Here is an 84,592-nt window from a genome sequence, read left to right on the forward strand (position 1 = left end):
GATCGTGCCCAAGCGCGCGAGCCGCGTCGCGTCCGGCGTCGAACAATGCGTGGCCGGTCGCGCGGATCGTGCCGAAGTCATGGGTAAACTCGCGCGCGCCCGGTGCAAGACTGATCCCCGGTGCGCGGCCAAGCCCGATCGCACCGAACCACGCCGCGCAGATCTGCGCCCGCGCCTGATCGGTTCGGCCAAGGACGATTGCCCCGGCGCCGTCGCCCATCTGGACCATGTTGACCAATTGCCCTGAATCCGCGTCGGCGCGGTGCGGATCGAAGAATAAAGATCCGGTTTCGGACCCGACGATCACGACCGGCCGGTCGCTCGCCGCGAGCAGACCGCTCGCGATCATCAGTGCGTTGGCAAAGCCGGTGCACGCCTGCCGCAGTTCGATATGCGGCCCGGCATAGCCGAGACGATCGGCAACCTCGGCGATGTTGCCGGGCAGCAATTGCCCCGGCGTCGTGGTGTGCCCGATCAGATAAGCGATGTCGCCGACCGTGCTGCCCGCATCAGCGAGCGCGCGGCGCACCGCGTCGGCGGCCAGTTCGGCGTTCGATTGGCCGGGTCGCGGCAGCTCCTCCCGGTCAGCGAACGGCCGAGCGAGATGCCGGGCGGTGATCCCCATCCGACCGGCAACGGCGCGCGCGATGCGCCCGCCGCGAAAGCCGAAGCGGGTTTCCATGTGGTCGACAAGATTTTCGGTTTCCACCGGGTCACCGGGGACCGCACTGCCCGTTCCCAATACCCCGATGGGGCGTGCGGTCGACCAAGGCGGACTCATGGCGCGAACAACCCGTTGGGGACATTGGCGAGATCACGGTGCAAGGCTTGCGCATCGACGCCCAGCGTCTCGAACGCCCCGCCGGCCAGCAGCAGAATGTCGGCAAGTGCCATGCGAGCGCCAGCGGCCAGATCGTCGAGCTCGGCGCGCGCGAGGCGCGCGGTGGCGAGCCCGCGCGACACGCGGACATGGCGCGCCTCATCGCGATGAATCCGCCCGAACATCCGCGCCGTCACCGTGTCCTGTGCCAGCGGATTGCCCGGCCGCAACAGCCGCGCCAGCACGGTGCAGACCGCGGCATCGATGGCGGCGATCCGGCCGAGATGCGCAGCCGGTCGTCCGATACCCAGCCGAACATGGAAACGCCGCGCCGCCTGCTGCAGCGTCGTTGCCTCAGCGATTGTCGGCAGCACATCGAGAAGCGATGTCAGCAACGCGTCGTGCTCGCGCTCCTCCGCGCCGATCGTCCGCAGCGTAGCGGCGGCGACGGGGTCGCGCTCCAAGCCGGCGAGGCCGTCGAACGCAAGCGCCGCAGCCTCCTCTCCGCACCCGAGCAACGGCACCAGCACGGCCAGCGCCGCGACCTGCGCGTCGCCGAGCCCAATCCGCGGCAGTGCCCGCGTGCCGCCGGGCAAGCGATGCGCGGCGGGAAAGCAAACGCCGGGGGCAGAGGCGATCAATCCGGCCATGTCGTTCCTTTCGGCGAAGTCGTGGGGACGACCGACATTCGCGGCAAGGCATGATATCGTTACGCGCCGCGCCGATGTTTTCCGCGATGTCGCGCGTCGGGCGGGACCGCGAGGCGAGTCGTTCGGTGCACGTCGATGTGTGTTGCAGCGACGCTCCGGCGGTCTTCTGACCGCCCGACCGACCGTGCGATCTCGCAGGTCAGCCGGTCAGCGCGAGCAGGGCGAACGTCGCCAACCAGTGCTCCCCCATATAATCGTCGGCCAGATGCGGCAGCGCGGCGTGAAGATGCGCCTGCGCGATCGCGCGGGCCGTCGCCGACTCGGGCAAATCATCGGCAAGGCGCTGCCAGCACCACGCCCGCGCCAGATTCAATCCGTCGAGATGCGCGAGGCGACCGTCGCTGCGATCGGTAACAATGGCAGGCGTGCGCAAGCAAGCGGTCGGCGCGCCATACGGATCCGGCAGGAAAGCATCGAACCACGGACGAAACTTCGGGCCGAGCACGTCCTGCATCAGGACCGCTTCGCACAAGGTGGCGGACACAAAATCCTCGCCGCTCGGCTCCCACGGGCGCGCCGCGCGGTCCGCGCCGAACCACACCCCCGATCGTTCCTCAATCAACGCCGCGAGCGCGACGTCATGCGTCCGCGCCCAGCGCAGCGCGTGGATCAGCGCGAACGCCGTGCTGTCATGCTTGCCGCTGCGCACGGGATACAGAAGCTTTGGCAGATAGGCGGCAAAGCGCGCGGCGAACGCGCGGGCCAGCGGCTCGAGCGCAGCGGCCCACGGTCTATCGGGGCGCAGCGCCAGCTCGTCGTGCAAGGCCAGCAGCCAGCCCCAGCCATAGGGGCGTTCGAACCCGCCGGTCATCGGGCGGTCGAGATAGGCGACTTCGCCGGCCACCTGCTGCGGCACCAGCATCCGATCGGCCAGGGCTTCGATTGCCGGTGTCTGGTCGATCGCGGGGAACAGGCGGGCGAGCCGCATCACTTGCCACCAGCCATGCACGCAACTGTGCCAGTCGAAGCTGCCATGGAAGATTGGGTGTAGCGCGCTCGGGAGCGCGAGGTCGGACGGACCGTTCAGGACCTGATCGAGCTTGTACGGCCATTCGCGCGTCAAATGGCCAAGCGTCAGCGCGGCGAACCGCTCGGCAGTGGCAGCATCGAGCATCATCGGAATCCCAGCCAGTAGAGCAAAGCGATATTGACCGCCAAAAGCGGCAGCGCGGTCGGCACCTGAGCCTTGATCACCGCGCTCTTGTCTTTCAACTCGAGCAAGGCGGCGGGCACCAGATTGAAGTTCGCCGCCATCGGCGTCATCAGCGTACCGCAGAATCCGGCCAGCATCCCGATCGCCGCGATCACCGCCGGGTCGCCGTGATGGCGTCCGATCAGCAGCGGCATCGCGACTGCGGCGAACATCACCGGAAAGGCGGCGAAGGCATTGCCCATCACCATCGTGAACGCCGCCATGCCAAGCGCATAAACGAGCACCGCCCCGATCAGGCTGCCAGCGGGGATCGCGGCGCCGGCAATGCCACCGACGACTTGCCCAACCCCGGCGAGCGCGAACACCGCGCCGAGGCTCGCGAGCATCTGCGGCAAAACCGCCGCCCAGCCGACGCTATCCATCAGACGCAGCCCCTCGGCAAAGGGCATGGTGGGACGCGGGCGGAACCAGGCATAACCGATCGCGAGTGCAAGCAGGACGCCGCAGGTGAGCGCCACCAGCGTGATCTGCTTGGGATCGACCAAGGCGGGTGCGGCCTTGAAGGCCAGCGTACCGAGCAAGGCGGTCGCCGGGGTCACGAGCGCGGGCAGGAACAGCCGATTGCCGCGCTGCGCCGCCTCGGCCTGGCGTTCGGTCGTGCCGGTGGTGCTGCGCGCACCGCGTCCCATCGCGCCGGTGCCCGCGATGGCGACGAGGCCGAGCACGAGCACGCCATTGCCGAGATCGCCGATCCGGTCGCCGAACAGGAAGCTCACGCTCAGCAAGGCGTAGAAACCGGCATTGCCGAAGCGCTTGGCATTGCCGCGATCGGTCGCGCTGAGCCAGGCGAACGCGGCGAACATCAGCCCGGCGACGGCGTAGATGAAATTAGTACCGATCATGCGCCGCGCGCCAAGCGACGATCGAGCCACCAAAGGCGGCCGCCATGAATCAGCAGCGCCGCGATCGCGGTGGGGATCGCCCAGAGCGACAGATGCAGCGGCTGGATGACGATGCCATAGCCTTCCAACACCCCCTTCATCAGCAGGATCGACCCGATCGCGATGAAGATGTCCTCGCCAAAGAACAGCCCGATATTGTCGGTCGCGGCGGCGAGCGCGGGGATTGCGTCGCCACCCGGCGCGACACCCTGCCGCTCGGCCGCCGCCTCGGCCATTGGCGCGACCAGCGGGCGCACGCTTTGTGCCGGGCCTGCGATCGAGGTCAGGCCGAGCGCCGATGTGATTTGCCGGAACAGCAGATACCCAATCAGCAATCGCCCAACCGTCGCGCCGCGCAAGCCCGCGATTGCGCCTCGCGCGCGCTCCTGCAGACCGTAGCGTTCGAGCAGGGCTATGACCGGCAACACGATGTAAATCGCACTGACATAGCGGTTGGTGTTGAACGCCTTGCCGAACGCAGCAAGGATCGCGAGCGGATCGATCCCGGCGGCGAGGCCGGTTACCAGCGCCGACACCGCGACGACCAGCAGCGGGTTGAAGCGCAACAGGAAGCCCGCGACGATTACTGCGATCCCGGCCAGAGCGAGCATTCAATCCCCTCCGAAGCCGCCGCCGCCGGGCGTTGCGATCACGAACACGTCGCCCGCGCGCATGTCTACCTTTGCAGTGGACCCAAGCTGCTCGATCGATCCGTCGGCGCGTTCGACGCGGGCTGCGCCCACGGCGCCCGCCGCCCCGCCGTCCAGCCCGAACGGTGCCACGCGGCGGCGATTGGCGAGGATGCAGGCGGTCATGTCGGACAGGAATCGCACACGCCGCAGCCCGCCGTCGCCGCCTTTATGGGTGCCAGCGCCGCCCGACTGTGCGCGGATCGAGAATTCCTCGAGCAACACCGGGAAGCGCGTTTCGAAGATTTCCGGGTCGGTCAGGCGGCTGTTGGTCATGTGCGTCTGGATGACCGCGGTACCGTCATAGCCCGGCCCGGCCCCCGATCCCCCGGCGATCGTCTCATAATATTGATAGGTCTCGTCGCCGAAGGTGAAATTGTTCATCGTGCCCTGGCTCGCCGCCATCGCGCCGAGCGCGCCGAACACGGCATCGGTAACGACTTGGCTCGTTTCGACGTTGCCCGCCACCACCGCCGCCGGAAAGCGCGGATTGAGCATCGATCCCTCCGGCACGCGGACCGTCACGCCGCGCAGGCACCCGTCATTGAGCGGAACATCTTCATCGAGCAGCACGCGCAGGACGTACAGCATTGCGGCGCGGACGATCGAGACCGGTGCGTTGAAATTGTTGGGCCGCTGCGCGCTGGTCCCGGCGAAATCGACCGTCATGGTTTGCCTTGCGCGATCGACCCGGATCGCGACGCGGACGACCGCGCCGTCATCCATTTCATAGGCGAAAGCGCCATCGTCGAGCCGCGCGATCAAGCGCCGTGTCGCCGCGTCGGCATTTGCCTGGACATGTTCCATGTAAGCGCTGACGACATCCGCGCCATAGTCGCCGGCGATCCGCGCGAGGCCCGCCGCGCCGCGCGTACAGGCGGCAAGCTGGGCGGCGAGATCGGCGATATTCTGGTCGATGTTGCGCGCCGGGTACGGCCCGCCGCCGAACAACGCGCGCAGTTCGGCTTCGCGGAAACGCCCTTCGTCCACCACCAGCACATCGTCGAGCAACACCCCTTCCTGCTCGACCGAGACGCTGTCGGGCGGCATCGATCCGGGGGTGATCCCGCCGACGTCGGCATGATGGCCGCGCGCGGCGACGAACCAGTCGGGCGTGTCGCCATCGTTGGTGAACACCGGCATGATGACGGTGATATCAGGAAGGTGCGTGCCGCCGCGATACGGCGCGTTGAGCGCATAGGCGTCGCCCCGGCGGATGCCGCGTCCGTCCGCGGCGCCCCCGCGCGCGGCGAGGATCGTGCGGATGCTCTCCCCCATCGAGCCGAGATGCACCGGGATATGCGGCGCGTTAGCGACGAGATTGCCCGCCGCGTCGAACACAGCGCACGAGAAATCGAGCCGCTCGCGGATGTTGACCGAGGCGGCGGAGCGTTGCAGCGCGGCCCCCATTTCCTCGGCGATGCTCATGAACAATCCGGCGAAGATCGCGAGCCGGGCGGGATCGCTTTCTGTCCCGACGCTGGCGATGCTTCGAGCCGCGACACGATCGAGGATCAGATTGCCGGTCGCATCGACGCGCGCGCGCCAGCCCGGTTCGACGACGGTCGTCGCCATCGGATCGATGATCAAGGCAGGCCCGTCGAGCGCGTGACCAGCGGGCAACCCCTCGCGCGCCAGCACCGGTGTGTCGTGCCACGCGCCGGCCATGTGAACGGGCACGATGGCGAGCGGTGCAGCGGGATGATCGGGCAAATCGACCAGCGTCGTTTCGATCGGCGGGCTTGCCGCGACCGCTTCGGCGACGAGGCGATCGACGATCAAGGCTTGCGTGCTCGCAAAGCCGAATTGCGCCACATGCGCCACGTCGAAGGCGGCGATCATTGCGCCGGTCCCGGCGAAATCGAGTTCGATCGTATGGTCGGTCTGGCCGCGGCGCAGGTGCACGCGGCGTTCGACGACGACCGTCGCAGGCATCACGCCTTGCGCCACCAGCGCTTGCTGCGCTTCCTCCACCAGCGCTCCGAAAGCGGCTTCAATCGCAGCGCGATTCTCGATCCCCGCGCCCAGCGTCCGCTCGCGCAGCACGCGCCGATCGGCCAGCCCCATGCCATACGCCGACAGCACGCCCGCCAGCGGATGGATCAGCACCCGATCCATCCCCAGTGCATCGGCGACCAGACAGGCGTGCTGCCCGCCAGCACCACCGAAACAGGCGAGCGTGTAGCGCGTCACATCGTGCCCGCGCGCGACCGAGATTTTGCGGATCGCATTGGCCATGTTCGCGACCGCGACCGCGACGAAGCCTTCGGCGGCGGCATAAGGATCGAGCGGCAGTTCGGCGAAGCGCGCCCCCACTGCCGCCGGATCGAGCGGTTGATTGCCCTGCGCGCCGAACAATGCGGGGAAAAAGTCGGGGCGCAGCTTGCCGAGCATGACGTTGCAGTCGGTAACGGTCAGCGGACCGCCGCGCCGATAGCACGCCGGCCCCGGCACCGCCCCGGCGCTTTCCGGCCCGACCAACAAGCGCTGTCCGTCGAAGCGGCAAATCGATCCGCCGCCCGCCGCGACGGTATGGATGCGCAACATCGGCGCGCGGAGGCGGGCGCCCGCGATCAGCGTCTCGGTATCGCGCTCATAACTGCCGGCATAATGCGACACGTCGGTCGAGGTGCCGCCCATGTCGAACCCGATGATGCGGTAGAACCCCGCTTCGCGCGCGGTCGCCGCCATGCCGACGATCCCGCCCGCCGGCCCCGACAGGATCGCATCCTTGCCGCGAAAGCTTGCGCCGTCGACTAGCCCGCCCGACGATTGCATGAACAGCGCGTTGTGGCCCAGCGCCGCGTACAGCCCCGCGACATAGCGATCGAGCACGGGCGAAAGATAGGCATCGACCAGCGTCGTATCGCCGCGACCGATCAGCTTGATCAGCGGCGCGACGCGGTGGCTGACCGAGATTTGGGTGAAGCCGATCGCCTCCGCAAGCTCGGCCAGTGCCGCCTCATGCGCCGTAAAGCGATAGCCGTGCATCAAGACGATGGCGATCGACCGGAAACCGGCAGCATGGGCCGCCTGCAAACCGCGCCGTGCGGCGTCGCGGTCGAGCGGGGTCACCACTGCGCCATCCGCCGCGATCCGCTCGTCAATCTCGACGACATCCGCAAACAACGGTGCCGGCCGCACCAGATCGCGCGCGAAAATGTCGGCGCGCTCCTGATGCCCAATCACCAGCGCATCGCCGAACCCGCGCGTGATCGCCAATACGGTCGGTTCGCCCTTGCGTTCGAGCAGCGCGTTGGTCGCGACGGTCGTGCCAATGCGCAGTGCGATTGGCACGTCGGCGCCCGCCGTCAAGCGCCGGATTGCCTCGACCGCGGCATCGGCATAGCGTTCGGGGTCTTCGGAGAGCAATTTGGCGGTGAGCACCGCGCCGCAGGGCTTGCGGGCCACGACATCGGTAAAGGTACCGCCGCGATCAATCCAGAACTGCCATGGCACCATCATTCCGTCTCTCACTTCCGCAGGTGCGGATCAAGCCGGCGTTCTGTTTGGTCAGACGACGCAAAGCGTCGCGGCGTGCGCCGAATGCGCGTCGGGCCGCGCGCGCGATTTCCCCGATACCCGTCTTACTGTCCGGCAAGCCGCTTCTCGAACAACGCCTTGAGGAGCCGAGCCTCGAGCAGCCGCCCGACGAGATAGAGCGTGGCGAAAAGCCCCGCGAAGACATACGCCGGCGTGGGCGAGGGTTTCTTATTCTTGCCACCGGGCTTGTCGGCGCCCTTTTTCGCAGGCTTTTCTGGGGCGGGGGCGCCGAGTGCTTTGTCGATCGGGTTCATCGGCACGTCGGCCTTTTTGGCCGCCGCCTTTTTCGCAGCGTCGGGCGCTTTCCAGGCATTGCCCTGCAGGATGGTCAGTTGCGCGATCCCCAGGAACAGCAAGGGTGCCAAGAAACAGAAGAGCAACGCCCGGCTGGCCAACCGATAGCGCAGCACCGGCCCATCGGCCCCGTTTTCGATCCGCAGGACGCCACCGTCGAAGACCGACATCTTATCCTGCGCGAGTTGGTCCTTCTTATGGAAGGTAAGCGTGTCGCCGGTCCGTTGGCGGGTCGTCCCGGGCTGGCGGAACAGCGCGTCGAGTTGGTCGAAGGCATCGTCGCCCGATTGTCCGGGGGCGAGCGCCACGGTGCCGCTGACGTGCCAGATCCAGTCGATAAAACGTGTGTTCACGGGACCTCCTGTTGAGAAATACGCTCGATGTCGCCGTGGGTGGCGCGGGGCGGCGGCACGTGGCGTGGCGCTGTCCTGACCAGGGCGAACGGCGAGCGGGAGGTTATGCTGACCGATCGGCTTTCCTCATTCGGCGGGCACGGCCGCCGGGCGTTGGCCAAACCGTTCCTTGATCGTCTTCCACCCTTCGGTGAAAGGATAGGTCATCTGCTCGCGGATCGCCATGCGGCGGCCGCCTTCCATGCCCAACAGTTCGGCCTCGCCGTCGATGCACGTGCCGAAAATACGATCGATGAAGATATAGGTGTTCGAATAATTGCTGCGCGTCGCTTCATAATCCTGCGAATGGTGCAGGCTGTGATGCTCGGTGGTGTTGAACAGGAACCGCCACCAGCGCGGCGAATTGAAGCGGACGTTGATATGCTGATAGGTGCCGATCGCGAGGCCGATCGCGCCGGCGAGCAGCGCTGCGCGCGGCACGAAATCGAAAAGTCCGCCGATCCCGATGCCGATCAGGAACAGTTCGACCGGATTGCCGACAGCGCCTTTGTTGATGTTCAGCTGCGTGATGTAGTGATGCACCGAATGCGGCAGCCACAAGGGGTACCAATTGTGCATCGCGCGATGCATCCAATATTGCCCGAAATCGAAGATCAGCGAGATCATCAGCGCCTGCACCAGCAGTGGCAATCCGATGAACCAGGCGAATTTGTCCCAGTGCATCGACTGCTGGATATTTTCGATGATGACATCGCTGCCGATATATTGATCGACCATGCGGAGCAGGGTGTAGCCGAGGCCGACATAGAACAGGTCGGTGACCAGCTCCTTCCACGTCAGGCGCCAACTCTCGTAGCGCGGATTGACCCATTCGAGCCCCATCAGCAGCACCTTGAAGCCGATCCCGATACCGATTGCGGTCGATGTCTTGGCGATGGAATTGGGCGCGTAATACCAGAACGCGATCAGCGCGAACAACACGGTCGGCTGAAACCACGTAAAGACGAATTGCTTGATCGGGCCGCCCTCGACCTTGGGAATATTTTCCCATCCGATCGTGACCGGCGACTGCGTCCCGATCATCCGATTTCCTACGCGAATTCCGTCCATCTTGCCCCCGCGACACCAAGTCTCCCCGGCAAATTATCGCATCCCGGGCGACAGCGTCATACGTCATCGGACGTATAGCCGGTCTCAGCATGGGCGACGCGATCACTCGCCCGCAACTGGCAAGGCGCGGGGAGAGATCATCCTTTAGTCGGAATCGGCCCCTGCGCCCCGTTGCGACTGCGGTCGCTGGCTGGGTTTGCCGGCCTAACCCGCCGGGTTCCTACGTTAAACGCCCCATTGGCGACCCTCGCATTGCCCCCATACTCCTCACTCTTGCCACGCACCGAAAAGGGCGGGCCGATCATGCCGGGAGGATCGAGGCTACGTGTGCTGATTACATAAGGGGGACTAATGACCACTACGTTCAAGATCAGGGCAGCTCTGCTGTCGGCCAGCGCCCTGGCCGGTCTCGGTGTCGGCGCCCCGGCGTTTGCCCAGACTCAATTGACCGCGCCCGATGCTGCCCCCGGCAGCGCCAGCAACCCCGATGCCGCCGCTGCCAGCTCCGACGACATCGTCGTGACGGCGACGCGCCGCAACACCACATTGGCCGACGTTCCGATCAACATTACGGCAGTGGGTGCCGCGCAGATTGAGGAGCAGCGGCTCCATGACATCCGCGACCTGGCCGATTTCACCCCTGGCGTAACGATCAACCAGACCGGTCCGCGTGCCACCGGAACGATCGTACTGCGCGGCCTTTCCGCCAACGAGACCAGCGATTTCGGCAGCAATGCCGACCGCGCCGTCGCGATCTATCTCGGCGAAGTGCCGTTGTACCAGGATTTCAAGCTGCTCGATCTGGAGCGCGTCGAAGTCCTGCTCGGTCCGCAAGGCACGCTGTACGGCGCGGGGACGCTGGCCGGTGCGATTCGCTACATTCCCAAACGCCCCAACACCACCGCATTGAGTGTCGATGCGCATATTCGCGGTTCGACCGTCGACCAGGGCAGCCAATTCGGTTTCCAGGGCGATTTCACGGTCAACCTCCCGATCGTGACCGACCATGTCGCACTGCGCAGCACCGCCGGCTATTATTACGAACCGGGGTTCATCGACAATCCGTTCATCCTGCAGACGCCGGGCGTGTCGTTGGCGCAGCCGGGCGGCAAGAACAATACGACGGTGACGCCGGCGCAATATAGCGCGAATTTCAAATATATTAAGGACGTCAACTTCGAACGGACCTGGACCACGCGCAACACCTTGCTGCTCGAGGCGAATGACAACATCAAAGGCTATCTGACCTTTGCGTTCCAGCAGATCAAGACCAATGGTCGCCAGTCGAACGGTGCCTTCCAGTTCAACACCGGCCAATATTCCGAACCGGTCCGGTTTCTCGAACCGTCGGATCGGCGCGCGTATCTCTACGCGTTCGAATTGCAGGCAAACCTGTTCAACGTGGCGCAGTTGGTGTCGTCTTCAGCTTACACGCTGCAGCGGAACAACAATATTTCAGAAAACACCGATCTGCTGCTCGATCTCAATTACAGCTATGAAGCGTTCCCGGCGTTCTCGTCTTATGCCAAAGGGTCACGTCGCAACGAGCAGTTCACGCAGGAAGTGCGCCTGGTTTCGACCCATGGCGGGCCGCTCAGCTGGACCGTTGGCGGGTTCTACAACAAGCTGAAACAGTTTGGCGACCGCCAGGAATACACGCCCGGTTTCGCAAGCTTCATCAACTCGCCGCGCAAGGACGATCTCGAATATATCTCGTTCTTCGACAATTCGAATACCGAAAAGGCCGTGTTCGGCGAAGCGACATTGAAGCCGACCAACGCGTTCCAGATTACCGGCGGCGTGCGATACTATAAATATGACGCGACCGCGCGCGGCGGCACCGATCTGCCGCTGTTCGGCGGTGGCCTGACCCGAACCCCCTACCCGCTGATCCAGTTTGCGCCATCGCGCGTGAAGTCGGGCACGTCCGGCGCGGACGGCTTCGTCTACAAGGCCAATGCGTCGTACAAATTCCGCGAGGGCCTGTTGTTATACGGGACTTATTCGACCGGATATCGCATCGGCGGACCCAACACCGTACCGCCGTGCGTCCTGCCCTTGGCACCGGGCCAGAACGTCTGCGCGCTGCCGAACGAACTGTTTTATCAGCCGGACAAGACCTACAATAAGGAAATCGGCGTTCGCGCCAATCTGTTCGGCGGCCGCGTGACCGTCAATCTCGATGCCTACCATATCATCTGGAAGCAGCTGCAAGTCGGTAGCCAGACGGTCAACGGCGCGGTCGGCATTACCACCAATGCCGGTGCGGCGGTATCGAAAGGCATCGAGTTTACCGGGACCGCGAATATCACCGATAAGCTGAAAGTCTCGGCGACCTATGCCTATCTCGATGCCCATCTGACGCAGAACGCGCCCGGGCTGATCGTGGTTGGCAGCACCAAGTACACCGCCTTTGCCGGCGATCGTTTGCCGGGATCGCAAAAGCATTCGGGCAGTTTCGGCGCGACCTATACCCAACCGCTCGACAACGGAGCGAAGCTGGCGTTGAACTGGACGCTCACCTATCATGGCGATCAGTTCACCAAGACAGGCAATCGCGGATTTGGCGAGGTGATCCCGGATTACGTCCTGAACCGCGGATCGCTCACCTATCGCACCAAGCGTTATGATTTCAGCATCTATGCGCTGAATATCTTCAACCAATATGCGATCAGTTCGGTGGGTAACGATTTCAGCAAGATCGGCCCGCAAAATACCGACTACGGCATTTCGCGGCGCTATTACAGTTATGCCGTGGTGACGCCGCGGACGATCGGGGTCGAGGCGAGCGTACACTTCTGATCGAGCCCCGGGCTTTCCGCCACACGGCGGCAAGCCCGGGAAGCCGCCGTGTGCTTATTCAGACCGAAATTGCCGCATCGTCAAAGAACGCGCGAACGGGCGCAAGGTCCGCTTCATGCGCGCGCCAGCGTTCGACCGAATCGCGGTACATCGGGCGGCGCACCTGGGCGGCACTCGGGGTGGCAACGGCGGCGCTGTTGGTGTGGAAACCGAGCGCAGCATCGGTCCAGTCGAGCCCGCAATGCGCGAACAAGCGGCGGCTTTGCTGCTCCTGATCGGCCACGAGATCCTCGTAGCGCAGTTGCAGGATCCGGCCGGGCAACAGCGTCTCCCAAAACGTCATGAGCCGATCGAACCGCGCGAAGTAGCGCGCCGTGTCGAGCAGATCATGGCTGTAGGCGTAATAGGCCGACGTCGTTGCAAACAGGTTTTTGTAATTGCTCCACACCGTATCCATCGGATTGCGGCGCAAGCAGACGATGCTCGCCTGCGGAAGCGCGCGGGCGATGTGGCCGATGTGCAGGAAGTTCGCCGGAAGCTTGTCGATGAAGCGGCCATCCACGCGCCGCCGATGCTGGACGGCATGCGCAAGATAAGCACGGCCAACCGCATCGGGCGACAGGGCGCCGGAGGCGAAGAGCGTTTCGGGATCGGTGACGAAGCGCGAGCGGGTTCCGCTCAATTGCTTGATCGCGAGCGGCATCGCCTGGAGTTCGCCGGCGCTGTGCACCTGCGGATGTGAGGACAGGATGCGGTCAACCAGCGTCGTGCCGGTGCGCGGCATGCCGGTGATGAAGATCGGCGCTTCCGTTACCTGGCTTGAACCGCTGAAAAAGTCGGGCTTGCGAAACGCCGTTTCGATCGCGTCGAAGATCGCGGCATCGCTGGAAAAATCATAGGCGGTTCGCGCCTTGTGCGCGGCGTTGGCAGCGGACAAGTGCCGAAAGGCCGGTTGCGGCTCGCCAATGTCGTCATATTCCTTGGCCAGCGCATAGCGGATGCGCAATGCATCATCGGGCGACGACGCGGCGGCCAGCACCGCCTCGAGCCGGGCGATATGGTTCGCGGTCGGGCTCGCTTTGGCGAGGCCAGACAGCGCATAATGCGCCCGCCCGTGACGCGGTGCGCGCGCCAGAATCGCTTCATAGTGCGCGGTAGCCTCCACCGTGCGCCCGAGGAACCCCAGCGCCAACGCGAGATTATAGCGATACTCCAGATTGCCACCGTCGCGCGCGACGGCCGGTTCGAAACAGCGCAATGCCGCCTGATGATCGCCGAGCCGGGCATGGATGTTCCCGATCGTATCGAAGGTCAGCGCATCGTCCGGCCCGGCCGCGAGCGCCGCTTCGGCGGCCACGCGCGCCTCGCCATCGCGACGCACCAAGATCAGCATCCGCGCCTTTTGTGCGAGATATTCCGCCCGCGGTGCGATCGCGATGGCGGCATCGAGCTGCCCGATCCCGACCGTGACGCGTCCCTGTAGCGCATCGGCGAGGCCGAGCAGGAAATGCGCCTCGGCTGGGTCGACCACGCCCTGCGCCAGCGCCCGCGCGCGCACCGCATCCCCCGCGCCGATCGCGTGTCGCGCCGCTTCACTGCGAGGATCCATCAGACACTTTCTTTCGGAGGAGGAATCATCGGCTCAATTGGTCAGTGTTCTTACCGCTGCGACGGCGGCGGAAGCGCGATTTTCGATCCCCATCTTTTCGAAAATCTGTTCGAGATGCTTGTTGACGGTGCGTGGGCTGATCCCCAGGATTTCGCTGATCTGTCGGTTCGCCTTGCCACGGCTGATCCACAGCAGCACTTCGGCCTCGCGATCGGTCAGACCGTGGCGGGCGGCCAACACGCGTTGTTCCGCGCCGTCGAGCAGCTCGGCAATCCGAAACAGCCACGGATCGGATCCGCCCTGTCCAAGCAACGTGAATTCGAGATCGCCGCCGGAAATGGCCTGTCGCACGGTGCGATGGTCACCACTGCCGCACAGCTGAACGAGCGTGGCGATAAAGGCGTCGGGCAGGCCTGCGTCTCCGAAATGCCTGACCAGAATCGCCATCGCTTGCGGAGTCGACCACGATATTGCGCCGTTGCGGTCGAGCGCCAGCAACGACCGCCCGCTCTGGTCGAGCGCTGCCTGACTACCCTTGGTGATGCGCGCATTATCGAGATGGACTCGGATCCGCGCGAGCAATTCTTCGACGATAACGGGTTTATGGATGTAATCGACGCCACCAGCGGCCAAGCCGCGAACCACATGCTCAGTCTCGGTCAGCCCGGTCATGAAGATCACCGGGACATGCGGCAGACGCGGATCGGCCTTGATCCGCTGCGTCGTCTCGAAGCCGTCCATCACCGGCATCATCGCATCCATGATGACGAGATCGGGCACGAACAGCGCCAGCGATTGCAGCGCAGCGGTACCGTCGCTGGCGACCACTACCGTCATCCCCGCCCCCTCCAGCGCGGCGGTCAGGAAGCTCAGCGATTCGAGCGTATCGTCGACGACCAAAATGGTGGGCCCGGGCGGATGGCGCGGCGCGTCAGCCATATTTGTCCAAAAGGGCGAGAAAGGCTTTGAGATCGAAGCTGCGCAGATGCCCGCGCAACTGTTCGACGAGCGTTACGCTGGCGGGAAATTCGGCCGCGAGCCCATCCAGCGCCGCAGCGATATTGCGGACATGCCCGATCCGGCCAAGATGGCGCAATTGCGCAAGGCTCGCCGATGCACCGTCAAGATTCGCGATCGGCCCCGGTGTTGTGCGCGTGCCCGGCTCGTCCGCGTCCCACGCAATGCCGAGTTGGCCGGCGACGGCGTCGAGCAGCGCGTCCAGTTCCACCGGCTTCAGCACGAAACCGTCATGCGCGGCCGCGCCGTCGCCACCGGCGGCGAATTCCTGAGCGTTGGCGGACACCATCAGGATCTTGAACCGATGTCCCTGATCGAGCGCGCGCAGCTGCTTGGCGACCTGCCACCCGGTCAGGCCGCGCATCTGGATATCGAGCAACACCAGATCGGGGGCGCAGCGCGCGGCCAAGGCGATCGCGTCCTCACCGCCCGATGCCGCAAAGACAGCGAAGCCCAACGGCTGCAACAAGCCTTGCAGCACGGTCAATTGCGCCGGATCGTCATCGACGAGCAGGATCGTACGGCGGTGACCGGTATAACCCGTGATCGACCGCCGTCGCGCCGTCGGTGTCGGCGCGTTGCTGACCTCGGCGAGCATCAGGCGTAGCCGGAACACGCTGCCCGTGCCGACCGTGCTGGACACCGACACATCCCCGCCCATGACCTCGGCCAACACCCGCGTGATCGCGAGACCCAGTCCAGTGCCGGGCTGGCTGAGCGCCACGTCCGAACTGCCGCGGTTGAACGGTTCGAAGATGGCCTCGATGTCTTCGGGCGCAATGCCGATGCCGGTATCCGAAATCTCGAACTCGGCGATCAAGCCGCGATAACGGACTTTCAGCGTGACTGTCCCGCTTGGTGTATATTTGACGGCATTGAACAGCAAATTGACCAAGACTTGGCGCAAACGCTTTTCATCGCCGCGGACGTGCGTCGGCAAATTGGGTGCGGCGGCATAGTCGAAGTTCAGCCCCTTCGCCTCCGCCTCGACCCGCACCAACGCCACGATCGCCTCGAGAAACTCCGGCAGGGGTACGATGTCGCGGTTCAGCTTCTGAACGCCGCTTTCGATCCGCGAGATATCGAGCAGCCCATCGACGATGTTGATGAGATGTTCGCACGATCGGCGGATCACCCGCGCGGCATCGACTGGGTCGATTGCGCCCTTGCGTTCGAGCAATTGCGCATAGCCATAGATCGCGTTCAACGGCGAGCGGATTTCGTGGCTGACCCCGACCAGATAGCGTGTCTTGGCGGCATTGGCGGTTTCGGCGGCGGTCCTGGCCTTTTCCAGCGCGGCCACGGTCGCGGCATGCGCGGCGTTCGTCTCGGCCAGCCGATTCTGCTGCGCATCGCTCGCGGGTTCGACGGGGCGGCGGCGGTCGCGCATCACCACGCGCTGCCCGCTGGCCGGTCGCAATGCGGCAAGCGCGACGCCATCAGGAATGTGGCCGTGGCGGGCGCGGGTAGACGATGAAATCGCCTTCATTCGCGAGCGCGGGTGCAGCCGCCACGCGGTGGACGGCCGCCTGCAGTCGCGGCACCGCCGACGCCGGCAATTCGAGCGGGTGTTCGTCGGGGTGCGTCGCCGCCTGCATCGCATAGTCTTTGCCGGCGGTGTTGGTCATCTCGATATGCGTCCCCAGCAGCAGCGCGATCCGGTGGGTTTTGGCGAAGGCGGCGACGCGGTCGGCGCTCGCCACGAACGCCGCGAACTGATCGGTCGGGACATACAGCCGCCCGGAATAGAGCATGTCGCCCGAAAACAGGAGTTGCGTGCGTGGATCATAGACCATGATGTGCGCTGGTTCATGCCCCGGCGTCGGAATGATCGAAAGCATGCGCCCACCCAAATCATAGGCGGCGATATCGTCGGGCCAGTGCGCCACGCCGAAAAATTTCGCGACGTCCTCGGGCTTCAGCCCGATCACGGTCGTATTGGGCCGCGCGGCGAATTCGCTGTCCCCCTGATGATGATCGCCGTGGCTGTGCGAGTGCGCCACGATCAGCGGGATCGACGCGCGATGATGCTCGGCCAGCCACTGCGCGATTACCGCGTCGACCGCCGGGCGAATCGCCAGACCGCCCGCGCCGGTGTCGATCAGCAACGCGCGATCGCGACCGAACAACACATAGAGGAACGGCGCTTCGAAATTGGTGCGTACCGATTGCCGGATGACGAAGGTGTCGCGGTCATAGCGTTGCACCTGTGTCTGCGGCTCGACCGGGGTCGTGCCGTCGATCCAGTGCGCGAACGGATGCGGACGCTTGGTTGCTCCCGCGGACGACGGAACGAGCGCGCTCACGGCGAGGGAAAACGTCAGCGAAAAAGCTGCGAAGCGGTACCCAGCCGACATTTGGTGTCTCCCTACCCATCGTTGACGCAGTGCACAAAAAGATGGCGCTCGCCCGTCGACACAAGTAAGGGTTATTACGGATTGGATCAAACGTAATATTATTCTGTCGTATTTGACCCTTGGCACACACAGCAGCCGTTCTGGAGAATCGATGATGGCGCACTGGTTTCCCAAGACTCGCACCGGCGCTCGACTCGCTGCGATGGTGGTGGCGGCGCTCCTGTTACCGTCGTGTTCGCAGCCCGCAGGCGCGCCCAAGGGGCGCACCGAGTTCAAGATCGGCTGGTCGATTTATGCCGGGTGGATGCCCTGGCCCTATGCGCAGCAAGCCGGGATCGTGAAGAAGTGGGCCGACAAATACGGGCTCAAAATCGAGATCATACAAGTCAACGACTATGTCGAATCGGTCAATCAATACACCGCGGGCAAGCTCGACGGTGTGACGGTCACCAATATGGACGCGCTCACTATTCCCGCGGCGGGCGGCAAGGACACCAGTGCGGTGATCATCGGCGATTATTCCAACGGAAATGACGGCGTTGTTTTGAAGAACGCGGCGTCGCTTGCGGACATTAAGGGCCGAACGGTCAATCTGGTCGAGCTGTCGGTGTCGCACTATCTGCTCGCGCGCGGTCTGGAGACGGTCAAACTCGGTTTGAAGGACGTGAAGACGGTCAACACCGCGGATGCCGATATCGTCGGGGCCTTCGCTGCACCGATCGTCACGGCGGCGGTCGCCTGGAACCCGCAGCTCAACGAAATGAAGAAGGCGCCCGGCGCGGTGCTGGCGTTCGATTCATCGAAGATTCCCGGCGAAATCCTCGATCTGCTCGTGGTCGACAAGGCAACGCTCGCGGCCAATCCCAATCTCGGCAAGGCGCTTGCGGGGATTTGGTACGAGACGATTACGCTAATGCAGCAGCAGGATGCCGCCGGAAAAGCCGCGCGTGCCGCAATGGCGAAACTGGCGGGGTCGACCGCCGCCTCGTTCGACGCGCAGCTCTCCACAACACATCTCTATGCGACGCCAAAGGAAGGCGTTGCCGCCGCCGCCGACCCCGCGCTGATCACGACCATGACGCGCGTGCGCGATTTCAGCTTCTCCAAGGGCTTATTCGGTCCGGGCGCGAAATCGCCCGATGCGATCGGCATGTCCTTCCCGGCGGGCAAGACGCTGGGCCAGGCGGGCAATGTGAAGTTGCGCTTCGACCCGACCTTCATGCAGCTCGCTGCCGACGGCAAGCTGTAGGACGGGCCGCAGCGTGCGACTGGTCAACATCCGGCCAACGCGGCGCACGACGGCGCTGCTGGGCGCGGCACCGCTGATCCTGCTGGTCCTCGCCTATCTGGTGGCGTCGGCGAGTCGCCACGCCTTCAATCCAGCCGACAAGATCCTGCCGACGCCGGGCGCGATGATCGCCGCGATGCGGGCGCTGGTCATCGAACCCGATGTCATGACGGGCGAGCGCCTGTTCTGGTCTGACACCTTTGCCAGCCTCGAGCGGCTCGGGCTGGGGCTGGCGATCTCGACACTGTGGGCGCTGATCGCGGGACTGATTTTGGGGCTGATCCCGCTCATGCGCGCGACCTTTGGGGCCTTGGTGACGACGGTCGCGGTGATCCCGCCGATCGCGCTGTTGCCAATCCTGTTCATCGTCTTCGGCCTTGGCGAATCCGCCAAGGTTGCGTTGATTGTCATCGGCATCCTGCCGCTGATGATCCGCGATATCGCCGCGTATGTGGAATCGCTCCCGCCGGAACAGATGATCAAGGCGCAGACCTTGGGCGCGAGCAGCTGGCAACTCGCGCTGCGCGTGGCCCTGCCGCAAGTCATGCCGCGCTTGATCCACGCGGTGCGCTTGTCGCTGGGCCCCGCCTGGGTGTTCCTGATCTCGGCCGAGGCGATCGCCTCGGATGTCGGGCTCGGTTACCGCATCTTCCTGGTCCGGCGCTATCTGTCGATGGAGATCATCCTGCCCTATGTGGCGTGGATTGCCTTGCTCGCGATCGCCATGGACTGGGTGCTGCGGCAGATCAGTCAGCGCGGGTTCGCCTGGGCGCACGGCGCGCGATGACGGCGATGATCTCCCTCCGCAACATCTGGGTCGAATATGGCGACAAGATTGTGCTGGAACGCGTCAATCTCGACATCGCCGAGCGGTCGTTCGTGTCGATCGTCGGACCGTCGGGCGCAGGCAAGAGCACGCTGCTGCGCCTGTTGTTGGGGCAGGAAGCGCCCAGCCGCGGCCAGATCCTGCTCGACGGCGTCCCGCTCAAGCCGGAATGCGGCCCCGACCGGGGCGTCGTGTTCCAGCGCTATTCCGTGTTTCCGCACCTCGATGCGCGACACAATGTGCTGTTCGGGCTGGAATGCGCGGCGGCACCGCTGACCGGGCGCTTGTTCGGTGCCGCGCGTCGGGCCGCGCTCGAAGAAGCCGACGCGATGCTGGCGGCTGTCGGCCTGGGCGACAACGGCCATGTCTTTCCCGCGCAAATGTCCGGCGGGATGCAGCAACGCCTTGCGATCGCGCAGGCGCTGGTCAAGCGCCCGCGCATCCTGTTGCTCGACGAGCCGTTCGGCGCACTCGACCCCGGTATTCGCGGCGACATGCACCGCCTCATCACACGATTGTGGCGCGAACAGGCGCTCACCATCGCTATGGTGACGCACGATATCGAGGAGGCGTTCGCGCTCGCGACGCGGGTGCTGACGCTCGACAAGCGGCGGCACGATCCGCACGCGCCGCACCGCTTCGGGGCCACTGCGGTCTATGATCTCGTGCTTGATCGTCGCGTGAAAGCCGAGATTGAGGCGATCAGAAGTATTACGATCGACGAGAATGATAATAACTGAGACGGGTGTCGCATGAGTGAAGATTCTGCTTTGAAGGGCCTTTCCCGATTGAGCATGAGCTTGCCGACGGAGCTATACCGTCAGCTCGACGTCATGGTGCAGGAGCGTGGCTTGCCGTCGCGGTCGCAGATGATCGCCGAGCTGATCCGCCACGAGCTTGCCGACCATGGCGAGGTGGAGCATCCCGACGCGCTGCTCGCCGGGACGATCACGCTGGTCTATCGCTCGAACATGGGGCGGGTGCGCGAATTGCTCGCGCAGACCCAGCATGAATATCTGAAAGAGGTCATTTCCGCTCAGCACGTTTTCCTCGAGGACGAGCAATCGCTTGAAGTGTTGTTGGTGCAGGGACCGGCGGCCCGGCTGCGCGATCTGTGCGATGCGTTGCGCAAGGTGCGCGGCGTTCAGCAATTGCGGCTGTTCACCACCACCGCGCTGCTGCCGCCGCTCCACGAGCAAGTCAGCTTCAAAAGTGCCAAGTCAAGAAAGGCCGCATGATGGTTGCGCTGAACGATCCGCTCGCCGCGCGCGCCCATGCGCGCGCGATGGAAGGCGACGTCGCCGATGCGATGCCGATCCTGCCGCCGGTCGCCGACGATGTGCCGGCCGGGGTCATGCCCGAGGATGTGCTGTGGGAGGAACGGATCGCGGGCGGCGGCTATGCCTCGCGTCGGCTGAGCCGCGGATCGCGACTGCGCCTGATCGATCTGGACGGCGATGCCTGCGCGTCGATCCAGCTGTTCAACGCCGAGCTACCGACCGAGCGGCTCAACGTTGCCGATACGGTCAAGATTCAATGGAACGCCTATCTCGGCACGGGCAAGCTGTTGCTGTCCGACATGGGCCGCGTGATGATGAGCATCGTCAGCGACGATGCGGAGACGCACGACGCGTTTTGCGGTGCGTCCAACGCGGCATCGAATGCGCGGACGTATGGCGATGGCAGCAATTCGGGCGCGTTTCCCAATGCGCGTGATCGGCTGGTGCTCGGGGCGGCGAAACACGGTCTGGGCCGTCGCGACGTCCACCCCAGTATCACCCTGTTCAAGGGCGTCACGATCGCGGCGGACGGTGCCACCGTGCCCGTGCTCGGGCCGTTCGCACCGGCGCGCGCCGTCACGCTGCGCGCCGAGATGGACGTGATCGTGGTCATCGCCAACTGCCCGCACGTCCTCGACACCCGCCCGTGGAGCGTGACGCCGCTGCGCGCGACCGCGTGGCGCGGCGCGATGGCCGATGCGCAGGATCCGATCCGCAACGCGACGCCGGAGGGACGCCGCGCCTTTCTCAACGTCGATGATTATTGCCGCCGCTAGGAGCTGGAACTTGGGCGATCTCTCTCTCGAAGGCTTGAGCGGCGCGGTGCTGCATGACGAAATCGTCGCCGCGCGCGCGCCGTGGTTGCACCGCGTGAATGCGGGCGAGTCGCTACGCATCGTCGATCTGGAAGGCAATCAGGCGGTCGATTTTCTGATCTATGCAGGGGCCGACGATACCGAGCGCTACAGCGCGCAGGACACGATCGCGGCGCAAGCCAACATCTTTCTGCGCACCGGCAGCCAACTCCTGTCGAACGAAGGCCGGGTGATGATGACGATCACCGCGTCCGCAGTCGAATATCATGATACGATCGGCGGTGCCTGTTCCTGCGAGTCCAACAGTTTGCGCTATGGCCACCACACCAAGGCGCAGCATTCCTGTGTCGATAATTTCCTCGACGCCAATGCACGTCATGGCCGTGGCAAGCGCGACATGGTGTCGAACATCAATTTCTTCATGAATGTGCCGGTCGAGGCGGACGGCGCGCTCGGCATCGTCGACGGGATTTCGGCACCCGGCCTGACGGTCGATCTCCGCGCCGAGATGGACGTGATCGTGGTCGTGTCGAACTGCCCGCAAATCAACAATCCCTGCAACGGCTTCAACCCGACACCGGTCCGCATGATCGTCACGGCATGAGGTTCGACACGGTCCTGATCGCCAATCGCGGTGCGATCGCCTGCCGGATTATCCGCACGTTGCGCATAATGGGATTGCGATCGGTCGCGGTCTATTCGGACGCCGATGCCGGGTCGCTGCATGTGGCCGAGGCCGATCTCGCGATCCGGATCGGCGCGGGCCCGCCTGGCGAGAGCTATCTTAACGTCACCGCCATCCTGGCCGCCGCGCGCGACGGCGGGGCCGGAGCGATTCATCCGGGCTATGGCTTCCTTGCCGAAAATGCCGACTTTGCCGAGGCCTGCGCCGCGGCCGGGATCGTCTTCATCGGGCCGACGCCGGACAATATCCGCACCTTCGGCTTGAAGCACAGCGCGCGCGCGCTGGCGACCGCGCATGGCATTCCGCTGGCGCCCGGGACCGACTTGCTGGTCGATGTCGAGGCAGCATCGCAGGCGGCGACCGCGATCGGCTTTCCGGTGATGCTGAAGGCGACGGCAGGCGGCGGCGGCATCGGCATGCGCATCTGTCGCGATGATGCCCAGCTACGCGAAGGATTTGCAGGCGTCGTGCGACAGGGCACGGCGAGCTTCGGCAATGCCGGCGTGTTCCTCGAACGCTATGTCGAGCGCGCACGACACATCGAAGTGCAGATTTTTGGCGATGGCGCGGGCCGCGTCGTCGCACTCGGCGAACGCGATTGCTCGCTCCAACGCCGCAACCAGAAGGTGGTCGAGGAAGCACCGGCGCCCAACCTGCCGGACGCGGCGCGCGCTGGCTTGATCGCCGCCGCCGTGCGACTGGGCGAAGCGGCGCGCTATCGCTCGGCCGGGACGGTCGAGTTTCTCTATGATGCGGCGCGCGACGACTTTTTCTTCCTAGAGGTCAATACGCGGCTCCAGGTTGAACATGGCGTCACCGAAGAGGTGATGGGGATCGACCTGGTCGCATGGATGATCCAGGCGGCGGCGGGCGACCTATCCTTCCTCGATACCGCTCCGCAGACGCCGATCGGGGCATCGATCCAGGTGCGGCTCTATGCCGAAGACCCGGCGCTCGACTATCGTCCGACATCGGGCGTGCTGACCGAGGCCGCCTTCCCGCCCGACGCACGCGTCGAGACCTGGGTTGCCAGCGGGGTCGAGGTAAGCAGCTTCTACGATCCGATGCTCGCCAAGCTGATCGTGACCGCGCCGGATCGCGCCGCCGCCGTGCTCGCGATGCAAGCGGCGCTCGACGACACGCGCATTTCGGGTATCGAGACCAATCTGCGCTGGCTGCGCGACGTCGTGCGCACGCCGGCGTTTGTGTCCGGACAGGTATCGACGCGCGCGCTGGAAGCGGTCGTGTACCGCCCGCGCAGTATCCGCGTGCTGTCAGGTGGCACGGCCACCAGCGTGCAGGATTATCCGGGGCGCGAAGGCTATTGGGCGATCGGCGTGCCACCATCAGGGCCGATGGATGCGCTGTCGTTCCGGCTTGGCAACCGTTTGCTCGGCAATGATGAGGGGCTGGCCGGGCTGGAGATCACCGCGACCGGGCCGTCGCTGCTGTTCAATACCGATGCGATGATCTGCCTGACCGGTGCCGATTTCGGGGCGACGCTCGATGGCGTCGCGGTGACGCGCGGCGTTGCGGTCGTGGTCGGCGCGGGGCAGACGCTGGCGCTGGGGCGCGTGCGGCATGGCGGCGTGCGCGGCTATCTGCTGGTGGCGGGCGGGCTCGACATACCGGCCTATCTCGGCAGCCGCAGCACCTTCGATCTCGGCGAATTTGGCGGGCACGCCGCGCGGCGGCTGGTGGCGGGCGATACGCTGCATCTCGGCGACGCGCCGACCGCGACTCCGCTATCCACTGCGGACGCGCCCGCGATCGGGACCGAATGGACCGTGCGCGTGCTTTACGGCCCGCACGGTGCGCCCGATTTCTTCACACCCGACGATATCGCGACCTTCGCCGCGTCGGTGTGGAAGGTCCATTACAATTCGAACCGGACCGGGGTTCGCCTGATCGGTCCCAAGCCGCATTGGGCGCGGCAGGATGGCGGCGAGGCGGGGCTGCATCCCTCGAACATCCACGACAATCCCTATGCGATCGGCGCGATCGATTTTACCGGCGACATGCCGATCATCCTTGGTCCCGACGGGCCGTCGCTCGGCGGCTTTGTCTGTCCGTTCGTGGTGATCGCGGCGGACCTGTGGAAGATCGGCCAGCTTGGCGCCGGCGACAGTGTGCGCTTCGGCGTCGTCACCGCAGCGGCAGCCGCGACCGCTGCGGCGCTGCAAACGGCTTGGCTGGCCGGCGCGGCCCCGCAGGCCGAAGCCGAGATCGTCGCATGCGTGGACGTTGCTGGGCTCTCACCCATTCTGGCCGATCTGCCCGCCGCAGATGGGCGACCGCGCGCGGTGTATCGGCAGCAGGGCGACCGCAACATTCTGGTCGAATATGGCCCGATCGTGCTCGACCTCGAACTGCGCATCCGCATCCATGCGCTGATGATCGAGCTGGAGCGAATGGCGCTGCCGGGCGTCATCGACATCGTCCCCGGCATCCGCTCGCTGCAATTGCATTTCGACGGTGTCGCGCTCGACCAAGCGGCGGCGCTCGCTGCGCTGGTCGCGGCCGAGGAGCGGCTCGGCGGGCTCGACGATTTCACCATTCCTTCGCGGATCATCCACTTGCCGCTCAGCTGGAAAGATCCCGCGATCTACGAGACGATCGCCAAATATGAGGAAGCGGTGCGCGACGACGCGCCGTGGTGCCCCGACAATATCGAGTTTATCCGGCGCATCAACGGCCTCACCGATGTCGACGCGGTCGAGCGGATCGTGTTCGACGCGACCTATCTCGTCATGGGGCTGGGCGACGTCTATCTCGGCGCGCCGGTTGCCACCCCGATCGATCCGCGCCACCGGCTCGTCACCACCAAATACAATCCAGCGCGGACGTGGACCCCGCCCAATGTCGTCGGCATCGGCGGCGCGTATATGTGTATCTATGGCATGGAAGGGCCGGGCGGCTACCAACTGTTCGGGCGCACCATTCAGGTATGGAACACGCACCGCCAGACCGACGCGTTCATCGACGGAAAGCCGTGGCTGCTGCGCTTTTTCGACCAGATCCGCTTCTTCCCGGTCAGTCATGACGAGCTGGTCGCATGGCGGCGCGATTTTCCGCTGGGGCGGCGCGCGATTGCGGTGGAGGAGACCGAATTCCGGCTGGCCGATTACCGTGCCTTCCTCGCCGACAATGCGGCGGGGATCGACGCGTTCCGCGAGCAACGGCAGGCGGCGTTCGATGACGAGCGGGCGGACTGGGCGCGGCGCGGCGAGTTCGACCGGGTCGCCGCACTGACCGAAAGCGGTACCGATCTGGCGCAGGAAACGACGATCGAGCTGCCCGCCGGGACCGAGTGCGTCGAGGCGCCCTTTGGCGGGGTGATCTGGAAGCTGCTGGTCGCGCCGGGCGACCGCGTCGCGGCGGGTGACAGCCTCGCGGTGATCGAAGCGATGAAGATGGAGTTTCCCGTCGAAGCGCCGTGCGCAGGCACGATCGAAGCCGCTTATGTCGCCGAGCGCCAGTCGATCCAGCCCGGCGCGCCGATGTTCGCCTTCAAGCGGGCTCCGTGACCGCGCTGACCCGCCTCAACGCGCAAGCGATAGCGGCCGATGTGATCAGCGGTCGCGTCTCGGCGGTCGATCTCGTTCGCGACGTGCTGGCGCGGCTCGCGATCTATGATGCTGTGCAGCCACAGGCCTGGATTGCGCGGTTCGACGACGCGACCCTGATCGCGTCGGCGCGAGCGGTCGATGCCCGGATTGCAGCGGGGGAGCAGCTGCCGCTCGCGGGCGTACCGTTCGCGGTGAAGGACAATATCGACGTTGCCGGGATCGACACGACGGCGGGCTGTCCGAGCTTCGCGTTCCGCCCGGTAGCCTCGGCGAGCGTGGTCGAGCGCTTGCTGGCGGCGGGCGCGATTTGCATCGGAAAAACTAGTCTCGATCAGTTTGCTACGGGCCTGAACGGCACGCGCAGCCCCTATGGCGCACCGCGCAACGCCTATAATCTCGGCTACGTCAGCGGGGGATCGAGTTCCGGATCGGCGGTAGTGGTTGCCGCCGGCCTGGTCGCTTTTGCGCTGGGAACCGATACCGCCGGCTCCGGGCGCGTGCCGGCTGCGTTCCAGCACTTGATCGGGCTGAAGCCGTCGCGCGGGCGGTGGAGCACACGCGGGGTGGTGCCCGCTTGCCGCACGCTCGATTGCGTAACCGTGCTGGCGTCGACAATCGCCGATGCGCGGCTGGTCGATGCGGTCGCAGCAGGCTTCGACCCGGCCGATCCTTTTTCGGTCGACGTGCCGGAGCGCCCACGCGACGCGCGGCGGATCGGCGTGCCCCAGCCCGATCAGCGACTGTGGTTCGGCGATCTGGAATCGGAGCGGTTGTACGACCGGTCGCTCGACGTGCTCGCCAGCGGCGGCGCGGAGATCGTCGAGTTCGATCTGGCCCCGTTCAACGAAGCCGCGCAATTGCTGTATGGTGGTCCCTGGGTCGCCGAGCGTACCGCCGCGATCGAAGCCGTCCTTGCCGCCGATCCAGCCGATCTCGATCCCGTCGTCCGCGAAGTGGTCTCGGCCGGGATCGGGGTCAGCGCGGTTGATTTGTTCAACGGCATCTATCGCCTGGCCGAGCTACGCCGGGTCGCGGATACGCTGTGGGGGTTGATCGACCTGATCGCGCTGCCGACCACCGGCACGACCTATCGCGTGGCGGAAATGCGCGCGGCCCCGATCGCACTCAACAGCGCGCTGGGGGCCTATACCAATTTCGTCAATCTGCTCGACATGGCCGCGATCGCGCTGCCTGCCGGCGCCCGGCACAATGCGACCGGGTTCGGCATCACGCTGATCGGCCCGGCCGGGACCGACCGCGCGCTGCTGGCGGCGGGCGATGCCTATCTCGAAACGGCGGGTCTCGCCCCGCCCCCACCCCTGGACCTGGAGGGTCGCATGCAGACCGTGAAGCTAGCCGTTGTCGGCGCGCATTTGAAGGATATGCCGCTCCACTGGCAATTGACGTCGCGCGACGCGGTGTTCGTCGAAGCGACGCAGACCGCGCCGACCTATCGCCTCTATGCAATGGCGGGCAGCGTGCCACCCAAGCCCGCGCTCGTGCACAGCGATGACGGCGCGGCGATCTTGGTCGAAGTCTATGAGCTCGACGTCGCCGCATTCGGCAGTTTCGTCGTCGATGTGCCGCCGCCGCTCGCGATCGGCACCGTGACGCTTGCCGACGGCAGCAGCGTCAAGGGCTTCGTCGCCGAACCCCGCGCGACGCTGGGGGCCGAGGACATTACCGCGCTCGGTGGCTGGCGTGCATATGTCGCGCGCGGCAGTTGACGACTCCGTCTCTACGTCATTTATACACCTGGTAGTTCGACCCCGCCATCTTAAGGAACCTGCCAAGGAGACGAATGGTGACTGGTGCAGAAAACTCGGTGAAACAGACTGTGTTCGACCTGATCCCGCCGGCGATGGTGGCGGCGGTGGTCCTGTTCTGGGCGTTCGGCCCCGGGACGTGGATCAACAATCCGTGGTCGATCGTGATCGTGGGGGGGTTGATCACCGCCACCGTCCAGTTGCTGGAATTGCTGCATGAGCGGCATGCCGGCTGGCGGATCAACGCAACGGAGTTTGTGACCGATCTGTTCTATGTTCTGCTCGGCTACACCGCCATCGCCTGGGCATCGAATTTGCTCGCCGAGACGCCGCTGAAGGCGATCAAACAGTCGCTCGGCATCAGCACCCCATGGGCGATGCACATGCCGTTCCTTCTGCAGGTCGCGCTGGTGGTCTTCCTGGTCGAATTCGGGCAATATTGGATGCACCGGTTGATGCATAACAACGCCTTTTTTTGGTCGACCCACGCGCCGCACCACCACATCACGCAGCTCAACGCGATGAAGGGCTATGTCGGCAATCCGCTCGAGCTGTTCCTGATCAGCCTGAGCGTCGTCGCGCTGTTCGATTTGCCACAGGCGGCGCAGTTCTGCGCCTTCAACGTGCTGGGCGTGATATCGACCTTCGCGCACGCGAACGTGCGGTGCGATCCGCCCCGCTGGTATTCCTTTTTCTTCACCACCATTCGCAACCATAGTTTGCATCACACCGCGCTGAGCTTTGAAGATACGCGCTGCAATTACGGCAATTCGCTGATCCTGCTCGATCGCATCTTCGGCACGTATCGCGAGGGGGAATCGGCGGTCGTCGGGCAGGAGGAGCGCAAGCGCCTGTCGATCTTGGAGCAAACGTTGTTCCCGGCACGTCCGCTGATCGCCAAGGTGAAAGCCAAGCGAGGCCAATCCGCCTCCGCCGCACTGTGAACGGCTGGCAAAGCGCGCGGTTTGACCGACGGAAGGCTACTTTGAAAAAATATATCGCGGCCGCGGCGACGATCGGGGCCTGTCTTGCGCCAACCGCGGTTTGGGCAAACGTTCCCAAGGAACGCGTCATCAACGTTCCCGGTTTCGCGGATTTCATCGCCGTCGATGGCGCGACCGTATGGGTCACCAATCGGGGCCGCGTCGAGCGCTGGTCGAAGCGCAAAAAGCTTGCCGAGGTCGCGATGGCGCATCCATGCGGCGCGATGGCGGTGACCGACGGGTCGCTATGGGTCGCCGATTGCAAGGATCTGACGCTCAACCGGATCGACTTGAAGACTGCCAAGATCACAGCAGTGATCGCAACCGGCCTCGCCCATTCCGACGGCGAACTGAATGTCGTCGCAGGCGCCGGCTCGGTATGGGTGGCAAGCGATGCAACGGGCATGGTCGCGCGCGTCGACCCGGCCAGCAACCGCGTGACGGCATCGATTCCGGTCGAGGCCGACAGCTCCTATCTCGCTTTCGGGTTCGACGCGGTCTGGGTGGTCAGCGGGGTCCGTCAAACGCTCCAGAAAATCGATCCGCGAACCAACAGCGTCGTCACGGCGACGCTGCTCGGCAAACAACCCGGCTTCCTTGCCGCCGGCGAAGGATCGGTGTGGGTGCAGGAGCAGGGTGACGGCACGCTGGCGCGGATCGACCCGGTCACAGGCAACGTCTCCGGTCGCGTCAAGGTCGACGCGACGCTGAAATATGGCGACATCGATACGGGCGGCGGCAAGGTGTGGCTGCGCACGACCGCCGGGCAGACCTTCGTCGTGATCGACCCGTCAACGCTGGCGATCCGCGCGCGCGTCGGGACGGCGGCGGGCAGCGGTGCGCTACGTTATACGCCAAAGGGTGTGTGGTCGACCGCGCATGACGTTCACACGCTGTCCTGGTGGAAGAAGCCAGCCAAGATCGGAAACTGACTTCGCTTTATCCGGGCAACGCAAGTGCGGACGTGCGGGAGATCGGATGCTGTTCGGATCGGCACGGAACGGATTAGCGACGGTCTTGCGCTCGTCCGATGCGCGGCGCATTCCTGCGACACACGATAAGGATTGAAACATGGCACGACTTCGCGCGATTCTGACCAGCGCGAGCGCGCTGACATTATCCTCGGTCGCGACCGCGCAAACCGACGCGCCGACCGACGCCAAAGCGATCGAACGCGCGTTCGACGCGACCATCAGTTCGCAGGATCAGCTCGACTGGCTGAAGACGATGTCGTCGGAACCCAACCATGTCGGTTCGCCGCACGACAAGGCCAATGCCGAGTTCATGCTGGCGAAGTTCAAGGAATGGGGCTGGGACGCAAAGATTGAGACGTTCTCGGTCCTCTATCCCACGCCGATTTCGACGACGGTCGAAATGCTCGCACCCGAGAAGATCGTGCTTGGCGGGCAGGAACCGCCGGTCGCCGGAGACGACACATCGGCCAACACCGCAGGCGCGCTGCCGCCCTATGTCGCGTTTCAAGGCGACGGCGACGTCACTGCCGACCTCGTCTATGTCAATTACGGCCTGCCTGACGATTACAAGGCGCTCGCGCGACGCGGTGTCGATGTGAAGGGCAAGATCGCGATTGCGCGCTACGGCGTCGGCTGGCGCGGTTTGAAGCCGAAGCTGGCGCAGGAACATGGCGCGGTCGGCACGATCATCTATTCCGATCCGGCGGATGACGGATACGGCGAAGGCGATGTCTATCCCAAGGGCGGTGCGCGCAACGCGAACGGCGTGCAGCGCGGCTCGGTCGCCGACATGACGGTCTATCCCGGCGATCCGCTGACACCCGGTATCGGCTCGGTACCCGGGGCCAAGCGCCTGTCGCGCACCGACGCGCAGACGATCCTGAAAATCCCCGTGCTGCCGATGTCGTATGGCGATGCGCAGAAGCTGCTGCAGCGGCTTGGCGGGCCGATCTCGCCAGCGTCGTTCCATGGCGGGTTGCCGATCACCTACCACATGGGCGGCGACGGCGCAGTCAAAGTGCATCTCGCGGTCAAGTCCGACTGGTCGCAAAAGCCCGTCTACAACGTTATCGCGACGTTGAAGGGCGCGATTTATCCCGACCAATGGGTGCTGCGCGGAAACCATCATGACGGATGGGTGTTCGGCGCGTCCGATCCGTTGTCGGGTAACGTGGCGATGATGTCGGAGGCGAAGGCGCTCGGCGCACTCTGGGCGCAGGGCTGGCGACCAGCGCGGACGATCGTCTATACCGGCTGGGACGCCGAGGAACCGATGCTGCTCGGTTCGACCGAATGGGCCGAACAGCATGCCGCCGAGTTGAAGGCAAAGGGCGTGATCTACATCAACACCGACGGCAACGGCCGCGGCTTCCTGCAAGCCGAGGGCAGCCACGACTTCCAGCATTTGGTGAATGGCGTTGCGGCCGACGTGATCGACCCTGAAACCAACGCGACCGTTGCCGCACGGCGTGCCGCCGCAATCCGCGTCGGTGCGTATGACAAGCGCGGGCGGGTGGATGAGGCCGCGCTTGCGGCCGCAGAGAAGGGCGGCGATTTCCCGCTCGGCGCGCTCGGATCGGGGTCGGACTATTCCGCCTTTCTCCAGCATCTCGGGCTGCCTGCGCTCAATATCGGTTTCGGCGGCGAAGAGGAAAGCGGCGGGGTCTATCATTCGATCTACGACAGCTATCACCACATGACGACGTTCGATGATCCGGGCCTGAAATACGGCGCAGCGCTGTCGAAGACGGTCGGGCGGCTCGTCCTGCGCGTCGCCGATTCTGCCACCCCGCCGCAGCGCTTCGGTGACTTCGCGACGACGGTCGCGACCTATCTGAGCGAAATCAAAAAGCTCGCCGAGGATCGCCGTACCCAGGACGGCAAGCGCGAAAAATTGCTCGCGGACGGTGCCTTCGGTCTGGCATCCGATCCGCTCAAGCCAGTCGCGGCCCCGCCGCCCGAGGCGCGGACACCGTTCATCGAATTCGCCGTTCTGGAGAATGCCGTGGACCGCTTGCAAACCGCCGCGATGCGCTACGATGCCGCCTATGCCGACAAAGGCGGCAAGCTCGATCCCGCGCGCCGCGCGCAGCTCAACGCGCAAATCCGCGACATCGACCAGCTCTTGCTCGACGAGCGCGGGCTGCCAGGGCGGCCTTGGTACAAGAACCTCATCTACGCCCCGGGCCGCTTTACCGGATATGGCGCGAAGACGCTTCCGGGCGTGCGCGAGGCGATCGAGGAACGCCGTTTCGACGATTCTGCTGTCTTTGCCGAACGCACCGCGAAGGTGCTGGCCGACTATGCCGCACGATTGGATGCCGCGCGCGGGACAATCGAAGGAGGCTGAGCGGTATCACCCCGATCGGGGCGTCGATCATTGCGCCTGAAATAGCGCTTTTTTCAGAACGACATGAACCCCTTTGTTGCGGTCCACCAGTTCGGTGATTTCGACATCCCCCGCAACGCTCATCAGCATATAGGCGTCATCGCGCGACATGCCTTTCACCGATACAAGGAAATCGAGCATGTTGCGCAGCGCCTTGCGCGTCGCGTTGCTGAGATCGTCGTCGAACCCCATCGCGATATAGGCATCCGGCGTTTCGGCACGCGGGTAAGGCGTTTTTTCACCCTTGTGCAGAACGAACTCAAGCGTACCCACCAGCGAGGTCTCGAGCGCGGTGATATCGACTTCGCCATTGCCCTGTGCGGCGTGCCCGTCGCCGACCTGGAACAAGGCGCCCGTCGCATGGACCGGCAGAAACAGCGTCGTCCCCGCCACCAGCGCCTTATCATCCATATTGCCGCCATGGATGCTCGGCGGCGCCGAATCGTAACGTCCGAACGCCGGCGGTGGCGCGACTCCCATGCTGCCGAAGAACGGATGAAGCGGCACGGCGATGCCCGGTGCGAAGGCCGCCACCATGCGCGCCTTGTCGAGCGGAACGATCTTGATCCGTGAATACGGGAAGTCGTCGGTCAGGAAACCGGCACCATAGCCAAATGCATTATAGGCATACGGGATCGCCAGATCGATCTTGCGAATCTGCACCTCCAGCGTGTCGCCGGGTTCGGCGCCTTCGATCGCGATCGGGCCGGTCAGGATATGCCCACCCGGACCGCGGCTGGCGGCGGGGACGCCGTCGAACACCGCGCGCAACGCCGGCTCGACGTCCTGCGGCGCGACGCCGGCCTTTTCGAGCCGCGCCGGGCTGCTGGTCAGCAGCGTGTGGACGATGACCGTGTCGCCCGAGCGGATCGTCAGCACCGGCTTGTCGGTTGCATCATAATGCCCCCACGCGACGGTCTGCGGCGTCGCCGGGAGATCGTACGTCTTGGCCGAAACGGGCGCGGCAACAATCAGGCCGACGAAAAGGAGGAGGCGCATCGATAATACCTTGGCGATTAGTTGGTTGGCGCAAAATCGCGCAGGTGCGCGACGGTCTTGGCGTCGAGCCGCTGGATCAGCCCGACGACCAAATCGACCATGCCGTCGAAATCGGCGCGATCGATGATGCCGTTATGCGCATGGGTATAGCGCGCCGGCACCACCAGATTGACCGTCGGCACACCGCCCGCGGTTGCCTGGATCGCCGCGCTGTCGTCGCCATAGCCCTGCACCAGATCAGTTTGCAGCGGAATCCGTTTCGCCGCCGCCACATCGCGTACCAGCGCGACCATCTTGCGGTTCGGCAGCGTGCTACTGTCGTAAAGGAAGATGCCCGGCCCGGCGCCAAGCGCCGCCTGCGTCTCCTCGAGGTTGCGGCCGGGGCTGTCGCCGGTGATGCCGCCTTCGATCGCGATGCCAATATCGGGCTTGATCAGGTCCGACGCGGTTCGCGCGCCGCGCAGCCCGATCTCTTCCTGCACGGTGGCTGCGACGAACAGGCGATTGGGATGGCCGCTCGCCGCCAACCGCCGCAACGCCTCCAGCACCACGGCGCAGCCGACGCGGTCATCCCACGCCTTGCCCAAGTAGCGGCCACCCGGCAGCGCCACGAACGGTGCGTCGGGCACGACCGGATCGCCCGCGCTGAGCCCGAGTTTCGCGACATCGGCAGCGCTGCGCGCGCCGACGTCGAGATAAAGCGAATCGCGCGGGAAGACCTTCCCACGCTCCTCGGTCGGCACGACATGGATATCGCGAATGCCCGTTACCGCATGGACCGGCCCCTTACTGCCGATGATGATCCAGCGCTGATCGGGCAGCGCCTGATCGAGCCAGCCGCCGAGCATCTGCATCGACAGGAAGCCGGTCGGCGTGACGCGCCGGACGACGCCGCCCAGTTCGTCCATATGCGCGTCGAGCATGATCTTGGGACCGCTCGACCCGTGTGCGGCGATGACCGAGCCCATGCCGTCATAGCTGATCTGATCGGTCGATGCCTTCATCTCGCGCACCATGATCGCGCGGACCGCCTCCTCGAAGCCCGACGGCCCCGGCGCATCGGCCAATTCGCCGAGCAACCGCTCGGTACGATCCTGCGCGAAAGCCGGCATGGCGGTGGCCGCGAGCACAATCGCAAGCAGGGATCGGGACATTCGTCGCATTCGATAATCCTTTGAAGGAACGGCACGGTGTTAAGCGCAATCGCCGCCCGGGCAATGGCGTTTATTGGCCGCGCATCACGGTGGTCGCGCGTCCGTTGCCGCGCGAAAGCCAACATCGCCGGCGCTTGGGATGCCCATAGTGGCTCCACAATGCGCGGCTAATCCGGCGTCGAACGCAAGAACGGGAGCGCTGCGATGTCGAAAGTCTACGGCCACTTGGGATCGATGACGGGACTGGCATTGATCCTCAGCCTTGGCGGTTGCGGCGCGAACGGCAGCACGACGAGCAGCGTCGCGGTCGTTTCGCCGACCCCGACACCCACGCCCACGCCGAGCTCTACACCCACGCCAACACCGACATCGGGGTCGACCAGCACAGCCTCCATCCTGTGCCCCTATAGCCAGAGCACGCCCAACATCACGCTGACGACCGGCGTCACCGCCACCAGCACATCATCCTGGACCTGCTCGTCATCGACCCGGACATTGACCGCGAACGGCGTGCCGAACCATCAGATCGGCACCTTCCCCAATTCGGGCAACCCCAACACACCGACCGTCCAGAACGTGAGCTTTTCGGCGACGCTCGCGCCCACGCTGACGAGCAGCAACAACGCATCGCGGTCACTCGGCTATGCGCTGAACGGCGTGAAATTAGATCCTGGCACCGGCGGCAGTTGCCCAAGCACTGCGACCAAAGCCTCGGATTGCACCGCGATCGGCGCCGGCACCTATTCGCTCGAAGCCTTGCAGAGTTTCTTCGATTTCGGTGTCGACAGCAACAATGCGCATGTCCAACCCGGCGGCATTTATCATTATCACGGCATGCCTGAGGGCATTCTGACGGCAGCCGGCGTCGGCAGCGCCGCGCAGCGGATGGTGCTGATCGGCTGGGCACCCGATGGCTACCCGATCTACGCTCGCTACGGCTATAGCGTCGCGACCAGCGCGGCGAGTACGCTGAAAGTGATCAAGGGCAGCTACGCCGTCGACACCGTCGCCGATACGGGCCGGCCGTCTGCTGCCAATATCCCGCTCGGCACCTTCGTCAGCGACTCGAATTATGTCGCGGGCTCGGGCGATCTCGATGATTGCAACGGGCGCTTCGGCGTGACGCCCGAGTTCCCCAGCGGAATCTATCATTACTACGCCACCGACACGTATCCGTATCTGCCGCGCTGCTTCAAAGGCACGTTCTAGATGATCGCCAAGGCTGATCGGCGCAGCCTTCAGCTCTTGCTGATCGGATTTGGTCTGGCCGGCACATCGACGATCCTCGCTCAGACGCGCGGCGATGAAACGGGACCGCGGCCACGACCGCCGATCGAAGCCTTGGCTGCATGCAAAGCCAAAACCGAGGGCGCGAGGTGCAGCGTCGGGAGGCCCGGTGGTCCAATGGACGATGGGACATGCCATGCGCCGCCCGGCCTGCAACTGGCGTGCCTGCCGCGCGGCGGGCCTGCCGGCGGCCCGCCGCGACCCGAGCAAGGCGTCGCGATCCCGGCGACGGCCGTCGATACCCGCACGACGCTGTGCGCGCTCCAGTCCAAAGGCACCAACGCCTCGGTCAGGCTGCGGTTCGAAGCCCGCTGGAGCTGCAGCGCCGACGCCCGCACGCTCGTCGCCAACGGAGTGCCCAATCATCGCGTGGGGGCGTTTCCCAATGCGGGCAATCCGAACCCGCTCGCTGCGCAATCGGTGCGGTTTTCGACCACGCTCACCCCGGTGGCGCGTGCCGGGTCTGGCGCGTTCGTCAAGGTTGCAGGTTATGCGCTGAACGGGATCAAGTTTGATCCGGGCACTGCGCAAAGCTGCGATACGCCCTGCGTCGATCGTGGTGCGGGCCATGGTAATCCATGGCGGATCGAGGCGCTGGGCCAGACGTTCTTCGCCTTCGGGGTCGATGCCAACCACGCGCATGTGCAACCCGGCGGGGCGTATCATTATCACGGCGTGCCCGAGGGTATGCTGAGCCCCGCCGCACGCGCCGGTCGCGCGATGGCGCTGATCGGCTGGGCGGTCGACGGGTATCCGATCTATGCACGCTTTGGCCATGCCGATGCGATGGCGCTGGCCAGTTCGCTGCGCGCGATGCGGCCGAGTTACCGGCTGAAAGCGCGGCCCGATGCCGGGCGGCCGCGCGTCGACTTCGCGCCGATGGGGACCTTCACGCAAGACTATGAATTCGTCGCGGGGCTCGGCGATCTCGACCAATGCAATGGCCGCCGTGACGTGACGCCGGAATTCCCGCGCGGCATCTATCATTATTACGCAACCGATGGCTTCCCCTTCATCCAGCGGTGCGTGAAGGGCACGCCCGCGCGCGTGGCCGATGATGGTCCGCCGCCCTTCGGCACCTTTGCAAGGCCGCGCTGGTGATTTGGCGATTTGCCCTCTTTCTCCTCGGGCTGGCCGGGCTTGTCGTTGCTGCCGACGCGCATTTGCTGCCCGCGCAGACGGCGACAATGAACGTCGTTGGCAACACCGCCTATTTCGTCGTGTCGGTCCCGGTTTCTGCGCTCAACGGAATCGACGACGATGGCAGCGGCGGCGCATCGCAAAGCGAGATCGCCCGCCATTCGCACGACATATCGATGCAATTCGCGCGGCATTTCACGGTGTCGGCCGATGGCGCAGCGGGCACGCCGCTCATGACGATGGCCTGGTCCCCGCAAACCGAAGGGCCGGCCGCCGACAGCGATTATATCGTCGTGCTGCATAGCGTGCGCTTCGCGACCCCACCGCACAGCCCGATGGTCGCCACCGACCTGTTCGGGACGCGTAGCGGCGAAGGCCAGATGACGATCACCGCCAAGCGCGACAAGCGCGAGGACACCGCCGAAGTTGCGATCCTGCGCCCGGGGGCTGCCGAACACCGCTTCTTTCGTGGCGGCTTTGCGACCTTCGTCGATTTCGTCCGGATCGGGATCGAGCATATCCTGACCGGCCCCGATCATTTGCTGTTCCTGATGACCATCATCGTCGCGGCGGCCGGCTGGCGCTATTGGCTGAGCGTGGTAACGAGCTTCACGATCGCACACAGCATCACGCTGACGCTCGCAGCATTAGGCGCGGTGCGGATCTCGGCCGCGATCGTCGAGCCGGGAATCGCCGCGAGCATCATCCTGATGGCGGTGCTGAACCTGTGGCGCGGCGGGCATGGCAGTCCGGCCGAAGCGCGGGCGCGCGTCGCGATCGTGTTCGCTTGCGGCTTGCTCCACGGGCTTGGCTTTGCGTCGGCGATCGGCGCAATGGCCGCCGACGGCGCGCACCGGCTGGCGACGCTGGCCGGGTTCAATATCGGGATCGAGCTGGGGCAGTTCGCGTTTCTCGGCGCGGTGCTGGCGCTCGCGACGCTTGTTCGACGAATCGTGACCGTGCCGCCCACGCTTGCCCTGCCGCGCCTCGCATCGGTGATCGCGGCAATGCTCGGCGCCGTGATGCTGGTCGCGCGCATCCTGCCGGTGCTGCCCGGGGTGGGATAGCCGCTACCCCTCGAACCGATATCCCACGCCGTAAACCGACGCCACGCACGCCGCGTCGGGCTCCACGCGCGCGATTTTGCGGCGGATGTTTTTCATGTGGCTGTCGATCGCGCGATCGCCGCTGTCGAGCGCACGGGTGCCCAAGCGATCGAGCAACTGGTCGCGCGTGAACACGCGGCCGGGGCTGCGCACCATCGCGGCCAGGATGCAAAATTCGGATGGGCTGAGATCGAGCCAGGTCCCGCGCCACGCGACGCGCTGTCCGTCCTCATCGATCACCCACGGCAATGCCGACGCATCGCGCGTCACTCGACCCTCGGCGCGGCGGATCATCGCGTTCACGCGCGCCATGACCTCGCGCGCCTCGAACGGCTTGCAGACATAATCGTCGGCCCCGCCATCAAGCCCGGCCAATCGATCGGCCTGCTCGACGCGGGCGGTCAGCATCAGGATCGGCACCGCGCTGAACGCGCGCACCGCCGCGCAGATCGCCATCCCGTCCATCCCCGGAAGCCCGAGATCGAGGATCATCGCGGCGGGTGGCTCGGCGCGGACTGCCGCCACCACCGCGCGGCCATCGGGGAAGACGCGCGCGCCATAGCCCCCGGCGCGCAGATAATCGGCAAGCACGGCGGCGATCTTCGGATCGTCCTCGACCACGAAGACCGTGCGCACCGTCATGCCACGGCCATCCGCGGCAGAGCGATCCGGATCGCCAGCCCGCCGAGCGACGATGGCGCAGCGACGATCGTGCCGCCATGCGCACGCGCGATCGCCTCGCTGACTGCCAGCCCCAGCCCGCTCCCCCCCGACACCCGGCTGCGCGCCGCATCGAGCCGGTAAAGCGGTGCGAATAGCGCCTCCAGATGCTCAGGCGGCACGCCAGGGGCGCTATCCTCGACGGTCACATGCAGATGCTCCCCCACCGCTGCCAGCATAACGCGCACCTGCCCCGGTGCATCGGTGTAGCGCAATGCATTAGTCAGCACATTGGCGAGCAATTGCTCGATCCGCGCGACATCCCATCGCACACACGGGTCGGGGTCACCCATCGTGTCAAAGGTCAGGGCAATCCCCGCCGCCTTGGCCCGCGAGCCAAATCGCGCGATCGTCTTCGCACAGATCGCGACAGCATCTGCCTGGGTGAAACGACATGGCTGACCCGACAGATCGGTCATCGCGAGGAAGTGTAAATCCTCGAGGATCGAGCGGACGGAGACCATCCTCGAGCGCGTCGAGCTCGCCACGGATCGCCGACAAAGGCGTGCGCAATTCATGGCTGACCTCCGCCAGCCAGCGTCGCCGCGCGGTATCGAGCCGGGCAAGGCTCTCCGCCATGCGGTTCACGTTGCGGGCGACATCGTCGACCTCGTCCTTGCCATGGCTTGGCAAGCGATAGGTGAAATCGCCGCCGGCGATCGCATCGGTCGCGATCTTGAGGCGGCCGAGCCGCCGCGCGCCCAGCCGTGCCAGCCCCCACGCAGCCAAGGCACCGAGCGCGGTTAGCAAGGCAGCAAGCCACAGCGCGCCATAATATTGGCTGGTGAGAAATCGCGCCTCAACGCCGCCGGGGATCGGCGCGCGCGGGATCAACTGGGCGAGTGCGACCGTTGTTCCCGCGATGCGGATCGGTCGCGTCGCGCCGCGATCGGCGGGGAAAGTCGCCGCACCGGGCGGCCCAGCAATCACGCGGTGCGCCGCGTCGAACAGGATCAGTCGCGCGCCAAACTCCTCGGGCGGTGGCGGCAGACGACCGTCCGGGCCGCGCCGTGGCGGCGGCAGCGCCCGCCCGTCCGGACCCGGCGGCGGACCCATGCCGGGCGGCGGGCGACCCGGCCGGGGCGGGCGACCTTGCACTGCGGCAAAGTCTCCCAACAGGCCACCAAGCGTCACCCGCCCCGACTGCAACGCAGGCGCGCCACCGCTTGCAGCGATCTTGCGCCCGGCCAGATCGACAAACCGTTCGAGCTCTTCGGTGTCGCGCGCCGCGAGATAGCCGTCAAAGCCACGCTGCAAGTTAAGCGCCATGACCGCCGCCATCGACAGCACCGCGACGAGGACGCTGGCCGTGATCAGAATGAACAACTGGTGGAACAGGCGGATGCGCATGCCCCACGCTAATAGGATCGAAGTGTCGAGGAAATATGGATTGCACGCGCCCAACGGAGCAGGATCGCCGGCCGTGCCCGACAAACCGATTGGACAATGCCGCGCCGCGCTCTATCCGCTCCGCATGGGCATCACCGCGACGATCTTGAACACAACCACCGGCCAGCCGATCCAGAAATTCACCTTCGGCCGGATGCCGAAGCCATGGGTATCGTTCAACTTGACGAGTGGCGAATTGGTCACGGCGGACCGGGTCGAGGTCGGAAAGCCGGCGCCGGGCTCTTTTGCGGTGCCGGTGACGGTGTGGGTGACGCCGAAAAAATAGGCGGGATGATCTCCCGCTCGGCCCCGAAAGCTGGCCTGTGGCAGCAGGCCCACGAGTCGTCGCCTGAGCATTTTTCGCTATGTCACGGAACCCTCGTCGTAAGACTTACAGTCGTTCGAAAATCGTCGGATGCTCGTCCGCGATCTTCAACACAAGCGCGCCGAACAAACCATTGGCCCAGGCGAACCACGCCCGAGAATAGCGCGTGGGATCGTCGCTATCGAAGGATTCGTGCATGAAACCCGTGCCGCCGTCGCTTGCAATCAAATGCCGCAAGGTGGTTTCGATTTCTACTTCGTCGGTACTGGTCAGGCCGCGCATGATGATGGCGAGCGGCCAGATAGAGCCCGCTTCGGTGTGCAGGCTGCCAATGCCATCGGCCGCACGACCGCGATAATACCACGGATTATCCGCGCTGAGCAGCATCGCACGGGTGTTGCGGTAGACCGGGTCATCGGCGGTGCAATACCCCAGATAGGGCGCAGCGATCAGGCTCGGGGCGTTGGCATCATCCATGATCACCCGGCCACCATAGCCATCAACTTCGAACGCGAAGACGCGGCCGTGGCGGGGATGATCAACGACGGCGTACTCTTTGATCGCAGCATCGACCTCATCCGCCAAAGCACGCGCGGACGCCGCGAACGCCGCGTCCGCGGCGATGGCCTGATGCATCTCGGCGAGTTGGCGAAGCCCGACCACCGCCATCATGTTCGACGGGATCAGGAACGGGAAGATGCAGGCGTCGTCGGACGGGCGGAACAGCGAGGCGATCAGGCCGACCGGTCGCGTCGGCGCGCCATAGCCGGCATTGGGCGCGGTATCCTGCGCGCGATCGGTCACCCGTTGGAACCGATAGGGGCCAAGCCCCGCTTTGCGCTGCATGACGCGGAAGGTATCGACGATCGATTTGCTCGCGCGGCGCCAATCCGTGTCGAAACAGCTGACATCGCCAGTCGCCTTCCAAAACCGATATGCCAATCGCACGGTGTAGCAGAGCGAATCGACCTCGAATTTGCGCTCGTGCAATTCGGGCTTCATCTCGGTCCGGTCGTTTGCCCAGGGCGAGCCGGTCGGCCTGCGATTGAAGGCATTGGCATAGGGATCGATCAGCACGCAGCGGGTCTGACGATTGATGACGCCCGCGATCAGCTGCCGAAGCGGCGCATCCGCTGCTGCGAAGCGCAGATACGGCTCGACCTGCGCCGCACTGTCGCGCAGCCACATCGCGTCGATATCGCCGGTGATGACGAACGTGTCGGGCCGCCCATCGATCGTGTCGAGAAAGACCGTGGTGTCGAGCGTGTTGGGATAGCAATTGTCGAACAGCGTCGCGAGCCGCTGCGGATTGCCGGGGCGATCGAGCAAAGCGTGCATCCGCGCGACGGCGGCGTCGACCGACGCGCTGCGGAAGCGCCGCAACGCCGGTTGCGGACGCCCTTTGGCAAGGGGGTTGGACAGCGCCCGATGGTCGGTCGCAGCAGCGCCACCCGGCAAGGCCACCGCCCCAACCGCCGCAGCAGCAAGGCCGACCAGCGTTCTGCGCAACACCCCATCCGGAGAGTCGATCGTTGTCGCCCGGTCGATCGTCATCGCGGAAAGATCCTCCCTTGCCGGTTTGTAAATCATGGCAGCGTGCCCAGCATGACTCAAGCGGCGTGGTCGGCCGTCGGTCGCGTGGTGCCGACCGCACCGCCTAAAGCCCGTATTGCCCGATCCGTCGCCGGAAAATAGCAGACTTGTTCGAGCGAGAAAGGCCCCGACTTTGGGATTGTGAACCTTCACAAATTGGGGCATCTACACGTCACATCGTTTCGCAGAATTCGATATTTAGGGGAGAGGGCTATGAACACGCACCGTTATCTGTTGTTGGCTGGAGTCGCCAGTCTGGTGCTCGGCGCGCCGGCTTACGCACAGGACGCGCCAGCCAAACCGGCCGATCAACCGACCGAGGCGACCGCCGACAAGCCCGCGAAGGAAGACCCCAACGACATCGTTGTGACGGCCGAGCGCCGTCCACAATCGCTGCAAAGCTATGCCGGGACTGCAGCGGTGCTGTCCCCGACGCAATTGGCCAAGGTCGGCATCGTCAATATCGAGAATCTGAACGACACGCTGCCGGGTCTGCGCGTGCAGAATTTCAACGGCGCGATCGACATCGCGTTGCGCGGGATCGGCACCAACCAGAATACCGAGCTTGGCGATCCCAACGTCGCGACGCATTTCGATGACGTCTATGTCCCGCGCGTGCAGGGGCTCGCAAACTCCTATTTCGACTTGAAGGCGGTCGAGGTGAATTTCGGGCCGCAGGGCACCTTGCGCGGGCGCAACGCCTCGGGCGGGTCGCTCAACTTCATCTCCTTCGCGCCCGAGCTCGGCAAATTTGTCGGCGTGATGGAAGTGGGTGCGGGGAACTTCAACCAGGCCAGCATCCGCGGCGTGTTCAACGTGCCGCTGGGCGACCATCTCGCGTTTCGCGTGTCGGGCAGCGCCGACCGGCACGGTTCCTATTACCGCAATGTCGGGCGCTTTCCGCAAGTCGCAGCCCCCTATGCCGACAATAATCGCGGCGTGCGCGCGCAATTGCTCTGGGAGCCGACGACGCGGCTCAGCATCCTGATCGCTGGCGATTACAACAAGCAGGATTCGACCGGGTTCAACGGGTCGAATTATTCCAAGTTCCTCGATCCGGCCACGGTGGGTGGGTTCGCCAATGCCGTCAATTCGGTCAAGAATCCGCGTGACATCATCACCGGGCCGCTGGGCGAGCAATATTCGACCGAGCATTCGGGCATCCGTGCCCGCGTCACCTACAAAACCGACGGGCTGTTCAACGTCCAATATATCGGCAGCCATCGCGATTTGCGCACCGCATCGGACGGTGCGGGTCCGGCGAGCGTCGCCTATCCCGGTTTCGAGCAGGATTTCTACGGTATCGGCGGAACTGCCGCGCAACAGGCGGTCGGGGCCGAACGGTCTGACAATTACGGTCGAGGCCTTGGGCGCGGTGGCTCCTTTTCGGATTTCCACGAGTTGCGCTTCTTCAACGATTCCGAACCGCTGAAATATTCGGTCGGCGGCAATTATTTCAACGAGCGCCAGCGCACCCTCGCCACCTCGGTCGCCGATTATAACTCGTTCTTCCAGGGGCAGGAATTCAACACCAAGACTAAGAGCGAGACCTACGCCTTTTACGGCGACGCGACCTATTCGGTAACGTCGAAACTGCGCGTTACCGGTGGCCTTCGCTACACCGACGACAGCAAATCGCGCACGGGTGTGATCTCGCGGCTGTTCTTCGGCGGCGGTGCGGCCGATTTCAACTGCTGCGGCTATTTCCGGCTTGGAACGCCTGGTTTCGAATTCAACACCAACCGCACGATCTTCGATGTCGCGCGCAATCCCGCGGGCGACCCGCTACCGGGCGCGGCGCTGGCCTTCTTCCTCGATGGCGTGAAATCGTTCGGCGCGCGCGACACGATCCCGATCGCCTTTGCCGATGCGATCGCGCGGCTCCGCGCCAATCCGGCGCTGGCCAATGACCCCAATTTCGGCTTTGCCAATGGCGCGGGCTGCATCAATTCGGCGACCAATCCGGGCTATGTCTGCCGCGCAGACGGCACGTTCACCTACAATTTCATCGCGCACACGATCAACAATCAGGCGTCGCAAATCCGCACCAATTTCATCGATTGGCGTGGGCGGCTGGAATATGATCTGACCGACGACAATCTGGTCTACGGGCTCGTCTCGAGCGGGCACAAGGCCGCCAGCTTCAACGACAATCTCGGGTCGCTCGGGCCGGCACCGTATTTCCGGCCGGAAAAGGTCACGTTGTTCGAACTGGGTACCAAAAACGCGTTCACCATCGGGGGGCGCAAGGCGGTGCTCAACCTCTCGGCCTTCTACAACGACTATAAGGACCAGCAGCTCACCGCGTTGCTCGGCGTCACCTCGATCGTCGCGCAGTTGCGCAGCAACCCCAACGACCCCAACAGCCCGCTGGTCAACGTAAGCGGGCCGCAGAATGTGCCGAACGGGTTCAGCCAAAATCAGGTCGTGGCCTTCACCTACAATGCCGCCAATAGCGAGACGTACGGCATTCAGGGGAGCGGATCGATCATTCTGCCGGCCCGCTTCAAATTGGGGGCCGATTTTCTGTGGCTGGAAGGGCGGATCAAGGACGCCGCACCGGTGCAGGATTTCCGCTTTCAGGCGGATGTCGCCGGGGGCGTCGATTCGCAGGCCCGACCGATCGCCGGTCGACGGCTGCCCTATACGCCGCGCTTTCAGCTGAATGCCTCGCTCGCCAAGATCATTCCCGTGGGCGGGCCGCTCGGCGGCTCGTTCGACGGGCTGATCAGCGTATCGTGGCGCTCGTCGAGCTTCGCGACGATCTTCAACTCGATCGACTTCAATCCGCCCGCTGCCGGGCCGCGCGAGTCACTCAACGACCGCATTCCGTCTTATTATCTGGTCAATATGGCGGTCGGGTATACGCACGGCAATCTTCGGCTCGAGGCGTATGTGAACAACCTCTTCGACAACACCGTCGCGGCGGGGCTGCTCGTCAACCAGTTCAACAACACGCGGTTCTTCACCAACCCGCGGCTGGCCGGTGGGCGCTTGCGGATTACGTTCTGACGCCTGGTAGCGCGGGCGGCCGGTATCGGTCGTCCGCCGCTATCGCTCTACCGTTTGCCCGCGCTTTGGAGATACGTCATGCCGAATGCCCTGCGCCGTTCCTCGCTGGCCGCCCTTCTCCTCGGCACGCTGATCTCGACTGCGGCGCAGGCCGAGCCGGTTGTTCCGGCCGACTATAAACTCGTCTGGGCGGACGAGTTTGCAGTCGACGGACTGCCCGACGATCGCAAATGGGCGTACGATACCGATCGGAACGCGCTCGGGTGGCACAATAATGAGAAGCAATATTATGCCGATCACCGTGCAGAAAATGCGCGCGTCGAGAATGGCACGCTGATCATCGAAGCCCGCGCCGACGCGGATGCGATCAGCAAGCTGCCCGATTGGGGCAAGCAACGCTACAGCTCGGCGCGGCTGCGCACGCTCGGCACGGCGAGCTGGACCTATGGCGCGGTCGAAGTCCGCGCCAAGCTTCCCTGCGGCGTCGGTAGCTGGCCGGCGATCTGGATGCTGCCCGACGACAAGACGGTGCCATGGCCCGACAGCGGCGAAATCGACATTATGGAGCATGTCGGGTTCGATCCGGGCAAGGTCCATTTCTCGCTCCACACCAAGGCCGCCAATTTCATCCTGCATACCGAAAAGACCGCGTTCAAATCGGTCCCGACCGCCTGCACCGAAATGCATCGCTACCAACTGTCGTGGACGCCCAATCTGATCGTGATGGGGGTCGATGACGTGCGCGGTTTCAGTTTCAAGAAGCCGAGCATGAAGCGCTCAGATTGGCCGTTCGACGGGCCGTTCCACATTCTGCTCAACCTCGCGATCGGCGGCGATTGGGGCGGCCAGAAGGGCGTCGACGACGCTGCATTCCCGCAGCGGATGGAGGTCGATTATGTTCGCGTGTACCAGAAATCGGGGTCGTAATGCGTAACGTGCCGTTGGTTCGACGTCTCCCGCTCCTCGCACTCTGCGCCGTCCTGGCAACAGGGAGCGCGGTCTTGCTATCCCCGACCTTCGCCGAACCGGCGCGCGCGCAAACGACGCCCGAGCGCGCGATCGACGCGCGCGTCGCGGCGATCCTGGCGGGCATGTCGCTCGATCAGAAGATCGCGCAGGTGGTGATGCCCGATACGGCGAGCTTCAGCGCGGCCGACATGACGCAATATCGCTTCGGCAGCTATTTGAGCGGCGGCAATTCGGGACCGGGCGGCGACGAGCGCGCGCCGCCCGAACGCTGGCTGGCGCTGGCCGACGCCAATTGGGACGCCGCGATGGCGCCGCGCGCCGATGGCCGCGCGCCGATCCCGACGCTCTGGGCGATCGATGCGCTGCATGGCCACAACAATATCGTCGGGGCGACGCTGTTCCCGCACAATATCGGGCTGGGTGCGACGCGAGATCCAGAATTGGTGCGCGCGATCGGCGCTGCCACCGCCACTGAAATCGCGGTCACCGGCATCGACTGGACCTTCGCGCCGACGCTGGCGGTGGTGCGCGATCCGCGCTGGGGTCGCACCTATGAAAGCTATTCCGAACGCCCCGATGTCGTCGCGGCGATGGCGGGGGCAATGGTCGAAGGGCTGCAAGGCACGCCCGGAACCCCGGGCTTTCTCGGCCCCGACAAGGTGATCGCGACCGCCAAGCATTTCCTGGGCGATGGCGGCACCGGCGGAAAGGATCAGGGAAATACGGTCGCATCCGAGGCCGACCTGCGTCGCATCCACGCAGCAGGATATATCCCGGCAATCGCGGCAGGCGTGCAAACCGTGATGGCCTCCTTTTCCAGCGTCAACGGCGTGAAGCTGCACGGCGACAAGGCGCATTTGACTGGCTATTTGCGCGGCGGGCCTGGCGTCCACGGGCTTGGTTTCAAGGGTCTGGTCGTGGGTGATTGGAACGGTCATGGCCAGGTGCCGGGCTGTTCCGTCGCCAGCTGCGCCGCATCGTTCAATGCCGGGCTCGACATCTTCATGGCCCCCGACAGCTGGAAACCGCTGCTGGCGGCCACCACCGCGCAAGTGAAATCGGGCGAAATCAGCATGGCGCGGCTCGACGAGGCGGTGCGACGCATCCTCCGGGTAAAGCTTGCGGCCGGATTGTTTGAAAAGGGCCGCCCCTCGTCGCGCCCCTTGGCGGGCAAGGTCGAGTTGCTCGCCAGCGCCGATCACCGTGCACTGGCGCGCCGCGCGGTGCGCGAATCGCTCGTTTTGCTCAAGAACAATGGCAATCTGTTGCCGCTCAAGCCTGCGCAAACCGTGCTGGTGGCGGGCGATGGCGCCGACTCTGTCGCGATGCAATCGGGCGGCTGGACGATCAGTTGGCAAGGCGGCGGCGATCTGACCAAGGCCGATTTCCCGCACGCCCAGTCGATCTACGGCGGCATCGACGAAACGGTCCGCGCCGCAGGCGGACGCGCCACGCTGTCGGTCGATGGCAGCTTCACCGCCAAGCCCGATGCCGCGATCGTCGTGTTCGGCGAAAAACCCTATGCCGAATTCATGGGCGACCTCGACACGCTCGAATTCCACGACGATTATAAAAGCTACAAGACGATGCAGCGATTGCGCGCCGCCGGTGTGCCGGTCGTGGCGGTTTTCCTCTCGGGGCGTCCGATGTGGGTCAACCCGGAGATCAACGCCGCGGACGCCTTTGTCGCCGCTTTCCTGCCGGGCAGCGAAGGCGGCGGCGTGGCCGATGTGCTTTTCGCAAAGCCCGACGGGTCGGTCGCCAACGACTTTCGCGGGAAATTGTCGTTCAGCTGGCCAAACGGACCGATGCCGGCGAAGCTCGAGACGCCACGCGATCCCGGGACGCTGTTCCCGTTCGGCTACGGTTTGCGCTTTGCCGACCACAATGTGGTGCGACCGCTGCGCGAAACGGCCCCGATCGGCCAAGTCGTCAATACGCGAATCGCGATCCTCGGGCGCGCGGGGCTGCCCGCCGCGTGGAGCATGTCGCTGACCGAGGCGGGGTCGCCGCCGGTTCCGATCAGTAGCAATGCCGGTCAAAGTCAGTCGGGCGCGCTGGTCCTGCGCGGGATCGATCGCGACCGGCAAGAGGATGCAAGGCTTGCGACGTGGCGCGGCGTGACAAACGCGCGGGTCGCGGTCACCGCCACCCGGTCGCTCGATCTGTCGGCGGCGGGGCAGGCGCTGGTGATCGATTTACGCGTCATCGCCAAACCCACGGGCAAGGTGATGATCGGCGTGAGACCTGCGGTCGCGGCGGGGGACAAGGTGCCCGACGGCCTGTTCGCCGACGTCACGGCGCTCTTGACCAACGGCCCCGGCACATGGCGCACGGTGTCGATCCCGCTGCGCTGTCTCGGCCCGCGCGCGGCCCTCCGCGCGGTCGATACGCCGTTCGTCATCGAAACGGCGGGGCGCCTGTCGCTCGCCCTATCGGACATTCGGCTCGCGCCAGCGAGCGGAATGGTATTGCACTGCCCGACACAATCCCGCTGAACATGCCTTGAGCCGCGCTCCGGATTGGGGGATAGGCTGCGCGTCCGCGACGGTGCCGACAGGATTTTTAAGCACGTAATGGCTAAAGGCAGCGGACTGACGATCGAAGACGTGGCGCTGGCCGCTGGCGTTTCGCGTCAAACCGTGTCGCGCGTGCTCAATAACGGGCCAAGCGTGCGGCCCGTGGTCCGCGAACGGATTCTCGCGGCGATCGAGGACTTGGGTTATGTGCCCAGCCTTGCCGCACGCCGCATGGGCAGCGGCAAGTCCTTTCTGATCCTCGCGATCAACGACCGCGCCCGCACGATCGAGAATTGGACGGCGGGGCGCGGCAATGACTGGGTCGATCAGATGCTGCACGGCGGGATGCTGACCTGCGAAGCACTTGGCTATCACTTGCTGTTCGAGCTGGTCGATACCCAACCGGCTTTGGCGATCAAGGCATTGGATGGCGCGCTGTCATCGCTGCGCCCCGATGGCGTGATCCTGACCCCGCCGCACAGCGAGAATCCCGAACTCGCAGCGCTCCTGACCAAGCGCGGAATCCCGTTTGGCCGCATGGGATCGTCCTCGCGCCATGACGACGGTATCAACGTCTTCATGAGCGATCATGCCGCAGCAGTCGCCGCAGTGGAACATCTGGTCGCGCTCGATCACCGCCGCATCGCCTTCATATCCGGCAGCGCGCAATATGCTGTCTCTGACGCGCGCGAGCGCGGATATGTCGACGGCCTTGCGGCGGCGGGCCTGTCGGTTGCCGACGGCTATATCCAGCATGGTGACTTCTCGTTTGCATCGGGGGCGCAGGCGATGGAGCGGATCCTGGCGCTGCGCGATCTTCCGAGCGCCGTGATCGTCAGCAACGATGAAATGGCGTTTGCGGTGCTGCATGTCGCCGCCAATGCCGGAATCGCGGTTCCGGGTGCCCTGTCGGTGGTCAGCTTTGACGATACGCCCGGGGTGCGCTTCAGCATGCCGCCGCTGACCGCGATCCGCCAGCCGATCTCAGCGCTCGCCGCAGCGCTATGTACCAAGCTGATCCGCGCGCACGGCGGCGATGATCTGAACGGGGATTACGTGCTGCCGTTCGAGCTGATCGAGCGCCAGAGTACCGCACGCTGCCCAGCGTAATCCCCCAGCGCGTCCCGACGCCCACCGCCTTTACGATTTGCTATGTGCTGGCGATGTTCGGTGCATTTACCGCGTTCATGCCGCTTTTTGCGCTGATCCTGCCCCAGAAGGTTGCGACCTTGCCCGATCTGGCCGGTGGTGCCGCCGTGCAGACGTTGAGCTGGATTTTGGTGGCGGGAGGGGTCGCGGCGGGCAGTGGCAACATCGTGGCGGGCGCAATCAGCGATGCGCTGTTCCGGCATACGCGCAGCAGACGCTGGCTGATCACGGTCGGCGCCGTCGCATTGGCAGCAAGCCTCGCGGCCTTGGCGGTGGCGGATTCGTTTGCGCAGGTCGTGCTGGCGATCGTGGCGTACCAGCTCGCGCTCAATCTGATGCTGTCGCCGCTGGTCGCGCTGATCGTAGATTACGTTCCCGATCACCAAAAAGGGCGCATGGCGGGGTGGCTCGGTTTGGCACTGCCATTTGGGTCGTTGATGGTGACGGTCTTGACGATCACCGCGCCCGTGGCCCCGGGCGCGAGCACGACCGTCGCGCTGACCATAACCATTCTGGTTGTGCTGGCGCTGGTCGCGCCGCTGATCGTGCTTTGGCCGGTTCCGCCGTTGATCGCACCCGAGACGGCGATGGAGGCCGCCGCGCAAGCGCGGCGGCGCTGGGTGCTGCACGACTTCATCCTGGCGTGGACGGCGCGGCTGCTGGTGCAGTTCGCGGCGGCCGCAATCTGCCCGTACCTCTATTTTTATGTCGCCGATGTCGTCCGTCCCGTCGGGGGCGTGCGCGCGATCGGTGCGGCCGTCGGCGTGCTGGCCTTTACCTTTGCGATACTGTCGGTTGCGGGCGCGCTCTACGTGGGGTGGGTTTCCGATCGACTTGGGCGTCGCCGCGCGCCGCTTGCGATCGCCGCGATTCTCGTTGCTGTAAGCATGGCGATCTTGTCGGTCGCGCCCGGCTGGCCGCTGAGCGTGGCAGCCTATGGCGGGCTCGCGGCGGGGCTGGCAGGATTTTTGGCGATCGACAGCGCGCTGGTGGCGCAGCTGGTTGCCGACAACAGCCGCCGCGCAACGTTGCTTGGCGTCATGAACCTTACCAACACCCTGCCCGGCATTCTCGCGCCAGCCCTGACACTCGTCGTGATTGGCGAGTGGGGCGAGGCATTACCGATGGTCCTGGTGATGCAGGTCGCGGCGGGTGGCGCGCTGGTCGCCGCCTTCTGCGGCAGCCGCCTTCGCACGCTGCGCTGAAGCGGCGGCGCTTTCGGCGCGGCGCCCGCTATTGCGGCATACCGCTCATGCCGCTCGCCGAGCGTAACGTCGCGCCGTCGAGGCGATAGCCGTCGAGGAACACGGTGTGAACGTGGCGCAGGTTCGTGATGTCGGCCGACACATCGCCATCGACCAAAATGACATCGGCGGTCATGCCCGGCGCGATCGACCCGGTGCGGTCGGCCATGCCGGTCATCCGGGCCGGAACGATCGTTGCCGACTGCAGCGCCTCGGCATTGCTGAGTCCGGCTTGCTGATACAATTCGAGTTCGCGAACGAGTTCGAGCCCGGATCCGTCGGTGCCCGCGACGATCCGCACGCCCGCCTGGTGCAATTTGCCGACCAGACCGACCATCTTGGCGAAGCTCTTGCGGAAATCCTCACGCGTGACGCCGTCGAACAGCGGGTAGCCAGCGATCTTCCACCCGCGCACGACCGCGGGCGGCGCAACCGTGGCAAACGGCGCATATTCGGGCGAGATCGCGCTGCCGTCCGATGTCATCAGCGGTTCCCAGACCGTGAGCGTGGGATCGATGATCGTCTTGCGCTGCGCCAATTCCCGATAGAACGCCGTCATCGCGGGCGAATCGAGATCGACGTCCTTGCCATATTTGGCGGGCCCCTCGAGCCGGGCGGCGGTGTTGGCCTTGTCCACCACCGCCTGCGGCATCGCTTGCATCATGATGAAATTGATATGCGTGATCTCGTCATAACCGGCGCGCACCGCCTCGAGCGGACGCATCCCCGCCGGCACATGGCCGTGGACGTGCAGGCCGAGTCGGTGCGCCTCGGCGGCGGCAGGCGCGATCCAGGCCGGATTCATCGAGGTGTAGAATTTGACGCCCCACAGGCCCGCCGCCTTGATCTTGTCGACCGCCGCAATCGCTTCGTCGGCCGAAGACACGGTCAGCGCGCCTTGCGCCGCGAGCGGATCCTTCCGATCGATGATGACCGAAACCTTGCCATCGGGCGCGATCAGGTCGCCGGCCGCGCGGCGCTTGAAGATGTCGCGCGATTCATCGATCATCGATCCCGGGCTGCGATAGTTGGTCATGCCAGTCGCGACGTTCTGCAGCAGGTTCCAGTCGTCCCCGCCGATATGCTGATGCGAATCCCATAGCCCAGGCGACAGCGTCTTGCCGCGCCCGTCGAGCACAACCCCGCCCGCCGGCGTCGGGATTGTCCCGCCCGCGCCGACCGCAGCAATCTTGCCACCGGCGATCAGCACCGCGCGATCGGGCAGATAGCGGCCATCGACCGAATCAAACAACAGCACATGGTCGATCAGCGTCGGCGTGCGGTTGGCCGGTTTCAGGAACGTGTGCGCCACCTCGCGCACCATGTCGGCGGTCGCCTTGTCCTGAATGTCCTTCAGCTTCGGGCCGCTCGCCTCATACCCTTCGGGCAGGAAGGACACGATCCCCGCCGCCCCGAACAAGCGGTTGTCGCTGTCGAGCCAAATCGGCGACGGCGAAAAACCATAGCCCTTGATGAAGGCGAGCTTGACCGTATGCGGCCCCGCCGGCCCTTCGATTTGAACCGATTGCCCGATCTCGATCGAGGCGTGCCCGGTCGGCAGCAAATCGACCCCCGCGCTTCCGGCGGCGACCAGCGCGGCGATATCGCTTTCATTGGCGAGCGGCGGACCGCCATAAGTGTTATAGCGCTTGGTGCCGAACGGCGCGGTGCCTTCGTCGACCGCGGTTTTCCATCGCGCCACGCCTTGTGCATCGACGCTGAAGCTTTCCGTTGCATCCCCCGAATCGGTAAAGCCGCGAATCGCGATTGCCGTCGGGCGCTTGTCGGCGGCAAGCGCGACGGTTTCGTCGGTTTCGGTGACCCAGCCGCGCAGCGACATCGACATGCGATAGGCAATGCGTCCGTCGGGCATGCGCCACGACCAGATGTCGCCATGCTTCCCGGCGACCGAACTGATCGTGTAATGCCGCGCGCCCGGCGGCGGCGTCAGCAGCTGTTCCTTCTTGATCGGCTCGGCGGTGGCCGGGAGCGCGGCCGCAGCAGTGGCGAGAAGTACGGCGCAAATCGTCGAACGCATGGTCAAAGCCCCCTGATGCAAGGTCGGCAGAGTGCCAAGGTCGAGCGCGCTTCACAACCTGCGATCGCGTGGTCCGGGATTGCGTCGCCCCTCCGCGCGCGCGTCCCGGCCGCGAGCGTGATCAGCGCGGGCCGCTTCGTCGCCTTAGCTTCGCGCGAGGACGTGGATTGCGGTGCCGCACTCCGACGGCGCGAGGTCGGGCACTGCGGCGATGGGCAAGCGCATGTCATGCCCTTCGAGCACCGACGCGGAAGGACGACCGAAATAATATCCCTGGAACAGGTCGACCCCCATTTCGGAAAGCAGCTTGGCTTGCTCTGCTGTCTCGACCCCTTCAGCCACGACCGAAATCCCGAGCCGCCGCGCAATCAGCACGGTACTTTCGACGACAGCACCGCCCTTGCCGTCCAGCGTGGACATAAACGACTTGTCGATCTTCACCGCGGTCACCGGGAAACTCAACAAGCGCGACAAGGAGGAATACCCCGTCCCGAAATCGTCGATCAGCAACGACACACCGATCGCCCGCAAGCTCTCGATCGAGAAGCGGGTCGCGTCGATATGGTCTTCGGCAAACACCGATTCGGTCACTTCGAGTTCGAGCCGACCGGCGGCGAGGCCGGTCTGTGCGAGAATCTGGGCAACCCGCAAGGCAAAGTCGCTTTCGCGCAGCTGCTTGACCGAGACGTTGACCGCCACAATCGGCGCGTGATCAGGCATGGTCCACGCGACCGCAGCGGCGCAACCGCGCCGCAGCACAAGATCGCCGAGCGCGATGATCCGGTCGGTTTCCTCCGCGATCGGGATGAATTCATCGGGGTTGATCGTCCCCAGCTTTGGATGGTTCCAGCGCGCCAGCGCTTCATAGCCATGGATATTGCCGGTACGCCAATTGAAGATCGGCTGATAATGCAGCACGAGTTGCTCGACCTGGATCGCCTCGGGCAGCGCGCGCGACACGTCGAAGCGCCGTTTCTGAGTGGCGGCATAGGATTCGCGGAAGGTCAGAACCTTGCCACGCCCCTGCCGCTTGACCTCCGCGACGGCGAGGTCGGCTGCAAGGATCAGCGCTTCGTGCGTGCTCGCATCCCCGGGGAACATCGCCAGGCCCGCCGACAGGCCAATCGAGAGGCTGTGTCCATCGATCTGGAAAGGCTGGCTGACCGCGTCGATCAGCGCATCGCCGATCCGTTCGGCCTTGCGAAAGACGTCATTGCCGTGCCCCAGGACGAGAACGAATTCATCCCCGCCCCACCGCGCGAACATCGCATTGTCGGGGATCAGGCCGCTCAGCCGCTCGGTAACCCCGCGAAGGATGCGGTCCCCGACATCATGGCCCATCGCGTCATTGATTTGCTTGAAGCGGTCGAGATCGAGAAACAACGCGGCGGCATCGCGGCCATTGTCGGCGTGAAGGTGTGTGTGCATCCACGCCAGCAATCGACGCCGGTTCGGCAGGCCGGTCAGGCTGTCGGAATTGGCCGCGTCGGCCAGCGCGCTCGTCCGCTCCTCGATCCGGCGTTCGAGGTCGCTATTGAGCATTTGCAAATCGCGGACCAGATCAAGATTCTCATTTTTCAGCACGACGCTGCAACGGATCGCCACGTAATTGCGTTTATGGATGACGATCATAATGATCAGGAACACCAGGCCTAGAATGACCATAACGCCACCTTGATGATCGCTGGCGAACAACAGGATGGAGGCTGGTCCCAGCATCATGGCGATATACAGCCGCCCTTCGCGTAGCAGGCTTGCCATAATCCCGGATCCGCCTGCCGCAAGCGCCGAGATAATGATCGCGACCATATACTCGCTGGAGTTATTCGAGTGGCTTACCAGCAGCGACAGGCCTGCCCACAGCGCTGCAGACAGATACAGTCCGACCGCAAACTGACGCCGCCATCGCGCCGATTGGCGCAGCGTTCCGCCCAGAATGACGCCGCGCGACAGGCGGGCGCTGAGGCCATATCGCAAGAGTACCAGCGTCGCGGCCGTCGCGAACCACCAAACCGCCCAATGCGCGCCGTCAGACCATAAGATGATCGATACGCCACCGCACGCGACGAAATTCATCGCGAGCATTGGCTTCAGATTTTCAAACGCGATCGCCAACAGTTCCCGCTCGACGCTTTCAGGCTCGCGGGCGTGCATTAAAGTCCCCTTCCCTTTCTGCCTGCCGACGACTCAATCGCTTTTGGTCCGACCTTGGCACACGTCGGAAACCGGGTATTCGCTGATGGCCGGGCGATACGATTGAGGCAGCAATGCTGGATCAGTGCCCGGTTCCTCGTCCGCCCACGCTTTGCCTATTATAGCCGACGCCAGCGTAGCTGCGGTTTCGATGCGCGTTTTTTGCGCAAATCGTCGCAGAACAGGCCGCTTCGGTCATGAATATTATCGCTGCGGCCCCGCAATCTGTGGCCGGTTTTCTTGGTTCAAGGCCAGTCACGCGAGCGATGGCGCGCCGCTGGTCGATCGCAAAAATCCCGATCCGAACAAGCAGAAGCGACCGCTGTGCGGAATGGAATTCGTCACCGGTCTCATGCCCGCCCGCGATGGCACGTGGACCAGCGGCAAGATCTATAGCGCAGGGACAGGCGGCTTCTATGATCTCGACATCACCAAGGTCGAGCCCAATCGCCTGACCGAACGCGGATATAAGGGCATGCGCCTCTTCGGAAAAACCTTCACGCTGACGCGCGCCCCAGCCGATCTGCCGCGCTGCAAGCCGTGACCAACGCGCGCTTTCAACTAGGTGAAAGGAATTATCCCGTGATTCACATCATTGAGGGGGCAATCAACCTCGCGTAATTTCTGCTGCCCGCTTGGCTGATTGCTTGGGCCGATCGTCCGCGGCCCGCACGACGTTCGGCGGTAAACTGATGTTCCCGGGACATTTCGCGGCTGGCCTGGCGCTGAAGGTCGCACAACCGCGTGCGCCTATGCTGGGCCTGATGATCGGGGTCGGGGTGCTCGATTTGCTTTTCGGTATTGGCGTGATGCTTGACATCGAAGGCGGAAGCTTCGCCCATTTCGAGACGCCATGGTCGCACTCGCTCGTCATGGCGCTGCTCTGGTCGATGCTTTACGCGGCTTGGTTTCGCGCCCGCGGAATCGGCGTCGCGGCGGCGATGGCGGCGGCGGTCTTCTCGCACTGGCTGCTGGACCTGGTGTCGCACCACCCCGACATGCAGCTCTGGCCGTATTCAACGGTGGAGCTCGGCTATGGAGCGCATTTTGGTGGATTGGGCGGCTGGCTCGAGATGCTGATAACCCTGTGCGGCGTGCTCGCTTACTGTCGCTGGGCATGGCGCCAGCGCGACACCCGGCGCCGATGGGGGATCATCGCGCTGGTGATGGGGGTAGCGCTGACGCTCGAAATCGTCGTCGTCGGGTGATAAGTTTGCCGGAACGAAATCCCCTGCGACGGTACCGCTTGACTGCTTGCGTCGAGAGAATGGTAGCGCTACCTTAAATCCAAGCGCGAACCGGCGCGGTGGGAGAGGTATCATGAAAGGTCGCATCCTTCTCGCGGTCTTGACGCTTGGCGTCGGCTCGCTGGCATTGGCGCAGGATCGCCAGACAAGGTATCTTTCGCAGCCACTTGTGCGCTCAATCTACACCGCCGACCCCTCCGCCCATGTCTTCGCGGGCAAGATCTACGTCTACCCGTCGCACGACGTGCCGACCGACATTCCCGATGACGATCTCGGCAGCGAATATGCGATGCACGATTACCGCGTCCTGCGCATGGACCGGATCGGCGAACCGGTGACGGTCGGCCTGGTAGCGCTCGACGTGAAGGACGTGCCGTGGGCCTCCAAACAGATGTGGGCACCCGACGCCGCCTATCGGAACGGGACCTATTTCCTGTATTTCCCGGCGCGCGACAAGGCCAAGGACAAGCACGGCGTCGGCACCTTCCGGATCGGCGTCGCGACGTCAAAAAATCCGATGGGCCCGTTCAAGGCCGAGCCGCAGCCGATCGCCGGCAGCTATTCGATGGACCCGGCGGTGTTCACCGACAGCGACGGCAAGACCTATATGTATTTCGGCGGCATCTGGGGCGGGCAGCTCCAGCGCTGGGCGACGGGCAGTTTCGATCCAAACGGCAGCGACACCGATCTGCTGCAGGACGACAAGCCCGCTCTGTCGGGCAAAGTCGTGCGGATGAACGCCGACATGAAGAGCTTCGCCGAGGCACCGCGCGATGCGGTGATCCTCGATAGCGACGGCACGCCGGTAAAAGGCGGCGCGCACGACAAACGCTTCTTCGAGGCGTCATGGATGTTCAAGCGCGGCGAGAAATATTATTACACATACTCGACCGGTGACACGCATTTCCTCAATTATGCGATCGGCGACACTCCCTATGGCCCGTTCACCTATCGCGGGCATTTCCTGCTGCCGGTGCAGGGCTGGACGACGCACCATTCGATCATCGCGACCGGTGGGAAATGGTGGCTCTTCTATGCCGACACGCAGCTGAGCAACAAGAACCACTTGCGCAACGTCAAGGTGACGCAAGTGTTCTTCAACCCGGACGGGACGATCAAGCTCATCGATCCGTTCGTGAAATAACGCTGCGATGTTTCTAGGGATCGATATCGGCACGTCGGGCGTCAAGGCGGTCGTGCTCGACACCCACGGCGCGGTGGTCGGCCAGGGCGTTGCCGCGCTGTCCGTCCAGCGGCCCGAGCTCTTATGGTCAGAGCAGGACCCCGACGCCTGGTGGGCGGCGACCGAGGCTGCGGTCCGCGCAATCGATCCCACGATCCGCCGCGCGGTCCGCGGGGTCGGCATTGCCGGGCAGATGCATGGTGCCACGCTGCTCGGCGCGGATGATCGGCCTTTGCGTCCGGCAATCTTGTGGAACGACGGACGCTCGTTCGCCGAATGCGACGCGCTGGAGGCGGAAACGCCCGAATTTGGCACGGTCGGTGGCAACATCGTCATGCCCGGTTTCACCGCGCCGAAACTCGAATGGGTGCGGCGCCACGAGCCGGACGTGTTCGACCGCGTTACGACCGTATTGCTGCCCAAGGATTATGTCCGCCTGCGGATGACCGGCGAGAAGATTTCGGACATGTCGGATTCGGCGGGCACGCTTTGGCTCGACGTGGCGAAGCGCGCCTGGAGCGCCAGCTTGCTCGCCGCATGCGGCCTCTCGGTCGAGCAGATGCCGCGCCTCGTGGAAGGCAGCGCGCTCGGCGGGCGCCTCCGTCCGGACATCGCCGAAACCTGGGGCATGGCCGAGGTTCCCGTCGCGGGCGGCGGCGGCGACAATGCCGCGGGCGCGGCGGGAGTCGGCGTGGTCAGCGACGGCAAGGCGCTCCTCTCGCTCGGCACGTCGGGCGTGATCTTCGTCGCTAACGACCGGTTCCGCCCCAATCCGGCGCGCGCGGTCCATGCCTTTTGCCACTGCCTGCCAGATCTGTGGCACCAGATGTCAGTGCATCTCAGCGCCGCATCGTGTATCGACTGGGTCGCGCGGCTGACCGGCGCAGCGGGCGCAGCCGAACTGTTCGCGCGGGCCGAGGCGGCCGGGGCGGCGAACGGCCCCGAACTGTTCCTCCCCTATCTGTCGGGCGAGCGCACGCCGTACAATGATGCGCAGGTGCGCGGTGCCTTCCTGCAGCTCGACAATGATACCGACCCGGGCCGCCTCGCGCAGGCGGTGCTCGAAGGCGTGGCGTTCGCGCTCGCTGACGGGCTCGATGCCTTGCGCGAAGCGGGGAGCGAGGTCGCCGAACTCGCTGTCATCGGTGGCGGGGCACGATCGCGCTATTGGGGTGAGACGATCGCGGCGGCGATGGACGTGCCGTTGGTCTATCTCCAGGGCGGCGAAGTCGGCCCGGCGCTGGGCGCGGCGCGGCTCGCGCAACTCGCGGTCGATGGCGGATCGCCCGCCGACGTCTGCGTCGCACCGCCCGTCTCGCACGTCATTGCCCCCGACGCGACGCTACGCACGCGGATCGCCCCCAAGCTAGCGGCCTTTCGCGCCGCATATTCCAGAGTCTCCCCCAAGCCCGCGAGGACCGACGCATGACCACCGATTTCTTCGCCGACATTCCCACGATCGCCTATCAGGGCCCCGACGCAGCCGATGAGCTCGCCTATCGCTGGTACGACAAGGACCGCGTCGTGCTGGGCAAGCGGATGGAAGATCACCTCCGCTTCGCGGCGTGCTTCTGGCATACCTTCGGCTGGCCGGGATCCGACGTGTTCGGCGCGGGGACGTTCAACCGCCCGTGGCACGCGGGTGTGAACGACAGTGCGGCCGCCGCGATGAAGCGATCGGTCGCGTTCGACTTTTTCGCCAAGCTCGACATCCCGTATTACTGCTTCCACGATGTCGACGTGATGGCCGAAGCGCACGGCGTGGCGGAACACCGCCGCAACTTCGCCGAAGCGGTCGATCATCTCGAACAATTGCAGGCCACGTCGGGCCGCAAGCTGTTGTGGGGCACCGCCAACCTCTTCGGCCACCCACGCTTCGCCGCCGGTGGCGCGACCAACCCCGATCCGGAGGTGTTCGCGTTCGGCGCGATGCAAGTGCGCGATGCGCTCGAGGCGACGCACCGGCTGGGCGGGCAGAATTACGTGCTGTGGGGCGGCCGCGAAGGCTATGAGACGCTGCAGAACACCGATCTCAAGCGCGAACTCGACAATCTCGGGCGTTTCCTCAGGCTGGTGGTTGAGCACAAGCACAAGATCGGCTTCACCGGCACGATCCTGATCGAGCCCAAGCCGCACGAGCCGACCAAACACCAATATGATTTCGACACCGCCACGGTGTATGGCTTTCTCAAGCGCTACGGCCTGGAAAAGGAGGTCATGGTCAACATCGAGGCGAACCATGCGACGCTCGCGGGGCATACGTTCGAACATGAGATCGCAACCGCCGGCGCGCTCGGCATCTTCGGGTCGATCGACGCTAATCGCGGCGATCACCAGAATGGCTGGGACACCGACCAATTCCCCAATTCGGTCGAGGAAATGACGCTGGCGATGCTCGAAATCCTCCGCGCGGGCGGCTTCACCAGCGGCGGCTTCAATTTCGACGCCAAGGTCCGCCGCCAGTCGATCGACGCGGTCGACCTGTTCCACGGCCATATCGGCGCAATCGACATCGTCGCGCGTGGGCTGCTGTGCGCCGCCGCGCTGATCGAGGACGGTCGGCTCGATACGATCAAGGCCGAGCGCTATGCCGGTTGGGACGGCCCGCTGGGCCAGCAGATCGGGACGCTCGATCTGGGCGGGATCGCCGATCTCGCAGTGGACCACGCCTTCGATCCGCGCCCGCGTTCGGGCCAGCAGGAGCGGATCGAGAATCTCATCAACCGCTTCATCTGAGGCACAACCGCGCTTCTGTCTCGCCTGCGTTGCACATTGCGGCGCAACATCGTAGCGACGGACCGAAGGAATCCTACGCTTGAAACAGCGAATGCCACGACGTCAAAACAGCGCCGCTACGATCAGCGACGTCGCACGCGAGGCAGGCGTATCGCCAATGACAGTGTCGCGCGTCATCAACAATGAAAGCAATGTGCGCGAGACAACGCGCGAACGCGTCATGCACGCCGTCGCGCTTTTGCATTATTCCCCGAACCCGGCCGCGCGCAGCCTTGCGGGCGCGCAGCCGATCCGGCTCGGTTTGCTCTACAGCAATCCGAGTGCCGCCTATCTCAGCGAGTTTCTCGTCGGCAGCCTCGATTCCGCCAGCCAGGCCAACATTCAATTGATCGTCGAGAAATGCGAATTCGGCGACCATGAGATCGAAGTGGCGCAACATTTGATCGCAGGCGGGATCGACGGCCTGATCCTGCCTTCACCGCTGTGCGATTCGATCGACTTGCTGCGCATGCTGGCAACCGAAAGCATCCCCTCGGTCGCAGTCGGCAGCGGATCGCCGTCGCCCGATTTGCTTGCGGTCAGCATCGATGAAGTTACCGCAGCGCAGACGATGATGCGCCATATCATCGCGCTTGGGCATCGGCGGATCGGGTTTGTGGTCGGCAACCCGAAGCAATCGGTTAGCGCCCGGCGGCTCGAGGGTTACCGTGTCGCCCTGGCGGAAGCGGGCATCGCCTTCGACGACCAGCTCGTCGCGCAAGGCCTGTTCACCTATCGATCGGGGCTCGATGCAGCCGATACGTTGCTCGATGTTTCGGACGCACCGACCGCGATCTTTGCGAGCAATGACGATATGGCCGCAGCGGTCGTCGCGGCCGCGCATCGGCGCGGGCTCGACGTCCCGCGCGACCTCACCGTTTGTGGGTTCGACGATACGACGCTGGCAACGGCAACATGGCCCGAATTGACGACGATTCATCAGCCGATCGCCGATATGGCGCGTGCCGGGATCGAATTGCTCGTCAAGGAAGTCCGCTCCCGCCGGAGCGGCCATGCCGATGCGGCCGAGCATATCCGGCTCGACTTCCGCCTGGTGCGACGCGAGACCGACGCCGCCCCCGGGCGTTCCCCAACCCCTCGTTGATGCGGCCGCTTTGAAGCGCGCACTCCTCTTGCTCGCCATACTGGCGACAAGCGCCGCCGCGGCACCACCGGTCGCGCGCTTCGCCTGGTTCGACTATCGCGGCTCCGACCCGGTCGATGCCACCATTAAGGCTGGACGGCAGGACTATCGCAATCCGATCCTGCAGGGCTTCCATCCCGACCCAGCGATCACCCGCGTAGACCGCGATTATTATCTCGTCACGTCGACGTTCACCTATTTCCCCGGCTTGCCGATCTTTCACAGCCGCGATCTGGTGTCGTGGACGCAGATCGGCAATGCGATCGATCGGCCGGGGCAGCTCGATTTTGGCAGAATCGGGTTGTCGCGCGGCGTGTTCGCGCCCGACATCAGCTATCATGACGGGCTGTTCTACATCGCCAACACCTGTGTGGATTGCGGCGGGAATTTTGTCATGACCGCGCGTAAGGCTGCGGGACCGTGGTCCGATCCGCACTGGAACAGCATCGACGGGATCGACCCCGCGCTGTTCTTCGATACCGACGGGCAGGCGTGGATCCTCAACAACGGCCCGCCGCCGGGAACGCCGCGCTATGACGGCCACCGCGCGATCTGGTTGCAGCGCTTCGACACCAAGACGCTGCTGCCCTTCGGCGAACGCACACTGCTGGTCGATGGCGGCGTGCACCCGCAACAGAAGCCGATCTGGGCCGAGGGGCCGCATATCTTCCGGCGAAACGGCTATTATTATCTGATGACGGCCGAGGGCGGCACAGCCGAGAACCACAGCGAAGTCATCTATCGCAGCCGCAGCGTGACCGGGCCTTACACGCCCGACCCGAGCAACCCGATCCTGACGCAGCGCGGACTCGATCCGACGCGCCGCGATCCGATCACTTCGGCCGGACACGCCGATTTTGTAACAACGCCCTCGGGCCAGTGGTGGAGCATTTTCCTCGCGACGCGACCCTATCAGGGCGATTTCTACAATATCGGGCGCGAGACCTTTCTGCTGCCGGTGCGCTGGCAGGACGATTGGCCGCGGATCACCGCGCCGGGCGCGACGATTCCTTATGTCCACCGGCGCCCGGACTTGCCGCGCGCGCCGGCACCCGCGATCCCGACAAACGGTGCCTTTCACGTCCGCGACGACTTCGCGGACGCGCGGCTCGCGCGCATCTGGCTGCAAATTCGTGCGCCGCAATCGCGCTGGTACAGCCTCGCGGGCGGCAGCCTGAACCTGCAAGCGCGCACCGCCGCCCTCGGCGGGGACGCGCAGCCAGCCTATCTCGGGCGACGTCTTCAGCATCGCGACGCCGTAACGGAGACTGCGGTCAGCTTCGCGCCGCAGCGGACGGGGGACGCCGCTGGTCTGGCAATCTTGCAAGACCCGGCACATTTTTACACTCTGACGCTCGCCCGAACCGGCGCGGGCAATGCGGTCGCTCTTTCCCGGCGCGACGGCGAAACCGATCCGGTTGACGGCACGACCATCGCGACCGCGCCGTACAAGGCGGCCAGTGTGCGCTTGCGGATCGTGTTAAGCGGCGCGCGCTGTGCCTTCTTCTACGCCGAACCGACGGGGCACTGGCGGTTGCTGGCGAAGGATCAGGACGCCACGCTGCTCAGCACCAAGCATGCCGGCGGCTTTGTCGGCGCGACGGTCGGGCCGTTCGCGCGAGGCGGCTGACCCGCCCCGCGCGCGGCTGGATCAGCCCGTCATCTGTTCCAATTCGCGCCCGCGCGTTTCCTTGATCAGCGTGCGCACAAGGAAGAACGACACCAGCGCGCTCGCCGCATAGAAGCCGTAGGTGGTCGGCAATCCGATATGCTTGGCCGCCCAAGGGAAGCTCAGGCTGATCGCGAAATTCGCCATCCACTGCGCGAACCCGGCGACCGCCAGCCCCGATCCGCGGATCTGATTGGGGAACATCTCGCCCAGCATCACCCACATCACCGGACCTCAGCTGAAATTGAAGAAAGCGGAGTAAGCCAGCGCGCTGATGAAGGCGAGCTTGCCGATCCCCGGCGACATCGACAGCCCGCCATCGGCACCGACGCTGGCGGTCGAGAAAGCATAGGCCATCAGGCTGAGTGTCACCGCCATGCCGATCGACCCGATCAGCAACAGCGGCTTGCGACCGATCTTGTCGATCGCGAACAAAGCAAGGATGCACGCGGCGATCGAGACGACTCCCGAGATGATGTTGGTGATCAGCGCATCATTCTCGCTGAACCCAACCGAGCGCCACAGCACCGCGCCGTAATAAAACACGATGTTGATGCCGACGAATTGCTGGAACACTGCGATCATGATGCCAGCCCACAAAACCGGGCGAATCTTGCCGGTCGCAGGATCACGCAGATCGGAGAATTTCGGCCGGTGGTGGTCGATTGCAAGACTGGCACGAATGTCGCGCACGGTATCGCGCGCGGTGTCGGCACCGAACAGCTTGGTCAGCACGCCTTCCGCCTCGGCCTCACGACCCTTGAGCATCAAGTAACGCGGGCTCTCCGGAATCAGCAGCAGCGTGATGAAGTAGATCGATGCGGGAATCACCTGCAGCCAGAACATCCAGCGCCATGCCGGATACCCACCCCATAACGTGCCGAGCGAACCCCCGGCAGAATGCGCCAGCGCATAGTTTGCAAAGAACGCCCCGGTCAGGCCGGTGATGATCATGATTTGCTGGATGCTCGACAGCCGCCCGCGAATGTTCGCGGGCACGACTTCGCTGATATAAACCGGAGCGAGTACGCTCGCTGCGCCGACGCCAAGACCTCCGACGATGCGCGCCAGGATGAACACGGCGGACGATCCCGCAGCACCCGCGGCAAGTGCGCTGACGATAAACAGCACCGCTGCGATCATCATCACCGCGCGGCGACCGATCAGATCCGACAGCCGCCCGGCGAGGAAGGCACCCGCCGCGCACCCGATCAGGATTGCGCCGACGTTGAGCCCGGTGCCGAGTTCCGACAGGTTGAAGGCCTTGTCGAGCCCCTCCTGCGTGCCGTTGATTACGCCGCTGTCATAACCGAACATGAATCCGCCGATCGTCGCCACTGCGACAATCAGCCCAATAAACGCGACGTTGATCCGCCCTGCGCTTGACTCTGTCATAACGTCCTCTCCCAAAACGATAATCATGTTCTTGATCGATCAGGCTATTGCGGCGGTTACGGGTACCCCCGGGACATCCACCGCAAAGGTGAAGAGATGACCGGCCTCGGGCTGCGCCGCCAGCGCGGCAGCGTCGAGCCCCTTACGCGCGCTGGTGACATAGGCCGTGGTGAGGCAGGGTCCGCCGAACGCGACTTTGGTAATGTTCGCGGTCGGCAGCGCGACCGTCTCGATCAAGCGCCCGTCGGGCGCATAACGCCGCACGCCCCAGCCGCCGAACAAACCGGTCCATAAGCACCCTGCGCTGTCGATTGTGGGGCCGTCGGGATAGCCCGCGGCCGCCTCGATCTCGACGAAGAGCCGCGGGGTGCCGAGCGTGCCGTCGTCATGGACGGGCACCGCATGGATCGTCCGCCCCAACGTATCGGTGTAATAGAGCGTGCGGCCATCGGGCGACAAAGCCGGGCCGTTGGCGATCGTGACCGGCGGGAGGCCGCACACGCGCACGCCGTCCGCATCGCAGACGTGGAAGCACCCCGTCGCTGTGGTCTCGGCATCGTCCATCGATCCAAACCAGATGCGGCCCGTGGGATCGGTCGTCGCGTCGTTGAGCCGATTGCCCGGCAAGTGCGGTTCGGGGTCGACCATCGCCGCGAAGGCCCCGGTGGCGGGATCAAAGCGCGCCAGCCCGCTTTGCAGCCCGACGACGAAATCAGCCGCTTGCGCCGGCAAAATCCAGCCAACTTGCGCAGGGGCGTTCCATGTCTCCAAGGCTGACGTGGCGGGGTCGAAGCGGTGAAGGTGATGCCGTTTGATATCGACGAACCACAGTGCTTGCTCCCGCGCGACCCACACCGGCCCCTCGCCCAGCATCGCGCCGACGCGGCAGGCGGTGTGCACGCTCCGGGTCGGTCGGCCAGCCATGCTCAGCGCCAGCCGGCATCGACGAAATAATCGTGCCCCGTACACATCCGCGCATCGTCGGAGGCGAGGAACAGCACCAGCGCCGCGACATCGGCCGGCTGAATGCGACCGTCGAGACATTGTGCCGCAACGATCTCCGCTTCGCCCTCGGGCGTGTACCATTGCATCTGGCGCTGCGTCTGGACGTTGCCGGGGACGATCGTATTGACGCGGATATTGTCGCGGCCGAGATCGCGCGCGAGGCTGCGGGTCAGCCCCTCGACCGCCGCCTTCGCGGTCTGGTACAAGACGAGCTCACCCAGCGCGAGGTGCCAGCTGATCGACCCGAAATTGAGGATGACCCCCGCCCCGGCGCGCTTCATCGCGGGAACCACGGCTTGCGCGGCGAAGAATTGGTGGCGCAGATTGACTGCCATGCGCTCGTCCCAATAGGCCGGTGTCACCTCGGCAATCGTGTGCCGATCGTCGTTCGCGGCGTTGTTGATCAGGATGTCGATGCCGCCCAGATCCTGCTCGATCGCGGCCAGCGCGTGCTGCAGCGCGGCGACATCGGTCAAATCGCAATGCCGATACAGCGGCACATAGCGCGCTTCGCCTGCCAGCCGTTTGGTCAGGGCGCGGCTCGGCGCATCGTCAATATCGACGAACGCGACGCGCGACCCTTGCGCGGCAAACGCTTCCACCAGCCCCGCACCGATCCCGCTGCCGCCGCCGGTCACCACGACGCATTTGTCGGCCAGGCTGGGATAGGAAGCGCGGCGCGCGCGGGTATCGACGGCTTGCAGCAAGGGAAAGACCTCCAGTGAGTGCGCGCTCACGCGAGCAAACCGCGGCGGGCGAGATTGGCCATCAAGTCCGCGATCCCGAAGGACCAGGGCGGCGCCGCCTTCGACGTCGTCACGCGGTTGGACAGGCGGCCGAGACGCGCGCTCGCAATCGTGACCAAGTCGCCCGGCTTATGCGTAAAACCGCGACCCGGCGCATCGCGATCCTGCGTTGGCGCGAACAGGGTTCCGAGGAACAGCACGAAGCCGTCCGGGTACTGATGTTCGCTCATCGTCTGGCGCAGCAATTCTTCGGGATCGCGGCTGATCTGCGCCATCGAGCTGACGCCTGTCAGCACATAGCCGTCCATGCCTTCGATCCGCAGCGAGACCTCGGCGCGGCGAACGTCGTCCATCGTGAAAGCATCGTCGAACAGCCGTACAAAGGGACCGAGCGCGCAGGAGGCGTTATTGTCCTTCGCCTTGCTCAGCAGCAGCGCCGAGCGCCCCTCGAAATCGCGCAAATTGACGTCATTACCCAGCATCGCGCCAACCGCTCTGCCCGCCGCATCGGCCAGCAGCACGACCTCCGGCTCGGGGTTGTTCCAGGTCGAATCGGACCGCACGCCGATATCCGCGCCTGTTCCCAACGTCGAAAGAACCGGAGCCTTGGTGAAAATCTCCGCGTCCGGCCCGATCGCCACTTCGAGATATTGCGACCACATCCCATCGGCGATCAGCGTCGCCTTGAGCGTCACCGCTTCGGCCGACCCGGGCACGACGGCGTGCAAGCCACCGCCGATTGCCCCCTCGAGCCGGTCGCGCACGGCGGCGGCAGCTCCCGCATCGCCCCGCGCGCGCTCCTCGATCACGCGTTCGAGCGCCGAGACCGCAAAGGTGACCCCGGCCGCCTTGACGCATTGCAGATCGATCGGGCTCAGCAGACGGTATTGCGCATCGTCGCCCGCCCCGACAGCGAGGTCCGCAAGATCTCCCAGCAGCTTGCCCCCGCGCGCGCTAAGGGCCTTGTTTTGTACGAGCATCGAGACCGTCGGGGCGACCTCCGCCATGTCGTAAACGACACCCTGATCGATCAGAATCGGTGACGGTCCCGCAGCTGTCGCGACCCGTCCGAGAAAACGGCCCGAGCGCCAGTCCACCGGTACTGCGTCGAACCCCGCCATCCTCTCCCCCTGCATCCGACCTCGTCAGAGCCATTTTTCTTGATAGCGCTACCATCATGCGCTTAGAATGCGCTGTCAAGACAACAGTGTCGCAACCGAGCGACCATATGACGGGGGAGATTGCGCGATGGTATCGAAGCGGATCGTCAGCCTGGCCTGTGTCGCCGGAGTCTTGCCGGGGGCGGTGTTTGCGGCGGCTCCCGATCGTCTGGCGGTCGCGCGGATCTTTACCGACCACGCCGTGATCCAGCGCGATCGACCAATCGCGATTTGGGGCAGTGCGGCGAAGGGGACGGCGGTGAAGGTGACGCTTGCCGATCGATCGGCGACCGCCATCGCCGATCACGACGGGCATTGGCGTGTCGCCTTGCCGGCGCTGGCGGCGGGCGGGCCTTACCGACTGGTCGCGACGGCGGGCCTGCAGACCGCCACGCTCGACGACATTGCGGTCGGCGATGTCTATCTGTGCGGCGGACAATCGAATATGGAATTTCCAGCCCGGCTGTCGACCGGTGCGTGGGGCGGCCTGAAGGACGTCGACAATCGCGATCTTCGCTTCGTGACAATCGGAAAGGACAATGCGCCCGCGCCGCGCACCGATTTGAACACCCCGGTTACCTGGAAGCCGGTCACAGCCGATACGGTCGGCGAGGCGTCGGCGGTATGTTACTATATGGCGCGGTCGCTACAGGTGTCGCAGCATGTGCCGGTGGGGTTCATCGCTTCCGATTGGGGCGGCACTACGATCCAAAGCTGGACCAGCGGTCCAGCGTTGCGGGCGCAAAGGGCCTATGCGGGTGGCGTCGCTGCGCTCGCGCTGTATGCCGCCGATCCGGCAGCAGGGCTGGCCGCCGACGGAAAGCGGGTGGAGGCGTGGTGGGATGCGCACGATCCGCAGGCTAAGCCGCAGCGCGCCTGGATCGCCCCCGACTATGACGATACGGGCTGGGACACGATCGGCCCGCGCGGATCGTGGAAAGACGCGGGGCTTGCGCCGCTCAGCGGGCTTGACGGGGTCGTCTGGTTCCGCACGACAGTCACGCTCACCGAAGCGCAGGCCCGGTCCGCAACCGCGTTACAGCTTGGGCCGATCGATACCGATGACAGCGCCTGGATCAACGGTGCGCGTGTCGGCGGCGGGGCGACGGCGTGGGTGTGGCGCGATTACCTGATCCCGGCGGGGACTCTGAAAGCCGGGCGCAACACGATCGTCGTGCGCGTATTGGGTGGCGGCAGTGATGGCGGGCTGACCGGCCTGCCGCAAAATCGTGGAGTACGCCTCGTTTCCGGGGCGTTAGTCCCGCTCGATCCGACGTGGCGTTACCGTGTCGGAATGCGGTCGCGCGGCCTGTCGGTCACGCCGTCGCCGTGGGATGTGCCGACCAGCCTGTCCACGCTGTATAACGGCATGATCGCACCGCTTGGCGGCTACGGGCTGAAGCTCGTCGCCTGGTATCAGGGGGAGGCCAATATGGGCCAAGCGGCGGAATATCGCAGCCTGCTCCCACTGCTAATGGCGGACTGGCGCAAGACGTTCGGCCAGCCCGATTTGCCGTTCGTCGTCGCGCAACTGTCGTCCTACGGTTCGGTCGCGACCGTCCCCAGTGAATCGGGATGGGCCGAACTGCGCGATGTGCAAGCCAAGGTCGTGCGCGCCGACCCCCATGCCGGGCTAGCGGTGACGATCGACGTCGGGGACCGTGCCGATATCCACCCGACGCAGAAAACGGTGGTGGGCGAACGCTTGGCGCGCGCGGCCCGCGTCGTAGCTTATGGTGCGCGCGGTGACGCAGCCGGTCCCGAGGCGGTCTCGGTCGAGCGGCGCGGGCCCGATCTGGTCATCCGCTTCCGTGCCGTCGGGAATGGCCTGCGTACCTATAGCGCCGATGTGGCGATCGGCTTTGAAGCGTGCACGGCGCGGCAATGCCGTTTCCGCGCTGGGACGGTCGACGGCGACACGGTCGTCCTTGCCGGAGCGAATACCGCAGAGGTGACGCGCGTTCGCTATGCCTGGGCCGATGCGCCGTACGTGAATCTCTACGGCGCAGACGATTTGCCTGCCGTGCCGTTCGAACGCACGGTCGCGCCCTCGCCGTGATGATCCGCGACTCAGCGATCGCCTGCAGCCCGCCCCTAAACCAGCGTATTCCTGCGGATCAGCTCACGATACCACGCCGCGCTCAGCTTGGGCGTGCGTTTCTGGGTAACGAAGTCGACATGGTGCAGGCCAAAGCGCAGCGTATAGCCGTCGGCCCATTCGAAATTGTCCATCAGGCTCCACAGGAAATACCCTTTGAGCGGATAGCCTTCCTCGGTCGCGCGCTGAAATTCGGTGAGGTAATTGCGCAGATACATGATTCGATCGGCATCATCGACATGGCCGTTGACGACCGGATCGTCGGCCGAAGTGCCGTTTTCGGAAATGTAGAGCGCCTTGGGCTTCCACAGTTCGCTCACGGTTCGCACCGCCCAATAGGCGACTTCGGGCCCGACATACAGCCATGGCGACGCCATGCGCGGCGAGCTCTTGAGGTGCGGCAGCACCTCATATCCTGCGGGAGAGGCCGACGCCTTGACGTAGTTCGGCGCGTAAACGTTGAGCGCGACGAAATCGAGCGGACTGCCGATCGCCGCCATGTCGCCGCTGGCGATTTTGGGCGCATCGGCACCGATGCTCGTAAGATAGCGTTCGGTGTAGCGCCCCTCCATGATCGCGGTGAGGAACATCGCATTTTCTTCCCGCACCGCCACCTTGGCAGCGGCGATATGCTCGGGCGTCTCGATCACGGGCACGTAGAAATTGCTATTATCGGCGATACCGATCTGCGTTCCGGATCGCGCGTGCGCCCGGATCGCCTGAACGCCGAGACCATGGGCGAGCACGCCGTGGTGCCGCACCTGGTTCACCGATCTTGCGTCGAGCCGCAGGCCCGGCGCATGCTTCCCGTCCTGATGCCCCAGATCGGTGAAACAGCGGAGTTCGTTGACGGTGATGAAATGCGTGACCCGGTCGGACAGCTTGCCGGCGATGAACCCGGCATAATCGGCAAAGGCGAGCGCAGTGTCGCGCGATTGCCACCCGCCGGGGAGCGCTTGGGGCAGATCCCAATGGAACGTCGTTACATAGGGCGTGATCCCCGCCGCGAGCAGCGCGTCGATCACGCGGTTATAATAGTCCACGCCCTTCGCGTTGGGCGTTCCGCGCCCCTCCGGGAAAATGCGCGACCAGGCAATCGACAGCCGATAGGCCTTGACGCCCAATTGCTTGAGCAGCGCGATATCTTCCCCATAGCGGTGATAGCTGTCGCATGCGGTGTCGCCGGTGTCGCCATTGGCGACGCACCCCGGCGTATGCGAAAACACGTCCCAATTGGTTTCGCCGCGCCCGTCCTCCTTCACCGCGCCTTCGATTTGATACGATGCTGTGGCACAGCCCCACACAAAGCCGTCGGGAAACGACAGCGGACCTACGCGCGGCTTGGGCCTGGTTGCCGCCAGCGCGCCGCTTGCATGACCGACCAGCGCCGCGCCGAGCACACCGTTCCTTATAAAATCCCGCCGATCCATTGTCGTCTCCGTAGTTACTGTCAACGTTGTCAATTGCAGCGCCGCAAGGCCGACGCGCCATCCTATTTTACCGGTTCAGCCGCTGAAGCACATTTGCGCGAAGTCGGCGCGCGCCGGCCGGATCGAGCGGATCGAGCGCGCCACGCGCATGTGGCGGCAAATGCGCAGCCGCCCGATCCGCCGGCCCGAACACATAAAAATCGAACAGTTCGCGCCACGCCTGCTTTTCGGCAAGCGGCCGGTCGCGCAGCGACAGCAGCGCATGGAGCAACGTCGTCATCGGCGGGTCGGCCTGCGCTGGTGCGTCGTTCCACCAATAATTGACCAGCACGTTCACGGAACCCAGCGCCTCGACATGATGCCACCACAAGGCCGGGTAGATCAGGACATCGCCCGGTTCGAGCTCGGCGACTTGTGCCGCCGCAACCGCATCGGCGAATCGGGGATAGCGCTCCGGATCCGGGGCCGCGAAATCGACCATGCTGACAACCTGGCCACCCGGCGTCGGCTCGAGCGGTCCGGGGTACAGATTGTGGACCTGATCGGGCGGGAAGAGCGTGAAGCGGCGACGTCCGGCGGCGCACACCGCGATATTGTTCGACATGTCCCAATGCGCCGACGCGGTCGTGCGCGTGCCGACCCAGAAGCTGGCAAGCGGCGGGTGCGCGCTCAGCATCGTCCCGGCAAGCGGCATCGGATTAGCATTGGCCAAACCGGGCAGGAATTCCGCGAGATCGGTCGAGCCGAGATAGTAAGCCGGGGCGGATGGATTATTGCAATCCGCCGCGATCCGTTCGAGATAGGCGCGCAAGCTAACCCGCTCGCGCGCGAAGTTGAAACCCGTCATCGCGGCATCATAGAAAAACCGTCCGCCGACTTCCGGTGGTGCGGTGTAGCCCGTTACCGGCAGGCCCGCATCGAAGCGCGCGATATAGGCGAGCAGCGCAGCAGCGCCTTCCCGGCCGGCCCGTACCAATGGCCAGTCCGCGACCAGACCCCGCACGACGACCGGCTCGGACGCGTTGAGCAGTGAATCGGGGTCGGTCAGCGCGGCGGCGAGGGCGATTGTGGGCGTGCGGCGGTGGATGGCGAGCATGGTTCAGGCCGCCCCGCGCTTGAGACGCTTAAGCGCAATCAGCCGTTCTATGTTGCCGATCGAGCCGGCCACCGCGAAGGCCAGCGACAAGAATCCCGCGCGGTTGAGCCGTTCGAGCGTCGCGCCGCCGAGATTATCGAGTGCGGCGGCACCGATCGTGTAGAAATCGACCAGATCGTAGCGCAGCGTCTCGTCGATCTGGATTTCGAGCCGCACCGGCTCGATCAGACCGGCCTCGGCGAAGGCCGCGAACATCGGCGCTTGCACGTCATGCCCGATATGGAGCGCGCGCAGCACATCGGTCATCCGGTCGAGCACGGCGCTGTTGCCGCCATGCGATTGGAACAGCGGCACGCCGCGCTCGCGTGAGACGCGCGGATCGGCGAGATCGACATGCACCATCGGCTCGCGCTCGCCATTCTCGCGGACATGCACCCCGATCGAGAACGGGCCGCGGGCAAGCAGCATCGGGACATGCCGCGTGGTCCAGTGATCGCCGTCGAGGAACAAATTCTCGCCCTGGTCGAGGCCGAGCAGCGCGATCGCTTCGAACGCGCCCGACGCGTCCTTGCGCAACACGATCGGGAAATCGCGCGCCACCGCGGCGAATTCGGTCGGCAACACGGCAATCTGATTCGCCGTATCGCCCCACGCCGCGCCGCGATCGAGCAGGACGCGCAGGTCGTGATGATCGACATTGTTGAGCATGACGAGCGTCATGGGCGCGCACTCTCCGATAGCATCGTCCCGCGCGGGAGGATTGGCGCGACCAGCATGCGATCGCGCGCTGGCGGACACAAGCGGGACGCGTGCCGCGCTAGATCGCGCCGCGAACAAGGGCCGCGACGCAGCGCGGCCCTTCCCCCCTTTTTGCCGGACGCGCCGGATCCGATGCACCCCCCGCAGCTCAGAAGCGATAGCGGGCCCCGAACAGGAAGCGCCGCTGCCCTTCCTGCACCAACCAGATCTGGTTGGGCGAGCGACCATAGGTCCTCACGCCTTCCTTGTTGAGGTTGATCGCCTCGAACGACACCGCGATGTGCGGCGTGATGTCGTAGGAGATGTTCATGTCCACCTGGCTGTAGGGCGCGGTGAATTCGGGGCTGTGGAAGCTGTCTCGATTGACCGCCGACAGGAATTTTGCGCGGTAATTGTAGCTGAGCCGTGCCGATATGCCATATTTGTCATAGATCAGCGTGGCGTTCGCAGTGTCGCTCAGCCCCACCAGCGCAAACTGATCGACGTTGGTGGGTGCCGCAACATCGATTCCGATATTACCGCGCACCAACGTATATGCGGCCGAGATACCGATACCGGTGTTACCAAAGAAATATTGGCCGGCGATTTCGAAGCCGTAAATCTCGGCATCTTTGTTATTGGTTGGTGTGTTGACGTTGACGTTGAACAGCGGATCGTTGGCATTGGCGATGATATCGACCGCGGCGAGCGTCGTGTCGACGAACTGCTGATTGAGCGCGCGCGTCGCCGTGTTGTAATTGGCGTTGAACTGCGCCGTTGCCGCCGCCACGCTACCGAGCTGTTGCAGCAAAGCGGTGTAGGTGAACAGATTGACGTCGCTGATATCGGCACCCAAGCCCTGCAGCACTGTCCTTGCGGTGCCTGAGCGGCTGCCGGCAACGCCCGAACTCGGATCGCGCAGACCAAAGACGCTTTGCTGCACGATCGAATTGCCAATGAAATTATGCACGCGTTTGTCGAACAGGCCGATCGAAAGATAGCTATCGCGCTTGAAATACCATTCCAGCGACAGATCGAGATTATCCGACGTCAGCGGTCGCAAGTTCGGATTTCCTTGGTTGCCGCTGATCTGCCCGCCGACGGCGGTCGCGTCGGTCGGAACCCCGACGCTGATCGCCGAGAACAGATCGCCAAAGCGTGGCCGCGACAGCGTCCGCCCGAACGAGAAGCGGCCGATTAGGTTGGACTTCAGGTTGAACTGGAAATCCATACCTGGGAGAATGTTATCGTAGCTGCCGCTGCCGGAATAGGTGTCGATCCGAGTGAACGGAATGTCGGCGGTGAAATCATTGTCGGACTGCCAGCGAATCTGGCTCGGCACCGCGACCAGCGACACCGCCTTCACCTTGGTGTTCTCGTACCGCACGCCAGCCACAAGGCTCGCGTCATGGCCGGCGATCTGGCCCTTCCAGGTGACCTGCGCGAAGCCCGCGAAAATGTCTTCCTTGATGCGATCGTCCGCAAATCCGTTGACCGCATTGGCGTTGCCGAGCGCGGTATAGGCGGTGGAGAGCTTGTTGTAGAGCAGCGTCGCATCCTGCGCGCGGAACGCGGTCAGCGCGTCGCCCGTCGACTTGGTGTCATTGTCGTGGAAGCGACACACCAGGCAGAACGCTTGTACGACGCCGGGGGCGATCGCATTGACGTCGCGCGGTCTGGCATTGCCCCAGTCGCCAAGCGTCTGGTAATAGCTTGTGTGCGTTGCCCGCGTATCCGTGGTGCGATAGTCGCCGCCGAAATCGAACCGGCTGCCTGCGCCCAAATCCCACCCGGCGTCGAGCCGAATTTCCTTGATACGCTGGCTTTGCGTCGTTGCGACCTGCCGCCCGACCTGGCTCCCCAGATCGCCGACGTCGAGCGTACCGTTGGCATTACCCTTGCTGCCGACGGGATCGAGAAACTGCACGGTCTGAACGGGAAAGCCAGCACTATAATCGACCGAATGCTGCGCGAGTGTCGGCGAGCTGATCGCGACCAGCGTCGAGCTCATCCCGTTGGGATTGTCCGGCGTGCTGTTCGACTTGCCGATATGACCGTCGAGCGCCAGCCGGAATGTGTCGGTCACGTCCCATTTGACGTTGACACCGATATCGTAAAGCTCAGTTTTCTGCGCACGATATTGCTGTTCGAACCCCGCGTCCTTGCTCGCCCCGGTGATCGTTTCATGCAGGTAAATCGGAGTAGCGACCGAATTGCCGCTGTCGAAGGTCACGACATCGAACGGACGGTTGAACCAATTCGCCTCGTCCGAGCGACGCTCGGACTGCTTGTTGCGCGCATACAGACCGTCGACGCTGATATCGAGCGTGTCGGTCGGCTTGAATTGCAGCACAGCCTGGCCATTGAGGCGCTCGCGCGTCCCTTCACCGAAGTGGTAGCGGAAATCGTTCGGACGCCCGACCAGCGTGTTGGGGTTGGTCGGCGCGTTGGTGATGCGGGTTGCGGCATTGACGTTGCCGCTGTTGGGATCGAGGAACTGCGCCAGGGTGGTGATGTTCCAGCCGTTGACGGTCGCGTTGATGTTGGTGAAGTTGCGCTTCTGGTAACTGCCAAAGAGCGAAACGCCGATCGTCTGATCAGGGTTGCTCCAGCTGGCGAGACCCGACACCTCGGGGGTGACGTGCGCGCCGCAGCTCACGCAATCGTCGGTGCTCATGTCATACACCGCCTTGGCACCGATCGTTCCGGTGAAGCCCGCATCCTTTACGTCGAGTGGACGCCGCGTGACGATATTGATCGACGCCCCAATGCCGCCCGAGGGAACCGCCGCCCGGCTGGTCTTATAGACTTCGAGCGTGCGCACGCCCTCCGACGCAAGATTGGAGAAATCGAACGAGCGGCTGGTGTTGCGATTGAAATCAGCGTTCTCGTCGCCGCCGACCGTGGTCTGCGTCGTCGCGGCGAGTTGCCGTCCGTTGAGCGTGACAAGGTTATATTGCGAGCCAAAGCCGCGCACCGTGACATCGGCGCCCTCGCCATTGCGGCGGCTGATCGACACGCCAGTGATGCGCTGCAAGGATTCAGCGAGGTTGGTATCGGGGAATTTGCCAATGTCTTCCGCCGAAATCGCATCGACGATTCCGGTCGAGTTGCGTTTGATCGCGATCGACCGTTCGAGCGAGGCGCGGATACCGGTAACGACGATATCGTCGCCTGGTGCGGTCGCCGGGTCTTGCGGCGCGGCCGGTGCGGTCTGCGCGAACGCCGCCGCCGGTAATACCAGCCCGATGGCAAGTGCGATGGTCGATGTAGTGCGCGCGAGCGTGCTCGGCAGGCTTAAACCCTTCATGACGTTCCCCTCCTGTACCGCGAACCTATGTCGCTGGCTCGCGATGAACCCCTGAGTCCTCGCGATAATGGGAGCGTTACCATTTTGTCCTACGTTGTCAATTCAATTCGCGTGTCTTTTTCGATGAATCGAAAAACCCCTGAAAACGTGGAAAGCAGTTACGTCCGCCCTCGCTCTTGACAAGATTGCTGACATCGTTGTCCATCGGGGATGACGGCATTTCGCCGGGCCAATATCGAGGAGACCGACCCTGTCCAGCGACGTCAGACGAACGACGATCGTCGATGTCGGCCGCCATGCCGGGGTCTCCGCCAAGACGGTGTCCCGCGTGTTCAACGACGAGCCGCATGTCAGCGATGCGGTGAAACGCCGCGTGCGCGAAGCCGCCGACGCGCTCAATTACCACCCAAATGTCTTCGCTCAGTCGCTTGTGCGTCGCCGGTCGCACCTGATCGGCCTGGTCTATGAAAAGCCCAGTGCGAGTTATGTCGTCGAACTGCAAATGGGCGTGCTCGACGCGCTGCTGGGTGAGCGCTATCGCCTGATCGTCATTCCCGTGCGGTCGGTCCACGACAATGCGCATGATGTCGTCGGCCTGCTTCGCGCCGCCGCGCTCGACGGCGTCGTGCTGGCGCCACCGGCATCGGACCATCCGGTGATCCTGGCGCAGCTCGCGGCCGCAGGAATCCGTTTCGCGCGCGTCGCGCCGCTGCGACAACTCGAATTAGGGGCGTCGACGATCATCGACGATGTCGCCGGAGCGCGCGCGGTCGCGGCGCATCTGCTTGCGCTCGGCCACCGTGACATCGGTATCGTCAAGGGTGACCCGGGCCATGCCGCCAGCGATGCGCGGCTGAGCGGTTATGGTCAGGCGTTCCGCGCGGCGGGATGCGAAATGCGGCTCGACTGGATCGAGACTGGCAATTTCACGCTTGAGGGTGGAACCGAGGCGGGTGCGCGCTTGCTCGATCGCGCCGATCGGCCGACCGCGATCCTCGCGCAGAATGATGAAATGGCGGTAGGCGTGATGATGGCGGCGCGCGAGCGCGGGCTCTCGCTGCCGGACGACCTGTCGGTTGCCGGCTTCGACGATTCGGAAGTGTCGCGAATCGTGTGGCCGCGGCTAACGACGGTGCGGCAACCGGTGTTCGACATGGCGGTCGCGGCGACCGAAATGCTGGTTGCCGAACTGGAGGGGCGCCCGGGTGCCCGCCACTCGCACCATGACAATCAGCTGTTGATCCGCGATTCAACGGTGGCGCCGCGCAGCGCCGGTCCCGGCGGGGCGTGATTTCGCGGCGGGAGCGCTGGAGTTATGCTGCGGGCGACCTCGGCTTCAATTTCGTGTGGCAATCGACCGAACTTTATCTGCTCTATTATTATATCCGTGGCCTTGGCCTGGCACCGGAAATCGCCTCGGCGATCTTCCTGATTGGCGCCGGGGTCGATTGGATCGTCGACCCGCTGGTCGGAACGCTTGCGGATCGGTTCGCGGTACGGATTCCGTTTCGGATATGGGTCGTGACCGGCGGGCCGATCGCGGTGCTGCTGCTGGTGCTGGCGTTCGCGCCGCTGCCACGCGGCGCGCCGTGGGTGCCAATGGTCGCGCTCGCGACCTATCTTGCCCTGCGCGCGGCTTACGGCGTCGGCAACATCCCCTATGGGGCGATGACTGCGCGCCTCTCCTCCGCGCCGCGCGATCATCTGGCGTTGACGAGCGCGCGGATGCAAGGCGCGGCGGTCGGCGGCCTCGTTGCGGCGTCGGTCTTCGCCTTGCTTCCCGTGACGACGGCGGGTGCCGACTTCCGGGGCGGCGCGCTGCTGCTCGCGGGACTGGCACTCCCGGCGTTTCTGATCTGTTATTTCGGCACGCACGAGCGGGTGGTCGCGCCGCGTCTTGCGGGCCGCGCGGCGTGGATTGCGCCGTGGCGCGTGGCCTGGGCGATGGCCTTGCTGCTCTGCCGGTCGGCACCGCTGCGGCGTCTGATCGCGACGATCCTGACGGCTGGCCTTGCGGTCACCGTCGTCAACAAGTCGCTTTTATTCCTGTTCGAGGAACTCGGTGCGCTGCGCCTGGGTTTCGTCATCGCGCTCGTCCCCGCCGCCGCCTTATTGCTGACCACGCCGTTATGGGCGGCGCTGGGCGCGCGGATCGGACGTCGGCATACGCTCGTGCTGGCGGCGGCGCTCAACGCCGTCGCAGCGATCGGCGCGCTGGCAATTGGCGGGGTTGCGGCAATTCTTGCGCTGACCAGCGTCGCGATCGTCGCGGGGTGCGGCATGTCGGTGATGTTCTGGTCGCTGGTGCCAGCGGCGGTCGCCGATTGCGAAGGCCGCGCGGACGAGATCGGCTATGCCGGGCGCGTCTATGCGCTCGCCAACATCGCCCGCAAGCTGGCGCAGGGGCTGGCGCCGAGCGTCGTCGCGTTCAGCTTGGTCGGCACCTCGTTTTCAACCTTGTACGGGATCGCCGCGGCCGCGCTGCTCGCGCTACTCGTCGCGATTCTTTATGGTCCGGCCGACGCCTCGGATCCAATTATCAGCACCAGGGAGCACATCGCATGAGCCGCGCACCGGTCCGTCGGGTCGTCATTGCCGGGGGCGGCACCGCCGGGTGGCTCGCCGCCGCCGCTTTGGTCAAGCACCTGGGGCCGCTGATCGAGATCACGCTGGTCGAATCCGACGCCATCGGCACCGTCGGCGTGGGCGAATCGACGATCCCGACCGCGCGGACCTTTCATCAATTGCTCGGCATTTACGAAGACGCCTTCATGCGCGCGAGCCAGGCGACCTTCAAACTGGGCATTTCATTCGAGAATTGGGGTCGCGATGGCGACGCCTATTTCCATCCGTTCGGCGCGGTCGGTCGATCGACCTGGATGGGCGACTTTCAGCATTTCTGGCTTGAGGCGCGCGCGGCGGACATGGCCGAGCCGTACGGGGCCTATTCGCTCGAACAACAAGCCGCGCTCGACGGACGCTTCACGACCGCGGGCGATCCCGCGCTCAGCTACGCCTATCACGTCGATGCGACGCGCTACGCCAAGTTCCTGCGCTCGCTCGCCGAACCTGCGGGAGTTCGACGCGTCGAAGGCAAGATCTGTAACGTGGTACGCGACCCTGAAAGCGGCGACATCGCCGCGCTCGAACTCGACAGCGGCGAACGGATTGCGGGCGACCTGTTCGTCGATTGCACTGGCTTTCGCGCGCTGCTGATCGGCCAGACGCTCGGCGTCGATTTCAAAGACTGGGGCGAATGGATCGTCACCGACCGTGCGCTTGCGGTGCAGACCGAATCGGTCGGGCCGCCAGTGCCCTATACCCGCGCGATCGCGCATGGCGACGGGTGGCGCTGGCGCATCCCGCTCCAGACCCGGACCGGCAACGGGCTGGTCTATGCCAGCGCTTTCCTGTCCGACGACGAGGCGTGCGCGCGGCTGCTCGCCGATATCGAGGGCAAACCCCTGTTCGACCCGCGCCCGATCCAATACGCGACGGGGATGCGCGCGCAGCCCTGGTCGCATAATTGCATCGCGCTCGGCCTTGCCGCCGGGTTCATCGAGCCGCTCGAATCGACCAGCATCCATTTGATCCAGGTGGCGCTGACGCGGCTGATTCAGCTCTTCCCGTTCGACGGGGGCAGCGCCGCACTGGCACAGCGCTTCAACGATCGTTCAGTACAGGAATGGGAGCACATCCGCGACTTCATCATCCTTCACTACAAATTGACCGAGCGCGACGACACGCCCTTCTGGCGGCGCTGCCGCGATATGGCGGTGCCCGACAGTTTGCGCGCGCGGATCGACCTTTTTCGCGAAGGCGCATCGGCCTACCAGACCGGCGAAGACCTGTTTCGCGTCGATTCCTGGGTGTCGGTCATGCTCGGCCAGCGGCTCGAACCCGCGGCATGGCACCAAGTCGCGCGACTGCTCGATCCCGCCGGGCTCAGCAATGCGCTCGTCGCGATGCGACAGCAGATCGTCGCGCGGGTGCCGACAATGCCGGCGCACGCGGCCTATCTGGGCGAATATTGTCGGGCCTTGCCTGCCGCGTGACGCAGGACGGAAGACGCACCCCCGAGGTGCGTCTTCCAGCGGTCAGCGCCGCAGCATTTTGATGATGCCGGAGAAATCCAATCCCCCCTGCCCTTCGTCGGCGAAGCGCTGATAGAGGTCTGCCGCCTTTGCGCCCATCGGGGTATCCGCGCCGGAATCGGCGGCAGCGGCGGCGGCGAGTTTGAGGTCTTTCAGCATCAGCATCGTGGCGAAGCCGCCCTGATAGTCATGGTCGGCGGGGGTGTCGGGGCCGACGCCGGGGACCGGGCAATAGCTCGTCATCGACCAGCTTTGCCCCGAGGCCACGCTGGAAATGTCGTAGAAGGTCTGCGCGTCGAGCCCCAATTTCTCGGCAAGCAGGAACGCCTCGCACGTCGCGACCATCGTCGCGCCGAGCAGCATGTTGTTGGCGATCTTCGCCGCTTGCCCGGTGCCGTTCGCCCCGGCATGGATCACCGCCTTGCCCATCGCGGACAGGATCGGCTCGGCCCGCTTGAACGCCGCATCGCTGCCGCCGACCATGAAGGTCAGCGTGCCGGCATTCGCCGCGCCGATCCCGCCCGAGACGGGGGCATCCACGGCGGCTAGGCCCTTGTTCCGCGCAGCCTCGGCGACCCGCTTGGCAGTGGCGACGTCGATCGTCGAACAATCGATCAGAATCGCCGACGGCGCGACGCTGGCGGCGAATAGGTCGGTATAGACCGCCTCGACATGCGTACCGGCGGGCAGCATCGTGACGATCGCCTCCGCGCCATCCGCCGCCTCGGCAGCGCTGGCGGCGGGGAGGCATCCGGCGGCTTTCGCGCGCGCGAGCGCTTCGGGCGACAGATCGAAGGCGCGGACATCATGTCCCGCCTTCGCCAGATTCGCGGCCATCCCGCCGCCCATATTGCCGAGGCCGATAAAGGCAATGCGTGTCATGGTTTTTTCCTTAATGCCCGAGAGGCCCGCGCGTGGTGCGGTCGAATGGCTCGCGCGCCCTGCGTCACCCCATCGTCGGGATAACGAAAGCGTTACCGCCGTCGTCCACCCCACCATCCGGCCAGCGTTGCGTGACGGTCTTGACCTTGGTCCAGAACTTCACGCCTTCCATGCCATGCTGGTTGGTGTCGCCGAACGCGCTGCGCTTCCACCCGCCGAAGGTGTGGTAGGCGACCGGTACCGGGATCGGCACGTTGATGCCGACCATGCCGACATTGACGCGCGCCGCAAATTCACGTGCGGCATGGCCGTTGCGCGTGAAGATCGCGACGCCATTGCCGTACTGATGCTCGCTCGGCAGGCGCAGCGCATGTTCGAAATCGTCGGCGCGGACGATCTGGAGGACGGGTCCGAAAATCTCTTCCTTATACGATTCCATGGCTGTCGTGACGTGATCGAACAGCGACGGGCCGATAAAGAAGCCCTTCTCATGGCCCTGCAGCGCGAAGCCGCGGCCATCGACGACGAGCTCGGCGCCCTCATCGACACCCTTCTGGATCCAGCCTTCGACGCGCGCGCGGTGCGCGGCGTTGACGACCGGGCCGTAATCCGCGTCCTTGTCGGTCGAGGTGCCGATCCGCAACTTGGCGATCGCGGGGAGGAGTTTTTCACGCAGGGCGATCGCGGTCTTCTCGCCGACCGGCACGACCACCGGGAGCGCCATGCAACGCTCGCCAGCCGAGCCGAATGCCGCGCCCGAGAGATCGGCGACGACCTGGTCGAGATCGGCATCGGGCATGACGATGCCGTGATTCTTGGCGCCGCCCATCGCCTGCACGCGCTTGCCCGCCGCAACGCCGCGGCGGTAGACGTAATGCGCGATGTCGGACGAGCCGACGAAGCTGACCGCCGCGATCTCGGGATGATCGAGGATCGCGTCGACCATTTCCTTGTCGCCATGCACGACCTGCAGGATGCCCTCGGGCAGGCCGGCTTCAGCGAACAACTGGGCGAGGCGCACCGGCACCGATGGGTCGCGCTCGCTGGGTTTCAGGATGAAGGCATTGCCGGTGGCAATCGCCACGCCCGACATCCACAGCGGGATCATCGCCGGGAAGTTGAACGGCGTGATGCCAGCCCCGATGCCGAGCGGCTGGCGCATCGAATAGACGTCGATGCCGGGGCCGGCTCCCTGGGTATATTCGCCCTTCATCACGTGCGGGATGCCGCAGCAGAATTCGATCACTTCCAGCCCGCGCTGAATATCACCCTTCGAATCGGCGATCACCTTACCGTGCTCGGACGAGAGCAGCTCGGCGAGCTCGTCGATATTGAGGTCCACCAACCGCTTGAACTCGGCCATCACACGCGCGCGGCGCTGCGGATTGGTCGCCGCCCAGCCGGGCTGTGCCTTCAGCGCGGCAGCAACGGCAGTATCGAGCGTGGCTTGTGTGCCGAGGGTGACCTGCGCCTGCACCAGACCGGTATTGGGATCGAACACGTCGCCGGTGCGGCCAGCGCCGCCGCCTGAAAGACCCACGATGTGATGGTCGATAATCCGCATGTTACTCTCCTGATATTTGTCCGCTAGATCATTCGAACCCGCAATCCGCAAGCGATGGACATGCAGCTTCGACCTGCATATTTGCAGGTTATGGACTGGAGCGACCTGCCGTTTTTTCTGGAAGTTGCCCGATCCCAGCAAATCGGACGCGCCTCGGTCATTCTGGGTGTTGATGCGACAACCGTCGGCCGACGGCTGCGACGCCTTGAGCAGGCGGTAGGCCAGCGGCTGTTCGAACAAAGCCCGACTGGACAGATTTTGACGGTGGCCGGCCTGGATCTGCTCGAACGCGCGACCGCAATGGAAGAGATTGCCGCGGCCACGCGCATCACGTCTGACCGCAAACCCGAGATTGCGGGCACCGTCAGGGTCAGTGTTGCCGAAGGGTTTGGCACTTGGTTCGTCAGCCGACACCTTGGCCGCCTTGCCGACACCTATCCCAAGCTCAACCTCGATCTCGTCGCGAGCAGCGGCTTTCTTAACCCTACGCGGCGCGAAACCGACGTTGCGGTGTTGCTTGCACGCCCCCGGCGCGGGCCGCTGCGCACCCGCAAGCTGACCGACTATGTGCTGCGCCTGTATGCGTCCGCCGACTATTTGAAGGCTGAGGGCGCGGTCCCGACCCTCAACGATCTGCGGACCCGGCGCATGATCGGCTACGTTCCCGACATCATCTACGCGCCGGAACTGCGGTATCTCGACGAAATTCCCGGGGCCCGGCAGCCAAGCCTGCGATCGTCCAGCATCAACGCGCAAGCCCGTATGATTGCGAGCGGGGCTGGAATCGGAATTCTCCCATGCTTCATCGGTGACGCCGATCCCATGCTCGTTGCGATCCTACCCGCGATCCGCATTATCCGGTCTTTTTGGTTGGTAACGCATCAGGATACCAGCCTTTTCCCGGCGATCCGCGCGTTCAGCGACTGGCTGACTGCGCTCGTTGCAACTGAAAGACAGGTGCTGATGCCACCGGGAACGTCGCGCTCCTGACTGTGTCCGCCAGCCACCGATCGCGCGCCGGTCAGCTCGTCGATGATGTCCGAAGCATTTGGTAAGTCCGTATTAGGCGTGCGTGCAGGGTGCTTGGGGCGGGGCGATCGTGTCATAGGATCCGAGAGACTCGCGACTGAGAATATGGGTCCCGTTGCGCCTGCGCCATCAACATTAACGCACGCGATAGTGAATATTGACATCACGATAATCTGGTATCATTCTTGGAACAAGCCGAAGCCAACAAAGTCGGCAGTGGGAGAGGGAAAAAACATGCGAACCGTTCTATTCGCGTCGGCCTGTGCCGCCGCCATCATCGCCGTCACGTCACCCGCGAACGCGCAAGATGCGCCGCCTCAGCCAACCGCGCCATCATCGGCCGATAACCCCGCGCCACAGGACGCCGCAAACAGCGACATCGTCGTCACGGCAACCCGTCGCAAGGAACGACTGCAAGATGTGCCGCTCAGCATCACCGCCTTCTCACAAGAGCAATTGACCGAGAAGGGTATCGTCGGCTTTGAGGGCGTGGCGCGCGAAACGCCGGGCGTGGTGCTCAACCGCCCGACGCAGAATTTCAACAACTTCACGGTGCGCGGGATCGCCACCAACGGCTACAACGCCAATCTCCAGAGTTCGGTCGCGGTCTATATTGACGAACTGCCGGTCTCGACGATCGGCAATACGACCGTGGTCGACCCCAATTTGTTCGATGTCGAGCGCGTGGAATTCCTGCGCGGGCCGCAAGGCACGCTGTTCGGATCGGGGTCGCTGTCGGGCGCGTTGCGCATCCTGACGAAGAGCCCAGACCTCAAACATTTCGCGACCTCGGGGCTCGCCGATCTTGGCCTCACCGGGTCGGATTCGTTTCGGTAGCGCTACAATCTAATGGTCAATATCCCGATCGTGACCGACAAGCTCGCGCTCCGCGCCGTTGGCTTCTATCGCCACGAAGAGGGCTATCTCGACAATGTTGGCACCGGCGTCCACAATTCGAACACGCTGGTCGATTGGGGCGGGCGCGCCGCATTGTTGTGGCGCCCGAGCGAACGGCTATCGATCAAGCTGCTCGGCTCGTACGAAGACAGCGATCCCCGCGATTCCTCGCTGACCAGCCCGGCGCTTGGCCGCGAGAAACGGATTTCGGATCAGAACGGCTTTGTTGCAAAACTGACGTTGGGGATTCACGTAGGGAATCGAGTGGGATAGATGGGCGTGATGCCCAAACCTGCCGCACCTGTGTATCGCACGACGAA

General features: G+C 64.7%; 64 protein-coding genes and 1 pseudogene (1 of these 65 only partly in view). 35 read left to right on the top strand and 30 right to left on the bottom strand.

Annotation, left to right across the window (positions count from 1 at the left end):
- The 8 genes from IEV62_RS05725 to IEV62_RS05760 all read right to left on the bottom strand — a co-directional run.
- Positions 1–781: the 5' portion of a 3-oxoacyl-ACP synthase III family protein gene (locus IEV62_RS05725; protein WP_188445909.1), read on the bottom strand. The gene continues 254 nt to the left of window position 1, outside the view; 781 of the gene's 1,035 nt are visible here — the first part of the coding sequence; its start codon is at positions 779–781; its stop codon lies beyond the left edge, outside the window.
- Entirely contained in the window at positions 778–1,470 is a 693-nt protein-coding gene (locus IEV62_RS05730) for a 3-oxoacyl-ACP synthase (protein WP_188445910.1), read from the bottom strand. The genes IEV62_RS05725 and IEV62_RS05730 overlap by 4 nt, the downstream gene beginning before the upstream one ends.
- A 199-nt stretch (positions 1,471–1,669) precedes the next feature.
- Positions 1,670–2,647, bottom strand: a complete 978-nt coding sequence (locus tag IEV62_RS05735; RefSeq protein ID WP_188445911.1) for a DUF2891 domain-containing protein — start codon at positions 2,645–2,647, stop codon at positions 1,670–1,672.
- A complete protein-coding gene (locus tag IEV62_RS05740) occupies positions 2,644–3,585 on the bottom strand; it encodes a DUF979 domain-containing protein (protein WP_188445912.1) in 942 nt (313 codons plus the stop codon). The genes IEV62_RS05735 and IEV62_RS05740 overlap by 4 nt, the downstream gene beginning before the upstream one ends.
- Positions 3,582–4,235, bottom strand: coding sequence for a DUF969 domain-containing protein (locus IEV62_RS05745; protein ID WP_188445913.1), 654 nt, complete (start codon positions 4,233–4,235; stop codon positions 3,582–3,584). Before IEV62_RS05745 ends, IEV62_RS05740 begins: the two co-directional genes overlap by 4 nt.
- Complete coding sequence (locus IEV62_RS05750) at positions 4,236–7,778, bottom strand: hydantoinase B/oxoprolinase family protein (protein ID WP_188445914.1); 3,543 nt, start codon at positions 7,776–7,778, stop codon at positions 4,236–4,238.
- Positions 7,779–7,900: 122 nt separating this feature from the next.
- A complete protein-coding gene (locus tag IEV62_RS05755) occupies positions 7,901–8,503 on the bottom strand; it encodes a hypothetical protein (protein ID WP_188445915.1) in 603 nt (200 codons plus the stop codon).
- 126 nt (positions 8,504–8,629) lie between these two features.
- Entirely contained in the window at positions 8,630–9,613 is a 984-nt protein-coding gene (locus IEV62_RS05760) for a sterol desaturase family protein (RefSeq protein WP_188445916.1), read from the bottom strand.
- Between the two features lie 351 nt (positions 9,614–9,964).
- Here IEV62_RS05760 and IEV62_RS05765 point away from each other — a divergent pair, with 351 nt between their 5' ends.
- A complete protein-coding gene (locus tag IEV62_RS05765; protein WP_188445917.1) occupies positions 9,965–12,415 on the top strand; it encodes a TonB-dependent receptor in 2,451 nt (816 codons plus the stop codon).
- A gap of 58 nt (positions 12,416–12,473) precedes the next feature.
- Here the strand turns inward: IEV62_RS05765 and IEV62_RS05770 are convergent, their stop codons facing one another.
- From IEV62_RS05770 to IEV62_RS05785, 4 genes are read right to left on the bottom strand one after another with little or no spacing between them, the layout of a single operon-like run.
- Positions 12,474–14,024, bottom strand: a complete 1,551-nt coding sequence (locus tag IEV62_RS05770) for a tetratricopeptide repeat-containing sulfotransferase family protein (RefSeq protein ID WP_188445918.1) — start codon at positions 14,022–14,024, stop codon at positions 12,474–12,476.
- 33 nt (positions 14,025–14,057) lie between these two features.
- On the bottom strand, positions 14,058–14,963 hold the full coding sequence (locus tag IEV62_RS05775) for a response regulator (protein ID WP_188445919.1): 906 nt from the start codon (positions 14,961–14,963) through the stop codon (positions 14,058–14,060).
- A complete protein-coding gene (locus IEV62_RS05780; protein ID WP_229732840.1) occupies positions 14,956–16,530 on the bottom strand; it encodes an ATP-binding response regulator in 1,575 nt (524 codons plus the stop codon). Before IEV62_RS05780 ends, IEV62_RS05775 begins: the two co-directional genes overlap by 8 nt.
- Complete coding sequence (locus IEV62_RS05785) at positions 16,481–17,347, bottom strand: MBL fold metallo-hydrolase (RefSeq protein WP_229732841.1); 867 nt, start codon at positions 17,345–17,347, stop codon at positions 16,481–16,483. The genes IEV62_RS05780 and IEV62_RS05785 overlap by 50 nt, the downstream gene beginning before the upstream one ends.
- 205 nt (positions 17,348–17,552) lie before the next feature.
- On the opposite strand from IEV62_RS05785, the gene IEV62_RS05790 reads away from it, so the two are divergent.
- The 11 genes from IEV62_RS05790 (at position 17,553) to IEV62_RS05840 (ending at position 31,934) form a co-directional block, all read left to right on the top strand.
- Complete coding sequence (locus IEV62_RS05790; protein WP_188445967.1) at positions 17,553–18,647, top strand: putative urea ABC transporter substrate-binding protein; 1,095 nt, start codon at positions 17,553–17,555, stop codon at positions 18,645–18,647.
- Positions 18,648–18,660: 13 nt separating this feature from the next.
- A complete protein-coding gene (locus IEV62_RS05795; protein WP_188445921.1) occupies positions 18,661–19,473 on the top strand; it encodes an ABC transporter permease in 813 nt (270 codons plus the stop codon).
- Positions 19,470–20,252 (top strand): ATP-binding cassette domain-containing protein, encoded by a 783-nt coding sequence (locus IEV62_RS05800; RefSeq protein WP_188445922.1) that lies wholly within the window; start codon positions 19,470–19,472, stop codon positions 20,250–20,252. The genes IEV62_RS05795 and IEV62_RS05800 overlap by 4 nt, the downstream gene beginning before the upstream one ends.
- A gap of 12 nt (positions 20,253–20,264) precedes the next feature.
- Positions 20,265–20,750: a CopG family ribbon-helix-helix protein gene (locus IEV62_RS05805; protein ID WP_188445923.1), complete on the top strand. Its 486-nt coding sequence runs from the start codon at positions 20,265–20,267 to the stop codon at positions 20,748–20,750.
- The gene (locus IEV62_RS05810) at positions 20,750–21,568 is read left to right on the top strand and encodes an urea amidolyase associated protein UAAP1 (RefSeq protein WP_373868558.1); all 819 of its coding nucleotides are present in this window, start codon (positions 20,750–20,752) and stop codon (positions 21,566–21,568) included. Before IEV62_RS05805 ends, IEV62_RS05810 begins: the two co-directional genes overlap by 1 nt.
- A 10-nt stretch (positions 21,569–21,578) precedes the next feature.
- Entirely contained in the window at positions 21,579–22,211 is a 633-nt protein-coding gene (locus tag IEV62_RS05815) for an urea amidolyase associated protein UAAP2 (protein ID WP_229732842.1), read from the top strand.
- The gene (gene uca, locus IEV62_RS05820) at positions 22,208–25,819 is read left to right on the top strand and encodes an urea carboxylase (protein WP_188445926.1); all 3,612 of its coding nucleotides are present in this window, start codon (positions 22,208–22,210) and stop codon (positions 25,817–25,819) included. Before IEV62_RS05815 ends, uca begins: the two co-directional genes overlap by 4 nt.
- A complete protein-coding gene (gene atzF, locus IEV62_RS05825; protein WP_188445927.1) occupies positions 25,816–27,588 on the top strand; it encodes an allophanate hydrolase in 1,773 nt (590 codons plus the stop codon). The genes uca and atzF overlap by 4 nt, the downstream gene beginning before the upstream one ends.
- 74 nt (positions 27,589–27,662) lie before the next feature.
- Positions 27,663–28,571 (top strand): sterol desaturase family protein, encoded by a 909-nt coding sequence (locus tag IEV62_RS05830; protein WP_188445928.1) that lies wholly within the window; start codon positions 27,663–27,665, stop codon positions 28,569–28,571.
- 41 nt (positions 28,572–28,612) lie between these two features.
- Positions 28,613–29,542, top strand: coding sequence for a Vgb family protein (locus IEV62_RS05835; RefSeq protein ID WP_373868556.1), 930 nt, complete (start codon positions 28,613–28,615; stop codon positions 29,540–29,542).
- 139 nt (positions 29,543–29,681) lie between these two features.
- A complete protein-coding gene (locus IEV62_RS05840; RefSeq protein ID WP_188445929.1) occupies positions 29,682–31,934 on the top strand; it encodes a transferrin receptor-like dimerization domain-containing protein in 2,253 nt (750 codons plus the stop codon).
- 27 nt (positions 31,935–31,961) lie between these two features.
- Here the strand turns inward: IEV62_RS05840 and IEV62_RS05845 are convergent, their stop codons facing one another.
- Positions 31,962–32,972, bottom strand: a complete 1,011-nt coding sequence (locus IEV62_RS05845; RefSeq protein ID WP_188445930.1) for an acetamidase/formamidase family protein — start codon at positions 32,970–32,972, stop codon at positions 31,962–31,964.
- A 17-nt stretch (positions 32,973–32,989) separates the two neighbouring features.
- Positions 32,990–34,126 carry a M42 family metallopeptidase gene (locus IEV62_RS05850; protein ID WP_229732843.1) on the bottom strand — a complete coding sequence of 379 codons (1,137 nt, stop codon included), beginning with the start codon at positions 34,124–34,126 and terminating at the stop codon, positions 32,990–32,992.
- Positions 34,127–34,330: 204 nt separating this feature from the next.
- Here IEV62_RS05850 and IEV62_RS05855 point away from each other — a divergent pair, with 204 nt between their 5' ends.
- From IEV62_RS05855 to IEV62_RS05865, 3 genes are all read left to right on the top strand, one after another.
- On the top strand, positions 34,331–35,335 hold the full coding sequence (locus tag IEV62_RS05855; RefSeq protein WP_188445932.1) for a YHYH protein: 1,005 nt from the start codon (positions 34,331–34,333) through the stop codon (positions 35,333–35,335).
- A gap of 195 nt (positions 35,336–35,530) precedes the next feature.
- A complete protein-coding gene (locus IEV62_RS05860; RefSeq protein WP_188445933.1) occupies positions 35,531–36,514 on the top strand; it encodes a YHYH protein in 984 nt (327 codons plus the stop codon).
- Complete coding sequence (locus tag IEV62_RS05865) at positions 36,511–37,620, top strand: HupE/UreJ family protein (RefSeq protein WP_188445934.1); 1,110 nt, start codon at positions 36,511–36,513, stop codon at positions 37,618–37,620. The genes IEV62_RS05860 and IEV62_RS05865 overlap by 4 nt, the downstream gene beginning before the upstream one ends.
- Positions 37,621–37,623: 3 nt before the next feature.
- Here the strand turns inward: IEV62_RS05865 and IEV62_RS05870 are convergent, their stop codons facing one another.
- From IEV62_RS05870 to IEV62_RS05880, 3 genes are read right to left on the bottom strand one after another with little or no spacing between them, the layout of a single operon-like run.
- On the bottom strand, positions 37,624–38,301 hold the full coding sequence (locus tag IEV62_RS05870; protein WP_188445935.1) for a response regulator: 678 nt from the start codon (positions 38,299–38,301) through the stop codon (positions 37,624–37,626).
- Complete coding sequence (locus IEV62_RS05875) at positions 38,298–38,672, bottom strand: ATP-binding protein (protein WP_188445936.1); 375 nt, start codon at positions 38,670–38,672, stop codon at positions 38,298–38,300. The genes IEV62_RS05870 and IEV62_RS05875 overlap by 4 nt, the downstream gene beginning before the upstream one ends.
- 4 nt (positions 38,673–38,676) lie before the next feature.
- Positions 38,677–39,729, bottom strand: coding sequence for a HAMP domain-containing protein (locus IEV62_RS05880; RefSeq protein ID WP_188445937.1), 1,053 nt, complete (start codon positions 39,727–39,729; stop codon positions 38,677–38,679).
- Between the two features lie 124 nt (positions 39,730–39,853).
- On the opposite strand from IEV62_RS05880, the gene IEV62_RS05885 reads away from it, so the two are divergent.
- On the top strand, positions 39,854–40,054 hold the full coding sequence (locus IEV62_RS05885) for a hypothetical protein (protein WP_188445969.1): 201 nt from the start codon (positions 39,854–39,856) through the stop codon (positions 40,052–40,054).
- 105 nt (positions 40,055–40,159) lie between these two features.
- Here IEV62_RS05885 and IEV62_RS05890 read toward each other — a convergent pair whose 3' ends face one another.
- Positions 40,160–41,647, bottom strand: a complete 1,488-nt coding sequence (locus tag IEV62_RS05890; protein ID WP_188445938.1) for a glycoside hydrolase family 125 protein — start codon at positions 41,645–41,647, stop codon at positions 40,160–40,162.
- A 252-nt stretch (positions 41,648–41,899) separates the two neighbouring features.
- Here IEV62_RS05890 and IEV62_RS05895 point away from each other — a divergent pair, with 252 nt between their 5' ends.
- The 5 genes from IEV62_RS05895 to IEV62_RS05915 all read left to right on the top strand — a co-directional run bounded on the left by IEV62_RS05895 (position 41,900) and on the right by IEV62_RS05915 (position 50,540).
- Positions 41,900–44,698, top strand: a complete 2,799-nt coding sequence (locus tag IEV62_RS05895; RefSeq protein WP_188445939.1) for a TonB-dependent receptor — start codon at positions 41,900–41,902, stop codon at positions 44,696–44,698.
- 78 nt (positions 44,699–44,776) lie between these two features.
- Positions 44,777–45,625, top strand: coding sequence for a glycoside hydrolase family 16 protein (locus IEV62_RS05900; RefSeq protein ID WP_188445940.1), 849 nt, complete (start codon positions 44,777–44,779; stop codon positions 45,623–45,625).
- Positions 45,626–45,699: 74 nt separating this feature from the next.
- A complete protein-coding gene (locus IEV62_RS05905; protein ID WP_229732844.1) occupies positions 45,700–48,165 on the top strand; it encodes a glycoside hydrolase family 3 protein in 2,466 nt (821 codons plus the stop codon).
- Between the two features lie 78 nt (positions 48,166–48,243).
- On the top strand, positions 48,244–49,296 hold the full coding sequence (locus IEV62_RS05910; RefSeq protein WP_188445941.1) for a LacI family DNA-binding transcriptional regulator: 1,053 nt from the start codon (positions 48,244–48,246) through the stop codon (positions 49,294–49,296).
- Positions 49,297–49,340: 44 nt separating this feature from the next.
- Positions 49,341–50,540 (top strand): MFS transporter, encoded by a 1,200-nt coding sequence (locus tag IEV62_RS05915; RefSeq protein WP_268234230.1) that lies wholly within the window; start codon positions 49,341–49,343, stop codon positions 50,538–50,540.
- Between the two features lie 28 nt (positions 50,541–50,568).
- Here the strand turns inward: IEV62_RS05915 and IEV62_RS05920 are convergent, their stop codons facing one another.
- Complete coding sequence (locus IEV62_RS05920) at positions 50,569–52,617, bottom strand: amidohydrolase family protein (RefSeq protein WP_188445943.1); 2,049 nt, start codon at positions 52,615–52,617, stop codon at positions 50,569–50,571.
- A 144-nt stretch (positions 52,618–52,761) separates the two neighbouring features.
- The gene (locus IEV62_RS05925; protein ID WP_188445944.1) at positions 52,762–54,771 is read right to left on the bottom strand and encodes a putative bifunctional diguanylate cyclase/phosphodiesterase; all 2,010 of its coding nucleotides are present in this window, start codon (positions 54,769–54,771) and stop codon (positions 52,762–52,764) included.
- A 190-nt stretch (positions 54,772–54,961) separates the two neighbouring features.
- On the opposite strand from IEV62_RS05925, the gene IEV62_RS05930 reads away from it, so the two are divergent.
- The 7 genes from IEV62_RS05930 to IEV62_RS05960 all read left to right on the top strand — a co-directional run bounded on the left by IEV62_RS05930 (position 54,962) and on the right by IEV62_RS05960 (position 62,789).
- Positions 54,962–55,354: a DUF2147 domain-containing protein gene (locus tag IEV62_RS05930; protein WP_188445945.1), complete on the top strand. Its 393-nt coding sequence runs from the start codon at positions 54,962–54,964 to the stop codon at positions 55,352–55,354.
- Positions 55,355–55,562: 208 nt separating this feature from the next.
- Entirely contained in the window at positions 55,563–56,018 is a 456-nt protein-coding gene (locus IEV62_RS05935) for a metal-dependent hydrolase (protein ID WP_188445946.1), read from the top strand.
- A 112-nt stretch (positions 56,019–56,130) separates the two neighbouring features.
- On the top strand, positions 56,131–57,201 hold the full coding sequence (locus IEV62_RS05940; protein ID WP_188445947.1) for a glycoside hydrolase family 43 protein: 1,071 nt from the start codon (positions 56,131–56,133) through the stop codon (positions 57,199–57,201).
- Positions 57,202–57,208: 7 nt separating this feature from the next.
- The gene (gene xylB, locus IEV62_RS05945; RefSeq protein WP_188445948.1) at positions 57,209–58,669 is read left to right on the top strand and encodes a xylulokinase; all 1,461 of its coding nucleotides are present in this window, start codon (positions 57,209–57,211) and stop codon (positions 58,667–58,669) included.
- Positions 58,666–59,976 carry a xylose isomerase gene (xylA, locus tag IEV62_RS05950; RefSeq protein ID WP_188445949.1) on the top strand — a complete coding sequence of 437 codons (1,311 nt, stop codon included), beginning with the start codon at positions 58,666–58,668 and terminating at the stop codon, positions 59,974–59,976. The genes xylB (IEV62_RS05945) and xylA overlap by 4 nt, the downstream gene beginning before the upstream one ends.
- Before the next feature lie 91 nt (positions 59,977–60,067).
- A complete protein-coding gene (locus IEV62_RS05955; protein ID WP_188445950.1) occupies positions 60,068–61,120 on the top strand; it encodes a LacI family DNA-binding transcriptional regulator in 1,053 nt (350 codons plus the stop codon).
- Between the two features lie 10 nt (positions 61,121–61,130).
- Positions 61,131–62,789 carry a glycoside hydrolase family 43 protein gene (locus IEV62_RS05960; RefSeq protein ID WP_229732845.1) on the top strand — a complete coding sequence of 553 codons (1,659 nt, stop codon included), beginning with the start codon at positions 61,131–61,133 and terminating at the stop codon, positions 62,787–62,789.
- A 21-nt stretch (positions 62,790–62,810) separates the two neighbouring features.
- On the opposite strand, the pseudogene IEV62_RS05965 reads toward IEV62_RS05960, so the two are convergent.
- The 4 genes and pseudogenes from IEV62_RS05965 to IEV62_RS05980 form a co-directional block, all read right to left on the bottom strand.
- Positions 62,811–64,223 (bottom strand): annotated as a pseudogene (locus IEV62_RS05965) (sugar porter family MFS transporter).
- Between the two features lie 39 nt (positions 64,224–64,262).
- Positions 64,263–65,147: an SMP-30/gluconolactonase/LRE family protein gene (locus IEV62_RS05970; RefSeq protein ID WP_188445951.1), complete on the bottom strand. Its 885-nt coding sequence runs from the start codon at positions 65,145–65,147 to the stop codon at positions 64,263–64,265.
- A 2-nt stretch (positions 65,148–65,149) separates the two neighbouring features.
- Positions 65,150–65,935 (bottom strand): D-xylose 1-dehydrogenase, encoded by a 786-nt coding sequence (xylB, locus tag IEV62_RS05975; RefSeq protein ID WP_188445972.1) that lies wholly within the window; start codon positions 65,933–65,935, stop codon positions 65,150–65,152.
- A 26-nt stretch (positions 65,936–65,961) separates the two neighbouring features.
- On the bottom strand, positions 65,962–67,110 hold the full coding sequence (locus tag IEV62_RS05980; protein WP_188445952.1) for a fumarylacetoacetate hydrolase family protein: 1,149 nt from the start codon (positions 67,108–67,110) through the stop codon (positions 65,962–65,964).
- 112 nt (positions 67,111–67,222) lie between these two features.
- Between IEV62_RS05980 and IEV62_RS05985 the strand changes: the two genes are divergently transcribed.
- Positions 67,223–69,193 (top strand): sialate O-acetylesterase, encoded by a 1,971-nt coding sequence (locus IEV62_RS05985; protein WP_188445953.1) that lies wholly within the window; start codon positions 67,223–67,225, stop codon positions 69,191–69,193.
- A 35-nt stretch (positions 69,194–69,228) separates the two neighbouring features.
- Here the strand turns inward: IEV62_RS05985 and IEV62_RS05990 are convergent, their stop codons facing one another.
- The 4 genes from IEV62_RS05990 to IEV62_RS06005 form a co-directional block, all read right to left on the bottom strand.
- Positions 69,229–70,662, bottom strand: a complete 1,434-nt coding sequence (locus IEV62_RS05990) for a GH1 family beta-glucosidase (RefSeq protein WP_188445954.1) — start codon at positions 70,660–70,662, stop codon at positions 69,229–69,231.
- 67 nt (positions 70,663–70,729) lie between these two features.
- The gene (locus IEV62_RS05995) at positions 70,730–71,758 is read right to left on the bottom strand and encodes a cupin-like domain-containing protein (RefSeq protein ID WP_188445955.1); all 1,029 of its coding nucleotides are present in this window, start codon (positions 71,756–71,758) and stop codon (positions 70,730–70,732) included.
- A gap of 3 nt (positions 71,759–71,761) precedes the next feature.
- Positions 71,762–72,478 (bottom strand): SapC family protein, encoded by a 717-nt coding sequence (locus IEV62_RS06000; protein WP_188445956.1) that lies wholly within the window; start codon positions 72,476–72,478, stop codon positions 71,762–71,764.
- A 187-nt stretch (positions 72,479–72,665) separates the two neighbouring features.
- Positions 72,666–75,806 carry a TonB-dependent receptor gene (locus IEV62_RS06005; protein WP_188445957.1) on the bottom strand — a complete coding sequence of 1,047 codons (3,141 nt, stop codon included), beginning with the start codon at positions 75,804–75,806 and terminating at the stop codon, positions 72,666–72,668.
- Between the two features lie 277 nt (positions 75,807–76,083).
- Between IEV62_RS06005 and IEV62_RS06010 the strand changes: the two genes are divergently transcribed.
- From IEV62_RS06010 to IEV62_RS06020, 3 genes are read left to right on the top strand one after another with little or no spacing between them, the layout of a single operon-like run.
- Positions 76,084–77,097 (top strand): LacI family DNA-binding transcriptional regulator, encoded by a 1,014-nt coding sequence (locus IEV62_RS06010; protein WP_268234232.1) that lies wholly within the window; start codon positions 76,084–76,086, stop codon positions 77,095–77,097.
- Entirely contained in the window at positions 77,094–78,371 is a 1,278-nt protein-coding gene (locus IEV62_RS06015) for an MFS transporter (protein WP_188445958.1), read from the top strand. Before IEV62_RS06010 ends, IEV62_RS06015 begins: the two co-directional genes overlap by 4 nt.
- Positions 78,368–79,861, top strand: coding sequence for a tryptophan halogenase family protein (locus IEV62_RS06020; protein WP_188445959.1), 1,494 nt, complete (start codon positions 78,368–78,370; stop codon positions 79,859–79,861). The genes IEV62_RS06015 and IEV62_RS06020 overlap by 4 nt, the downstream gene beginning before the upstream one ends.
- Positions 79,862–79,903: 42 nt before the next feature.
- Here the strand turns inward: IEV62_RS06020 and mmsB are convergent, their stop codons facing one another.
- Both mmsB and IEV62_RS06030 read right to left on the bottom strand, forming a co-directional pair.
- Positions 79,904–80,899 carry a 3-hydroxyisobutyrate dehydrogenase gene (gene mmsB, locus IEV62_RS06025; protein ID WP_188445960.1) on the bottom strand — a complete coding sequence of 332 codons (996 nt, stop codon included), beginning with the start codon at positions 80,897–80,899 and terminating at the stop codon, positions 79,904–79,906.
- Positions 80,847–82,346 (bottom strand): CoA-acylating methylmalonate-semialdehyde dehydrogenase, encoded by a 1,500-nt coding sequence (locus tag IEV62_RS06030; RefSeq protein ID WP_188445961.1) that lies wholly within the window; start codon positions 82,344–82,346, stop codon positions 80,847–80,849. Before IEV62_RS06030 ends, mmsB begins: the two co-directional genes overlap by 53 nt.
- Positions 82,347–82,400: 54 nt before the next feature.
- On the opposite strand from IEV62_RS06030, the gene IEV62_RS06035 reads away from it, so the two are divergent.
- The 3 genes from IEV62_RS06035 (at position 82,401) to IEV62_RS18220 (ending at position 84,545) form a co-directional block, all read left to right on the top strand.
- The gene (locus IEV62_RS06035) at positions 82,401–83,336 is read left to right on the top strand and encodes a LysR family transcriptional regulator (protein ID WP_229732847.1); all 936 of its coding nucleotides are present in this window, start codon (positions 82,401–82,403) and stop codon (positions 83,334–83,336) included.
- A 273-nt stretch (positions 83,337–83,609) separates the two neighbouring features.
- A complete protein-coding gene (locus tag IEV62_RS18215; RefSeq protein WP_229732848.1) occupies positions 83,610–84,212 on the top strand; it encodes a TonB-dependent receptor plug domain-containing protein in 603 nt (200 codons plus the stop codon).
- A gap of 12 nt (positions 84,213–84,224) precedes the next feature.
- On the top strand, positions 84,225–84,545 hold the full coding sequence (locus tag IEV62_RS18220; protein WP_229732849.1) for a hypothetical protein: 321 nt from the start codon (positions 84,225–84,227) through the stop codon (positions 84,543–84,545).
- Positions 84,546–84,592: the final 47 nt, after the last annotated feature.

Origin of the sequence: Sphingomonas psychrolutea, from assembly GCF_014636175.1 — a bacterium.
Lineage (GTDB): Bacteria > Pseudomonadota > Alphaproteobacteria > Sphingomonadales > Sphingomonadaceae > Sphingomonas > Sphingomonas psychrolutea.

What these genes read in the sequence shown, in the direction of transcription:
- IEV62_RS05730 (WP_188445910.1), bottom strand. Translation starts at nt 1,470, where the DNA reads ATGGCCGGATTGATCGCCTCTGCCCCCGGCGTTTGCTTTCCCGCCGCG.
- IEV62_RS05735 (WP_188445911.1), bottom strand. Translation starts at nt 2,647, where the DNA reads ATGATGCTCGATGCTGCCACTGCCGAGCGGTTCGCCGCGCTGACGCTT.
- IEV62_RS05740 (WP_188445912.1), bottom strand. Translation starts at nt 3,585, where the DNA reads ATGATCGGTACTAATTTCATCTACGCCGTCGCCGGGCTGATGTTCGCC.
- IEV62_RS05745 (WP_188445913.1), bottom strand. Translation starts at nt 4,235, where the DNA reads ATGCTCGCTCTGGCCGGGATCGCAGTAATCGTCGCGGGCTTCCTGTTG.
- IEV62_RS05750 (WP_188445914.1), bottom strand. Translation starts at nt 7,778, where the DNA reads ATGATGGTGCCATGGCAGTTCTGGATTGATCGCGGCGGTACCTTTACC.
- IEV62_RS05760 (WP_188445916.1), bottom strand. Translation starts at nt 9,613, where the DNA reads ATGGACGGAATTCGCGTAGGAAATCGGATGATCGGGACGCAGTCGCCG.
- IEV62_RS05765 (WP_188445917.1), top strand. Translation starts at nt 9,965, where the DNA reads ATGACCACTACGTTCAAGATCAGGGCAGCTCTGCTGTCGGCCAGCGCC.
- IEV62_RS05770 (WP_188445918.1), bottom strand. Translation starts at nt 14,024, where the DNA reads ATGGATCCTCGCAGTGAAGCGGCGCGACACGCGATCGGCGCGGGGGAT.
- IEV62_RS05775 (WP_188445919.1), bottom strand. Translation starts at nt 14,963, where the DNA reads ATGGCTGACGCGCCGCGCCATCCGCCCGGGCCCACCATTTTGGTCGTC.
- IEV62_RS05780 (WP_229732840.1), bottom strand. Translation starts at nt 16,530, where the DNA reads ATGAAGGCGATTTCATCGTCTACCCGCGCCCGCCACGGCCACATTCCT.
- IEV62_RS05790 (WP_188445967.1), top strand. Translation starts at nt 17,553, where the DNA reads ATGGCGCACTGGTTTCCCAAGACTCGCACCGGCGCTCGACTCGCTGCG.
- IEV62_RS05800 (WP_188445922.1), top strand. Translation starts at nt 19,470, where the DNA reads ATGACGGCGATGATCTCCCTCCGCAACATCTGGGTCGAATATGGCGAC.
- IEV62_RS05805 (WP_188445923.1), top strand. Translation starts at nt 20,265, where the DNA reads ATGAGTGAAGATTCTGCTTTGAAGGGCCTTTCCCGATTGAGCATGAGC.
- IEV62_RS05810 (WP_373868558.1), top strand. Translation starts at nt 20,750, where the DNA reads ATGGTTGCGCTGAACGATCCGCTCGCCGCGCGCGCCCATGCGCGCGCG.
- uca (WP_188445926.1), top strand. Translation starts at nt 22,208, where the DNA reads ATGAGGTTCGACACGGTCCTGATCGCCAATCGCGGTGCGATCGCCTGC.
- IEV62_RS05830 (WP_188445928.1), top strand. Translation starts at nt 27,663, where the DNA reads ATGGTGACTGGTGCAGAAAACTCGGTGAAACAGACTGTGTTCGACCTG.
- IEV62_RS05840 (WP_188445929.1), top strand. Translation starts at nt 29,682, where the DNA reads ATGGCACGACTTCGCGCGATTCTGACCAGCGCGAGCGCGCTGACATTA.
- IEV62_RS05845 (WP_188445930.1), bottom strand. Translation starts at nt 32,972, where the DNA reads ATGCGCCTCCTCCTTTTCGTCGGCCTGATTGTTGCCGCGCCCGTTTCG.
- IEV62_RS05850 (WP_229732843.1), bottom strand. Translation starts at nt 34,126, where the DNA reads ATGTCCCGATCCCTGCTTGCGATTGTGCTCGCGGCCACCGCCATGCCG.
- IEV62_RS05855 (WP_188445932.1), top strand. Translation starts at nt 34,331, where the DNA reads ATGTCGAAAGTCTACGGCCACTTGGGATCGATGACGGGACTGGCATTG.
- IEV62_RS05860 (WP_188445933.1), top strand. Translation starts at nt 35,531, where the DNA reads ATGGACGATGGGACATGCCATGCGCCGCCCGGCCTGCAACTGGCGTGC.
- IEV62_RS05870 (WP_188445935.1), bottom strand. Translation starts at nt 38,301, where the DNA reads ATGACGGTGCGCACGGTCTTCGTGGTCGAGGACGATCCGAAGATCGCC.
- IEV62_RS05875 (WP_188445936.1), bottom strand. Translation starts at nt 38,672, where the DNA reads ATGGGTGACCCCGACCCGTGTGTGCGATGGGATGTCGCGCGGATCGAG.
- IEV62_RS05880 (WP_188445937.1), bottom strand. Translation starts at nt 39,729, where the DNA reads ATGCGCATCCGCCTGTTCCACCAGTTGTTCATTCTGATCACGGCCAGC.
- IEV62_RS05885 (WP_188445969.1), top strand. Translation starts at nt 39,854, where the DNA reads ATGGGCATCACCGCGACGATCTTGAACACAACCACCGGCCAGCCGATC.
- IEV62_RS05890 (WP_188445938.1), bottom strand. Translation starts at nt 41,647, where the DNA reads ATGACGATCGACCGGGCGACAACGATCGACTCTCCGGATGGGGTGTTG.
- IEV62_RS05895 (WP_188445939.1), top strand. Translation starts at nt 41,900, where the DNA reads ATGAACACGCACCGTTATCTGTTGTTGGCTGGAGTCGCCAGTCTGGTG.
- IEV62_RS05900 (WP_188445940.1), top strand. Translation starts at nt 44,777, where the DNA reads ATGCCGAATGCCCTGCGCCGTTCCTCGCTGGCCGCCCTTCTCCTCGGC.
- IEV62_RS05910 (WP_188445941.1), top strand. Translation starts at nt 48,244, where the DNA reads ATGGCTAAAGGCAGCGGACTGACGATCGAAGACGTGGCGCTGGCCGCT.
- IEV62_RS05920 (WP_188445943.1), bottom strand. Translation starts at nt 52,617, where the DNA reads ATGCGTTCGACGATTTGCGCCGTACTTCTCGCCACTGCTGCGGCCGCG.
- IEV62_RS05925 (WP_188445944.1), bottom strand. Translation starts at nt 54,771, where the DNA reads ATGCACGCCCGCGAGCCTGAAAGCGTCGAGCGGGAACTGTTGGCGATC.
- IEV62_RS05930 (WP_188445945.1), top strand. Translation starts at nt 54,962, where the DNA reads ATGCGCGTTTTTTGCGCAAATCGTCGCAGAACAGGCCGCTTCGGTCAT.
- IEV62_RS05935 (WP_188445946.1), top strand. Translation starts at nt 55,563, where the DNA reads ATGCTGGGCCTGATGATCGGGGTCGGGGTGCTCGATTTGCTTTTCGGT.
- IEV62_RS05940 (WP_188445947.1), top strand. Translation starts at nt 56,131, where the DNA reads ATGAAAGGTCGCATCCTTCTCGCGGTCTTGACGCTTGGCGTCGGCTCG.
- xylB (WP_188445948.1), top strand. Translation starts at nt 57,209, where the DNA reads ATGTTTCTAGGGATCGATATCGGCACGTCGGGCGTCAAGGCGGTCGTG.
- xylA (WP_188445949.1), top strand. Translation starts at nt 58,666, where the DNA reads ATGACCACCGATTTCTTCGCCGACATTCCCACGATCGCCTATCAGGGC.
- IEV62_RS05955 (WP_188445950.1), top strand. Translation starts at nt 60,068, where the DNA reads ATGCCACGACGTCAAAACAGCGCCGCTACGATCAGCGACGTCGCACGC.
- IEV62_RS05970 (WP_188445951.1), bottom strand. Translation starts at nt 65,147, where the DNA reads ATGGCTGGCCGACCGACCCGGAGCGTGCACACCGCCTGCCGCGTCGGC.
- IEV62_RS05980 (WP_188445952.1), bottom strand. Translation starts at nt 67,110, where the DNA reads ATGCAGGGGGAGAGGATGGCGGGGTTCGACGCAGTACCGGTGGACTGG.
- IEV62_RS05985 (WP_188445953.1), top strand. Translation starts at nt 67,223, where the DNA reads ATGGTATCGAAGCGGATCGTCAGCCTGGCCTGTGTCGCCGGAGTCTTG.
- IEV62_RS05990 (WP_188445954.1), bottom strand. Translation starts at nt 70,662, where the DNA reads ATGGATCGGCGGGATTTTATAAGGAACGGTGTGCTCGGCGCGGCGCTG.
- IEV62_RS05995 (WP_188445955.1), bottom strand. Translation starts at nt 71,758, where the DNA reads ATGCTCGCCATCCACCGCCGCACGCCCACAATCGCCCTCGCCGCCGCG.
- IEV62_RS06000 (WP_188445956.1), bottom strand. Translation starts at nt 72,478, where the DNA reads ATGACGCTCGTCATGCTCAACAATGTCGATCATCACGACCTGCGCGTC.
- IEV62_RS06005 (WP_188445957.1), bottom strand. Translation starts at nt 75,806, where the DNA reads ATGAAGGGTTTAAGCCTGCCGAGCACGCTCGCGCGCACTACATCGACC.
- IEV62_RS06020 (WP_188445959.1), top strand. Translation starts at nt 78,368, where the DNA reads ATGAGCCGCGCACCGGTCCGTCGGGTCGTCATTGCCGGGGGCGGCACC.
- mmsB (WP_188445960.1), bottom strand. Translation starts at nt 80,899, where the DNA reads ATGGTGGGGTGGACGACGGCGGTAACGCTTTCGTTATCCCGACGATGG.
- IEV62_RS06030 (WP_188445961.1), bottom strand. Translation starts at nt 82,346, where the DNA reads ATGCGGATTATCGACCATCACATCGTGGGTCTTTCAGGCGGCGGCGCT.
- IEV62_RS06035 (WP_229732847.1), top strand. Translation starts at nt 82,401, where the DNA reads ATGGACATGCAGCTTCGACCTGCATATTTGCAGGTTATGGACTGGAGC.
- IEV62_RS18215 (WP_229732848.1), top strand. Translation starts at nt 83,610, where the DNA reads ATGCGAACCGTTCTATTCGCGTCGGCCTGTGCCGCCGCCATCATCGCC.
- IEV62_RS18220 (WP_229732849.1), top strand. Translation starts at nt 84,225, where the DNA reads ATGGTCAATATCCCGATCGTGACCGACAAGCTCGCGCTCCGCGCCGTT.